General features: G+C 65.7%; 100 protein-coding genes and 6 pseudogenes (2 of these 106 cut by a window edge). 64 read left to right on the top strand and 42 right to left on the bottom strand.

The annotated features are described in order from the left end of the window. Positions 1-605, bottom strand: the 5' end (the start) of a protein-coding gene (locus ACQPW1_RS27870) for a hypothetical protein (protein ID WP_433654560.1). The gene continues 1,042 nt to the left of window position 1, outside the view; 605 of the gene's 1,647 nt are visible here — the first part of the coding sequence; it begins with the start codon at positions 603-605; its stop codon lies off the left edge, out of view. A 727-nt stretch (positions 606-1,332) separates the two neighbouring features. Between ACQPW1_RS27870 and ACQPW1_RS27865 the strand changes: the two genes are divergently transcribed. Further along, a complete protein-coding gene (locus tag ACQPW1_RS27865; RefSeq protein WP_433654559.1) occupies positions 1,333-2,640 on the top strand; it encodes a M14 family zinc carboxypeptidase in 1,308 nt (435 codons plus the stop codon). A 273-nt stretch (positions 2,641-2,913) separates the two neighbouring features. Continuing rightward, positions 2,914-4,044 (top strand): diguanylate cyclase, encoded by a 1,131-nt coding sequence (locus ACQPW1_RS27860; RefSeq protein WP_433654557.1) that lies wholly within the window; start codon positions 2,914-2,916, stop codon positions 4,042-4,044. A gap of 31 nt (positions 4,045-4,075) precedes the next feature. Here ACQPW1_RS27860 and ACQPW1_RS27855 read toward each other — a convergent pair whose 3' ends face one another. The 3 genes and pseudogenes from ACQPW1_RS27855 to ACQPW1_RS27845 form a co-directional block, all read right to left on the bottom strand. After that, complete coding sequence (locus tag ACQPW1_RS27855) at positions 4,076-4,147, bottom strand: hypothetical protein (protein ID WP_433665351.1); 72 nt, start codon at positions 4,145-4,147, stop codon at positions 4,076-4,078. Between the two features lie 44 nt (positions 4,148-4,191). Then, positions 4,192-4,323, bottom strand: a pseudogene (locus tag ACQPW1_RS27850) (phenylacetate--CoA ligase); the annotation flags it as partial. Positions 4,324-4,471: 148 nt separating this feature from the next. Beyond that, positions 4,472-5,077 (bottom strand): GNAT family N-acetyltransferase, encoded by a 606-nt coding sequence (locus tag ACQPW1_RS27845; protein ID WP_433654556.1) that lies wholly within the window; start codon positions 5,075-5,077, stop codon positions 4,472-4,474. Positions 5,078-5,276: 199 nt separating this feature from the next. Here ACQPW1_RS27845 and ACQPW1_RS27840 point away from each other — a divergent pair, with 199 nt between their 5' ends. After that, on the top strand, positions 5,277-6,671 hold the full coding sequence (locus ACQPW1_RS27840; RefSeq protein ID WP_433665350.1) for an ATP-binding protein: 1,395 nt from the start codon (positions 5,277-5,279) through the stop codon (positions 6,669-6,671). Between the two features lie 12 nt (positions 6,672-6,683). On the opposite strand, the gene ACQPW1_RS27835 is transcribed toward ACQPW1_RS27840, so the two are convergent. Both ACQPW1_RS27835 and ACQPW1_RS27830 read right to left on the bottom strand, forming a co-directional pair. After that, positions 6,684-7,100 (bottom strand): helix-turn-helix domain-containing protein, encoded by a 417-nt coding sequence (locus ACQPW1_RS27835; protein WP_433654554.1) that lies wholly within the window; start codon positions 7,098-7,100, stop codon positions 6,684-6,686. 83 nt (positions 7,101-7,183) lie between these two features. Beyond that, on the bottom strand, positions 7,184-8,002 hold the full coding sequence (locus tag ACQPW1_RS27830; RefSeq protein WP_433654552.1) for a helix-turn-helix transcriptional regulator: 819 nt from the start codon (positions 8,000-8,002) through the stop codon (positions 7,184-7,186). Between the two features lie 134 nt (positions 8,003-8,136). Between ACQPW1_RS27830 and ACQPW1_RS27825 the strand changes: the two genes are divergently transcribed. Then, entirely contained in the window at positions 8,137-8,490 is a 354-nt protein-coding gene (locus tag ACQPW1_RS27825) for a nuclear transport factor 2 family protein (RefSeq protein WP_433654551.1), read from the top strand. Positions 8,491-8,503: 13 nt separating this feature from the next. Here ACQPW1_RS27825 and ACQPW1_RS27820 read toward each other — a convergent pair whose 3' ends face one another. Further along, positions 8,504-9,103: a TetR/AcrR family transcriptional regulator gene (locus tag ACQPW1_RS27820; RefSeq protein WP_433654550.1), complete on the bottom strand. Its 600-nt coding sequence runs from the start codon at positions 9,101-9,103 to the stop codon at positions 8,504-8,506. 298 nt (positions 9,104-9,401) lie between these two features. Between ACQPW1_RS27820 and efeU the strand changes: the two genes are divergently transcribed. From efeU to ACQPW1_RS27800, 4 genes are all read left to right on the top strand, one after another. Further along, positions 9,402-10,304, top strand: coding sequence for an iron uptake transporter permease EfeU (gene efeU / locus ACQPW1_RS27815; protein ID WP_433654549.1), 903 nt, complete (start codon positions 9,402-9,404; stop codon positions 10,302-10,304). A 20-nt stretch (positions 10,305-10,324) separates the two neighbouring features. After that, positions 10,325-11,458, top strand: a complete 1,134-nt coding sequence (efeO, locus tag ACQPW1_RS27810; protein ID WP_433654548.1) for an iron uptake system protein EfeO — start codon at positions 10,325-10,327, stop codon at positions 11,456-11,458. Next, positions 11,442-12,719, top strand: coding sequence for an iron uptake transporter deferrochelatase/peroxidase subunit (gene efeB / locus ACQPW1_RS27805; protein ID WP_433654547.1), 1,278 nt, complete (start codon positions 11,442-11,444; stop codon positions 12,717-12,719). Before efeO ends, efeB begins: the two co-directional genes overlap by 17 nt. A gap of 267 nt (positions 12,720-12,986) precedes the next feature. Next, positions 12,987-13,460, top strand: coding sequence for a lipase family protein (locus ACQPW1_RS27800; RefSeq protein ID WP_433654546.1), 474 nt, complete (start codon positions 12,987-12,989; stop codon positions 13,458-13,460). Between the two features lie 40 nt (positions 13,461-13,500). Here ACQPW1_RS27800 and ACQPW1_RS27795 read toward each other — a convergent pair whose 3' ends face one another. Beyond that, positions 13,501-14,088, bottom strand: a complete 588-nt coding sequence (locus tag ACQPW1_RS27795; RefSeq protein WP_433654545.1) for a QsdR family transcriptional regulator — start codon at positions 14,086-14,088, stop codon at positions 13,501-13,503. Positions 14,089-14,265: 177 nt separating this feature from the next. On the opposite strand from ACQPW1_RS27795, the gene ACQPW1_RS27790 reads away from it, so the two are divergent. The 4 genes and pseudogenes from ACQPW1_RS27790 to ACQPW1_RS27775 all read left to right on the top strand — a co-directional run bounded on the left by ACQPW1_RS27790 (position 14,266) and on the right by ACQPW1_RS27775 (position 17,524). Beyond that, positions 14,266-15,210, top strand: a complete 945-nt coding sequence (locus ACQPW1_RS27790; protein WP_433654544.1) for a DUF1295 domain-containing protein — start codon at positions 14,266-14,268, stop codon at positions 15,208-15,210. Between the two features lie 283 nt (positions 15,211-15,493). Further along, positions 15,494-15,685, top strand: a pseudogene (locus tag ACQPW1_RS27785) (MFS transporter); the annotation flags it as partial. A 156-nt stretch (positions 15,686-15,841) separates the two neighbouring features. Further along, positions 15,842-16,351 (top strand): hypothetical protein, encoded by a 510-nt coding sequence (locus ACQPW1_RS27780; RefSeq protein WP_433654543.1) that lies wholly within the window; start codon positions 15,842-15,844, stop codon positions 16,349-16,351. Positions 16,352-16,441: 90 nt separating this feature from the next. Then, positions 16,442-17,524 carry an IS630 family transposase gene (locus ACQPW1_RS27775; RefSeq protein WP_433654541.1) on the top strand — a complete coding sequence of 361 codons (1,083 nt, stop codon included), beginning with the start codon at positions 16,442-16,444 and terminating at the stop codon, positions 17,522-17,524. A gap of 42 nt (positions 17,525-17,566) precedes the next feature. Here the strand turns inward: ACQPW1_RS27775 and ACQPW1_RS27770 are convergent, their stop codons facing one another. The 3 genes from ACQPW1_RS27770 to ACQPW1_RS27760 are packed head-to-tail and all read right to left on the bottom strand — an operon-like array spanning position 17,567 to position 20,069. Further along, positions 17,567-18,469 carry an IS5 family transposase gene (locus ACQPW1_RS27770; RefSeq protein WP_433654540.1) on the bottom strand — a complete coding sequence of 301 codons (903 nt, stop codon included), beginning with the start codon at positions 18,467-18,469 and terminating at the stop codon, positions 17,567-17,569. 58 nt (positions 18,470-18,527) lie between these two features. Next, entirely contained in the window at positions 18,528-19,421 is an 894-nt protein-coding gene (locus tag ACQPW1_RS27765) for an AMP-binding protein (RefSeq protein ID WP_433654539.1), read from the bottom strand. A 33-nt stretch (positions 19,422-19,454) separates the two neighbouring features. Then, the gene (locus ACQPW1_RS27760) at positions 19,455-20,069 is read right to left on the bottom strand and encodes a TetR family transcriptional regulator (RefSeq protein ID WP_433654537.1); all 615 of its coding nucleotides are present in this window, start codon (positions 20,067-20,069) and stop codon (positions 19,455-19,457) included. Positions 20,070-20,201: 132 nt separating this feature from the next. Between ACQPW1_RS27760 and ACQPW1_RS27755 the strand changes: the two genes are divergently transcribed. Genes ACQPW1_RS27755 through ACQPW1_RS27745 form a run of 3 tightly spaced genes read left to right on the top strand, consistent with a single transcriptional unit; the run spans position 20,202 to position 23,131 of the window. Next, a complete protein-coding gene (locus tag ACQPW1_RS27755; RefSeq protein WP_433654536.1) occupies positions 20,202-20,744 on the top strand; it encodes a hypothetical protein in 543 nt (180 codons plus the stop codon). A 15-nt stretch (positions 20,745-20,759) separates the two neighbouring features. Continuing rightward, complete coding sequence (locus ACQPW1_RS27750; protein WP_433654535.1) at positions 20,760-21,725, top strand: alpha/beta hydrolase; 966 nt, start codon at positions 20,760-20,762, stop codon at positions 21,723-21,725. A gap of 38 nt (positions 21,726-21,763) precedes the next feature. Then, entirely contained in the window at positions 21,764-23,131 is a 1,368-nt protein-coding gene (locus ACQPW1_RS27745) for a cytochrome P450 (protein ID WP_433654533.1), read from the top strand. A 17-nt stretch (positions 23,132-23,148) separates the two neighbouring features. On the opposite strand, the gene ACQPW1_RS27740 is transcribed toward ACQPW1_RS27745, so the two are convergent. After that, positions 23,149-23,541, bottom strand: a complete 393-nt coding sequence (locus tag ACQPW1_RS27740) for a hypothetical protein (protein WP_433654532.1) — start codon at positions 23,539-23,541, stop codon at positions 23,149-23,151. Positions 23,542-23,886: 345 nt separating this feature from the next. Between ACQPW1_RS27740 and ACQPW1_RS27735 the strand changes: the two genes are divergently transcribed. Together ACQPW1_RS27735 and ACQPW1_RS27730 are read left to right on the top strand one after the other, a co-directional pair. After that, positions 23,887-24,645: a helix-turn-helix transcriptional regulator gene (locus ACQPW1_RS27735; protein ID WP_433654531.1), complete on the top strand. Its 759-nt coding sequence runs from the start codon at positions 23,887-23,889 to the stop codon at positions 24,643-24,645. Positions 24,646-24,756: 111 nt separating this feature from the next. Beyond that, a complete protein-coding gene (locus ACQPW1_RS27730; protein ID WP_433654530.1) occupies positions 24,757-25,125 on the top strand; it encodes a hypothetical protein in 369 nt (122 codons plus the stop codon). 16 nt (positions 25,126-25,141) lie between these two features. Here the strand turns inward: ACQPW1_RS27730 and ACQPW1_RS27725 are convergent, their stop codons facing one another. From ACQPW1_RS27725 to ACQPW1_RS27715, 3 genes are read right to left on the bottom strand one after another with little or no spacing between them, the layout of a single operon-like run. Continuing rightward, positions 25,142-26,539 (bottom strand): pyridoxal phosphate-dependent decarboxylase family protein, encoded by a 1,398-nt coding sequence (locus ACQPW1_RS27725; RefSeq protein ID WP_433654529.1) that lies wholly within the window; start codon positions 26,537-26,539, stop codon positions 25,142-25,144. 47 nt (positions 26,540-26,586) lie between these two features. Further along, a complete protein-coding gene (gene asnB / locus ACQPW1_RS27720; RefSeq protein ID WP_433654527.1) occupies positions 26,587-28,575 on the bottom strand; it encodes an asparagine synthase (glutamine-hydrolyzing) in 1,989 nt (662 codons plus the stop codon). A gap of 52 nt (positions 28,576-28,627) precedes the next feature. Next, on the bottom strand, positions 28,628-29,938 hold the full coding sequence (locus tag ACQPW1_RS27715) for a glutamine synthetase family protein (RefSeq protein WP_433654526.1): 1,311 nt from the start codon (positions 29,936-29,938) through the stop codon (positions 28,628-28,630). 368 nt (positions 29,939-30,306) lie between these two features. On the opposite strand from ACQPW1_RS27715, the gene ACQPW1_RS27710 reads away from it, so the two are divergent. Then, positions 30,307-31,776, top strand: coding sequence for a cytochrome P450 (locus tag ACQPW1_RS27710; protein ID WP_433654525.1), 1,470 nt, complete (start codon positions 30,307-30,309; stop codon positions 31,774-31,776). A 6-nt stretch (positions 31,777-31,782) separates the two neighbouring features. Here ACQPW1_RS27710 and ACQPW1_RS27705 read toward each other — a convergent pair whose 3' ends face one another. The 5 genes from ACQPW1_RS27705 to ACQPW1_RS27685 all read right to left on the bottom strand — a co-directional run bounded on the left by ACQPW1_RS27705 (position 31,783) and on the right by ACQPW1_RS27685 (position 36,533). Beyond that, positions 31,783-32,556 (bottom strand): AraC family transcriptional regulator, encoded by a 774-nt coding sequence (locus tag ACQPW1_RS27705; protein ID WP_433654524.1) that lies wholly within the window; start codon positions 32,554-32,556, stop codon positions 31,783-31,785. Then, positions 32,553-33,044: a cupin domain-containing protein gene (locus ACQPW1_RS27700; protein WP_433654523.1), complete on the bottom strand. Its 492-nt coding sequence runs from the start codon at positions 33,042-33,044 to the stop codon at positions 32,553-32,555. Before ACQPW1_RS27700 ends, ACQPW1_RS27705 begins: the two co-directional genes overlap by 4 nt. A gap of 341 nt (positions 33,045-33,385) precedes the next feature. Beyond that, on the bottom strand, positions 33,386-34,255 hold the full coding sequence (locus ACQPW1_RS27695; protein ID WP_433665349.1) for a ketopantoate reductase family protein: 870 nt from the start codon (positions 34,253-34,255) through the stop codon (positions 33,386-33,388). A gap of 23 nt (positions 34,256-34,278) precedes the next feature. Next, entirely contained in the window at positions 34,279-35,544 is a 1,266-nt protein-coding gene (locus ACQPW1_RS27690; protein WP_433654521.1) for a glutamate synthase-related protein, read from the bottom strand. Then, positions 35,541-36,533, bottom strand: a complete 993-nt coding sequence (locus tag ACQPW1_RS27685; RefSeq protein ID WP_433654520.1) for an asparagine synthetase A — start codon at positions 36,531-36,533, stop codon at positions 35,541-35,543. The genes ACQPW1_RS27690 and ACQPW1_RS27685 overlap by 4 nt, the downstream gene beginning before the upstream one ends. A gap of 671 nt (positions 36,534-37,204) precedes the next feature. On the opposite strand from ACQPW1_RS27685, the gene ACQPW1_RS27680 reads away from it, so the two are divergent. The 7 genes from ACQPW1_RS27680 to ACQPW1_RS27650 are packed head-to-tail and all read left to right on the top strand — an operon-like array spanning position 37,205 to position 45,305. Then, positions 37,205-38,317, top strand: a complete 1,113-nt coding sequence (locus ACQPW1_RS27680) for an LLM class flavin-dependent oxidoreductase (protein WP_433654519.1) — start codon at positions 37,205-37,207, stop codon at positions 38,315-38,317. A 53-nt stretch (positions 38,318-38,370) separates the two neighbouring features. After that, entirely contained in the window at positions 38,371-39,603 is a 1,233-nt protein-coding gene (locus ACQPW1_RS27675; RefSeq protein ID WP_433654518.1) for an MFS transporter, read from the top strand. Continuing rightward, positions 39,600-40,088 (top strand): cobalamin B12-binding domain-containing protein, encoded by a 489-nt coding sequence (locus ACQPW1_RS27670; RefSeq protein WP_433654516.1) that lies wholly within the window; start codon positions 39,600-39,602, stop codon positions 40,086-40,088. The genes ACQPW1_RS27675 and ACQPW1_RS27670 overlap by 4 nt, the downstream gene beginning before the upstream one ends. Beyond that, positions 40,088-41,326: an ATP-grasp domain-containing protein gene (locus ACQPW1_RS27665; RefSeq protein WP_433654515.1), complete on the top strand. Its 1,239-nt coding sequence runs from the start codon at positions 40,088-40,090 to the stop codon at positions 41,324-41,326. The genes ACQPW1_RS27670 and ACQPW1_RS27665 overlap by 1 nt, the downstream gene beginning before the upstream one ends. Next, positions 41,323-42,810, top strand: coding sequence for a hypothetical protein (locus tag ACQPW1_RS27660; protein WP_433654514.1), 1,488 nt, complete (start codon positions 41,323-41,325; stop codon positions 42,808-42,810). The genes ACQPW1_RS27665 and ACQPW1_RS27660 overlap by 4 nt, the downstream gene beginning before the upstream one ends. Position 42,811: 1 nt before the next feature. Beyond that, positions 42,812-44,077, top strand: coding sequence for a methylaspartate mutase (locus ACQPW1_RS27655; protein ID WP_433654513.1), 1,266 nt, complete (start codon positions 42,812-42,814; stop codon positions 44,075-44,077). Next, positions 44,064-45,305 (top strand): ATP-grasp domain-containing protein, encoded by a 1,242-nt coding sequence (locus ACQPW1_RS27650; RefSeq protein ID WP_433654511.1) that lies wholly within the window; start codon positions 44,064-44,066, stop codon positions 45,303-45,305. Before ACQPW1_RS27655 ends, ACQPW1_RS27650 begins: the two co-directional genes overlap by 14 nt. Positions 45,306-45,606: 301 nt before the next feature. Here the strand turns inward: ACQPW1_RS27650 and ACQPW1_RS27645 are convergent, their stop codons facing one another. Beyond that, entirely contained in the window at positions 45,607-46,167 is a 561-nt protein-coding gene (locus ACQPW1_RS27645; protein ID WP_433654509.1) for a TetR/AcrR family transcriptional regulator, read from the bottom strand. A 78-nt stretch (positions 46,168-46,245) separates the two neighbouring features. After that, a complete protein-coding gene (locus ACQPW1_RS27640) occupies positions 46,246-47,025 on the bottom strand; it encodes an alpha/beta fold hydrolase (RefSeq protein ID WP_433654507.1) in 780 nt (259 codons plus the stop codon). Positions 47,026-47,097: 72 nt separating this feature from the next. Here ACQPW1_RS27640 and ACQPW1_RS27635 point away from each other — a divergent pair, with 72 nt between their 5' ends. Further along, positions 47,098-47,511 carry a MarR family winged helix-turn-helix transcriptional regulator gene (locus ACQPW1_RS27635; RefSeq protein ID WP_433654505.1) on the top strand — a complete coding sequence of 138 codons (414 nt, stop codon included), beginning with the start codon at positions 47,098-47,100 and terminating at the stop codon, positions 47,509-47,511. A 120-nt stretch (positions 47,512-47,631) separates the two neighbouring features. Then, positions 47,632-48,006: a hypothetical protein gene (locus tag ACQPW1_RS27630; RefSeq protein ID WP_433654504.1), complete on the top strand. Its 375-nt coding sequence runs from the start codon at positions 47,632-47,634 to the stop codon at positions 48,004-48,006. 48 nt (positions 48,007-48,054) lie between these two features. On the opposite strand, the gene ACQPW1_RS27625 is transcribed toward ACQPW1_RS27630, so the two are convergent. Continuing rightward, complete coding sequence (locus ACQPW1_RS27625; protein WP_433654502.1) at positions 48,055-48,741, bottom strand: DUF1361 domain-containing protein; 687 nt, start codon at positions 48,739-48,741, stop codon at positions 48,055-48,057. A 147-nt stretch (positions 48,742-48,888) separates the two neighbouring features. On the opposite strand from ACQPW1_RS27625, the gene ACQPW1_RS27620 reads away from it, so the two are divergent. The 8 genes from ACQPW1_RS27620 to ACQPW1_RS27585 all read left to right on the top strand — a co-directional run bounded on the left by ACQPW1_RS27620 (position 48,889) and on the right by ACQPW1_RS27585 (position 58,088). Further along, a complete protein-coding gene (locus ACQPW1_RS27620) occupies positions 48,889-50,085 on the top strand; it encodes a PucR family transcriptional regulator (RefSeq protein ID WP_433654501.1) in 1,197 nt (398 codons plus the stop codon). Between the two features lie 162 nt (positions 50,086-50,247). After that, a complete protein-coding gene (gene lpdA / locus ACQPW1_RS27615) occupies positions 50,248-51,699 on the top strand; it encodes a dihydrolipoyl dehydrogenase (RefSeq protein WP_433654499.1) in 1,452 nt (483 codons plus the stop codon). Between the two features lie 11 nt (positions 51,700-51,710). Next, the gene (pdhA, locus tag ACQPW1_RS27610; RefSeq protein ID WP_433654498.1) at positions 51,711-52,811 is read left to right on the top strand and encodes a pyruvate dehydrogenase (acetyl-transferring) E1 component subunit alpha; all 1,101 of its coding nucleotides are present in this window, start codon (positions 51,711-51,713) and stop codon (positions 52,809-52,811) included. 77 nt (positions 52,812-52,888) lie between these two features. Next, positions 52,889-53,869, top strand: a complete 981-nt coding sequence (locus tag ACQPW1_RS27605; protein WP_433654496.1) for an alpha-ketoacid dehydrogenase subunit beta — start codon at positions 52,889-52,891, stop codon at positions 53,867-53,869. A gap of 3 nt (positions 53,870-53,872) precedes the next feature. After that, positions 53,873-55,252: a dihydrolipoamide acetyltransferase family protein gene (locus ACQPW1_RS27600; RefSeq protein WP_433654494.1), complete on the top strand. Its 1,380-nt coding sequence runs from the start codon at positions 53,873-53,875 to the stop codon at positions 55,250-55,252. A 123-nt stretch (positions 55,253-55,375) separates the two neighbouring features. After that, complete coding sequence (locus ACQPW1_RS27595; protein ID WP_433654493.1) at positions 55,376-56,107, top strand: GNAT family N-acetyltransferase; 732 nt, start codon at positions 55,376-55,378, stop codon at positions 56,105-56,107. A gap of 177 nt (positions 56,108-56,284) precedes the next feature. Further along, the gene (locus tag ACQPW1_RS27590; protein ID WP_433654492.1) at positions 56,285-56,779 is read left to right on the top strand and encodes a hypothetical protein; all 495 of its coding nucleotides are present in this window, start codon (positions 56,285-56,287) and stop codon (positions 56,777-56,779) included. Between the two features lie 73 nt (positions 56,780-56,852). Further along, positions 56,853-58,088 (top strand): metallophosphoesterase, encoded by a 1,236-nt coding sequence (locus tag ACQPW1_RS27585; RefSeq protein WP_433654491.1) that lies wholly within the window; start codon positions 56,853-56,855, stop codon positions 58,086-58,088. Positions 58,089-58,208: 120 nt separating this feature from the next. On the opposite strand, the gene ACQPW1_RS27580 is transcribed toward ACQPW1_RS27585, so the two are convergent. Continuing rightward, positions 58,209-58,394, bottom strand: coding sequence for a hypothetical protein (locus ACQPW1_RS27580; protein WP_433654490.1), 186 nt, complete (start codon positions 58,392-58,394; stop codon positions 58,209-58,211). An 84-nt stretch (positions 58,395-58,478) separates the two neighbouring features. Beyond that, the gene (locus tag ACQPW1_RS27575) at positions 58,479-60,344 is read right to left on the bottom strand and encodes a carboxylesterase family protein (RefSeq protein ID WP_433654489.1); all 1,866 of its coding nucleotides are present in this window, start codon (positions 60,342-60,344) and stop codon (positions 58,479-58,481) included. A gap of 107 nt (positions 60,345-60,451) precedes the next feature. Here ACQPW1_RS27575 and ACQPW1_RS27570 point away from each other — a divergent pair, with 107 nt between their 5' ends. The 5 genes and pseudogenes from ACQPW1_RS27570 to ACQPW1_RS27550 form a co-directional block, all read left to right on the top strand. After that, a complete protein-coding gene (locus ACQPW1_RS27570) occupies positions 60,452-61,675 on the top strand; it encodes an ROK family transcriptional regulator (protein WP_433654487.1) in 1,224 nt (407 codons plus the stop codon). A gap of 95 nt (positions 61,676-61,770) precedes the next feature. Further along, on the top strand, positions 61,771-62,739 hold the full coding sequence (locus ACQPW1_RS27565) for an ABC transporter ATP-binding protein (RefSeq protein WP_433654486.1): 969 nt from the start codon (positions 61,771-61,773) through the stop codon (positions 62,737-62,739). Next, positions 62,736-63,548, top strand: coding sequence for an ABC transporter permease (locus ACQPW1_RS27560; protein WP_433654484.1), 813 nt, complete (start codon positions 62,736-62,738; stop codon positions 63,546-63,548). Before ACQPW1_RS27565 ends, ACQPW1_RS27560 begins: the two co-directional genes overlap by 4 nt. Then, the gene (locus tag ACQPW1_RS27555) at positions 63,488-64,687 is read left to right on the top strand and encodes a histidine kinase (RefSeq protein ID WP_433654483.1); all 1,200 of its coding nucleotides are present in this window, start codon (positions 63,488-63,490) and stop codon (positions 64,685-64,687) included. Before ACQPW1_RS27560 ends, ACQPW1_RS27555 begins: the two co-directional genes overlap by 61 nt. Beyond that, positions 64,684-65,160 (top strand): annotated as a pseudogene (locus ACQPW1_RS27550) (response regulator); the annotation flags it as partial. The gene ACQPW1_RS27555 and the pseudogene ACQPW1_RS27550, both read left to right, overlap by 4 nt. A gap of 17 nt (positions 65,161-65,177) precedes the next feature. On the opposite strand, the gene ACQPW1_RS27545 reads toward ACQPW1_RS27550, so the two are convergent. After that, on the bottom strand, positions 65,178-66,092 hold the full coding sequence (locus ACQPW1_RS27545) for an IS982 family transposase (protein WP_433654482.1): 915 nt from the start codon (positions 66,090-66,092) through the stop codon (positions 65,178-65,180). Between the two features lie 160 nt (positions 66,093-66,252). Here ACQPW1_RS27545 and ACQPW1_RS27540 point away from each other — a divergent pair. From ACQPW1_RS27540 to ACQPW1_RS27525, 4 genes and pseudogenes are all read left to right on the top strand, one after another. Then, positions 66,253-66,402 (top strand): annotated as a pseudogene (locus ACQPW1_RS27540) (response regulator transcription factor); the annotation flags it as partial. A gap of 154 nt (positions 66,403-66,556) precedes the next feature. After that, entirely contained in the window at positions 66,557-66,823 is a 267-nt protein-coding gene (locus ACQPW1_RS27535; protein WP_433654480.1) for a hypothetical protein, read from the top strand. Continuing rightward, positions 66,760-67,473 (top strand): annotated as a pseudogene (gene dapD / locus ACQPW1_RS27530) (2,3,4,5-tetrahydropyridine-2,6-dicarboxylate N-succinyltransferase); the annotation flags it as partial. The gene ACQPW1_RS27535 and the pseudogene dapD, both read left to right, overlap by 64 nt. A 60-nt stretch (positions 67,474-67,533) precedes the next feature. Further along, entirely contained in the window at positions 67,534-67,758 is a 225-nt protein-coding gene (locus tag ACQPW1_RS27525) for a hypothetical protein (protein WP_433654479.1), read from the top strand. A gap of 48 nt (positions 67,759-67,806) precedes the next feature. On the opposite strand, the gene ACQPW1_RS27520 is transcribed toward ACQPW1_RS27525, so the two are convergent. Continuing rightward, positions 67,807-68,172, bottom strand: coding sequence for a VOC family protein (locus ACQPW1_RS27520; RefSeq protein WP_433654477.1), 366 nt, complete (start codon positions 68,170-68,172; stop codon positions 67,807-67,809). Positions 68,173-68,250: 78 nt separating this feature from the next. Beyond that, positions 68,251-69,600: a metallophosphoesterase gene (locus tag ACQPW1_RS27515; protein ID WP_433654475.1), complete on the bottom strand. Its 1,350-nt coding sequence runs from the start codon at positions 69,598-69,600 to the stop codon at positions 68,251-68,253. A gap of 576 nt (positions 69,601-70,176) precedes the next feature. Here ACQPW1_RS27515 and ACQPW1_RS27510 point away from each other — a divergent pair. Further along, positions 70,177-70,563: a hypothetical protein gene (locus tag ACQPW1_RS27510; RefSeq protein WP_433654474.1), complete on the top strand. Its 387-nt coding sequence runs from the start codon at positions 70,177-70,179 to the stop codon at positions 70,561-70,563. 126 nt (positions 70,564-70,689) lie between these two features. Here the strand turns inward: ACQPW1_RS27510 and ACQPW1_RS27505 are convergent, their stop codons facing one another. Beyond that, complete coding sequence (locus ACQPW1_RS27505) at positions 70,690-72,438, bottom strand: hydroxysqualene dehydroxylase (RefSeq protein WP_433654472.1); 1,749 nt, start codon at positions 72,436-72,438, stop codon at positions 70,690-70,692. A gap of 395 nt (positions 72,439-72,833) precedes the next feature. Here ACQPW1_RS27505 and ACQPW1_RS27500 point away from each other — a divergent pair, with 395 nt between their 5' ends. Beyond that, positions 72,834-74,213, top strand: coding sequence for an acyl-CoA dehydrogenase family protein (locus tag ACQPW1_RS27500; protein ID WP_433654471.1), 1,380 nt, complete (start codon positions 72,834-72,836; stop codon positions 74,211-74,213). 14 nt (positions 74,214-74,227) lie between these two features. Here ACQPW1_RS27500 and ACQPW1_RS27495 read toward each other — a convergent pair. Continuing rightward, positions 74,228-75,119, bottom strand: a pseudogene (locus tag ACQPW1_RS27495) (SAM-dependent methyltransferase). A gap of 285 nt (positions 75,120-75,404) precedes the next feature. Between ACQPW1_RS27495 and ACQPW1_RS27490 the strand changes: the two are divergent. Both ACQPW1_RS27490 and ACQPW1_RS27485 read left to right on the top strand, forming a co-directional pair. Then, on the top strand, positions 75,405-75,806 hold the full coding sequence (locus ACQPW1_RS27490; protein ID WP_433654470.1) for an STAS domain-containing protein: 402 nt from the start codon (positions 75,405-75,407) through the stop codon (positions 75,804-75,806). 98 nt (positions 75,807-75,904) lie between these two features. Beyond that, the gene (locus ACQPW1_RS27485) at positions 75,905-76,828 is read left to right on the top strand and encodes a bile acid:sodium symporter family protein (RefSeq protein WP_433654468.1); all 924 of its coding nucleotides are present in this window, start codon (positions 75,905-75,907) and stop codon (positions 76,826-76,828) included. Between the two features lie 2 nt (positions 76,829-76,830). Here ACQPW1_RS27485 and ACQPW1_RS27480 read toward each other — a convergent pair whose 3' ends face one another. From ACQPW1_RS27480 to ACQPW1_RS27465, 4 genes are all read right to left on the bottom strand, one after another. Next, on the bottom strand, positions 76,831-78,333 hold the full coding sequence (locus ACQPW1_RS27480; protein ID WP_433654466.1) for a flavin-containing monooxygenase: 1,503 nt from the start codon (positions 78,331-78,333) through the stop codon (positions 76,831-76,833). A 203-nt stretch (positions 78,334-78,536) separates the two neighbouring features. Further along, on the bottom strand, positions 78,537-79,736 hold the full coding sequence (locus ACQPW1_RS27475) for a DUF6545 domain-containing protein (protein WP_433654465.1): 1,200 nt from the start codon (positions 79,734-79,736) through the stop codon (positions 78,537-78,539). A 52-nt stretch (positions 79,737-79,788) separates the two neighbouring features. After that, the gene (locus ACQPW1_RS27470; RefSeq protein WP_433654464.1) at positions 79,789-80,331 is read right to left on the bottom strand and encodes a hypothetical protein; all 543 of its coding nucleotides are present in this window, start codon (positions 80,329-80,331) and stop codon (positions 79,789-79,791) included. Positions 80,332-81,065: 734 nt separating this feature from the next. Continuing rightward, positions 81,066-81,641, bottom strand: coding sequence for a hypothetical protein (locus ACQPW1_RS27465; protein WP_433654463.1), 576 nt, complete (start codon positions 81,639-81,641; stop codon positions 81,066-81,068). 711 nt (positions 81,642-82,352) lie between these two features. On the opposite strand from ACQPW1_RS27465, the gene ACQPW1_RS27460 reads away from it, so the two are divergent. The 7 genes from ACQPW1_RS27460 to ACQPW1_RS27430 are packed head-to-tail and all read left to right on the top strand — an operon-like array spanning position 82,353 to position 97,742. Next, positions 82,353-90,812, top strand: coding sequence for an SDR family NAD(P)-dependent oxidoreductase (locus ACQPW1_RS27460; protein WP_433654462.1), 8,460 nt, complete (start codon positions 82,353-82,355; stop codon positions 90,810-90,812). Positions 90,813-90,837: 25 nt separating this feature from the next. Continuing rightward, positions 90,838-92,406, top strand: coding sequence for an NAD(P)/FAD-dependent oxidoreductase (locus ACQPW1_RS27455; protein WP_433654460.1), 1,569 nt, complete (start codon positions 90,838-90,840; stop codon positions 92,404-92,406). 25 nt (positions 92,407-92,431) lie between these two features. Beyond that, positions 92,432-94,204 (top strand): long-chain-acyl-CoA synthetase, encoded by a 1,773-nt coding sequence (locus ACQPW1_RS27450; RefSeq protein WP_433654459.1) that lies wholly within the window; start codon positions 92,432-92,434, stop codon positions 94,202-94,204. Next, positions 94,201-95,010, top strand: coding sequence for an alpha/beta fold hydrolase (locus ACQPW1_RS27445; protein ID WP_433654458.1), 810 nt, complete (start codon positions 94,201-94,203; stop codon positions 95,008-95,010). Before ACQPW1_RS27450 ends, ACQPW1_RS27445 begins: the two co-directional genes overlap by 4 nt. Further along, a complete protein-coding gene (locus ACQPW1_RS27440) occupies positions 95,007-95,483 on the top strand; it encodes a PaaI family thioesterase (RefSeq protein ID WP_433654457.1) in 477 nt (158 codons plus the stop codon). Before ACQPW1_RS27445 ends, ACQPW1_RS27440 begins: the two co-directional genes overlap by 4 nt. Positions 95,484-95,541: 58 nt before the next feature. Continuing rightward, entirely contained in the window at positions 95,542-96,969 is a 1,428-nt protein-coding gene (locus ACQPW1_RS27435; RefSeq protein WP_433654455.1) for a cation:proton antiporter, read from the top strand. 23 nt (positions 96,970-96,992) lie between these two features. Next, positions 96,993-97,742 carry a LuxR C-terminal-related transcriptional regulator gene (locus ACQPW1_RS27430; RefSeq protein WP_433654454.1) on the top strand — a complete coding sequence of 250 codons (750 nt, stop codon included), beginning with the start codon at positions 96,993-96,995 and terminating at the stop codon, positions 97,740-97,742. A gap of 64 nt (positions 97,743-97,806) precedes the next feature. On the opposite strand, the gene ACQPW1_RS27425 is transcribed toward ACQPW1_RS27430, so the two are convergent. Together ACQPW1_RS27425 and panC are read right to left on the bottom strand one after the other, a co-directional pair. Beyond that, on the bottom strand, positions 97,807-98,790 hold the full coding sequence (locus ACQPW1_RS27425; RefSeq protein WP_433654453.1) for a hypothetical protein: 984 nt from the start codon (positions 98,788-98,790) through the stop codon (positions 97,807-97,809). A 28-nt stretch (positions 98,791-98,818) separates the two neighbouring features. Then, a complete protein-coding gene (gene panC / locus ACQPW1_RS27420; protein WP_433654452.1) occupies positions 98,819-99,721 on the bottom strand; it encodes a pantoate--beta-alanine ligase in 903 nt (300 codons plus the stop codon). A 214-nt stretch (positions 99,722-99,935) separates the two neighbouring features. Between panC and ACQPW1_RS27415 the strand changes: the two genes are divergently transcribed. From ACQPW1_RS27415 to ACQPW1_RS27375, 9 genes are all read left to right on the top strand, one after another. Next, positions 99,936-100,367: a hypothetical protein gene (locus ACQPW1_RS27415; protein ID WP_433654451.1), complete on the top strand. Its 432-nt coding sequence runs from the start codon at positions 99,936-99,938 to the stop codon at positions 100,365-100,367. A 2-nt stretch (positions 100,368-100,369) separates the two neighbouring features. Further along, positions 100,370-101,962: an NAD(P)/FAD-dependent oxidoreductase gene (locus tag ACQPW1_RS27410; protein WP_433654450.1), complete on the top strand. Its 1,593-nt coding sequence runs from the start codon at positions 100,370-100,372 to the stop codon at positions 101,960-101,962. Beyond that, positions 101,963-103,237: a hypothetical protein gene (locus ACQPW1_RS27405; RefSeq protein ID WP_433654449.1), complete on the top strand. Its 1,275-nt coding sequence runs from the start codon at positions 101,963-101,965 to the stop codon at positions 103,235-103,237. A 15-nt stretch (positions 103,238-103,252) separates the two neighbouring features. Beyond that, positions 103,253-104,269 carry a TauD/TfdA family dioxygenase gene (locus tag ACQPW1_RS27400; protein ID WP_433654448.1) on the top strand — a complete coding sequence of 339 codons (1,017 nt, stop codon included), beginning with the start codon at positions 103,253-103,255 and terminating at the stop codon, positions 104,267-104,269. Positions 104,270-104,401: 132 nt separating this feature from the next. Continuing rightward, complete coding sequence (locus ACQPW1_RS27395; RefSeq protein ID WP_433654447.1) at positions 104,402-105,928, top strand: ABC transporter substrate-binding protein; 1,527 nt, start codon at positions 104,402-104,404, stop codon at positions 105,926-105,928. Between the two features lie 10 nt (positions 105,929-105,938). Continuing rightward, on the top strand, positions 105,939-106,889 hold the full coding sequence (locus ACQPW1_RS27390) for an ABC transporter permease (RefSeq protein ID WP_433654445.1): 951 nt from the start codon (positions 105,939-105,941) through the stop codon (positions 106,887-106,889). Continuing rightward, a complete protein-coding gene (locus ACQPW1_RS27385; protein ID WP_433654444.1) occupies positions 106,886-107,782 on the top strand; it encodes an ABC transporter permease in 897 nt (298 codons plus the stop codon). Before ACQPW1_RS27390 ends, ACQPW1_RS27385 begins: the two co-directional genes overlap by 4 nt. Beyond that, positions 107,779-108,594: an ABC transporter ATP-binding protein gene (locus ACQPW1_RS27380; protein ID WP_433654443.1), complete on the top strand. Its 816-nt coding sequence runs from the start codon at positions 107,779-107,781 to the stop codon at positions 108,592-108,594. The genes ACQPW1_RS27385 and ACQPW1_RS27380 overlap by 4 nt, the downstream gene beginning before the upstream one ends. Continuing rightward, entirely contained in the window at positions 108,591-109,364 is a 774-nt protein-coding gene (locus tag ACQPW1_RS27375; RefSeq protein ID WP_433654442.1) for an ATP-binding cassette domain-containing protein, read from the top strand. The genes ACQPW1_RS27380 and ACQPW1_RS27375 overlap by 4 nt, the downstream gene beginning before the upstream one ends. Positions 109,365-109,677: 313 nt before the next feature. On the opposite strand, the gene ACQPW1_RS27370 is transcribed toward ACQPW1_RS27375, so the two are convergent. The 6 genes in view from ACQPW1_RS27370 to ACQPW1_RS27345 are tightly spaced (at most 24 nt apart) and all read right to left on the bottom strand, a layout consistent with a single transcriptional unit that may run on beyond the window. After that, entirely contained in the window at positions 109,678-110,985 is a 1,308-nt protein-coding gene (locus ACQPW1_RS27370) for a cytochrome P450 (RefSeq protein ID WP_433654441.1), read from the bottom strand. Beyond that, on the bottom strand, positions 110,985-112,181 hold the full coding sequence (locus ACQPW1_RS27365; protein ID WP_433654440.1) for an MFS transporter: 1,197 nt from the start codon (positions 112,179-112,181) through the stop codon (positions 110,985-110,987). Before ACQPW1_RS27365 ends, ACQPW1_RS27370 begins: the two co-directional genes overlap by 1 nt. 24 nt (positions 112,182-112,205) lie before the next feature. Next, complete coding sequence (locus tag ACQPW1_RS27360; protein ID WP_433654439.1) at positions 112,206-113,159, bottom strand: NAD(P)-dependent oxidoreductase; 954 nt, start codon at positions 113,157-113,159, stop codon at positions 112,206-112,208. Continuing rightward, a complete protein-coding gene (locus ACQPW1_RS27355) occupies positions 113,159-114,442 on the bottom strand; it encodes a cytochrome P450 (RefSeq protein ID WP_433654437.1) in 1,284 nt (427 codons plus the stop codon). Before ACQPW1_RS27355 ends, ACQPW1_RS27360 begins: the two co-directional genes overlap by 1 nt. Further along, positions 114,432-115,109 carry a GNAT family N-acetyltransferase gene (locus tag ACQPW1_RS27350; protein WP_433654436.1) on the bottom strand — a complete coding sequence of 226 codons (678 nt, stop codon included), beginning with the start codon at positions 115,107-115,109 and terminating at the stop codon, positions 114,432-114,434. The genes ACQPW1_RS27355 and ACQPW1_RS27350 overlap by 11 nt, the downstream gene beginning before the upstream one ends. Then, positions 115,110-115,343, bottom strand: partial view of an ATP-grasp domain-containing protein gene (locus ACQPW1_RS27345; RefSeq protein ID WP_433654435.1) — the end only. 909 nt of this gene lie beyond the right edge of the window; only the last 234 of its 1,143 coding nucleotides appear in the window; the start codon falls outside the window, past its right edge; its stop codon occupies positions 115,110-115,112. It lies immediately after the preceding gene.

Here is a 115,343-nt window from a genome sequence, read left to right as displayed (position 1 = left end):
ACGAACGGACCACTGCCGTCGAAGCCACCCAGGCCCGCCACATCGCCTTGGAACCGTTCGTTGCTGATGTTGATGGCGCCGTCGCCGGTTCCGGGCTTGAAGACGAAGTTCAGGCCCGGGGTCGAGTTCAGGTGCTTGACGGCGTTCTCGATACCGGCGTCTTTGATCTTATTGTTGTAATGAATGATCGCCCGGCCATCCGAGTCGTAGCCCTGGATCTTCGCGCGGAAGTCAAAACTCGGCGCCTGGGCCGATGCGGTGGCGGTTGCGGTCAGGGTGAGCGCGCCGGACCCGAGCAGGGAGCTGGCGACCAGTGCGGCGAACAGTCGGGGTGTGCCGGTGGTCGGCGATTTCCTGGTTCGATGTTTTCCGCGATAGTTCCGACGGTTGGCAGCGGGCGGCATAATGCGGAGACCTCCGTGTGTACTATTGGTGAAAGTTTTACCGTGCCCGAATAACGGCTGATGCCATTCGGCTATCAGTCGATTTTCGTGAGGGGCGGGTTTCGCACTCGCGAATCGGCACGGCCGACTGTACGGGTAAAACCGCGGTCGAGCACAATTTGTTAGTGGCGTCTTAACTACTGAAAATAGACCTTCATACAATTTCTGGGCTTTTAAGTCTGGTTTGTAAGTTTTGTTAGTTCGGTGAAATCGTTGCTGTCTGCTCGGTTGACGCCGTGACTGAGCTCGGGTGGGTCTTGGCGGTCCGCCTGCCACGGGAACGGTCGAGCCTGTGATCGGTGGGCTCGATGTCGACGCCACCCTCGGCTCGACCCGGGGGTGCTGGACGCCCGGCGGCGAGCCGACGGATGCGGGCGACGACAGAGTCCGGGGGCACGTCAGATGGTCGGCCCGGCGCAGGCCCGCCAGCAGCGCACGCGACCCGCGAATGCGCGAGGCCGCAGCATCTTTCAGATCGCCGCACCCAGCCGGTTCAGCGCCGACGCTGCCGCGGGCACCCCTTTTCCCCACTCGCCGACTGGGGTTTCACGAAGCCGACATATCGGCTTAATCTCCGATCATCGGGAATTCATCCGTCTCTTTTGAGGGAGCCGATATGCCCCGTATTTTCCGTCGCTCGCGCCAGCCGGTTCGGCGTCCGCCGAACCCGGCGCTCCGCCGGAGCGGCAACTGGCCGACTCGACCCAGGTGCCGGACATCGAACCGGTCTTCGACGCCGAGGACTACGAACAACGCCACGCCGTGAAATGCGGTATCCGAAAAGTGGCGCGAGAGACAAGGGAAGTCCATGAGCAGATTCCGCAATACTCTTGCAACCATTTCCGCGGTGGTTGTCGGTGGTTTTTCGACACTTGTTTTCTGTCCGATGATGGCGAACGCCGCTGACGATGCTCCCTACTATTGGGACGTTCCGGTGCCGTCGCAGGCGCAGGCGGACGTCCTTGAAGAAGCGGGGATCGAGACGGTTCCCGCAGGTCCGGGCAAGGTGACCATCGCGACCGACGAGGCGGGTGCCCAGGCCCTGCGGGACAAGGGGCTGGCTCCGACGAAGAAAGGGCCTGTTTACCAGTCGGTACCGCAGGAGCGGAAAGCCCCCGACGCCACGTACTACGGCGGTTATCACACCGCGGCGGACCTGCTCCGCCATGCCTCCGATGTGGCAACCAAGTATCCGGGAATCGCCCAGGTGCACGATATCGGCAAAAGCTGGAAGGCAACCAGGGGCACCGGCGGCCACACCATGAACGTCATCTGCCTGACCGGAAACCCGAAGATGGCCGAGCAGGAAAAGGCCACGGCGAAAACGACACTCGCTCCGAACGGCTGTGCCCTGTCGCCCACCTCGACCAAGCCGCGCTTCCTGCTGACCGCGCAGATCCACGCCCGCGAGCTGGCCACCGGCGAAATCGCCTGGAAATGGATCGACTATCTCGCCAACGGCTACGGCACCGATCCCGTGGTCACCTCGATCCTGGACACCACCGAGGTCTGGGTCGTCCCGGTGACCAACCCGGACGGCGTCGACGTGGCGGCCAGCGGCGGCAACCGGCCCAAGATGCAGCGCAAGAACGTCGACAACAGCCAGACCCCGTCGTCCTGCTCCGTCGTCGACGGATCCGGCAACGGCCCGGGCATCGACCTGAACCGCAACTTCACCGTCCGCTGGGGCGGCGACTCGAGAAACGCCTGCTCGCAGACCTTCCAGGGTCCGCGCGCCGCCTCCGAACCGGAAACCCAGGCGATCCAGCAGCTGTACGCGAAGCTGTTCACCAACCAGCGCCCCGCGGGCAGCACCGACGTCCCGGATACCGCGAAGGGAGTGGTGATCGACCTGCATTCCTACGGGAACTACGGGATCATTCCGACCGCGGCGACCCCGAAGAACAGGGAACAGCTGCGAACCCTGATCAAGAAGGTCGTGCCCGCAGGCTTCACCGTCGGCACCGATGAAGAGACCGTCGGATACTCCACCTGGGGAACCACCGACGACCAGGCCCACGGTGCCCTGGGGCTGGCCAGTTTCACCATCGAAATCGGCCCGAACGGCGGGACCTGCGGCGGCTTCATGCCCCGCTACTCCTGCGTGGACAGCACCCTGTGGCCGCAGATGAAGAAGTCCTTCACGACCGCTGCCAAGGCCGCGGGCGCACCGTACAAGCAGTCACCGACGTCCTGATCTGCCCAAGGTGACCGGATAGTTCGGTTGCGCGTATGTAAACGAACTCCCTTGCAGTGCAAGGGAGTTCGTTTACGTTTGGTTGCCGCGAGAGGGAAGTCGTCGGTCGCGCCGAATGAGCGCCGTGGTGACGTTCGTAACTGGCCCGATGATTCCGGCTGAACGGGTGTTAGCTTGACATTAGCCATGCTTGCGCCACGCGCGAGGTCGCCATCCGGTCGGTAATAACGACCGACGGCCGGTCTCGTCGCCGATGTAAGGGCGGGTATCACGATGACCAACAGCTCGTCGTTACGATCCCGGTGGCAGTACCGGGTCGATTACCGTTGGGTCGTCGAGTTCCTGGAATCCCACGGCATCGTCGGCCGGATGAAGTTCGTGATCGGCGGGGGCGGCGCGATGATGCTGCTGAACTCCACCCTGATGGCGATCTCACCGGCCGGCGTGCACGGCGCACTCGGTACCGCGGTGAACCTGCTCTCCGCCGCATTGGGCGGGTTGTGGGCGTTGCGCTGGTGGTTGGGGCCGTGGCCGCGCGAGTCCGAGTCGCTCGCCTGGATCGCGGTGCTCAATGTCGTCATCAGCGTCGACAGCATGCTGGTCCGGGACCGCGTGGTCGGCGCACTCGGGATCGTCATGCTGGTCGCGACCGGGGCGTATGTGGCGGTCTTCCACCGGCTGCGGGTGCTGGTCCTGTGCGTCGGCTGGTCACTGTTGTCGATCTTGGTGCTGTCGGCGACGATGGTTTTCGGCAACGGGCGCTGGCAAGGGGATGGTGCCCTCGGTATCGCGGTCGTGGTGGCCAATCTCGCCGTCATCGGCGTCGTGCTGCCCACCATGCAGCTCTCGCATTGGCTGCTGCGGATGGACGCGCTGTCCGATCCGCTCACCAGGCTGTTGAATCGGCGCGGCCTGGACTCCTACTGGTCGGAGTACGCCGAAACGGGCGGCTGCCGCACGGAATACGCGATCACGCTGGACCTGGACCGATTCAAAACCGTGAACGACACGTTCGGACATCCGTTCGGCGACGAGGTGCTGAAGCGGACAGCCGATCGCCTGCGCTCCGCGGCCGATTCCGAAGCCCTCATCGCACGCACCGGTGGCGAGGAATTCGTGGTTGTCAGCTGCGTGCGTGACGATCCGGCCGCCGTGGTCGCCGAGCGGTTGCGGCGCGCGATCGAGACGATGCCCGGGCTGCCGATGACGATCACCGTCAGCGTCGGAGTCGCGCTGTTCACGGCGCCACGTGCGGGCGAGCAACCGACCCGCCACCACGTGCTGCGCGCCTCCGATGACGCGATGTATCGAGCGAAACGCTTGGGCGGCAACACCGTTGTGATCGCCGAGATGGGCGAGACGACGCGCGAGCGTGTTGCCCGAGTCGGGCTCCGCAGCGCGTAGCTGCCGGGACGACCTGCTCGTCCGCGACGCCTCAGGCTTCGGAGCGGCTATCGATCAACCTGCGAGCCTTGCCGATCGAACGCGCGAGCGCGGCGGGCGCCACGACATCGACAGCAACGGTGACTCCGATGCGGTCTTTGATCCGCTCCCACCGGACATCGGAATCACGGTGCCGCCCAACCGTTCCGCGCCGTAGTGCGCGCCGAGCCCGCCGGTGAACAAGCCGTAACCGTAGGCGACGTGCACCTTGTCGGTCGGCCTGACCCCGCCTGCGCGGAGGACGCCGTCGAGCGAGCCCGCTTCGGGCGCAACGGAATCTACGACGTCACCGTGACAACCGGCGACGAGATGGTCGCCGAATTCCGAGGCGACAGCAGAACGATCCCCCCGCACGCTAGGGGCGGAGCCACGAACGCGAAATCCTGACCTAGGGCTCGCGAATCATCGCCCACATAGGCGGTTTCGCGGCCACGGGCAGATTGAAGGTGGCGCTCATCGTGAACCCGAATCGCTCGTAGAAGCGGATGTTCTCTTCACGTGTGCAGACCAGGTAGGCCGCGGTGTCCGGCGCACCGGCGAGGCGGTCGGTGATGAGTCGTGCGGCGTAGCCCTGACCGCGGTGGCTGGCGGGTGTCGCGATGTTGGCGAGGTACCAGTGCCGTGGTGTGTGCGGGTGATGTTCGTCCAGCGTGCGGCGAATGGCGAGCGCGGCAGGTGTCCTGGCGCGTAAGGCGGGAAACAGCCCCGGTATCGCGCACAGGGTGCGCGAGAAGGGTTGTTCCCACTGACCGGGCGGATCCCACGTCGCGACTCCGCCGATGTGGTCGTGCTGATCCGTCGCGATCTGCACGCCACCGCCCGGCAGATGGAAGTGCCGCAGGGACGCGGCGAAGTAGCGCGGTAGCGCACGGTAGCGCCTGTTCTGGTCGGGCCAGATGGATGACATGACGGGATCGTCGGCGAAACCTTCGGCGAGGACGGCCGCACACGCGTCGATGTGGGCGGCTGTGGCGGCGAGGGTGGTGATCGGCACGGCGGGGTCTCCTCGGTGGCGTCGTCGCGGTCTCGGTTCCTGGCTACTTGCTCAGTCTCTCAGTCGCTTCTCAGTCGGTGCGGTCAGATTTGTAGATATGCGCATTCAGTTGGTTCGTGGGGGGAATGGAGCTGTCGGATCGGCGGTTTCGCGTCGGTCGGCGGTCGCGGGACTGTTGCCGCAGGTGGATGCGCAGGAGATGGATCGGCCGATGCCGGAGACGGGTTCGATCACGCTGCGTTGGCGGGTCACGTTGCTGGCGGCGTCGGTGGTGGCGGTGGCGGTCGCGCTGGCTGCGATCGTCGCCTATGCAACGGTGTCGCGCGCTTTGTATGCCGAGGTGGACAAGCAGTTGCAGGCGCGGGCCACGGGGATGATCGACAGTGACCTCGATGCGCTCGACTTTCGTTTCGTGCTGACGTTGGGCGGCCTGTACTCCAGTGATGTCTCCATCGCGCTGAAGTATCCGGATGCGGCCCAGTGGGTCGCGCTGCCACGCGACGCGAGTGCGCCGATCGGTGCGCTGGAGGAGGCGGTGGCGCACGGAGCGACCGATTTCTCCTTGCGCACCAGCGACAACAAGCGGGTGCTCGCCCAACGCATGAAAAGCGGTACGACACTCGTCATTTGGCAGTCGCTGCAACCGACGCAGGGTGTGCTGGACCGGTTGTCCTGGCTGATGTTCGTAATCGGCGGCAGCGGTGTGGTTTTGGCTGCCGTGGCAGGCGCCGCGGTCGGCCGCACCGGGTTGCGCCCCGTCGCGCGCTTGACCTCGGCGACCGAGCGGATCGCGCACACCGGCGACCTGACCCCGATCCCGGTCACCGGTGACGACGAACTCGGCAGGCTCACCGAGAGTTTCAACACCATGCTGCTGGCGCTCGCGGAATCGCGTGCGCGACAACGCCGTCTGGTCGCCGACGCCGGACACGAGCTGCGCACCCCGCTGACCTCGCTGCGCACCAACATGGAACTGCTGATCGCCTCGTTCCGCCCCGACGCGCCCGCGATTCCGGAGCAGGACATGGCCGAACTGCGTGCTGATGTGCTCGGCCAAATCGAGGAAATGTCCACGCTGGTCGGCGATCTGGTGGACCTAGCCCGCGAGGAGGCAACCGAGGAGGCCTACGAGCAGGTCGATATCGTCGAAGTGGCAGAGCGTGCACTGGAACGCGCCCGCCGGCGCCGCACCGGCATCAGATTCGTCGCCGACCTACATCCGTGGTTCCTCTACGGCCACGAGGCCGACCTGGAGCGGGCAGTACTCAATGTGCTCGACAACGCGGCCAAGTGGAGCCCCGACGGCGCGGAGGTCGCCGTCACCATGCGCGAAACCGGCACCGGCCTAATGGAATTCGCGGTACACGACGCCGGACCCGGCATCCCGCCCGCGGAGCGAGAGCTGGTCTTCGACCGCTTCTACCGGACCACATCCGCCCGCTCCATGCCCGGATCCGGCCTGGGTCTGGCCATCGTCAAACAAGTCGTGGCGCGACACGGCGGAACGATCACGATCGATACCTCTGATCGCGGCGGCGCACTGATTCGCGTCATGCTGCCGGGCCAGAGTGTGCAACCGGCCGTCGCGCCATAATGCGCGGGTTCGTCAGTCCTCAGGGTCGGGCGGCACCTGGGGGAGACCCTCGCTGGCACGCAGCTTTTCGGCCATGGCGGTGAGCAGGTTCTGCGACTCTTCGGACAGGTCGAAGGCGCGGCTCGACAGGCGGCGCAGCTTGTAGCCCTGCACCTGAGCCAGCAGCGCGAGGTCGTGGTCGATCTTGGCGGCGTAGACGTCGTCGGTGAAGTAGTCGGGTTTCACCTTGAAGAACTTCGCCAGCGCCGCGGTGGTCTCGGCGGACGGTTTGCTGCGGCGGCCCGAGCGTAGTTGGGAGAGATAGGGCTTGGAGAGCGGATGCCCCGCTGCCGTCAGTGCCTCGGAGACCTCGGCGTTCGTGTGTGGCGGTCGTCCTGGCGGATGCACGCTGGCGAACAGCTTGTTCAATCGCTCCGCGAAATCGACCACTGAAGTCGCCAGTCCTTCCCCACAGCCGAACTTGTTGATTCAACGATCCTCGATGTCAGATTAAACGACAACGATCGTTTGCGTTAGTTTTTCGTGATCGGACAGCTACCCGCCAGCCGCGCCAAGGCGGCGGCGTCGGAGCTGCCGGGCTCGGCAAGGCCGACCAGCAGCGACTGTCCTGGCGCGTCCTGGACGTCGAAGGCTTCATAGGTCAGCTCGATTCGCCCGACGACCGGATGGTGGAAGATCTTCGTCTTGTGCCCGAGCTCGGCGACGGTGTGCTCGCGCCATAGCACCGCGAATTCCGTACTGCTGTGCAGAAGTTCGGTTATCAGGGCGGCGAGTTGCGGATCGCGTGGGTCGTGCCCGGTGGCCAGCCGGAGGGTGCGGACGGTATCCCGGGCGACCGTCGGCCATTCGGCGAACAGTTCGCGCGCGGCCGGGTCGACGAACAGGGAGCGAACCATATTGTTGCGGTCGGCCAGGGGAGCGAGCAGTGCGTCGGCGAGAGCGTTCGATGCCAGGACTTCCAGACGCCGGTTGACGATGTAGGCGACGGCGGTGGCGAAGGTGCCCATCATGTTCAGCAGCGTCGGTGACACCGTGTCGCGGTCTTGCGGCTGCCGCGGGATGACACCGGCGAGCCGGAACATGTGGCTGCGGGCGGCCGGGTCGAGGCGCAGTGCGTCGGCGAGGGCGTCGACGACCTGGCCGGACGGGTTTCGCTCGCGGCCCTGCTCGAGGCGGGTGTAGTAGTCGACGCTGACATCCGCGAGGACGGCGACCTCTTCCCTGCGTAGTCCGCTGACCCGGCGCGCTCCGCTGCTGGTCAGCCCGATCGTCGCGGGACTCAGCCGGGCGCGTTGACTGCGCAGGAACTTGCCGAACTCGGTGCGGCTCATCTGTCGGATCCTACGTCGGGCTGCCAGGGTGCCGGGCACCCAGGAAGCCTCGTCCTGCCTGATGACGGCGGTTTCGGCGCAGGATCGTCGGGTGCGGCGGATGGTCCGACCGCGGACGACATCGAGGAGCCGACGTGACCGAAGATCAAGTGAAGGCGTGGGTCGACGGATACGTGCACGCGTGGAAGACCAACGCGATCAAGGACATCGGTGCCCTCTTCACGCCGGACGCGGAGTATCACGAGTGGCCGTATCGCACCGACTGGCTCGGCCGGGACGCGATCATCGAGGGCTGGCGGGGTCGGCTGGAGTGGCAGCAGGGGGGTTGGGAGTTCGAGTGGTCGATCCTGATGATCACCGGCGATACCGTCGCGATCCGCGGTATCGGGGTTTACGCCGAACTCGGCAGCTTCGCCAACCTGTGGGTCGTCACGTTCGACAAACGGGGGGAGTGCTCGATGTTCCGGATGTGGAACAACCAGCTCTGAGCGCGGAACACGTTCAGTGGGTGCTGGTCAACCCGTCGAGGCCGGCGATCAGTTCGGCCGCGGAGATGCCGTCACCGAGGTGTTCGACCACGATCAGGCCGGGCATCATGGTGGTCAACAGGGTGGCGACGGCGGTGGGGTCGGCGGTGGCGGCGATGTGCCCGTCGGCTCGCCAGCGCCGGGACAATTCGGCGAAGTTCGCCTGGGTGGAGCGGTAGTAGTTGCGGACGAGCTCGTGCAGGTGCGGGCGGCGGAGGGCTTCGGTCCACGCTTGCATGGCGAGTTGGGACAGGTCGTACCCTTGCTGCTCGCCGCGCCGATGCAGGGCGGCGACCAGCGCGGTGATGGTTTGATCGGGAGACGGCGTCGGTGTGGCCGCCAGCAGCTCGTCGAACAGGCCGCCGATGAGGCTGAGCGCCTCGTCGGCGGTGGCATCGATCAGGTCGTCCTTGCTGGCGAAGTACCGGTAGACGGCGCTGGTGGACAACCCGGTCGCCGCGACGATCTGGTCCATCGACGTCGCATGAAATCCGTTGCGCGCGAAGCAGGTCCACGCGCTGGTCAGCACATGCCTGCGTCGTTGCGCCCAGAGTTCCTCGCTGATCCGCGGCATGGTCGCAGTTTAAACGGGAACGCTCGTTTCACCTAGCGGTCCGGGTTTCATACCCGGCGGTCGGTCGGCCTCGGCATCGCGAAACCCTCCAGCCCGCCGCCGGATACGCCGCAATGGGACGGAAGAAATAGCACGCCGTTCTGCTAAGCGGTAAATCACTGCGGGACTGGCAATGGTGGGATGTTTCCGCTCCGCATCCTTGTCTGGGTTGAGTTCCTAAAGAGGCTATCTGCGTGTAAGACTAGGTTTGCCTTGCCGAACTGTGGATAGGCTGGGTTTGGTTCGAGTGGGAGTGGATGTGAGAGAACAGGCGTTTGCTTCCGACGCACCCTCGGTCGCCGCTCAGTTGTTCGGAAGCGGTTTGATCGGGGTGCGCGAGGGGCTCGAAACCGGAATCGTGATCATGATTTTGGTCGCTTTCCTGGTGAAATCGGACCGTCGCGAGGCCTTGAAGTGGGTCGCGCTCGGCGTCGGCGCCGCGGTCGCGATGGTCGTCGCGATCTTCGCCGGTATCCGCTACGGCACCTCGACGGTGACCGGCCTTGCCGCGGAGCTGATCGCCGGGCTCGCGTCGCTGGCCGCGGTGGTGATCGTGACGTGGATGGTGTTGTGGATGCGGACCGCGTCCCGATCGATGTCTGGGGAGTTGAAGGCGGGGCTGACGCGCGCGCTCGAAGTCGGCCCGTCGGCGATCGTGGCGCTGGCGTTTCTCGCGGTCGGGCGCGAGGGCGTGGAGACCGCGCTGCTGATGGTCGGATACGCCGAGAACACCTCGGGTAGTCAATGGCCATTGCTCGGGCTGCTGCTGGGCATCGTGGTCGCGGTGGTACTCACCGTGCTGATGTACCTGGGCGCCGTGCGGATCAATTTCGCCACCTTCTTCAAATACACCGGCGCGCTGTTGATCGTGGTCGCCGCCGGGATTCTCGCCTACGGCATCCGGGCGTTGCAGACGGTGGACTGGCTGCCGGGATTGGCGTCGAAGGCCTTCGACATTTCGTCGTGGTACTCGATGTCGAGTTGGTACGGCACGGTCGCGGCGGGCATCTTCAACTTCCGCGCCGACCCGACGGTGCTGCAGGTAATCGGGTGGGTTCTCTACCTGGTCGTGGTGTTGTTCCTATTCCTCCGCCCGGTGCCCGCCGCCGATCCGAACCGGGCGAGTCCTCGGTCTTCGATAGATACCGCGGCCAAGCCGTGACAACGAAAGGTCCACTCTCCGTGCGTTTCTCCATCTTTCCCATAGCAGTCGCGGTGACAGTTCCTGCGTTGTTGGTGTCGTGCACCAGTAAGTCCGACACCGCCGCGGCGGGCGATATCGCGGTCACCGCCGACGACTCCACCTGTTCGGTGGCCAAGGATTCGGCCGAAACCGGCACGGTGACATTCCGTATCGCGAACAACGGCACCAAGGTCACCGAGTTCTACGTGTACGGCATCGGCGAGCGCGTCATCGGTGAGATCGAGAACATCGGCCCCGGACTCACCCGCCAGTTGATCGTGTCGGTACCCGATCCCGGCAAATACCAGACCGCCTGCAAACCGGGCATGGTCGGCGACGGCATCCGCCACGAATTCACCGTGACCGGTCAGGCCCAAAAGCGCGACGAGACCGGCAAACTCGCCGAAGCGGCCGACGGCTACAAGCGCTATCTGCTCAGCCAGATAACCGCGCTGCAGGAGACCACGAAATCCTTTGTCACGGCGATCAAAGCCGGTGACATCGAGTCGGCCAAGAAGCAGTACCCGGTGACCCGCACCTATTACGAACGCATCGAACCGGTCGCCGAGAGCTTCCCGAACGATCTGGATCCGCGCCTGGATCTGCGCGAAGCCGATGTCGCCGCGGGCGACAAGTGGACCGGATTCCACCGGCTGGAAAAGGATCTGTGGGCACAGGGTCTGCAGCCCGACACCAACCAGATGGCCGACCAACTCCTCGCCGATATCGGCGAACTGGTGGCCGGCGTGAACGCGGCGGACTATAAGGTGGATCCGGTCCAGGTCGCGGGCGGTGCGCAGACGCTGCTCGACGAAATCGCGCGCACCAAGATCACCGGTGAGGAAGACACGTTCTCGCACACCGACCTCTGGGACTTCCAGGCCAACGTCGACGGCTCCCAGGCGGCGATCGCGAGCCTGCGCCCCATCATCGACGAGCGCAACCCCGATCTGGGCACGCAGATCGACCGGCGCTTCGCTGAGCTCGACAGCGAACTGGCCAAGTATCGGCAGGGCGACGGTCACGTCAGTTACGAGACGGTCAGCGGTGATCAGCGCGTCGCGCTAGCGCGCATTATCGACGCGTTGTCCGCAGTGGTGAGTCAGGTGCAGGGCGTTGTCGCGGGATCGTGACACCGAAGGCCGCGGCGGCATCTCGCGTCGCGGCCTGATCGGGTCGGCGGGAATCGGCGTCGCGGCGGCCGGGGCCGGGGTGCTGGCCGGGCGGATGTCGAGTCCCGCTGCGGCGGCCGGTGCCTCCGGAATCGTGCCTTTCCGGGCCACCAACCAGGCGGGCATCGTGACTCCCGCGCAGGACCGGCTGCATTTCGCGGTGTTCGACGTGCACACCCGATCGCGCGCCGAGCTGATCGATCTGCTGAAGACCTGGACGTTGATGGCGGAGCGGATGACCTCGGGGCGTGAGGCCGCGCCCGACGGCGCCGTGGGTGCGGGCGCGTACAAGCCGCCGACCGACACGGGTGAAGCCCTCGATCTGACTCCCTCCCGGCTCACGCTGACGATCGGATTCGGCCCGTCGCTGTTCACCACCGCGGACGGCGGCGACCGGTTCGGTATCGCAGCGCGCAAACCGGGTGCTCTCACCGAACTGCCGAAGTTCCAGGGCGATGCGCTCGAACCGGCTCGCAGCGGCGGCGATATCGCGATCCAGGCCTGTGCGGATGACCCGCAGGTCGCGGTGCACGCCATCCGCAACCTCGCGCGCGTCGGGTTCGGCGCGGTGTCGGTGCGCTGGTCCCAGCTCGGGTTCGGTCGCACGTCGTCGACCTCGACCAGTCAGACGACGCCGCGAAACCTGCTGGGGTTCAAGGACGGAACGCGCAACATCAAGGCCGAGGATCACGGCGCCGTCAACAAGTTCGTCTGGGTCGATCGCGGCGACGAACAGCCGTGGCTGGCGGGCGGTTCGTATCTGGTGACGCGCCGGATCCGAATGTTGATCGAGCCTTGGGATCGCACCACGCTGCACGAGCAGGAGCGAGTTATCGGTCGCACCAAGGGATCCGGCGCACCGATGGGCGGCAGGGACGAGTTCGACGAACTCGATCTGCAATCGGCCGGACCGTCCGGGCCGCTGGTCGACACCGACGCGCACGTGCGATTGGCCTCGGCCGAAGAACTCGGCGGCATCCAGATCCTGCGCCGCGGCTACAACTTCACCGACGGCTCAGACGGTTTCGGCCATCTCGACGCCGGACTGTTCTTCATCGCGTACTGCCGCAACCCGATCACTCAGTTCGTGCCGATGCAAAACAACCTCGCCCGCAACGACGCACTCAACGAGTACATCAAACACGTTGGGTCAGCGGTGTTTGCGGTCCCGCCGGGGCTCGGCCCCGATGACTACTGGGGATCGACGCTCTTCGGGAGTTGATCTCGTACGCGCCAGTTATGCTGGCGCGCAACGTCTTCGGCGCGCTGTGCTGGCGCATCCGTTGCCGGTGACGAGCAGCCGATCGTCGATGCGGTGACCGATATCGGGACCGATCGGCATGTTGCGTAAATCCGTGCCGGTGCGCGTCCAGCGCCGGGAGCTCGTGGTGACCCCGAAGGTTCGCGCGGTATCGGCGCGCGCGAGCGGGGATCGAGACTCTGGCAAGCCGGACCATTCCGGCAGTCGACGCTGTGAGCGGGGTCATTTGTGATCATCTGCCATCCGCAGGGATCGGTGCTGTTTCCGTACTGGAACTACCTCGGCTCGTTCACCGGATCCGGTGACCCGCTGGAACTTCCGCAAGTGAGTGCGGCCATCAACGCCCAGGAACTCGGTAAGCGCACCCCGCACGTTCCGATGTTCGTGTACCACGCGCAGAGTGACGAGCTGATCCCCAACGCGGGTACCGATCGGGTGGTAAATCAGTACTGCCAGGATCCGAACGTCAGCATCACCTACAACCGAGAGTTCTTGGCGGAGCACATTTCCGGCATCGTCGGCTGGTTGCCGAAGGGATGCCAGTTCATCATCGATCGGATGAATGGTGTTCCGGCACATACCGGTTGCACCATCGACAGTCCGTACACCACGCTCACCGACGGTGATTTCGTCGACCTGATCGGCAAGGAGTGGCCGCAGATCGCCGCACTGGTCACCGGATTCCCGGTCGGCGCCAGGTAAACCTTGTCCTGCTGCGGATCCCCGCACCGTCACGCGCTGATCAGGCCGTGCGGTGTGAGGCCGGGTAGGTGAGGAGGCGGCGGATGATGACCGTGGCGGCGTCGATGTCGGGCGGGTCGCCGGTGATGAGCTCGCGGTAGTAGAAGGATTCGCCGAGGCGGGTGATGGCGTACGCCAGGGTGGTGGCGTCGATGTCGGGGGGTTCGCCGATCTCCTGCCGGATGGCGGCGGCGATTCGGGTGATGAACCGCTGCTGGATGACGCCGTGCTTGGAGGTCATGACGCGCAGGGCGGTGTCGGTGTGCTGGCCGACGAAGGCGCGCATGCCGGAATGTCCGGCGCTCGCGTGCAGTAGTTTGCCGATCATCTCGGCAAGTCCGTCGGCGCCGCGGCCGCGGAATTCCGGTCGTAGGGTCGCGATGCTCGGCGCCGACAACGCCCAGATGACCTCGCCGAGGATTCGGTCGCGGTCGCCATAGCGGCGATACAGCGTGGCTCGGCCGATGCCCGCCGCCTTGGCCAGGAAGCGCAGGTCGATCCAGCCGTCGCGTTCGAACATCGCGACCGCGATCTTGAGCAGCGGATCGTCCGGTGCGAAGGGGGTCACCTGCTCTGGCTCGTGAGACATCACTCGATCAGTGTCCCATAGAGAATCTGCGGCTGGCCAGCGATTTATATGCTGAACACAACTCACCCTACAGATTAGCGGGCTGCCGACCTTGCGACTGGGACACTATGCATCTAGTGTCTCAGTTATCGAGACACGTAGCCCTGGGTGTCTCATCATGGAAGGAAGGGGAAGCCGATGTCGGTGACCCAAGCGCGGATCGCGCATTACCTTGCCGCCGCGGGCGTTGTTACTGCCTTGGCGTGGCAGTCGGATCTACGAGCGTTCGCGCTGACCAATCTGGTGGTCCAGGCGGTGCTCTTCGTGGCGTTGGCGTGTGTGCCCGCGTATCGCACCGGATTCATGACCTATGTCGACCTGGCCTGGCCGTGGGGTCTGGCGGCACTGGGTGTGTTGACGCTCGTATTCGGTGATCTCAGTTCCCCGCTCACGATCGCCGTCGCGGCGATCTACCTGGCCATGGGTGGCCGGATGGGTATCTGGGCCGTTCGAATGGTTGGCAGCGGGGGACTGACCGCGGAGATGGCACGGTACCGCTATCAGCGAAGGCGTTGGGAGCGCGCGGGTTTGCGCAGTGAACGGCTCTCGATGCAGGTCGAGATCATGCTGCAAGGGGTGGCCAACATGGGCATCCTCGCCATTCCCGCATTGCTCGCCGCCGCGGGATCGCGCTCGCTCGGTGCGGTGGAGATCGTGGCGCTCGTCGTGTGGGCGTTGTTCTATGGTTTCGAGTCAGTGGCGGATTGGCAGAAGGCGCGCTTCGGCGCGCTGAGCGAACAGCAGGGCATCAAGCGCAGCTGCGATGTCGGCCTGTGGCGATACAGCCGGCACCCCAACTACTTCGGTCAGTGGATGCAGTGGAACGCCCTCATCGTGCTGGTGCTGCCGACCTTGCTGAACCGCTTTTCCGATACAGCCATCGTCGCGTGGATCATCACGCTGGTCGGTTTGCTGGGCATCTCCAAGGCCCTCTACAACACCCTCGTCTATTACACCGGCGCCGTCCCCGCGGAGCATTACAGCCTGAAATCGCGCCCCGACTACGCCGGATACCAGGCGATCACCAGCAGGTTCTTCCCGCGACCGCGCCGCACCGTCAGTCCCATGGTCGCCGACAGTTAGTGGTGGGTCCCCTGATCTCGCGGTTCACCTGACGCACGGCGCGTTCCCGCGGGCAAACCTGTCCGCTACGCGCAATTGGTTGTCAAGATTTCGCCTTCCTGTCGCGTTACTCCGGCGCTACCGTTGGAGTTGCGCCCTTCCGGATGCGCGAATCAGTCGAAATCAATTGCAGGACAATGGTATTCCTGCGTGCGCTGTTATGAGGGGCTCGATGTCAACCACTACTATCATGCTGCCCGGCAGTGGCCAGGTCAGCCCGCGCGGTGTTCATCCGCGGGCGGGCCTGGTGTTGTTCATGGTGTGCTCGGCGATCTTCATGCTGATGCTCGACGTCACCGTCGTGTCCGCCACGCTGGCCGATATCCGCGCGGACTTCAATACCTCGATCGATGGCTTGCAGTGGGTTATCGATGCGTACGCGCTTCCGTTGGCGGGTGTGCTGCTGACGTTCGCGACGGTTGGTGATCGCTACGGGCCGTGAAACGGCTCGATGCCGCGCGGGAACGGTTCATCGACGCGCAGAAGCCCAACACCAGGAACGAGGGCGAGCAGTCGTCGGCCTGAGATGCTTGTGCCTTGTGCCCTGCACACGGGACACTGTTCTGTTCGGACCGACACGTGAGGGGTGCTCATGGGTGGAGATAGGCGATATACGCGAGCCGAGCTGCGGCAACACGAGCAAGACCAGCAAGACCCGCGCTGGCTGGCGTGGCTGGCCGAGATGGACGACCAGATCGACCGGTTCCGTACCGAAACAGTGCCGGGTCTGTCCGCAGGTCCGTGGGATGCCGAGGATCTGCGCAGTGTCGAGCGGGCACTGCTGGAGCGGTTCCCGGACGTAGACGACGCCGAAGGCCCCGAACATCAGGAAACGGTGGACCAGTTCGCCCGTTTCATCGGAGAAGTCTTCCGGCGCAATTTCGAGGGTCATTGGTACAACAACACCGACGCCGATGATCAACGTCGCGGATTCGGGCCGTCGCTTCGCGAGGGATACAACCCGGCGTATCTGGAGCCGGTGCGGCTGGTGTTCGCCGCCCTGGATCGCGGGACCGGATCGGAGTGGGCACGGGTATTCGGATTCTCGCAGAAGCGTTACGCGGAATGGGCTGCCACGGGTCGACCGCAGCCGCAGTACTGAGATGGCGGCGGGGGGCTAGTGTCCTGCGCCTGAAATTCGTTCAATTTATTCCGGGATGTGTTGGTGGGGGCGTAGGTTCGGTGCGTGGTGATGGGGCGACCGAAGTCCGAATTGGTGCTCAGTGATGAGGAGCGGGCGGCGTTGACCCGTGGTGCGCGCGCGGCGAGTTCGTCGCAGGCGTATGCGCTACGATGCCGAATCGTGCTCGCCTGCGCCGAGCCCGCTCCCAACACCGAAGTTGCTGTGCGGCTTGGGGTTTCGGCACCGACGGTGGGTAAGTGGCGGTCACGGTTCGTGGCCTCGCGGTTGGCTGGTTTGGCCGATGAGCAGCGGCCGGGTCGGCCGCCGTCGATTCTGCTCGACCAGGTCGAAGAGGTCCTCACCGACACGTTGGCTTCGAGCCCGGTGAACGCGACGCACTGGTCGCGGGCCTCGATGGCAGCTCACAGCGGATTGTCGAAATCGACGATCGGGCGGATCTGGCGCAGGTTCGACCTCAAACCGCATATCCAGGACGGATTCAAGCTCTCGACAGATCCGCTGTTCGTGGAGAAAGTCGTCGATGTTGTTGGCCTGTACCACAATCCGCCCGAGCAGGCCGTGGTTCTGTGCGTGGACGAGAAGAGTCAGATCCAGGCACTGGACCGTTCCCAGCCAGTATTGCCGATGATGCCGGGCATGCCCGAAAGACGCACCCATGACTACCAACGTCACGGCACCACAACACTTTTCGCGGCATTCAACGTCGCCGACGGCACCGTGATCAGCGAGCTGCACCGACACCACCGCGCAGCCCAGTACAAGAAGCTTCTGGTCGCCATCGACAAGGCAGTGCCGGCCGAGTTGGACGTGCACATCGTGTGCGACAACCTCGCCACCCACAAAACCCCGGCCGTCTACCAGTGGCTGGCACGGCACCCGCGCTTCCACGTGCACTTCACCCCGACCGGCTCATCCTGGCTCAACCAGGTCGAACGCTGGTTCGCCTACCTCACCGACCAACTCCTGCGTCGCGGCGTGCACACCAGCGTCCAGTCACTCGAACGCCAGGTAAACGCATGGATCACCACATGGAACGACAACCCGAAACCGTTCGTATGGAAGAAGACCGCCGAGGAAATCCTCAACTCCCTGGCGAAATATCTTCAACGAATTTCAGGCGCAGGACACTAGCCAGTGTTTTGAAAGTGGGTGAGGGCGGGCAGGTGCCCGCCCTCACCCGTGTCGGAGCCATTGGTCGATGGCTGTGATGTGGACGGTGGCCTGGTAGCGGACGGCGAGTTTGTCGTATCTGGTTGCCATGGCACGGTTTTCCTTCAACTGGCCGATACCGCATTCCACGGCATGGCGTTGCTTGTAGTCCTCGGCGTCGAACGCTGGTGGTCGCCCACCGGCGGAGCCTTTCTTCTTGCGGTTGTCGGTTTGGTCGGTCTTGATCGGGATGGTGGCTTTGATCCCGCGTCCGCGCAGGTGTGCGCGGTTGGCGCGGGAACTGTAGGCCTTGTCGGCGCGTACCCGCTCGGGCCGGGTGCGCGGGCGTCCCTTCCCGAGGCGGGGCACCGCGATACCGGCGAGCACGGCGGTGAACTGTGGGCTGTCGCCGCGCTGACCGGCGGTGATCAGGAAGGACAGCACCTTGCGGCCCTGCTCGGACGCCAGGTGGGTTTTGGTGGTCCATCCACCACGGGAACGCCCGAGCCCGTGATCGGCGGGCTCGATGTCGACCCCGCCAGGCGGCTCGGACTGGGCGTGGCCGTCGCGGCGGGCCCCGGCGGCATGCCGATGCGCTCGGGCGATGGTGGAATCCACACTCACCTGCCACCCGATGCGACCGGCGGCATCGGCGAACGCTTGCAGCATCTTCCAGATCAGCGTCCACACCCCCGCACGCTGCCAGCGACGGAACAGCCCGTATACCGTCTGCCAGTGCCCGTAATACTCGGGCACGTCCCGCCACGGTGTCCCGCATCGGGTGCGCCATCGAATCCCGTCGATGAGCTGTCGTTTCGTCCACTTCGGCGGGCGGCCCGCCTTTTTGCCACGAGGCAACAGCGGTTCCAGCCGCGCCCACTGGGCATCGGTCAGATCCGCGCGCCTCGCCACCGATACGCTGGTCACGAGGTCTCCGGTATTCAGGTTCTTCTTCGTCGCTGAACCATCTACCGGAGACCTCCCTTCATCTGGTCACCGACACGCCAACGCAGGCAACACCTTCTGCATTCCACGGGTTGAGGGGCGCCGCTACACGGCGCCCCTCAACCCGAAACACTTTCAAAACACTGGCTAGATGGAGTAGTCGGCGCAGGCTCGATGTGTCATACGCGGGAAGGTCGGGATGCGTTGCGAGGGCGAAGAGTTGGGGTTCGACTAGGAACAGGTTCGTGATGCGGTGCTGTTCGATCGCGGTAAGGACGACGGTGGGGTCGAAGGGCGTGGGGGAGTCGAGCAGGACGACCTGACCGTCGGCCGCCAGTGCGCTGTCGACGAGAGTCTGTGCCAGATAAGCGAGAGGCGTGACGACCAGCAGCCGCGGTCGGGGTTCGCGAACCGTGCCGACGAAGGAGCTGTGGTCGGCGTAGGTGTGGCAGCTGCCTTTCGGCGTGCCGGTGGTGCCGCCGCTGAACACGATGAAACACAGATCCTCGGGCGAGGCCTGACGATGGATGGGGGTGGCGGGCATGGTCGCCGCAAGCGCGAGTAGGTCGGTGCAGCCGGGCGCGGCACCGAGACTGTAGGCCCCGTCCCTGGCGAAGCGAGGCGAGGTCACCAGCACGTCCGCCGCCGTGAATGTGAGGAGCTCATCGGTCGCGCGGGCGGGAAAGATCGCGGCGCAGGCTCCGAGCAGGTGAGTCGCCATGCGCACGGCGATGACGTCCGGACTGTTCTCGGCGTGGATCGCCACCAGGCGACCAGCGGACACCCCGGCGGTACGCAGAGCGGCGGCCAGCCGATAGACGAGATCGGCCAGCTCAGCCCCCGTCAAGGACCGTTTGTTGTGGATGAGGGCGATATCGTTTCGCCCGGCCAATGACTCGACCGCGCGATCTGTCTGGGACCGAAACTCGACCATCGAGAGCTCCTCTGCGTCGGAGCATGCGGTTCGTCAGGGGGAGGGGTGGCCGGATAGGTCTGTGGCGCCGACCATTCGGAGGGCGAGGACGGCGTAGTGGTCGGCGATGGCTTCGGGGGTGAAGCGTCCGTGGTCGCGGAACCAGCGCGCGACGTCGATGCCGAGGGAGAGCACGGCGATGGAGGTCATGTCGGGGTTGTCGGCGTGGAAGACGCCGCTGGCGTTACCGGCGTGCAGTATCCCGCGGACCATGGTGAGGGCTTCGCGGCGGATCGTGAGGATCTCCGTGCGGTGTTCCGGGCGCAGCGCTGCCAGTTCGTAGCTGACGATGCGCGCGAGGGTGTGGTTCACCGCGTATTCGCGGACGAAGGCGTGGATCAGCCCGGCCAGCTGGCGGGCCGGGTCGTCGGTGGCCGCGATCTGCTCGGCGAACGCGCGGACCGTACGTTGGTGGCCGGCCAGCGCGATCAGGTAGAGCAGGTCTTCCTTCGACTTGTGGTGCACATACACCGCCGCCGGGCTCATGCCCGCCCCCGCGGCGATATCGCGGGTGGTGGTGCCGTGGAAGCCCTTGATCCCGAACGCGTCTATCGCGGAGGCGAGCAGGCGGTCCTTCGGGTTCGCCGGGGAGTGTGTGGTGTCGGTCATACGCCTCCTTCTCCGTATTGACGAGTATGGCAACTTCGGAGCAAACTAAGCAAGCGCTCATAGGTAAGCAAACGTTTAGTCGCTGTATTTCGTTTCGGCAGATCGCTCCACTCTCGAACAGAGGACGGACTGATGAATGAAAACGAGTTCGCGCAATACGTAGAGCTGTACAACTCCGGCAACTATCGCGAGGTAGTGAACAGCTACTACCACCACAATATTCGGATCGACATCTACGGCGTGAACTTCACCCGTGGCGCGTCGGACACCCTGCAGTGGCTGCAGAACAACCATGACGGCTTGGTCGAGACCATGCTCGTCGACGACCTCTGGATCAGCGCGAATCGTCGCGATGTCTACGTGCGGGTGCGGGAGAGATTGGTGGCGCTCGAGACCGTGAAACGGTTGGCATCCGGGCCATTGGCGCCGGGTCAGGTAAGGACGACCAGCTTCCGTGCCCACTATCTCGTCAGGGACGGCAAATTCGTCCGCATTACCCTAGATCTCCCGACCGACCAGTCGTCGCGGACCGATGAGCCGGTCAGTGTGCCGGTGGCTGCTCGTGACTTTCGGCCGCGCGAGGTGGTTACTCCCGTCATCGAGTCGGACGACTACGCGTTCGATGATGCGCAGCAATGGATAATCGACAGCCCGCAACGCTCCTTCCGGCAGTGAAGGAGAGTTGTAGCCATGCCACTGGATGCGGCTATCGAAATCCTCGTCAAGCAATTGGAAGCCGTGCCGCCGCCCGCCAGGGAGCTGACCATCGCCGAGAAGCGGGCACGAAATGCGCTACTGGCGCTTGCCATGTCGCCGAACCCGCCACTTCAGGTCAGCTCGATCGGTGACGACAACCTGGCCGGGGTGCCGGTGCGGGTTTATCGGCCGAAAGCGACCGGCCGGGTACCGACTGTCGCCTATTTCCACGGTGGCGCATTCGTATACGGCGATCTGGACACGCATGACGAGGTTGCTCGTCGATTGTCCAGGGACGTCGGTGCGGTGGTGGTCAGCGTCGGCTATCGGCTCGCCCCGGAACACCTATATCCCGCCGCGCACGACGACTGCCTGGCAGTGACGCGGTGGATCGCCGACCACATCGATGAATACGGCGGTGCGAATCTCGCGGTGGCGGGGGACAGTTCAGGGGCGAACCTGGCCGCCGGGGTCGCCCTCGGCTTTCGGGACGAGGGCAGGCCGCTGGCCGGACAACTGCTCGCCTACCCCAATCTCGATCTCTCCCACCGCATCAACTATCCGTCGTACAGCGTTTACGTGACCGGCGACGTGATGGCGCCCGGTGAAGCCGCCGACTTCGCCAAGCTCTATCTCTCCAGCGACCCCACCGCCTGTGACCGCGCGCCCGCCTCGCCGCTGCTCGCGACGGATTTCACCGGCCTCGCCCCGGCCGTGATCGCCACCGCCGAGTTCGACCCGGTGCAGGACGAATGCCTCGCCTACGCACACGCTCTCACCACCGCCGGGGTACCGGTCAAGACACTCGTCTACCCCGGACTCATCCACGGCTTCCTCAACCTGGAGGCCGTCTCTCCGGCCGCCGCCGGTGCCGTCGGTGAGGTGTTCGGTGAGTTCGCGGAACTCCTCAATGGTCCTGTGGTTTTGGAGAATCCGCGCGATCGGAGTGCTGTTGCGTGAAGTCCCGGCGGCGGGGAACATGGCCGTGGAGGGATGTCATGACACGAGACTTCGTAGATAGTTCCGCATCGATCCCCGGACCTCGCGGCGGGGTAGACGGCCTAGCCGATATCGCGGCCGCGGGCGGTCTGCACAACTATCAGCTGCGGCTGCACGCCGAGTACGGGCCGGTCGTCCGTTTCGCGTTGCCCGGCGCGGAGACGGCGGTGTCGGTCGCGGATCCGGTGTTGCTGGAAGCTACGGCGAAGATCGATGAGCGCCCGGACAAGCTGTTCGAATTCCTTGCGCCACTTCAGGAGTCGGGCAATCTCCAGACCATCCCCGAGGAAGAGCACACACCTTGGCGGCGGGTGTTGTTGTCGGTGCTGGCCGGACGTCGTTCGCACGAGGCGCACTTCGGGCAGTTCGTGAACCTGGCCTGCGGGCTGGCCGATCAGTGGGCCGAAGCCTCGTCGCAGGGCCCAATAGCCTTGCAGCAGAACCTGAGTACGTTGTCGCTGCGGATGATCTGCGAGTACGCGCTCGGCAGCGGAACGGCTTCCCCGGAACAAGCCGAACAGATCGTGTCGGCATTCGAGGATGTACTGACCGAGCAGCTGGCTCGGTTGTATCACGTCGAGATGCCGGGCACCGACGAGGAACGCGCAGTCCGCGCGCAGCAGGCACTGACGTATCTGCGAGCGGTCGTGGATGACGTGCTGGCAGCCCATCAGTCCGGCGCTCAGCAGAGCGACAGCAGTGACCTGATCGCTGCCCTGGCCGACGCGGGCCAGTCCCCGGCGCGGATCCGGGACACCGTCTTGATGACGATGCTGGCCGCACACCACACCACCGGCGTCGCCATCTCATGGACGCTGTACCTACTCGCGCAGCATCCGGACGCGGCCGAACGTGTCGCCGAAGAACTCGACCGCGTCCTCGGCGACCGCCTCGCTCCCGACTACGCGGACCTGAAGCACCTGACGTATCTGACCATGGTGCTCAAGGAATCGATGCGCCTCTACCCGCCGGGACCCTACGGTGCCCGCGAAGCAACCGAAGAGCTCCACATCGGCGACTACACGATCACCGCGGGCACCACGATCTTCTACCCGATCTGGGCCGTGCACCTGAACCCCGAATATTGGCCGAGCCCAGAGCTTTTCCGCCCGGAACGGTTCTCCGCGGAAGAATCCGCCGCACGCCCGAGACTGGCCTACATCCCGTTCGGCGTCGGCCCACGCAGCTGCGAAGGCGCCTCGTTGGCCACGATCGAAGCCGAACTCACCCTCGCGATCCTGCTGCGCCGTTTCCGCTTCGAACTCGCCGCCGAGCACCCGGTGGTCTCCATCGAACGCTTCGTACTCTGGGCGGCCGACGACATCTGGATGAATCTCACGGCGCGTCAGCCTGTTGAGCTCTGCTGAGTGGTGCCGCGCGGCGGCTATCCCAGTGTGGCCACCTTGGCCTGTCCGGAGACCACGGTGTCGTCGCGATCGACCAGTGCGACGCGCACCTGAACTGTCTGACCCGCCGTCAAGGGCGCATCGAGGTCGACCATGGTGGTTTGGCCGGTGCCGTCGCAGGTGACAGCGTTCTGGGTGCCGGTGGCCGAGGGGCTGTCGGCGTTCGGGTCGCCGACCATCGCTTTGATGCCGACGACTCCGGCCGAGGCCTCGCAGCTGTAGTTGATGCCTACGGCGGCTGGGCCGATATTGCTGATGTCGATCGCGTTGTCGGCGAGCGCGGGGGCGGCTGCCGAGACAACGGCCGCCCCTATCGCGGCGAGGATGGTCATAAAGCGGGCGGGGCGTCGGTAGTTCCTGATATTCACCATGGATCTGCAACCTCCTTGGTAGTGGAAGTAGCTCGCGGAACACAATCAGAAGACACCGCGGCGTACACCGCACGTCCGTGACCAGCATAAATGTACAGGTTTCCGCTCGAAATGGCGGCCAATCAGCGGCCGGGACCTGATCGCGCCGTGTCGGGTTATGGCCGCGCCGAGCAGGCAGGTGTTCCAGGTGCGCCAAGCGGCCCGATTCGAAATGCTCGGGAAGCGTTGGGCGAAAAGAGTATTCTGAGAATACTCACAGGATCGTTCGATGTGAGAACCCTAACGGGGGTGTGGCAGTTAGGGATTCATTCGAAGGGGGATGAAGACTTGTCATGTTTTGGGGAGATGACTATCTGGCCGGGCGTTTTGGCCTACCGAGGCGGATTGTCGCCGGCGAAGACGCACGCACATCATTCGGTTCAGGTGCTGATTGCCCGGCGCGGCGAGTTCGTCGTGGCGGACGCGCTGGGCACGGAGGTGGCGTGCCGGGCGACGGTGATTCCCGCTGACGTCGCCCACGCGGTGCTCCAGGGCGTGGTGGACGGTGAAATGGTCCACCTCGCCGCCGAATCCGACGACGGCGTCGAGCTGAGCCGGACCGTGCGGCGGCCGGCATTCGCCGGAGCGTGGGCGGAGGCGGGTGCCGCGCTGCTGGTCGATCTGGACGAAGGTCAGTGGTGGGCGGACGGATTGCCGTACGCGCGCTCGACGGTCAAACCGATGCGGCATCCCGCGCTTGCCGCGGCGTTGCACCTGCTGCCCGAACTCATTGCGGCGGGCCCGGTTCGGTTACGGGATGTGGCCGTTTCGGTCGACCTGTCCGAGAGCAGGCTTGCCCATCTGTTCTCGGCGGAGCTCGGGCTCGCGTTCCGGCCCTACGTGCGCTGGTTGCGGATGAGTCGCGCGATCGATCAGATCGCGCTCGGGCAGACCCTCACCGATGCCGCGCATGCCGCCGGGTTCTTCGACGGCGCGCACTTCACTCGCGTGTGCAACAAGACCTTCGGCCTCTCGCCTGCTGTGCTGATCAGCGAGATGACCTTCGCCACCGACTCGACCCGTAGCAGGTTTGTCCAAGCGGCCACGACCGTCCGCACTGGATGATCAGGGTGTCGGCGCAATCCATTCGCCGGCGGACCGGGGAGCAGCACGGCTGTCGAGGGGTGGTCGGTGATCGGTGCGCGGGGTGGTCACCGACCAGACGGGGGAGGACTGATGACTGACGACTACACCGCCGGACAACTGCGCGAACTGCTCGAACGCGGTGCGGTGGTGACCAATTCGATCACCGATCGCGTCGCGATTCATTTGCTGCATGCCGCGGGCCTGATCGGAAAACGATTTCTCGACCGCTACATCAGCATCGAGTCCGTCGAGCTCGACGGCGAGCAGGTGACCGTCGCGTTCATCCGTGATTGGTCCGCGTTGGCGCATCCGGAAAAGGACCTGCCGTTCCTCGCTCCCAGCGAGCGACGCTGTTTCGAGCTGGCCGCCAGCGTCGCGCTGAGCGAGATTCGTGGATCCACCGAAGTCGGTGTCGAGGATCCGTTGGCCGTCCACGTCTGTAAACGGCTGCGCTGGTAGTGGTTTCGTGGCGCCGTCACGCCGCGGCGACCTCGGCGATCACCGCCAACAGCTCGTGCAGGGTTTGCCGGTCGGTGCTCGGGGACATCAGGGACGCGCGCAAGTACGGGCGACCGCCGAGTTGGAAGGACGAGAGGTAGAACCGGCCGTCCTGGATGAGCCGCGCCCGCAGCTCGAGCTGCCGGTCGCCCCAGGGTTCGTAGCGGAAGCAGAGGATGTTGCTGTGCGGCTGGTACGGCGCGGTGAAATCGGGACGCTCCTGGATCAGCTCCCACAGATCGGCGGCGAGGTCGTACTGCCGCTCGACGTAGGAGCGTAGGGAGGCTTCCCCGCGGTAGGCCAGGGTCAGCAAGATCTTGAGACCGAGCGGCGCTTTGGAGGTCTCGAAGGTGAATTGCCCCGGGTCCACGTCTTCGGCCTCGGGGCGGTAGAGATAACTGGCGTCCTGCTTGAACATGGTGTCGAGATAACGCTTTTCGCGGAACAACACTCCCGTGCACAGTGCCGAGGTTCGAAGCATCTTGTGCCCGTCCCACACCGAGGAATCCGCGCGCTCGATGCCATCGAGCAGGCCGCGTAGTCGAGGGGATAGCAGCGCGGCGGCGCCATGCGCGCCGTCCACGTGTAACCACAGCTCGTTGGCCTCGCAGAACTCCGCGACCTCGGCGATCGGGTCGTACAAGCCTGTCCCGGTGGCGCAACCGTTGGCCACCACGGCGACCGGACGCCTGCCCTGAGCCCGCACCTCGGCAAGCGCCGGTGCGAGCCCGGCCGGATCGATGCGGCCCAGTTCGTTGGTGCGCAACGGATAGACACCGCGTTCACCAAGTCCCATGACAGCGGCCGCTTTTCGCACGGAATAGTGACTGGTCGCCGGAGCGAAGATGACGAGGTCGCCTGGGTTTCCATCACGCCATGCGGTGGCGTCGGCGTGCGAACGCGCGGCGAGCAGCGCGGTCAGATTGCCCAGGCTGCCACCATTGGTCATGGCCCCGATGCCGGTCTCGGCCCAGCCGACGTTGCCCAGCATCCAGCGGCACACCGCCCGGTCCACGGCCGCGGCGGCCGGGGCGAGCTCGTAGACCAGGGGAATGTTGTTGGTCATCGCCTGGAGTAGATCGGCGACGACGCCGGGTGTGTCGGACGGGGCGATCTGATGCCCCATGTACCCCGGGTGGTGATGGCTGGCCGAGATATCGCTGTAGGTGGTGACGAAGGACAACAGCTCGGGCAGCGTCATCCCGCCTTCCTCGATCCACCGGCTCAGCTCGAGCCGCTTGGTGACCGTCTCGATATTGTCCGAGGAGACGACCTCCCCGGATCCGGTCCGGACGGATTCGATATGGGTGGCAAGGGTTTCGAGGACCGCTGTCCCGACCTCGCGCACATCGTCGACCAGGTCGACAGGGGACATGATGGAACCTCTCTGACTGTCTTCGGAAGCTGGCGAGCGTGCGTCGATCAGCGCACGGCCGTACCCACCGGGTCGTGGTCGCCGTCGATGTCGCGCATCATGATTCGGTCGATGTCGACGTCGGGCACCTGGAAGTCGTGAATCAGGAACTCCTCCATCAGCAGCACGCTGAGCAAGTGCACGTAGGCATCGCCGAACGGATACGGCACTCGCGGCGCCTCCGAGTTCCGTACCTGTGCCACGAGCCGGTCCACCGCGTCGGGCACCAGGAAACCGACCCGGCGGATGGCGGACGGGGTCAAGATCGCCGCCACCCAGTCGTCGCCGTCCGGTAGCAGCGCCTCGGCGCCGGGCAGCCGCATCCCGAATTTCGGCCGGTTGACGATCCCGTGCGGGAGACGATCGGCATAGGCCTCCCGCAGGATGTGCTTGGTCCGTCCCTCGTTCAGCTTCCACTCGACCGGCAAGGCGGCCGCGTACTCGACGACGTCGGAATCCATGAAGGGATAACGACCTTCGACGCCGAAGCCTGTTCCGGCTCGGTCGCCGAGACAGGTCATCCCGTAGCCGATCAGGAAGGTGTGCATGTCGACCAGCATCGATCGGTCGACGGCGGGCCGCTGATCGAAGTCGGGGAAGTCGGCGCGCAGTCGGCGCAGCAGCACGGCGTGGTCGTCATAGACGTCGCCCGCCGCATGGATGAGTTCGTCGACGGGCTCGGTTTCGAAGCGCCGCAGATGTGCCCCGAGCGCGAAATCGCGGTTCGCTCGGTCCGCGTAGAAGCGCAGGATCGCGGCGGCATTCGTGGCATCGCTGTACCGCATGTCGTCCAGCGCCAGCTCCAGCTCTTCGGCCGCGCCCGCGAAAGACCCTGAGCCCAGGCAGCGTTCGAGAATCGTCGCCTCTTTGGCCACGTCGTAACCGGCGAAGAGCTCGTCCGCGCCCTCGCCGCCGAGGATGACCCGCACACCGGCCAGCCCCACTTGCTCGGCCAGCACTCCGTAGGCCACCGGTGCGGTGAAGTGCAGGGGCTGTTCGCATTGCCGCACGACATGCGGGAACCGCTCGCGGACCTGCGCGCGGGAGACCGGAATCCGGGTGTGTCGACTACCCAGCCGGGCGACCATGGCCTTCTGGTACGGCCACTCGTCCACCGGACTGTCCGCAGCGTCGATGGAGAACGTGGTGAGCGGCTCGTCGATCAGTTCGCTCATCACGGAGGAGACGACCGCCGAATCGATGCCGCCGCTGATGTAGGTGCCCAGCGAGTAGTCGGTGCGCAGACGCAGGCGGATCGACTCTCGAATGACGTCCTGCAGTCCGATCTTCGCCTCTTCGAAGGACTTCGGGGGCGCGGCGACATGCTGGCGTGCGATGCCGTGGTAGTACTTCGTCAGCTCGGCACGCCCGTCGCGGACGGTCAGGATGTGCCCCGGTGGGATCGCGTCGATGCCGGTGAAGCAGGTCTCGCCGGGGACCGGGCTCCAGTACCGCATCGCGCGCCGCACCTTGTCGGCCGCGAGCTCACGCGGCACGCGAGGGAACGCGAACAGTCCCTTGATCTCCGACGCGAAGTAGAAGGTGCCGTGCTGTTCGGTGTAGAAGAGCGGGCGCTCGCCGAAGCGGTCGCGGCCGAGGATCAGCTCCTGTTCCCACTTGTCGTAGAAGACGAAGCCGAACTGGCCGTTCAGGCGCGACAGCGCATCTCGTCCCCAATACGCCAGGGAATGCAGCAGCACCTCGGTGTCGGAGTTCGTCTTGAAGCGGACTCCGTAGGTCTCCAGCTCGCTGCGGAGCTCGAGGTAGTTGAAGATCTCGCCGTTGAATCCGGCGATGTAGCGATTGTCCGGCGTCACCATGGGCTGCTGGCCGAGCCTCGGGTCGATGACCGAGAGGCGGACCGTGCCCAGCGTGAAGGCGGTGCTGTCGTAAAGGCCTACCTCATCGGGACCGCGATGGGCGATCGCGCGAATGCCCCGCCGCACCAGGTCGAGCCGCTGGTCCTTCCGTAATCCGCTGTCAATGAATCCGACCACGCCACACACGATTTGACTCCTATTCCCCGATCGAACTGCGGATTCCGGTCGACTACACCGAATCCAGATATCGAGAGCGCTCCCATTCGGTCACTTCACGCTGGGCGGCCGCCGCCTCGCTCCACGCCACGCGGCACAGGTTCTCCACGGTCGCCGCGCCCAGCGCTCGTCTGGCGAAGTCGCTCTCGCCGAACAGCGTCGCCGCCTGCCAGATGTTCGTCGGCAATGGCGAATACTCTGCCGACACATAGGAATTCGCGGCGGGCGGCGCCGGTTTCAACTCTTCGGTGACACCGGCCAAGCCTGCCGTGAGCTGGGCGGCGGCGAGCAGGTAGGGATTGGCGTCGGCCGCGGCGATTCGAGTCTCGACGCGGGTGCCGTTGGCGTCGCGGACCAGGACGCGTACCGCGGTGCACCTGTTGTCCAGCCCCCACGAGAGGTTCGTCGGCGCGAACGAATGATCCGCGACGCGCTTGTAGCCGTTGGGCGTTGGGACGGCCACGAGTTGCAGCTCGGCCGCGTACTTCAGCAGGCCCGCCACGTAGTTATGGCCGGTATCGCTCAGCGCACCTGTGCTCGCATCCCAGAATGCGTTGACCTTTTCCGGTCGCCACATGCTCTGATGGATGTGCAGGCCGCTGCCGGAAAGGTCGCCGAATGGCTTGGCCATGAAGGTCGCTCGATACCCGTGTCGTGGGGCGAGTTGTTTGACGGCGTACCGGAAGAACAGCAGGCTGTCCGCGGCGGTGAGCGGGTCGGATGGGGTGAGGTTGATCTCGACCTGACCGGGTGCGTATTCGGCGCCGCAGGCCTCGACTTCGACGTCGGCGCTGAGCAGCATCGAGCAGACTTCGTCGAGAAACGGCTCGAGATAGTAGTTGTCGTGCAAGCTGTATACCGGGTTTCGGTCGCCACGGGATCGCAGCGTTTCCCCGTCGAGTGCGTAGAACTCGCTCTCCATGGCGATGTAGGGAGAAAGTCCGGCCCGTTCGAGCTCGGTCACCGCTCGACGTAGTACATCGCGCGGAGCTACCGCGGCGAGATTGCCGGACGCATCGGCGACGTCACAGAAGACCAGCGCGGTATTCGGCTTCCAAGGAATGAGCCGAAGTGTCGCCACATCGGGACGAAGAAAGATATCGGGATATCCGTTGGACCAGCTGTAATCGGCGGTCTCTATCACTTCCATCTGGTAATCCCAGGCCAGCACCGCCGATGACAGGCCGACCGCACCCGATATCCCGTTGGTCAGGAACGATTCGACAGGAATTCGTTTTCCGCGAATAGCGCCTGTCATATCAGGTGTGGCGAGCTCGACCATAGTGATCGAATGCTCTTTCAGGAATTGCTCTACCGCTTCCATCTCGATCCTCTCACCCCCGCCGTATGTACTCAGCACGCCGAGATGCGGCGCGGCGGGCGCGGTCTCGGCGGATGACTCGGAACCTGCTTGGCGCGCAACGCATCCGAGCTGTGTGCCCGAGCTGCGTCGGTTCCTCGTGGACCGGCTCGAAGTACGGTCTCCACTCGTGTGCGACCTGTTCCAGCAGCAGGTTTCGACTGTCTTCGTCGCACATCAGCCCAGCCTGTCAGAAACGCCCGAGATTCGACATGCCCCGGATGGGGGGTTGAAATTCGGTTAAGCAGCCTCGATCTTGGTGAAAACGATGTAGGGTCCCGATCCCTGCGAAAGTAACCCATTTCATGCTAGAAATATGGGAAGCGAAGACCGTGACTGAAACCTCAACCCTTGTCGAAGCCGAGCCGATGCGAGCGCCCGGGCCGACGGGCCTGGACGCTTTCCGCGTAATGGCCGAAATCCGCCGCGACCCCTGCCTGGCATTCCAGAATCTCATCGAGCGTTACGGCAACGTCGTCCGGGTAGATATCGGGGGACAGCAATTCTTTATCGTGAACGATCCGGAACTCGTTGAAGCGGTCTTCGTCGGGCGACAGGGCAACTACGTCAAGACCCTCAATGCCAAGGTCGCGGCAATGGCTTTGGGCAACGGGCTACTGACCAATGACGGCGACTCGTGGAGTCGGCAGCGCCGGATCATGCAACCGCTGTTCGCCCGACGACAGCTGGACCGGTTCGCCGAATACATGATCACCGCAGCGGAACGCTCGCTGCTGCGCTGGGAAACCCGCCCCGACGGCGACCAACTCGACGTCTCCGTAGCAATGAACGCCCTGACCCTCGACGTGACCGCACCCGCACTCTTCGGCACCGACCTCTCCGACGACGCCGCCCGCGTGCACGAGGCGCTCATCGAGATCCTGCGCTGCGTCGGCAAGGCAATGACCTCGCTGCTGACCTGGTTGCCCGCTCGCATACCCGGCGTTTCCCCCGACCTGGCACTGCGGCTGCAAGCACCGCGCTGGCGAAAGCTCGACGCCGCGGTCGGCGTACTCGATGACGTTGTCGCACGGCTCATTCGGGACCGGCAGCAGAGCCCCCAGGACGACAGACACGACCTGCTCGGTCTGCTCCTGGGCGCGCGCGACGAGGCCGGAGCATCGGCGATGAGTCCCAGCCAAGTCCAGGACGAACTCAAGACCTTCTTGCTCGTCGGACACGACACGACGGCCTACTCGCTGGCGTGGACATTGCTGCTGCTGTCCAATCACCCCGAGGCACGCGAGCGACTCGTCGCCGAAATCGACACCGTGCTCGGCGACCGCCGCCCCACACCAGCCGACCTCGACGAGTTGCCGTGGACCTCCGCGGTAATCGAGGAATCGATGCGGCTGTATCCGCCTTCCTGGCTGATCGAACGCCAAGCCGCGGCAGACGATGTACTCGGCGGGTATGCCATCCCCGCCGGAGCGACCGTGTCCGTCGCGCCCTACCTGCTGCATCACGATTCGAAGTCCTGGCCCAACCCGGAAGGCTTCGATCCCCGGCGGTTTCTGCCCGAGAACAAGCAGATCATCTTCCCGCCCAACGACAACGACGAGAGTCCGTCAGCTCGCCCACGTTATGCCTACCTACCCTTCGGCGCGGGCCAACGCCAATGCATCGGACTGGGTTTCGCCCGCGTCCAAGCCAAGCTCATCCTCGCGATGCTCACCCAGCGATACACCTTCGACCTCGCGGCTGGCGCACGAATCGTCCCCGAACCCACCCTGACCCTGCGGCCGCAGAACGGACTTCCCATGATCATGCGGCGCAGAACGAAAGCCGTACCTGCACAGTAAATCTCGCTAGGGCGCGGCCCGCCGGAGGTCGTTCTGATAGCGGCCGGGAGTCTGGCCGACGATAGCGGTGAAGGCTTCGATGAAGCTGGTCGGATTGGACCAGCCGCAGGCCAACGCGGTGCTGGTCACCGGGTGACCGTCGAGCAGATGCACCAGAGCGTGCTGAACGCGCAGCAGCGTCCGCCACTGGTGGAAGCTCATGCCGAGCTCGGCGTGGAAGAGTCGGCTCAGCGTGCGTTCGCTGGCGCCGACCGAACGTCCCAGCTCGGCCAAAGTAGCGGTGTTGCCTGGGTCGGCGTGCAACAGGTCGGTGGCGGCCCGCAGCCGATCATCTTGTGGCGCAGGAAGATAGAGAACCTGCTCAGGACTGTCCGTCAGCTCATCGATCATCACCTGGCGCAATCGCTCCCGGGCGCCGGGCCGGAATGTGCGATCAGTAGTGAGAGCTACCAATGCTTCTCGCAGAAGCGGCGTCACCGCGAACACGGTCGGTCGGCTCGGCAAGCTGTCGCATAGTTCGCGCGGCACGTTGACGACCCGGCAGTCGGTTTCCCCGTAGATGCGGTGACTGTGCGCGAAGCCGGGCGGTGTCCAGGTGAGGCGATCCGCCGGTGCCACCCACGTGCCGAGTTCGGTTGTGGTGGCGAGCACCCCGGTGGACGCGTAAAGCAACTGTCCCTGCCGATGGCTGTGCACGGCGATATGCGTCCCGTGCTCCAGCCAACCCCGCTTGCTCGGGGCGGAGTCGACCTCCGGAGACATCTGCACGAGATCGATCACGGCTGCCGATGGATCGGGTCGATCCAGTGCACGGTGTCGGGTTTCTCGACCGGTTCGATGTCGAGGTTGACGACGACGGCTTCGCTATCGCTGCGCACCAGCACGCATTCGAGCGGTTCGTCGGTGCTCGCGTTGATTTCTTGATGCGGAACATAGGGCGGCACGAAGATGAAATCGCCCGGCTCCGCCTCGGCGACGAACTCGAGCCGCTCGCCCCACCGCATGCGTGCGCGTCCGCGCAGGACGTAGATAACGCTCTCCAGCGCACCGTGATGGTGCGCCCCGGTCTTGGCGTTCGGGTGAATCGTGACGGTCCCCGCCCAGATCTTCTGGGCACCGACCCTGGCCGCATTGATCGCGGCCGCGCGATCCATCCCCGGCGTCTGGGCGGTGTTCGAGTCGAGCTGATCGGCCTTGATGACCCGCACCCCGTTGTCCCGCCAAGCACCGTCCGCGGACGAATCCGGATGCGGTTCCTCGACTGCCACGTGTCACCCTCCTGTCCGAACTCGAATTCTATCGCCGTGAATCAGGCGCCCGGCTAGACGACGTGCAGCAGCCGTGCGATCCCGTAGTCGAATCGAGCGTCGAACGAGTCGACGATCATCAGGTCCACACCGACCCGCGCCAACGCCGGGTGGGCGCCGGTTTCGAAGCACATCGGGTGTCCGTCCGTTCTCGAAGGATGACGCTGGTTGGCGGGTCGGTCCGCCATCAGCGCTTGGTCATCGTACAAGTCGGGCGGACAGGCTGGAAAGCCGAACCCCCTTGCAGTGCAAGGGGGTTCGGTAAGTCATCAACCGCTGGATTCGGCTGATCCGTTGTTCGGTCAGGTCAGATCGGCGATCAGACGCTCGGTCAGCGGCATCGGCACCGTGAGCTGCTGGGCGATACGCAACAGCGCGCCGCCGATCGCGTCCAGTTCCAGCGGGCGTCCGGCCTCGGCGTCCCGTTGCATCGACGACTTGGCCTCCGGTGGAAAGGCATCGTAAAACCGAAGTGCCGCTTCGACATCGGCGGGCACGCCGGACGCGCGGCTCAGTGTGGCGATCTCCGTGACGAGGTCGATCAGCTGCGTGCGATGCACGGTGCGCATATCGCCGACGGCACACCGCTCGTGCGTGGTCAGCAGCGCGAACGGCGCGAGGAAGAACAGTTTGCCCCAGAGCATGGCGGCTTCGTCCTCGAGTGCCTTCGCCTGCACACCGACGTCATTGAGCAGCGCGACCAGCTCGTCGAGCCGTTCAGGCGACGCGGTGGCGCTCGCCAGATCGATCTCGACGAACGGGCTGCCGTGCACGATGACGCCCGCTTCGACACGGTTCGACGCGACCCGAATCACCCCGGGCACAACAAGTTCCGGTCGATACCGCGCGCGCAGGGCCGCCGGATGCTCGATCCCGTTGAGCAGCGGCACGATCAGGCCGTCGCCCAGCGCCGTGGGGGAGACCCGGTCGACGGCTGCGTCGAGGACGTTCTGTTTGACGGTCACCAGGCACAGGTCGACGGGTTCGCGTAACTCGGTGTCCGCCTCGGCTTTTACGGTGAAGTCACCGAACATCCCACTGCGCACATGCATTCCGTGCTCACGCACCGTGCGCACCGTCTCCGGTCCGCCGAGGAAGATCACTCGATGCCCGTCCTGGGCCAGCAACGCACCCACTAGACCGCCGACCCCGCCGGGGCCGAGTACTGCCACACTCAACGGTCGCTCTGTATTCATCACGTCCTTTCGCTGGTAGCAGGGAACCAGATGTCCTCGGCGGCCAGGTCCGTGACCCGGTACTTGCCGAGTGCGCTGATCAGGAGCCGCAGCTCCAGCTCGAACGCGGCCAGCAGGTTCGTCAATCCATGATCAGCATTCTCGTCCGCGGCGACCAGCGCCGCGCGACCGAGGCCAACGGCGGACGCACCGAGGGCCAGGCATTTGACGACTCGTGTTCCCTCCCAACATCTTCCGGAGACCAGCAGGCTGTGGTCGTGCCGGTCGCGGTCGGCGACCCGGCGTAGACACTCGGCCAACGGCAGGCCGACATGATCGAGGAACCCGTGCGGTGCCCATCCCGTGCCGGCCTCGGCCCCGTCGACGGTGACCGCGTCGGCACCCGCCGCCCACGCGACCTCGGCCGCGTCGGCCACATCCCGGGCGGGCGGCAGCTTCACCCAGACGCGGCAGCGCGGATAGTTGTTGCGCATCAACCGAATCTGCTGACGCAGGATCTCCGCGGTGAACGTGCCGGGCGTGGCGGACCGCAGCACCGGGGACTCGGCGGTGTCGTAGATATCGAGCATGTCGTACTGCGCCGACAGGTGTGCGGCGCGTTCCCGGGGGATAAGGGTCATGCCGCCGAGACCAGGCTTCGCGCCCTGTCCCACCTTCAACTCGAAGGCCAACCGGCCGGTGGTCAGCAGCGGCTCGCTCGCCGGGTCGCTGTACACCAGGTTCCAGACCTCGGCGTCGGCGTCCTCGGTGCTCTGCTGGACGATCACGCCGCCGAGGTCGTCGGCCGCCCTCTTGGTGTATTCGGTGAGCCGACGCAGCAGCGAGCTCTGTTCCTCATCCGCCATCCGGCCGTAGCCGGACACGGGCACGATGTTCTCGCCGATCACCATCGGCACGCCCGCGGCACCGGCTTGTCCGGCCACCGCGACGCCGAGATCGCCGTCGGCCACGGCGGTGGACCCGAACGCCGACACGTAGACCGGCAGCGTCGAGCGCAGACCGCCGATGGTGGTGGTCAGATCGACGTCACCGGCCAGTGGCTCCCGGCCGAGATCGAACATCTTGTCCGCGCGCAGCGGCACGAACACCGGCGGCACCAACCGGGCGTTATCGATCGCGTCCAGGACGGTCGGATCCGGCACCCTGGTTTGTCCGAACAGCGTCGAGCCGTATCGCGCATTGTCGGGAAACACCGAACCCGCCGCCGTCCGAGCCCGCGCCCGCACCTCCCGCTCGGGAAATCCAGGAGCCGACAGCACGCTCACGGCCGTAGCTCCCCGGGAATCTTGGGGTAGGCGGTGGCCTGCCAGACCGCGGCCAAACCGCCGAGGAATCGGGTGAACCGTTCCACGCCGAGGCCGAAACCCGCACTGGGCGAAAGCCCTTCGCGGGCCAGGGTCAGGTACCACTCGTATTTGGCCGGATTCTCCCCGGTTTCGCGCATCCGGGTCAGCAGCGTCCGGTAGTCCGACTCGCGTTCGCTGCCGCTCATCATCTCGCCGAACCCGCCGGGGAAGATCAGGTCGAAGTTGCGCAGCATGCCCGGCTCGTCAGGGTTCTCGCTGTCGTAGAAGCCGCGCGAGCCCTTGGGATAGTCGGTGATGAAGAACGGGCGAGTGGCGGCGGCGGAGATGATTTCCTCACCCTGCCAGTCGATTTCGGTGTGTTCGTGCTGGTCGTGCCCGAGGTCGCGCAGCTCCGTCACCGCGGTGGTGTGCCGCCTGCGGTCGTAGGGGCCCGCGAGTACCTGCTTCAACTGTTCGAGGTCGCGATTCAGGATCTCCAGCTCGCGCTGGGCGCTGCTCAGCACGTATTCCACCGCGTACTTGGTCAGCCGCTCGGCCACGTCCATGGCGTCGTCGCGTGACCCGTTCGCGATCTCCACGTCGAGCTGGTGGAACTCCGCGAGATGCCGGTGGGTCACCGCGGTTTCCAGCGGCTCGAGCCGCACGTTCGGGGCCACGTGGAAGATCTTGTCGAAGGCGAGCAGTGACGCCTGCTTGTAGAGAATGCCGCTGGTCATCAGCTTGTAGCGGTGCCCGTAGTAGTCGATATCGACCTGTTTCGCGCCGCGTGCCCCCGGGTCGGTCACCGGACCGATGATGGGCGGCAGCAACTCGGTGAACCCCTCCGCGGTCAGAAACTCCCGGGCGGCGGCGAGGAATCGCGCCTGCACGGTCAACGCCGCGATGGTTCGTTTCGACGTGAGATGCGCCCGCGGTAGTGGCGGCGCGGCTGCGGTCGGTTCAGTCAATTCAGGCAAAGTCCGATCCGTTCAATAGTCGTGCGGGGGAGCTGGTAATTCGTCGGCACGATATGCCGTCGAAACCTGAAATAGCACGTCTGGACGCGTGTGGCGTCGGCGCTCCGTCCCGTGTATTCGCCATCTGCAATATGTAGGCAAGCCGATTACGTCATCTGATGTCCCGAGGATCGCTCGTATGCATTTAGTCGACTATCGGCTAACGTATATATCCGAGTTTCTTTTACAATACTCGGTAACTGGTGGGAAACTATTGCTTGACGGTGTCGTCGAACCCCCCGTTCCTGTTGCACTGTCATGCTCACGCACTGGTAGCGGCCCTATTCTCCCCCGTCTTGACCAGGTAGTCCACCCCCCGAATGGGGGGATTCGACGCAGAAGATCATTGCTCGATGCGCGGAAGATCGGTGCCCGAACAATTGCCGAAACCGTGACGCTCGGCGCAGCTTATACCCCTTTGACAGCGACGGACGGTCGATGTAACTTTGCCTTAACAGGGCCGGGAGTCGAAACGGGGACGCGACTTCCGTTGGGAGCTTCTGGGGGTACAGCTCCGGACGCGTGCATTCTGAGAGGGTGGTCTTGGATCAGCTGTTGTCTGAATTGGTGCTGAGTGTCTTATGCACCCTTCATTGCGATACCGGAAGTGAATCCCGATAGAAATGAACTACGACCGTACGAACTTCGCCCCGCTGTCTCACACACGCGACGCCGATCCGGGAGAGTTGAGGTTCCATTGGTGCGCGCCGCTGGACAGCGGGCAGCAGAAGGCCACCGAGAAGTACCGAGTCGGCGAACTCGACTTCGAGGGCATGGTGGATTTCGTACAGGAGGCGGACGCGCTGGGCGTCGACTCGCTGCTGATGGGCATCGCCGACTACATGCCCGACCCGTTGCCGATGATCGGCGCGCTGGTCCGGGAGACCGAGAACGTCACTTTCATCCTCGCCTACCGGCCCGGCCTGCTGTCGCCGACGTTGTTCACGCAGGTCGTGAACACGATCTCGTGGATGTCCGACGGGCGGATCTCGCTGAACCTGGTCGCGGGCATCTCGCCCGCGGAGCAGGCAGGATATGGCGATTTCGTCGCGCATGACGGGCGCTACGCCCGCACCCAAGAGTTCCTCGATATCTGCCATCGGTTCTGGGGTGGGCAGAAGCCGCTGTCCTATGAAGGCGACCACTACGTCATCAAGGAAGCAGCGCTCGGGCTGGGCTACAAGGGTGGTGGCCGTCCCGAGATCTACTTGAGTGGCGCCTCGGAGATCGCGCAGGAGACCGCTGCGATGTACGGCGACTGTTGGCTGCGGTACGGCGACACCCCCGAGGGCATGGGCGCCGCGGCCCGGCCGGTCCTCGACAAGGGCACCCGCGTCGGCACCCGAATGCACGTACTGGCCAGGGAAACTCGGGAGCAGGCGCTCACGGATCTTGCCGCTATGCAGGAAAACCCGGACGAGAAGCATCGGGAGTGGGTCGCGCAGGTCGTCGCCGCCTCGGATTCCGTCGCCGTGCATACCTCCTTCCGGCTCGCCGAGCAGGCCGACGGCGACTGGCTGTCGCCGATGATCTACTCCGGTTTCGTGCCGTATCGCGGCGGACCCGCGCTGTGCGTGGTCGGCAGTTACCAGGAGGTCGCCGACTACCTCTACCTGTACAAGGCGGCCGGGATCAGCGAATTCATCTTCTCGGGCTGGCCGACCCGTGACGAGATGCGCATCTTCTACACCCATGTACTGCCGCTCATTCGGGAACATGAGAGACGGATGGGATGAAACAGTGGGCAGTGCCTCGGCGCCGGGGGACGGCAGTCGGCGGAGCCGACGGGGTGGGTAAATACAGCGCGCTATTCGGCACCGGCGTTCTGCTCGGATTGGTTGCCGAACAAGTGGTGCTGTTCGCGGTGCCGCTGTTGATCTTTCATGACACCAAGCAGGTCTCCACACTCGGTTTCGCGTTCGCGCTCGAGTGGCTACCTGCCCTGATCGCCTACCCGTTCGCGGGTCTGCTCGCCGACCGTGACGGTGGCGCAAGGCTTTTCACCCGGGTCGCGGTGATGCGCGCGGTCATCCTGGTGATCGTCGTGCTGGTCTGCCTCGCTCGGCCCGGCTGGATGGTCCCCGCGTTGATGACCGGTGGCGCGTGCCTGTCGGTTTGCGTTGCGCCCATCCGCATGTCGATCGAACGCATGGTGCCGCAGATCGCCCGCGACAACCAGATCGCCACGGTGCAGTCGCTGGTGCAGAACATGGAGTTGCTGGCCATGGCGCTCGGGCCCGCCCTGGCGATCCTGGCCGCGGCGTTCCTCGGCAAGCTGTGGCTATTGCTCATTGCCGCAGCCGCTTTCGCGATCAGTGCATTGACCTGGCTGCCGCTGCCACGACCGAAGGTGCGCACCGCCGTCGGGTGGGCGGCCCGAGAAGTGCTGCCGGAGTTGGCGATCGGCTGGCAGCTCATGGTGCGCATCCGCCCGGTCCTGCTGCTCGGCATCCTCAACTTCACCATCAACCTGGTGGTCGGCGTGCTGATCGTGTCGAACGCGGCCCTGGTCACCGATGTCTTCCACGCGCCCGACTCCGCGTACGGCGTGCTCAACGCGGCCGTCGGTGTCACCGGCCTGCTGAACCTATTGCTGATGCCCGCGCTGCTGCGCCGCGTCGGCGTCGAACCCATTGGGGCGTTGGGCGTTTGGCTGATGTGCGCCATGGTTCTGATCTGCGCCCTCGCACCGTCCTATCTGGTCTATGCCCCGGCTTTTGTCGTGATGCTCGTCGGCGACGCGTTCTACAACATCTACAACCGCACCCAGCGGGTGAAGGTGATTCCCCGCGAGCATCTCGGCAAGGTGATGGGCCCCTTCTATCTGCTCAACCTGTTGTCCTATCCGATCGCGGGCCTGCTGATCGGTGGCCTGGGCGCCACCATCGGCGCACAACGACTCGCGCTGTGGCTGGGCATCCTGCTCTGCCTGTTCGGCGCGGTGTTTCTGCCGTTGACGATGGCCAGTTTCCGAAAAGCCTTGCTGGCCCGCGAGAACGCTAACGTTGAGGTCGTGACATGAACGCTCGTTTCCGGTGCGTGCTGAGCACCGTCGAGTCCGATTCCCATCTCTGGAACCTGGTTTACCTGCAGAAGCTCCTGGAGGAGCACGGCGCGTCGGTGCACAACCTCGGCACGTGTACGCCGGTGCAGAACGTGGCAGACGCCATCCGCGCGGACCGGCCCGATCTCTTGGTTGTGTCGAGTGTCAACGGGCACGGTTTCCACGGCGCCCAGGTCCTGCTGTCCGGCCTGCGGGAACGCGGGCTCGAGGTGCCGTGTGCTATCGGCGGCAAGCTGACCACCGCGGTATCCGACGATGACCGGGTTCGCCGCGAACTGCTCGAGTTGGGCTACACCGACGTGTTCCTCGGCGACGACGCCATCGAACGCTTCCGCGGCTTCCTGCGGTTCGGTCTGGCACAAGGGTTTTCGGCATGGCGGGCAGACCCGGCGCTGATCAGTCCGTGGGACAGCGAGAACGCCGAGACACGAGAGGTGTTCTGATGCATATCGTCATCGTCAACCGGTGGCCACGTTTCTTCGACGGGATCCGCTGGGACAACGAGCTCACTCGCTACGAGGAGTTCATCGATCACGAGGCCAACCGGGTCAGCTACGTAGTAGACGGCCCCGGAGCCGATGGCGTGCTGGTGGATTCGGCGAAGATCGCCTGTCAGGTGCAGGTCGCGGACGTCAATGATGTTGCGGCACTTGGTGCCGCGGTTCGGGAGATCACCGAGCGGGTCGGTCCGGTGGACGAGCTGATCGCGCTGTCGGAATTCACGCTGGAGATCGCGGCCCAGGTTCGCGAGAATCTCGGAATCCCCGGACCCACCGTCGACGAGGTCGCCGTCTACCGGGACAAAGTGCGGATGAAACAGGTGCTGGACGAGGCGGGAATCCTGGTGCCGCGCTTCGACTCCTGCGTGAGCGTCGAGCAGGTGCGCTCGTTCGCGGCGTCCTGCGGCTATCCGCTGATCCTCAAGCCGCTCGGTGGTGCCGCCAGCATCGGCGTGCGCCGGGTGGACAGCCTCGCGGAACTGGACGCCGCGCTCAGCACGATCGAGCTGGCCGACTACGAGGTCGAGGAGTTCATCGCGGGGCCGATCTACCATGTGGACGGCTTCGCGGACGACGATTCCCGCGTCACCTTCCAGGCGGCCTCCCGCTACATCAACGACTGCCTGTCCTTCGCGCACGGCACGCCGCTCGGCTCGGTCTTGATGGGGCCGTCGCCACTGCGGACGCAGATCGAGGAATTCTCGCAGCAGATCATCTCGGCACTTGGCTTGCGCCGCTTGCCATTCCACCTCGAGGTGTTCATCACCCCGGCTGGCGATCCGGTATTCCTGGAGATCGGCGGACGAGTGGGCGGGGCCGAAGTGCCGCATCTGCTCTACAAGGTGTTCGGCGTCAACCTGTACGAGATGTTTCTGCGGGTGCTGTCGGGTGCTGAGGTCCCGCCGGTCCCCGAGTTCGTCGACTCCTCCGGGGGTTGGCTGATCATGCCCAAGTCCGCCGAGGTGTCCGAGCGTGTGGTGCGCGCCGGGTCCATGCGCGACCAGGTGCCGATCGTCTGGCGGGAACTGCTGCCCGCGCCGGGGCAGGTGCTGGCGCCCGGCGGCGCGTACGACGCGCTGCATCGTGGGCGATTCATTTTGTTGCACGAGGATGAGCACGTCGTCGAGGCCGGCATCCGAAAGATCATCGAGAACTTCGACTTCGAGGCGGAACCGCTGTGACCAGTGACTTTGAGGCCACCGACGACCGGACGCGCTACCAGCAGCTGATCGGATTCCTCACCGAGGACGAGCAACTCGGGGTGGCGGCCGTCGGCGACAAGCTGATCGAGGCCGCGGGCGGTCTCGACCGGCTCGCGGACTACAAGGTCATGGTGGCCTACGGCGGCGGCAAGGACAGCACCTACGTGGTGGCGTTTGTGCGTGCTGTGCAATTACATCTCCAACTGGAGCACGGCGAGACCTTCCTGATGCGCGTGGCGAACATGCGGCACGCCGGTGTGATCAGCGCGGTGATGGAGAACATCGATCGGGTGTACTCGGCTTTGGGCCTGCTGGACGATGAGCGGGTCGAGCTGCTCACCATCGACCACACCGAGATTCGCCGTTTCCGCGTCGATCTGCCGTTGCCGGACAAGCTGGTCGCAATCAACCGACTCGACGTGCTGATGAACGGGCACCGCTCGGCGGGCGACGGACGTCCCACGTTCTGCAACAGCTGCAACCTTGCAGTCGCTGACTTCTACGGCCGCGCCGCCTGGTGGCGTGGCGGCGTCGACGCGATCATGACCGGCGACTCCCGGCGCGAGCAGGCCCTCTACGCCGCGTGGATTCTGCGGCTGGCCAAGGGAATCGGCATCGACGTGCAACGCAAGGGCATGACCTTCCAAGATCTCCTGTCCGCGTTGCGCGGCGTCGGCGACGCGTATTTCCGCGAGCTGTTCGGCGACGACCAGCACGAGCCCGCCGAACGCGAAGTCGCGGTGGGTGATCGGTCGGTGCAGCCCACCTTCGTATCCATCTACGACTTGGTCAGCTACCGCGTTCACGACCACTGGGACCTGATCGTCGATTTCCTCGGCTTCCGCTTCGACGACCTGGCCTTCAGCTTCACCGAATCCGATTGCGCCAACCCGACTCTCATGGCTCACCTGCGCGGCCTGCGCGTCGAGTACGTCGAGGGGCGGACCTACCAGGCCGGAATCACCGAGTATCTGGAGTTCGCCGAGACGATGATGCGCCGGAAAGAGATGCCGGACAGCCTGATTGCGCTCGCCCTCGGCCGCTACGACTCGCCGGAAAAGATCGTCAAACAGCGCGAAGTGGCGGCCACCTACGCCGAGAACGCATTCGGGCTGGGGGAGGACGAGTTGGTCGCGATGGTGTTCTCGCCGTTCACCAATGAGGGTGCGCGACTGGCGGAATTCGTCGAACGCTGTCATCCGGAGCGAGTCGCCGAGATTCCGGCGTTGCATGCGGCGTTGCGGGCCGAGCCGGGCAGTGACAGCGCCGCGGGCTGGTTGGCGGAGGTGTCCGGGCTGTCCATCTCGCACCTGCGCACGCTTTATCGCAGCTCACTGGTGGACTTCGCGGCCGGTGACACCGTGATGGCCAGGGTGCGCGCGGGTGATCCGCACAAGTCCCAGGTGCACACGGTCGACCCGCGGTCGGGATTGCCGGCCCTCGAACTGATCTCGGGTAGGTGACGTGGCTGGGTTCTTCGACAGTTTCGTTGCGGAACGGGCGGCCGCGGGGCAGTTGGTCGTCCAGCCGCGCATGGGCATGGGCAGCCTGTCGGCCATGCGGTCCGGGCTCGCCCGGGTCGCCCACCTGGACTTTCCGGTGATCGGCACGCTGACGCTCGACAGCTACACGCGCGTCGGCGACTACCAGAGCCCGCTGGAACGTCTTGCCGCCGGGGAGGAGTTGAACGGGTATCCGCTCGTCTCGCACTCCGTCGAAGAAACCCGGAAGCTACTCGCGGGCCTGTACGGTCCGTCGTTTCCGGTCCAGGTGCGACACGGAACGGCGTTGCCGCTGCGGGTCTTTCAGCGTTTGGTCGAGGTCGGCTTGGACGCGACGGAAGGCGGTCCGGTCTCGTACTGCCTGCCCTACAGCAGGCTGCCGCTGCACGATGCGATCGAGGCATGGTCGGAGAGCACCCGATTCCTCGCCGACGCAACCGAATTCGGCCATATCGAGAGCTTCGGCGGCTGCCTGCTCGGCCAGCTCTGCCCGCCGTCGCTGCTGGTGGCGATGGGGATTCTGGAGGGGTGCTTCTTCCGGCAGCACGGCCTGCGGTACATGTCGTTCAGTTACGCGCAGGGGACGCTGGCCGAGCAGGATCGCGGCGCGTTGCGGGCGTTGCGCACCCTGGCCGACGAATACCTGGGCGACGTCACCTGGCATGTCGTGTTCTACACGTACATGGGCCTTTTCCCGAGGACGCCCGACGGGGCGACTCGGCTGATCCGCGACAGCGCCCGCCTGGCCATGGCGACCGGGTGTGAACGGATGATCGTGAAGACGGTGTCGGAGGCCTGGCAGATTCCGTCCGTCGCGGAAAACATTGCGGCACTACGCATTGCCTCGGAAGAGGCCGACGGACCGCTCGATCCGGCGTCCCCGGCCGAGGCGCAGTACTTCACCGAGGTCCTCGATGAGGCGCGGCTGCTGATCGACACCGTGCTCGCGCTCGACTCGGACGTGCGGACGGCACTGCTCGCCGCCTTCGCGGCCGGACTGCTCGACGTCCCCTTCTGCCTGCACAGCGACAACCTCGGCGCCACAACGACTGTCATCGACGAGCAAGGCGCGCTGCGCTGGGGGCGGTTGGGGCGACTTCCGTTGCCCGCCAGCGCCGGTCGCGAGGATCTGGCCCGGCTCGGCTCCGACGCGCTCTACGGAATGCTCGACCACGTCGCGAACAGTTATGACAGTCACCCCGATGGGATGTTCGATGTCCGAAGCTAATCCGTCCACCGTTGTCCTGGTGGACGCGTTCTCCACCGGCGCGCTGCTTGCCCGGCAGGCGCGACAACAGCACCGGCTGATCCACGTCCGGTCTCGGGCGCACCTGCCCGCGACGTTCTCCGCGAGCCTGCCCGCCGAGTTGTTCGCCGCGGACCTGTCCTACGCCGACCAGGCCGATGATGTGCTACGCAGGCTCGCCGAACTGGAACCGGTCGCGGTGATCGCGGCCAGCGAGTACGGCGTCGAGGTGGCCGACGAGATCGCCGCGAAACTGGGGTTGCGCGGCAACGACCCGGCGCTGTCGCACGTGCGGCGGGACAAGTTCTACATGCTGGAGGCCGTGGCCGCCGCGGGGCTGCGGACCGCGCGGCAGCGGCGCGGCAATGATGTTGCGGGACTGCTGGAATGGCGGCGCGCCGCGGGTCTCGGGCGCACGGTGGTCAAGCCGCTCGACAGCGCGGGATCCGAGGACGTGTTCATCAGCGACTCCGAGACGGAGATCCGCGCCGCGGTCGGGGCGATCATCGGCAAGACGAATCTGATGCTGCGGACCAATGCGGCCGTACTCGCGCAGGAGTACCTCGTCGGGGACGAGTACATCGTCAACTCGGTCAGCCGGGACGGTAAGCACTGGTTCACCGATGCGTGGATCAGCCACAAGGTGACGGTGCGAGACAACCGCAGGATCTACGACTGCGAAGACCTGCTGTCGGAGGCGGATCCACGATTCACCGAGATCATTGATTACGTGTCGGGCGTGCTCGACGCGCTCGGCATCGCGAACGGGCCCGCACACACCGAATTGATCTATACCGCAGCGGGTCCCGTGTTGTTGGAGACCGGCGCGCGCCTCTCCGGACTGGCCAACCCGCACGCGCTCGATCGATGTACGGGAGTGAATCAGGTGGGCCTGACGATGGATTGCTATCTCGACGAGGGACGGGCGCTGGCGGCCCAGCCGCCGGTGTATGCGCGGCGGGAGCAGGCGCGTTGCGTGAATCTCATTGCGCACCGCGAGGTTCCGTTACCCGCCGGGGCGCTCCGGGATGAGCTCGAACGGCTGCCTGCGATCGAGAGTGTGCGTTTCCGCATCGCCGATCAGGCGATGACCAGGCCGACGGTCGATCTCAACTCGTCACCGGGTGTGGTGTTTCTCGTGCATCAAGACCCCGCCGAGATCGAGCGGTCGTACCGGACGCTTCGTCGGCTCGAGCACGAGTTGTTGTAGGTGGCACGGACGCCGTGACTACCGCCGAGAGCGCCCGCTGATCCGCACGGCGGCCGCGACGACCAATACCGCTCCCGCGGTCGTCATCAGCGCGATCAAACATCCGCTGCCGCCTTGAATGCGACGGCTGGCCTCGTGATTGCGATTGGCCCGACGCGCGTTCTCGCCTGAGACGCTTCCCCAGTCCGTCGGCATGATCCACCGGTTCCTTCTCTACCGGCGTGCGGCCGGTAGGTTCCCCCCACATTCTCGCGCGCAGTGGGTTGGGCCGATCGTGTTTCCGTCGAATCGTGTGCGCGGCTCAGGGGTTTCGGCAGATGCCGCGCAGGAAGGTAGTGAGTAGACCGCGACAGGTGACGTCCCAGTCGGGGTCGATGGGGCGTGGCTGTGCGACGAGCGCGCCGAAGGCGACGATGTCGTTGTGTGAGGTTTCCGGGCGCAGCACACCGTCGGCGATGCCCTGGTCGATGATCCGCTGCACGATGGCGTGGATCTCGAGGCGCAGGGCCTCCGTCGCGGGCGAGGTGATCGGTGGTCCGCCGTTCAGCGGCAGGATGAGGTCGTTGCGCTGGCGGATGGCGGCGTCGACGAAGAGCCGGAGGCTGTCGACCGGGGTCGCGCCCTCGCGTTCGGCCGCGAGCGTGCTGTCCAGCACGAACTCGAACGATCGGTGCGTCAGATGGCCAAGCAGATCTTCGCGGGTGGGGAAGTGCCGGTAGAGGGTGCCGATCCCGACACCGGCGTCGGCGGCGATGGTGGCCATGGGGACGCGCAGGCCTTCCCGATGAAACGCGGTGGTCGCGGCGCGGAGCAGTTCCTGCTGGTTGTGCAGTGCGTCACGGCGCAAGTCGCGATCGGTCATGCACCAATTGAACCGCTTCCGGCCGGGATCGGTGGACTTTCGTTCCAGATAAGCGGACGAAATCGTCCGATTGTGCGGCTACCGCGTTGACCGCTGCACGGTGCGTGCGTACGCGTCGAGGTGGGCGAAGGTCGCATCCGGCTGTTCCAGCTGCGGCAGATGGCCTGCCGCAGCGATGATTTCGAAGCGTGCGTTGCCAAACGCTGCGGCATAGGCTGAGCCGTAGGCGGCGGTGGCGATGCGGTCGCTCTCGCCCCAAAGCAGCAGTGTCGGAACGGATACCGCCGCCAGCTGGGGGAGCAGGTGCGGGTTGTGCATGTACGGGTCGCCCGCGTAGTGGCGCAGGGTGACCATATTCGCTTGGCGCACAGCCAATTGCGCGGCGGGGATGTCGGCGGGGTCCTGATAGAAGCGGTCCGGGTCGTGGTACGAGTACTCGGCCACGCCGCGGGCATCGAGGGCGAAGAAGTCTCGGATGGGTTCGTTCTCGATCTGAACGCCCACCGCGTCGATGAGGACGAGACTGCCGATGCGGCTCGCGTTGTCGCGCACGGCCATCTCGGCGGCGATCCAACCGCCGATGGACGATCCGATGACGAGCACGTCCCGTAGGTCGCGGTCGCGCAGTAGGTCCAGGTAGGCGTCCGCGAGGTCGGTGATGCTGTCGAATCCGTGCGGGCGCGGTGTTCCGTTCCAGCCCGGGTGGGTCGGGGTGAGGACATGCGCGGAACGGGACAGGTGTTCGGCGAGGCCTGCCACGGTGGCCGGTCCGCCGCCGCCGTGCAGAACGAGAATGGTTGGGCCGCTGCCGGATTCGTCGATGGTGAGCAGTGCCGGTGAGCTGGTGTCGGCAGTCATGGGTGAGTCCTCGATCCGTTGACTAAACATGTTGATATAAACAAGTTTAGTCACAGTGTTAGAGTTTCGTCCATGTCTGGTGATCTGCAAGCTCTCGGACGCGCGGTCAAGCAGGCGCAGTACCGCCACCATCGCGCGCTCGACAGCAGGCTCGCGGCCGTCGGCACCACCCTGGCGCAGTGGGACGCGATGCGCGCGATCGCCCGCAACCCCGGCTCGACCGCGCGCGCTCTGGCCGAGGAGACGTTTCAGACCGAACAGGCTTTCGGCACGTTGGCGGGCAGGCTCGTGGCCCGCGGACTGATCGAACGCACGTCCGGCCGCGGCCGCGCCATCGAGCACCACCTGACAGCGGCAGGCAAGAAGGTCCTCGCGGCGGGGAACAAGGTCGCGGACGCGGTGCTCACCGATTCGTTCGCCGCCCTGTCCACCGCCGAGCGGGGCACCTTGCTGAATCTGCTCCAGCGAATCGGCACGTCCGACTGATCCGGGAGCCCTACTCGATCAGCCGCTCTACGTGCTCGAGTCGGCGGGGAGTAGTTCTACTCGGCGACACAGGTGGTTTCTCGGTGTCCACAGTCCGGCGGGGTTCATAAGCTGCCGTGTGTGTCTGATACTTCGTCGAGCAGCGAGAACGGGTTCGCCCTGAAAATGGCGGGCTTGGGCGCGGTCGCCGCCGTCGTGCTGTCTCCGCTGGCGGCAGCGATCGTCGCGGTCGTGTATCGGTTTCCGGTACCGCTGTCGGGCTACGCGCGCGGTTTCGGCGAGGCCGGTTCCGCCGCGTTGGGCAGCCTGCTCTATCTGGTCTTCGGGGGAGTCCTGGTGGTCGGGATCCTCGGCGCCGCAGGTGGTTTCGTCGCGGCCCGGTCTGCCAGCGATGTCCGTCGGGTTCGGCGCCGCACCGTTGCCGCAGCGGCCGCGGTAGCACTCCTCGCCGCGATCACCATGGCCGTACTCGAATTCTTCATCGGCCCGTGGTAGCCACACTTCGTCTCCCGCGCACCTATTCGCAGCTCGCGTACGAAATTGCTAGCAATTCCGTGCGCCGCCGGACAACTCGTGCGCGGCGGCAACCGCCGATCCCGCGGCTCGGCGGACTCCGGCTACGGTTGCTTCGACAACTGCCTTGGTCACAAAGTGTCCGATGGCTGTGACCAGGAACATCGCCACGATGAGGACCGGTGCCCATGACCACGTCAGCGCGAGCAACATGCGTTCGAAGGTTCCGCGGGGCTGCACCACCGGCTCCCAACTGTTGAGCCGGGTCCAGCGGCCGAGGAACACGCCCACCGCGCACAGCAAATGCAGGCCGACGGTGACTGGCGTACGCCACCGGGTCAGCCCGACGTGGTCGAGGTATCGCCCGAGTTCGGCCAGCGCGAGGTAGTAGGCGAGAAAGCCGGACGCGATGAGCGCCCCGTAGACCGGCAGCACCGTGGTGACCACCGGGCGGTCGCCGAGGAATTGGATGTCGTAGCGCAGGTGCACGAGATCGGTGACCACGTACGGTGCATTGGGCAGGAACAGCACGAACAACACGGCGCCCGCCCACGACAGTGGCGAGCGGGAAACCTTCCGGTCACGGCGCCTCAGCCGAAACACCAACAGCGCCAACAGCACCGGCACCCAGGCCAGCATCGTGTTCCAGACCAGCCAGACGAAGTCACGCCGGACCACGTCCAGCAGGCCCGGCCCCACGTGATCGAGTACATCCATTCCGCCATCATGGGCGACCGAACGGTCCAGGTGAACGCGTCGAGACCGACGGCCACCACATCGCTACAGATCCAACACACGATCTCCACAGCGGCCGCCGCGATCTGCGGGATGACTGTCCACGGGCCGCAGGTAGCGTCTATCGCTATGGCGGCACCCAAGCACACCGGCCCCACCGCGGGCACCCGGCAGCTGGCCGCGGTGTGTCGGACCGAGATCCCGGTGCTGACCCGGCGGCTGATGTCGGCCATCTTCACCGACATCCCGGAATGGACGGACTACTCGCCGGTCAGCCGGGAGGATCTGCGCAACGGCTGCCGCAGCTATCTGACCCGGGTGCTGGATCTGCTGGCCGGAGACGTGACCGTGCCCGACCGCGACGACGTCGCCGCGGCCATCGGCCGCAATCGCGCGGCGCAGGGTGTGCCGCTGGAAGTGATGCTGCGGACCTTCCGCCTCGGCGGTCAGATCGTGTGGGAAGCCCTGCTCGACCGGGCCGGTGATCTCCCGCCCGGCGAGTTCCGGGAGATCGGCGCGGCCACCTGGTCGGCCATCGACGGCATGTCCTCGGCGCTGGTCACCTCCTATCGCAACACCGAACTCGAGCAGGTGCGCCGGGACGAGCGGCGCAGGCACGGTCTGATCGAGGACCTGCTGGCCGGCCGCGCGCACGACGCGACCTTCGCGGCGCGGGCGGCGCGCGAGCTGAATCTGCCGACGCACGGCGCCTACCTGGTGGTGGCGGTGCGCGGCACCCGTCCGGTCGTGCAGCTCGGCACCGAAACGGCGTTGGCGGCCTTGGGTATTCGCTCGGTCTGGCACGACCGGGTGGATTCCACGGTCGGGCTGGTCTCGCTGGAAACGCGGGACAGTTCCGCTGTACTGCAACACATCCGGCCGCGCATCGAGGGCCGGGCCGCGGCGTCGCCCGCGGTGCCGGGCCTGGCGCAGATCGACACCGCGCACTCGCTGGCCATGCTCGCGCTGGAGACATTACCCACGGACACAGCGGGTTTGGTGTTGCTGGAGGAGCGTTACCCGGAGGCCCTGCTGCTGCGTTCGCCCGATCTGACCGAGCTGATGGTGGCCCGCACGCTCGGGCCGGTGCTGGCGTTGCCGACCAAGGAGCGCGAGGTCCTGTTAGGCACCCTCGCTACCTGGCTGGCCGAGAACTGCTCGGCCGCGAACGCCGCGCCGAAGCTGCACTGCCACCGCAACACCGTGATCAACCGACTGCAGCGGATCTCGACGCTGCTGGGTCGGCCGCTGGAGGGACAGCGCTCCTACCTGGAGCTTTCCTTGGCGCTGGCCGCGCTGGAGCTCGGGGTACCCGCACCGGACTGAACGATCCGGGCCACCTCCCATTGGGCGCAGAGCCCATTTTCGAGCCCCGATCTCTGGGCTTCCGGCAGATTGTTTGTGCAATTCCGGACCGCAAGACTCGAGTGCACGACCCACGCCACAACCGGGCACGGGTCGCAATCGTCGAGATGAGGAGCACCACGAGTGCCGGAATTCGAGCTACTGGTGATCGGTGGCGGCCCTGGCGGCTACGTGGCCGCCATCCGGGCCGCGCAGCGTGGCCTTCGGGTCGGCCTGGTGGAGAAGGAACGCCCGGGCGGCGTGTGCCTGAACTGGGGTTGCATCCCGACCAAGGCGATGCTGCGCTCGGCGGAGGTCTTCCATACCCTCACCACCGCAGCCGAATTCGGTGTCTACGCCGACAACGTGCGCTACGACTTCGCCGCGGTGCGGCAGCGTAAAGACGGCATCGTCAAGGAGCTCACCGACGGCGTCGCGGGCCTGCTGAAGGCCAACGGGGTGACGGTGATCGAGGGACACGCCCGATTCACCGGGCCGACCACGGTCGAGGTGCACGAGACCGGCGCGTCACCGATCTTCGAGGGCGGCCCCCGCTATGCCGCCGCGCCCGGTGCCGCGGTGCGGCAGGTGAGCGCGCAGGACGTGATCGTCGCGACCGGATCGGTGCCCGCACTGCTGCCGATCCCGGGCGCGGACCTGCCCGGTGTGGTCACCTCCGACGGCGCGTTCGGGCTGAACGAGGTGCCCAAGCGGCTGGTGGTCATCGGCGGCAGCGCGGTCGGCGCGGAATGGGCCAGCCTGTTCGCCACCTTCGGCAGCCAGGTCACCGTCGTGGAGATGCAGGATAGTCTGGTTCCGTTGGAGGACAAGGAGATCGGCGCGACGCTCGGCCGGTCCTTCCGCAAGCGTGGCATCGCTGTACTGACCGGCTCGACCGTCACCGCCATCGCACAGGGCGACGCGCTGCGGGTGTCGGTGGACGGGAAGCAGCCGCAGGAGCTGGACGCCGATGTGGTGCTCGTCGGTGTCGGCCGACGACCCAACACCGCCGACCTCGGCCTGGATGTCGCCGGAATCGGCACGGACGCACGTGGATTCATCGAGGTCGACGACCAGCTGCGGACCGGGGTCGAGCACGTGTACGCCATCGGCGACGTGACCGGGCGCGCACTGCTCGCCCATGTCGCCTCGCATCAGGGCATCACGGCGGCCGATGTGATCGCCGGGCACGACGCGCACATCGACTACGCGGTCATCCCGGCGGCGACCTTCACGCATCCGGAGATCGCGAGCGTCGGTCTCACCGAGGAGGCCGCCCGCGCGGCCGGCCGCGAGGTGATCACCGCCAAGTTCCCGTTCGCGGCGCTCGGCCGGGCCAAGACCTTCGGCGACACCGAGGGCATCATGAAGATCGTTGCCGGGCAACAGCATCGCGAAGTGCTCGGGGTGCACATCATCGGCCCGTCGGCCAGTGATCTGATCACCGAAGGCGCGCTGGCGATCTCGCTGGAGGCGACGCTCGACGAGCTGGCCGACACCATTCACGCCCACCCCACCCTCGGCGAGATCGGCATGGAGACGGCGCTGGCCGGGCTCGGCCTGCCGGTACACATCGCGCCGCGCAAGAAGCGTTGAGGAGTCCGCAGATGACCACGACCACCGCACCGCGCAAGAGCACCCGCAAGCCCGCGAAGGTGGACACCGCCACCCAGTCGACCGCCGAATCCGCGTTCGCCGCAGCGGATTCCGAGACGCTGCGCGGTCTCTACCACGACATGCTGTTCGTGCGCCGCTTCGAGGAGCGCACCGCGCAGAGCTACCAGCAGGCCAAGATCGGCGGCTACTGCCACCTGAACCTCGGTGAGGAAGCCACCGTCGTCGGGCTCGGCGCGGCGATGCGCCCCACCGACTACCTGTTCACCAACTACCGCGAGCACGGTTACGCGCTGGCCAAGGGCATCGCGCCGGGCCGGGTGATGGCCGAGCTCTACGGCCGCTCCACCGGCACGTCGAAGGGCTGGGGCGGGTCGATGCACATGTACGACACCGCGACCCGGCTGCTCGGCGGCTATGCCATTGTGGGCGGCCAGGTTCCGCTCGCGGTCGGCGCGGCGCTGGCCATCGACTACCGCGGCGGCGACGAGGTGGTGGTGTGCCAGATGGGGGAGGGCACCACGAACATCGGCGCATTCCACGAGTCGCTCAACATCGCGGCGCTGTGGCGGCTGCCGGTGGTGTTCCTGGTGATCAACAATCAGACCGGCATGGGCACCACGGTCGAGAAGTCCTCGGCTGAACCGGATCTGTGGAAGCGCGCCGCCGCCTACCGCATGCGCGGTGAGCGAGTGGACGGCACCGACGTGCTCGCGGTGCGCGATATGGCGAGTGAACTCATCGAAGGCGCCCGCCGCGAAGGGAAACCGGCGCTGCTGGAGGCGGTGAGCTATCGGCTCAAAGGGCATTCGGTGGTGGACCCGGCCAAGTACCGCAGCAACGACGCGGTGTCCACGGCCCGCGAGCACGACCCGATCGTCCTGTGGCAGAACAGATTGCTCGATGCCGGGGTGCTGACCGAGGAGTCGGTCGCCGAGATCGAGCGCGAGGTCGCCGAAAGTGTTGCCGCCGCCGTCGAATTCGCCGACTCAAGCCCGCATCCGGAGCCGTCGAGCTTGTTCGACTACAACTACGCCACCCCGGTGCCCGGCGATTCCCGCCGCCTGCCCGCCGACCCGCTCTTCACCGCCTAGGACCAACTGTGCCTACCCACCCCGCCGGCTCCGCCGGCTCCGCCGGCTCCGCCGGCTGCCGTCCCCCTGCGCCTGTCATGACCTATCGCGAAGCGCTGCGCGAAACCCTGCGCGAGGAGATGCGTCGCGACGACGACGTCTTCCTGATCGGGGAAGAGATCGGCGTCTTCGAGGGCTCCTACAAGATCACCGCGGGCCTGCTGGCCGAGTTCGGCGAGAAGCGGGTGCGCGACACCCCGATCGCCGAGGAGGGTTTCGTCGGCGCGGCCATCGGTGCCGCCATGCTCGGCCTGCGCCCGGTCGTGGAGATCATGACGATCAACTTCTCGCTGCTCGCGCTGGACCAGATCGTCAATCACGCCGCCAAGATCTACGGTATGTTCGGTGGGCAGACCAATGTGCCCATGGTCATCCGGATGCCCGGTGGCGGCGGCCAGCAGCTCGGTGCGACGCACTCGCAGAACATCGAGCTGTACTACGCCTTCGTGCCCGGCCTGAAGGTGGTGGCGCCGAGCACGCCCGCCGATGCGCGGGCGCTGCTCAAGGCCGCGATCGAGGACGACGACCCGGTGGTGTTCCTGGAGAACCTGTCTCTCTACAACACCAAAGGGGAAGTGCCCGAGGATCTTCCGCCTGCCCAGATCGGCAAGGCGGCCGTTACCCGAGAGGGCACCGATATCACGCTGATCAGTTACTCCCGCATGGCTACCGTTGCCACCCAGGTAGCCGAACGTCTTGCCGCCGAGGGGATTTCCGCCGAGGTGATCGATCTGCGCAGCCTGCGTCCGTTGGATCGTGACACCCTGGTCGCGTCTGTCCGTAAGACCGGCTGTGCCGTTGTCGGCGAGGACGATTGGCTCACCTATGGCATCGGTGCGGAGGTCGCGGCCTCCATCTCGGATGGAGCGTTCGACTACCTCGACGCCCCGGTCCGTCGGGTCGCGATGGCCGAGGTTCCGCTGCCGTATGCCAAGCCGCTGGAGAAGCTCGCGCTGCCGTCCGCGGAGTCGCTGTACACCGCTGCGGTGGAAACCCTTGCGGCCGTGGGGAGGAAATAAGACATGTCTGAGATCACCATGCCCCGGCTGTCCGACACCATGGAGGACGGCGTTGTCTCCGCCTGGTTGAAGCAGGTCGGCGATCAGATCACGCGCGGGGAGGTTGTCGCCGAGATCGAGACCGACAAGGCGCTGATGGAGCTCGAGGCGTACGAGGACGGGGTGCTCGAACAGATCCTGGCCCAGCCTGGTGTGCGCATTGCGATCGGTGAGCCGATCGCGATCGTCGGGGACGGGAGTGGAGCGAGCGCGGCGGGATCGTCCGGTGCGGTACCCGCGAGTGCTGCGGCACAAGCGAGTTCGCCCAGCTCTGACTCGTCCGCCGTGGCAGTGGCGGTGAGCGCCAGCGCGACTCCGGAAACAACTGGAGCGCAACCTGATTCGGCGACAGCCGCCGAGTCGGGCGAGCGGTTGAAGTCGTCGCCGTTGGCGCGCAAGATCGCGCGCGAGCTCGGCGTCGATCTCGCCGCCGTCGTCGGCACCGGCCCTGGCGGGCGGATCACGCGACAGGATGTGGAGGCGGCGCACCGTAATGGCGCTACCGCACCGGCTGCAGACCCTGTAGCCGCAACGTCTGCGCCTGCTGCCGTCGTACCGGCCGCGGGCGCAGCGAATGAGGCCTCCGCATCAGCGATCTCCGGTACCACTCCCGCCGTGAGTGCCGCTGCTGCACAAAGCATCCCGGTCTCAGGCGACCACGACGAGATCCCACTCACGAACATCCAGCGGCTCTCCGCGACCCGCCTCACCGAGAGCAAGCAGCAAGCCCCGCACATCTACCTGACCAGTGCGATCGACGTGACCGACTTGCTCGCCTTCCGCGCGCGGATCAACGAGACCCTGGAAGCGGCGGGCGAGGGCAAGGTCAGCGTGAACGACCTGCTCGTCAAGGCGGTCGCGGGCACCCTGCGCAAGGATCCCTTGGTCAACGTCAGTTTCGCGGGCGATAAGCTGTTGCGCCACAAGGGAATCCATCTCGGCATCGCCGTCGCCACCCCGGCCGGTCTGCTCGTCCCGGTGATCCGCGACGCCGACCGCAAGAGCGTCTCCGAGATCGCGGCCGACAGCCGCGACAAGGCGACGCGCGCCCGTGATCGAAAGCTCCGGGCCGACGAGATGTCCGGCGGCACCTTCACCATCTCCAACCTCGGCATGTTCGGCATCGAGCAGTTCACGGCGGTCATCAACCCGCCGGAGTCCGCGATCCTCGCGGTCGGCGGCGCGGCGGACGAGCTGCGCCTCGACGACGGTGCGGTGGTCACCCGCAAGATCCTGCGCGTCACGCTGTCCGCGGACCACCGCGCGATCGACGGTGCGGTCGGCGCCCAGTTCCTCGCGCAGCTGAAGGAGGTCCTCGAGCACCCGCTGCGCATCGTCACGTAGCGCGTTCGCCAGTGCACCCCAAACGATTCCAATCGGACGGAATCGTGGTGAGCGCAACAGTGCCGAATGGTTGTGCGCCTCGCTAACGTTTTGTGGTTGAACGCTGTTGTGGAGGAGGGTGCGGTGACCACTGAGTCGACCATCGATATCGATACCTCGTTGCATCCGCTCGACGACCCGGTGCGGACCTCGCTGCGTGGCGTGCACCGCCGGTTCGCGGGCTGGGCGGGTCGGATCTGTCGGTATGACCCGGAGGTCGCCAGGTTCTTCGGCCATCCGCCGGTCCTGGACGAACAGGACTGGACCGACCTGGCTACCCTGCTCGGGCCGGGCGGCAGCACCGCATTGCGCGGGGCGGGGCACGTGCCGCCGGCCGGGTGGACGGTGTTGCAGGACGTCGCAACGGTGCAGATGGACGGCACCGGACTGCGCGTCGCCGCCGACCCGGAATTCGAGGTGCTCACCACCGCCGACGTCCCCGAGATGCTCGACTTGATCGCGCGTACCGAACCCGGCCCGTTCGCGCCGCGGACGATCGAAATGGGCACCTACTTGGGCCTGCGGGTAAACGGCAGACTGATCGCCATGGCGGGTGAGCGGATGCACCCGCCCGGCTGGACCGAGATCAGCGCCGTCTGCACCGACCCCGAATTCCGCGGGCGCGGCATTGCCTCGCGGCTGGTCGCGGCCGTCGGCGCGGGTATCCGGGCTCGGGGCGAGGCACCGTTCCTGCACGCCGTCGCCCACAACGTGACGGCGATCCGCCTGTACGAGACACTCGGTTTCGTTGTGCGCAAGCGCTCGCACTTGACGATCGTGCAGGCGCCCGCGGGTTACCCGCAGTCATTCAACTGACCGCCGCCGCGCAGGCCATGCTCCTTGGTGCCTGGCGCGCAACACATTCCGGGCTGCGACGGCTGGGATCGCGCATGACTTGGGCTGCGGCAAGTTGATGATGTGCCTTCAGCGAGTCTGGCAGTCTTAGTAGCTGACGCCGAGCGCGGCGAGTGACGCCTAGCCACCGGAACCGTGATGAGCACACCGAAATCGAAGACCGCAGAGCAGGTCTTGAAGTATGCCGCGACCATCGCTGCCAGTGTCGCCTTCTGGGGGACACTGTGGAACCTCCTATACGACCGGTTCCTCTACCACCTGATCAAGATCTGTGCGGGTGACATCGATCCTGGCTCGTTGTCGTCGTTGAACGACTGCAAGCCGGTATCGCACGTTTCCTGGGTGCTGATCATTGTCTGTGCGGTTGTCGGCGCCGGTTTGGCCGCGGGCTACGTCGTTGTCGCACTGTTGCCTACCAGCCGGCCGGACAGTGCAACGACCGCCCGACCGAGCTCGCAGTCGAGTCCGTTCGAGCCCAACCCGCTCAGGCCGGCCAACCCGCCTGTTGCGGGCTACGCGCCCCAGCCATCCCCGCCGCGCCATCCGTTCGCATTCCTAGGCGATGCACGATTGGTCGGCTTGTGGACGCTGTGCGGCCTGGTGCTCACGGTGATCCAGACCTTCTTCCGCTGACGCTGCTACAACGCGTCCTGCTCATCAGACGCATGGATCAGGCAACAGATGCACACTCGCATAGGGTGATGCGGTGGGCGTCGCATTCGTTGTCGTGGGGATCGTCGTTCTGGGGGTTTTCGGCGGGCTGCACTGGTATGTGTGGCGGCGGCTCGTGCGGGATACGACGGTGTCCGGATCGATCGCGCGCCGGGTGGGTACCGGTGTGATGATCGCGGGCCCGGTGCTGTTGATCGGTGCCTTCGTTGCCGAGTCGGCCGGGATTCCGTTCCTGATCATCCAGATCATCGCCTGGCCTGGGTATCTGTGGGGCGCGCTGTTCCTGTACCTCTTGCTGTCGTTGCTGGTCGGGGAGTTGGTCCGGCCGTTGTTCCGGCGGTGGATCGCCCGCACGGACAACTCCGTGACGCGGGTGCCCGAGGACGTACTGGTTCCCGCAACCAAGACAGCCGATGCTGCACCGCCCGATCGACCGGAACCGCCAGTCTCGCGGCGGCTGTTCGTATCTCGTGCGGTGGGTGGGGCGGCGGCGCTGGCCGCGGTGAGCACCGTCGGCTACGGCACCTACGGCGTGCTGGCCGGTCCGCAGGTGAAGCAGTTGACCATCCCGCTGGCGAAGCTGCCACGCGCGGCGCACGGATTCCGGATCGCCGTGGTCAGCGATATCCATCTCGGTCCGATTCTGGGGCGCGGATTCGCCGAGCGGGTGGTCCAGACGATCAACGGCACCCAGCCGGATCTCATTGCGGTGGTTGGTGATCTGGTCGACGGTAGCGTCGAACACCTGCGGTCGGCGGTCGAACCACTGTCGCGGCTGCGTGCACGCCACGGCGCCTATTTCGTCACCGGCAATCACGAATACTTCTCCGGCGCAGCGGAATGGATGGAGCACGTGCAGGAACTCGGGCTGCACCTACTGGCGAACAGCCACACGGAGTTGCCGCATTTCGACCTCGCGGGCGTCAACGACATTCAGGGCAAACGCATCGGACAGGAACCGGACTTCGCCGCCGCGCTCGGCAACCGCGATCACGCCCGTACCGCGGTGCTGATGGCGCATCAGCCGGTGCAGATCCATGACGCGGTCGAGCACGGGGTCGATCTGCAACTGTCCGGCCACACGCACGGCGGGCAGGTATGGCCCGGCAATCTCCTTGCGGGCCTGGCCAATCCGACCGTCGCAGGGTTGGAACGTTACGGCGATACCCAGCTGTACGTCACGCGCGGTGCCGGTGCCTGGGGGCCACCCGTCCGGGTAGGCGCACCCTCCGACATCACCGTGATCGAGCTCGCGTCGAAACAGGCCTGACCGGATCTGCCGGGGCACACGCGATTACGGTGTCGGAACGCGAACGCGGCTATGCGGCGCGAACAGGGTGGGCCAAGCGAAATCGCTTGGCCCACCCTGGTTTATCCGATCCGGTGGAGCTTATCGGCGGCCGCGGCGCCACTTCAGTGAACGGGTTCCGGTGCCGACACCGGCCAGATGCAGGGCGATCAGCAGTAGGCCGAGGGTGGTGAGCGTGCCTGCGGTGACGGTGTCACCGAGGGTGGTATCGGTCAGATCGAGCAGCAGAGCGAGCCCGAACGAGACGGCGGCAGCTATTGCCATCATGGTGGAACCTCCTGGTTGTGCCGAGTACATACCCACGGATCACCGGCGCAACCGCGTTCTGTCCGCACACTTTCGGCATCGATCTCAGACGCCGAAAAGGACCTCCCCGGTGCTCCGGGCGAAGACGACCTTTCCGGACTCGGTGAACCGCGCACCGTCGGCGCGCAGCGCGACGGCCGGGCCGGTTTCGTACGCGGTGAACGTTTCTCGATCCGGGAAGACATACCGGCCTTCGACTCGTCCGTCATCGAGCAGCACGACCTGTCCCGAGACGGCCGCGCTGAGCTCGACCACCTTCGCCACGTGCCCGTCTCGCATCCAGGCCAGATATTCCTGGCGCACTTCATCGTTCGCGAACTCGGCCGTCACCACGTATGTGAACATGCCGACCATGTCACTCGGGAAACCTCGACTTGGCAAGCAGTATAAGGGAGCCCAGATCTGGCGTTGCGGGGCGAAGGGGTCGGATTCGACGCGGCCCTGGTTGGACCAGATCATCGTCTGCCGCTTGTCCAGGGTGTAGCGCGGCCAGTTCGCGCCCGGCGCATTGTCTTTGACGAAGCCGACCCAGGCGGCGTGCATGGCGTCGGCCAGTGCTTGGGGCGGCCCTGCGCCCTCGACCTCGGTGACGCCGGGTACGCGCAGCAGGTCGAAGGCGAACGGTAGGTCGAGGCAGTGTGCCGCCATCCCGTTGTAGCCGGGAGCTGTTGAGGTCCAGGTGAATTCGTAGAGCCAGGTGGGTTGATTCAGTCGCGCGCGAGCCTCGGCGACCTGGTAGGAGGGTCCGCGGATGATCGTGTCGCTGATGGCGTGGCCGGCGAGTTCGATCTCACCCGCGCCGGGATAGGCTGCGCGATAGGCGTTCATGTCGACGCCCCGTCCGGCCCCTGCGAGTGGGCTGGCTGCTCCCGGGTTCTGCGCCATCATGGTGGCCGCCATGTTGAACTCGTGCCGGGTGAAACCGAGCAGCAGTGGAATATCGCCGCCCGCACCATTTTTGAGCATGGTGGGTGTTGATTCGGGGATCAGCGTGCCGTCGGCGAACGGTGCCAAACCGAGCATCGGCACGGTCTCGCTGCCCGGCCCGGGTGCCTGGAGTGCATCCTGCATGTCGAGCACGGTGTTCTCGGGCAGGGCGCGTAAAGCGGCGGCGGTCGCGGGCACGCCGGTGCGTCGGGTGAACAGTTCAGCCACGGCGAGCCCCGCGGCGCGATCGTTCGGCTGGGTTACCGCGCCGGAGACGGAGATTCCCGCGCGGAACAGCCCGCGCGCGGCGGGTGTGGCCATCAGCGCCCAGACCGCGCCGCCACCCGCGGACTGACCGGCGACGGTCACCTTGCCCGGATCGCCACCGAACGACGCGACGTTGTCGCGAACCCACTGCAAAGCCGCGATCCAGTCCAGCACCGCCCGGTTGTCCGGAGCTCCGTCCAGGTGCAGGAAACCATCGATTCCGAGTCGGTAGCCGACCGAAACCACCACCACCCCATCGCGATTGAACGCGGCACCGTCATACCAGGGGCTGGCCGGACTGCCCGCGATGAAGCCGCCGCCGTGGATCCACACCAGCACCGGCAGGCCACGCGCGGACGGGTCAGGGGTGAAGACATTCAAGTTGAGGACGGCATCGCCGGGGATGCTCGGCTCGGGGATGGTCGTCACCTCGCCCATCGACCTGCGCTGAGCGGTGGGTCCGTACGCGGTGCACTCCAACGTTTCGGTCCACGGTGCGGGCGGTGCTGGGGCGGCGAATCGCAGCTCGCCGACCGGCGGCCGGGCGAACGGCACGCCGAGGAAGGCGATGCCGGTGTCGCGGCGCTTGCCCCGGATCGGACCGTAGGTCGTCCGCACGGTGTCGGAGCTGGATCGCTCGGTCGAGCATGCGGCGGCCAAGGTGATGGCCGCGGCTCCGAGCAGGACGGTCCGGCGGTTGATGTGCGCAGTGGGCATCGCGACCTCGATTCGATTCGTGCGAGCACCGGTATGTTCGCGATTCGGGACGGAATAAGTCAATGATTGAAAAAATTCTTGACCTGCATAGTCTTGATCGTGTGGAGATGACGCAGGCACATGATTCGGTGGCCGTCCGGCGACGCAACCTGGGGCTGGTGCTGCGTCACGTGGCCGAGCACGGTCCGTGCGCGCGCACCGAGATCGCCGTAGCCACGGGGCTGTCGCACGCATCGGTCACCACGATGGTTGCCGACCTGACGGCGCGCGGACTGGTGTCGGAGGACGGTGTGCTGCTTAGTGGTGGGCGGGGTCGGCCACGACGGCTGCTGCGGATGATCCCGCGGCGCGCGTCGACCATTGCGGTGCAGATCAGTTCGGAACAACTGCGTGTTGCCGTCGCCGATCTCGCGGGCACGATCGTGTGGCGCGACACCGCACCGCACAACGGTGTCGCCGGGGTGCCCCCATCGATGGCGGACGCGATCGCCGACGCGGTGCGTCGAGCGGAAACGGCGGCGCCTCCTGATGCGGAATTGGTGCGCGTCGCAGTCGCGATGGCAGGGCCGGTCGGTGACGATGAGGCGCAAACTGTGCTTGCCGCACCGGATTTCGGCTGGCTGCGTCCGGTTCGGTTGCGCGCGCTGATCGCTGCCCGGCTGTCGGAGGTGACCTGTCCTATCGACGTGATCAACGACGCGAACGCCGCCACACTGGCGGAATACCATGCGCATCCGCGACGTCCGCGCGGCGTGGTCTATATCGCCGCGGGCACCGGTATCGGTGGTGGGGTGGTGCTGGACGGGCGCATTCACACCGGCAGTCACGGTATTGCGGGCGAGCCGGGCCACATGCCGGTCGCCATCGACGGACCGGCCTGCTTCTGCGGGGCCCGTGGATGTTTGGTGGGGTACGCGGGCCCCGATGCGGTGCTCACGGCCGCCGGTTTCGATGATGTTTTGCGGCGTGATGGACTCGGCCGCGCAGCCGACCTCCTCGTCGAGGCACTCGACCGCGGCGACGAGCGAGCGCTGGAGGCAGTGGATATTGCAGGGCGGGCCGTGGGTACCGCGATACTGTCGATCACCTCCTTGCTCGACATCGACGAAGTGATCCTGGGAGGTGTACTGGCGCAATGGTTTCCATGGCTGTACCCGGTGATTCAACACCAGTTCTCGGGTCGTCGCGCACTGGTACCCGCTGCGGAACCGGACGTCACTCCCGCACTCCTCGGCGCGGACGCGGCCTTGCTCGGCGTCATCGAATTCGCCCGTCGTGCTGCACTTTCCGACCCCGCGACCGTCCCTCGTCGACACCTACCCGCACCCTGAATGACTTTTGTCATGGCCGGACCATGAGGAACTCACCGGCATTCGATGACTGCGCTTACTACTGACGTCGAGCCGAGTCCACGATCGTAGAAGCCATGAACAGCACGAATCGGAACCCACGAGTTCACGATGTCATCAACGCACGCAGCCTGCGCCGCACCTACGGCCACGGCAAGACCGCGTTCGAGGCGGTCAAGGGCGTGGACCTCCAAGTCGACGAGGGAGAGGTTTTTGCATTGCTCGGCACCAACGGCGCCGGTAAGACATCAACGCTCGACATGCTCGAAGGCCTGGCCGCTCCCTCCGCCGGTGTCGTCGAGGTCTTCGGCCTCGACCCGCTGCGGGACCGCGACCAGGTCCGCCCCCAGGTCGGCATCATGTTGCAGTCCGGCGGCCTGCCTGCCGAGCTGACCGTCCGCGAAACACTCGAAATGTGGCGCGGGACCTGCACCGATCCGACCACCGCCGACGTCGTCCTCGCGCAGGTCGACCTCGCCGATCGTGCCAACGTGCGGGTCGGTTCGCTATCGGGCGGCGAGCAGCGCCGCGTCGACATGGCGTGCGCCCTGCTCGGTCAGCCGCGTTTGCTGTTTCTCGACGAGCCGACGACCGGCCTCGACCCGGAGAGCCGACGAGGGACGTGGCAACTGCTCTCCGACCTCAAGTCGTCCGGCGTGACCATGGTGCTCACCACGCACTATCTGGATGAGGCCGAGGCACTCGCCGACCGGATCGCGATCATGCACAAGGGCGAGGTCGCCCGCGCGGGCACGCTGCGCGAGATCGTCGACGGCCATCCGGCGCGGATCGTCTTCGATCATCCCGGGCTGCCGTTGCCGCACCTGCGTGACGCGCGGATCGAGGCGCAAGCTCGCGTCACCGTCAGCACCTATGACCTCCAGGGTCACCTGTTCGAACTGCTCGGCTGGGCGCGCGAGCACGGTCTGCATCTGACCGGCCTCGAAGCCCGCGCCGCCTCCCTGGAATCGGTCTTCCTGGACATCGCCAACGAATCTAACGACGCGCAGGCGACCACCCCCGAATTGATCGGAGCAACCCGATGACCACCCTCGCGACACCCACCAGCTTTCGCCGCCGCCCGCTCGCCGCGCTGGCCAAGGCCGAGTTCGTGCAGTTCCGGCGCAACAAGACGCTGGTCTACATGGCGACCCTCTTTCCGATCGGAATACCGCTGGCGCTGTATCTGATCGCGATCAGAAACCAGTCGCCGACGGCGAGCACGGCGGCGGTGACGTTCGAGACGCTCGCGTTGGCCGCCTTATTGTTCGTGCAGTACTACTCGGTGCTGTCGATGGTGACCACGCGCCGCAGCGAGGGCGTGTTGAAACGGCTGCGCACGGGTGAGGCCGCCGACTGGCAGATCCAGCTCGCTCCGGCCATTCCCGGTGCGCTGGTGACACTTTCGTGCACTGCCGTCGTTGTGGCGGTGGTTTACGGCACCGGCGCACCCGCTCCGGTGAACCCCATCGCGATCGCGCTGGCGCTCATCGGCGGTGTCGTTGTGTTCTCGCTGCTGGCCCTCGCGACCAGCGCGGTGACGAAGAACGCCGAGGCCGCGCAGATCACCTCGCTGCCGGTGATGACGGTCGCGATGGTCGGCCTCGCCTCCATCCGGAAGGTGCTGCCGGATCGGTTGTCCGAGCCGGCCGACTGGACACCGTTCGCGGCGGTTTCCGACCTGATCTCCCTCGGCGCGTCCGGCAAGCCGGCCACCGCCGCCGCATCCGACGTGGCCCTCGACTTCGCGGGCACGTTCGCCGAACTCGGCCGACCGTTTGCCACACTGGCGATATGGACAGTCCTGGCGCTCGCGCTGACCCGCAAGAGCTTCCGCTGGGACGACCGCGGTTGAGCCGCTGGACCGCGTGGTGGGACGAGCTGTCCGGGCCGGCCAAGTACCGGCTCTACACCCGGCTGACGCTGCAGGGTGGTCTCGTCGCGGTGATCGCCGTCATGGCGATCACCGCGCACGCGTCGTGGTCGGTGGCCGGGATCGTGCTGGCCGGTATCGGGGCGATGGTCGCGGTGGAAGTCCAACCCGAATTCTCGCTGTCGGCCGGGGCAGTGTCGCGTCGATGGGCACTGCCGGGCGCGGTGGCGGTGCTCGCGGGGGTTTGGCTAATCGCTGGCATTACCGCCCGACTGGCCACCAGTGACCCGACCATCCAAGAAGCGTTTTTGGTCAGTATCGGCGCGGCGGCGTTGGCCATGTACTCGGTCGTATGGTTCGTGCTGCGCAAGTGGTGGGTAGTTCTCGGTCTCAGCGTCGCCACCGGACTGCTCCTCGGTTCGTCGCCAGTTACGGGACTGATCGCGGCGGCGGTGACCTTCCTTGCCGGAAGTTTGGTTGTCGCAACGACATTGCTCACCGTGTGGGGGATGCGGGTCGTCGAAGAGTTGGACCGGGCGAAGGCGGTCGAGGCGGAATTGCAAGTCGCCGAGGAACGTTTGCGCTTCGCGCGGGATCTGCACGACATCGTCGGCCGCGGGTTTTCCGCGATCGCGGTGAAAAGCGAACTGGCGGCGGTGTTGTCGCGGTCCGGGAAGTCCGACCGCGCGGCCGCCGAGATGGACGAGGTGAAGACACTCGCCGTCGAATCGATGGGGCAGATGCGCAAACTGGTCCGCGGCTACCGGGGCATCGATCTGCGCGGTGAGGTGGCAGGAGCGCGCTCGTTGCTGTCGGCGGTGGGTTGTCGGCTCGTTGTCGAGGGCGATCCGGCCAAGGTTCCGGCGCGGTTCCACGAGGTCGCCGCCTGGGTGGTGCGCGAGGGCACCACCAACATCGTCGAACACTCGTCGGCGACCTCGGCGGTTCTCGCGCTCGGAGATGCGGGGATGTCCTTGCGCAACGACTGTCCGCACGGCCTGCCCGGCGAGCACTCGGGGCTACGCGGCCTCGCCGAACGGCTCGCACCCATCGGCGCGACCCTCGACGTCGACGCGTCACCGGATGAGTTCATCCTCGAAATCCATTGGGAGAATAAATGATTCCGGTATTCCTGGCCGACGATGAAACACTCATCCGCGCCGCATTGGCGACCATGCTCGATCTCGAAGCCGACCTCGAGGTAGTGGACCATGTCGGCTCCGGCGAGGAACTCATCGCCGCGTGGCAGCGCCGCAACGAGCGCGGCGAGCCCGTCGCCGTGGCCGTCATCGATCTGCAAATGCCCGGCATAGACGGCATCGACACCGCCACCGAACTCCAACGCCTCTCACCCGGCGCAGGCACCCTCATCGTCACCAGCCACGGCCGCCCCGGCTACCTCAAACGCGCCCTCGCCGCAGGCGTCCGCGGCTTCCTCCCCAAAACCACCTCCGCCGCAACTCTGGCCGAAGTGATCCGCACCGTCCACCGCGGCGGCCGCTACGTAGACCCCGAACTAGCCGCCGAAGCCATCAGCGCAGGCGACACCGTCCTCACCGCCCGCGAAGCCGACGTCCTCGAATACGCCCTAGATGATTGATTCCAAGGGGATCAGTGGTCGTAGGCGGTCAGTGATCGGTGTACCGGTGCGCCGGTGGTGTCGTTGTGCCAGATCGCGGCGGTAATCGCCAGGATTCGTTGCAGGACACGCACTATGACTCCGCTGAGGGTGCGTCCACCGTGGCGTTCGAGATCGAGTTGGGCTTTGAACGTCTGGTTGATCGACTCGACGACCTGCCGTAATGGTTTGAACAGGGCGGCGCCAGGTCGTTCGGCTTCGCCCTTGCGAGCCGGCCGCAACAGCTGGATCCCGGTGGCGGCCAACTCGGCCTCGAACCCGGCACCGAAATAGTTCTTGTCGCAGATCAGGGTCTGTCCCGGTCGTTGGGCGGCCAGGGCGGGGTCACCGGCCAGGATACCCATCAGGGTTTCGCGTTCGTCGGCTTTCGCGCCGGTCAGAGCGAAACCGATCGGCAGCCCACCCAGGGTGGCGATCAAGTGCAGCCGCATGCCCCAGAAGAAGCGCGAATGCGAAGCGCAGTAACCGTATTCGGCGTATCCGGCCAGTTCGGAGCGCTTCACCGTTTCGCGGGAGCGCCCGCATTCCACCGGGGTGGAATCGGCGACCCATACATCGTCGGTCCACAGGCTTGTGTCGGTGGCCAGGTGCCGGATGGCGGCGGTGATCAGGGCGGCGGCTTTGCGGAGTCGTTTGTTGTAGCCGGGTTGCTGGGGCAGATACCGGAAGAGATGCCGTAGATGTTTGCGGGCGTAGCGCATCCAGCGGCGCTCGTTGGGGTAGCCCAGCAGGGCCTGCATCACGGCCAGGGCCACCAGTTCGGCGTCGGTCAACTGCGGGGTGAACCCGATCCGAGGGCGGGCAGGCGCCAGATCGGGGCGGGTCTTCACCAAGTCGTCGATCGTGACATAAAGTGCAGTGGCGAGGGTGTCGATTTCATTGCTCACAACCTTGATCTTCGGCGCCCTCGCCTACTTCGTCACATCGAATGCTGCTGTCGGGCAGAATCTTTCACTTCAGCACGGAGGAACAAGCACTGCGGCTGGGTGATCATCCATCAGGAGGTGTGTGGACTCGTCATGCACCACACCCCTTGGAATCAATCATCTAGACGGCGCCTCCGTAGAAGACATAGCCCGCCGAGCCCACCTAACCCCCGGCACCACCCGCAACTACCTCTCCTCCGCCATGGCCAAACTAGCCGTCTCCAACCGCTACGAAGCCGCCCTCAAAGCCCGAGAGAAGGGCTGGATCTAGCCCCAGCCCGACCTGTCGGTCTCCGAGTGCGCCTTTCGCGCCGGCCTGCCATTTGCTCCACGGAATCTGTCGGTACCTGCTGGCACCATAGGTACCGGAGCAAGGCGTGCCAGGGGATGGTGCGCCACAGGGGAATTCGTCGAGGGAGGGCTCGATGGCCGAAAACACGCACCGGCACGCGTACGACTGGTGGACCGACGAACGCAATACCGAGTTGATCGAGCTGCTACACACCGAGATGGGGATCGAGGAGATCGCCGACCGGACCGGGCGCAGCGTCAACGCGATCAAAGCGCAATGCGTCAACTTGCTGCCGCCGGATCTCGTTGTGAGTCAAAGCAGTTCGGTGCCACGGCTGCGGGAGACGTCTACCTGCGGCTGCACCTGCTCTCGCATCGGCTGGTCCGGCCGCACGGGGTGAACCTGGACGGCCAGTTCGGGCTGCTCAGCAATGTGGTGTGGACCAATCACGGCCCGGCGGCGGTGGAAGGCTTCGAGACCACCCGCGCCAAGCTGCGCGCCCGCGGCCCGGTGACCGTGTACAGCGTCGACAAGTTCCCGCGCATGGTCGACTACGTCATCCCGTCCGGCGTGCGCATCGGCGACGCCGACCGGGTCCGCCTCGGCGCGCACCTCGCCTCCGGCACCACCGTCATGCACGAGGGCTTCGTGAACTTCAACGCGGGCACCCTCGGCAACTCCATGGTCGAGGGCCGCATCTCGGCCGGTGTCGTGGTCGGCGACGGCTCCGACGTCGGCGGCGGCGCGTCCATCATGGGCACCCTGTCCGGCGGCGGCACCACCGTCATCTCCGTCGGCGAGCGCTCGCTGCTCGGCGCCAACGCGGGCGTCGGCATCCCCCTCGGCGACGACTGCGTCGTGGAGGCGGGCCTCTACCTCACCGCAGGCACCAAGGTCACCACCCCCGACGGCACCGTCGTCAAGGCCGCCGAATTCAGCGGCCAGAACAACCTCCTGTTCCGCCGCAACTCCGTCACCGGCACGGTAGAGGTGGTGCCCCGCAAGGGAACCGGCATCGAACTCAACGCCGCCCTGCACGCCAACGACTGACTCGTCGCCCGCCGAGTGCCGCGCATGCTGGCCTGACGCGCACGTTTCGGGATGCCGCGCATGAGTTCGCTAGCGGATTCGTGCGCGGCAGGCGGATTCGTGCGCACCGTGGCAATCGTCAGCGCCGCGCACATCCTGGAGCGCTGCCAACAGCTTGGCCTGCTGCGCGCGCTTTGGGCGCCGCGCACGTTTCGGGGCGCCGCGCACGAATTCGCTAGCGGATTCGTGCGCGGCGGGCGGATTCGTGCGCGGCGGGTGCCGTCGCGGCGGGCGCACCTCAGGTGAGGCTCGTGCGCGGCCCGCACCGACTGCCTTCCCAACGCCGATGAGCCCTTAGTCGAGGCAGAACTCGTTGCCCTCGATGTCTTGCATGACGATGCAGGACTCGTTGTCGTCGTCGGCAGGGAGTAGTCGGACGCGTACTGCGCCGAGGGCGATCAGGCGGGTGCATTCGGCTTCGAGGGTGGCGAGGCGTTCTTCGCCTATGAGTCCGGTGCCGGCTCGTACGTCGAGATGCACGCGGTTCTTGGCGACTTTGGGTTCGGGGACGCGTTGGAAGTAGAGGCGTGGGCCGACGCCTGAGGGGTCGATGCAGGCTGAACCCTGGTTCTCGTACCCCAGCGCAGCGGACCAGAAACGGGCGACGCGCTCGGGGTCGGCGCAGTCGAAGGTGACTTGGACCTGTTTGATCGATGCCATCGGTCCACCATAGTGGCGCGTGTCGGGCACCCGCTCCCACAACTGGCGCGGATGGAACCTGCTACACGGCAGTCGGATTCATGATCGCGTCAAACCGGAGAAGTCGCGGAGAGTGACGTAGTTGCGGTCGGTGCAGCTGCCGAGAGCGTGATCGGGGTGCAGGCCCAGGTATTGGCGGCGGGTGCGGGTGCTCCAGGTGCGGGCGGCGTCGGAGCGGGTCTTGTAGAAGTTGGCCGTGTAGCCGCCTTCGTAGATGCGGAGGAGGAGGTATCCGCCTGGATATTCTTTTACTGCGGCTACTTCGAGGAACTCGACGTCGATGCCGATGTTGGGGCGGCTGCGGCGGTTTCGGTGGGTGTGGCCGCTGTGGTGCAGGAACACCCCGGGTGCGTTTCGGTACAGGGTGTGCAGGGCGGCGGCGTTCGATGGGTCGAGTACGAAGCCCGGACCGCCCGGATTGCTCACTGCCGCATGCGATGTCACCGGGTGATGCCCGAATATGAGGGTGGGTCGGTCGGGGTCCGCGGCCAGGATTTCGCGTAGCTGATCCCGCTGCGGCGCGACGATGGTGCCACCGGATCCGGTCAGTCGGGTGGTGTCGAGTCCGAGCACGCGCAGTCCGCCGAGGTGGTATTCGACCAATCGTTGGCGGCTGTGGAATACGGCACCCCAGTGGTCGAGGCTTCGGCCGCGGAGTCGCTCGGGCTTGTCGTGGTTGCCGCGGCAGACGAAGTAGTCCTTGCCCAGCTCACCCCAGGAATCCAGCCGTGCGCGTACCGCGAGCGACTGGTCGAGCGTGCCGGAATCGGTCAGATCGCCCGCGAGGATGAGGTGATCGGCGGCGCGGTCGGGGCTGCGCACGTCGTCGAGCAGAGAGTCGAGCATGAACTCGGGGTAGTGCTCGGTGTCGTGGCGCAGTCCGGTGGGTAGCCCGCTGACGATGAGCCCGCTGGTGTGCTCGCCGTAGTGCACGTCGTTGGCGAGCGCGATGGTGCGCAACAGGCAGCCGGGAGGTGGTGTCGCAGTGGTGAATTCGCCGGTGGACTCTGGTGTTCCGGATCGCCGCGTCACCAGGGTGCGAGCGGGCACGGCACGACGGCCGTGCGAGTAGGCCTCGAACCGGTAGCGCCGTCCGGGCTCGAGCCCGTCGATCTCCGCGTAGTGGTACGCGGTGGGCCGGGAATCGAGATAACGTGTCCGCGCGGTGCCGGTGCCGTCGGCGTGCGCGATCCGGACCTCGGTGTCCGCAGGAACCGGCCGCCAGCGCCCGGAGTGATCCCTAGCGCGGGTCGTCCAAGTCAGTATCGCGGACCGATCCGTCACGGTGACCAACTCGAGATCGGATGCCACCATCGAATCACGCTGTGCCCGAACCGAATCGGCACGCACCAGGGTAAGTCTCGGATAGAAGGGTGTCCGCACGGTCACCGCCGCCGCACCTACGGCTACATTCGCCAACCATGCGGTTCTGAGTCGTGGATCGAGCATGGGGTCTCCGTCCGCCACTACTATCCGACGTTACGGTCATCAGTTGAACGTGTCAGTCCCCTGATGTGACAAGACAGCAACTGGACAGTGAAAGCGGCTGGCTGCGAGACGATGCGGATGATCTACCAGTCGGGCATCCTCAGACCGCACGCTATCCAGTGTCACCAAGCCGGACCAGTGCCAGCGCCGATTGGACGGACCTGCTGTCAGGCCGATTTCGGATGTCAGACGAGCGCGCTGTCCGGCGTCGTCATGTACGTGTCTAGCCGGGTCCGCCCCAAGTCATTGGCATTAGTTCTTTGTGCGGGAGATCGTTGCCGACTAGCACGGCTGCTAGCATCGATCGCCATGGAGGGGAGTGGGGCGTTCCATCTGCCTCAGCGTTACATACGTCGACCTCGAGTCTGGATCTGCCATGACGACTGAATTCTCGGTCGACCTGGACCATCTCGATGAGATTGTCGCCCGCCGGTCCAGCCTGGCCGGATTCGTAGCCGACCACCTTGACGTGTGTAAATGAGGACGCGCGATTTCATCGCCAGATTGCGGCCTTACGGGGAGCTTGAATGGTATCGCCATGCGGGCGGTGCCGATAACGAGGGTGCGGCCGTCCCTCCGCTGGTTGTATGGCGGTTTGCTGAACCGCGGCCGGTTGAACTCGAGGATTTGTTACGCGGCATTGTCGAATCCGATAGCCGGGAGATCGACTGGTTGTTCGACACGACGCGGCGAAACTGGGTACTGGTGCCTGCGCGGGTGATGGCCGAGAAAGAACTTCACAACTTTCCGACCGAAGCGCAAGCCGTGGCTTTACTGGAACGAGAGGACCCAGAATTCTGCCGAAGCTCGGTGCATGATTTCGATCGGATCATCGCCGCCTTGGATCGGATTGCTGATAGCTAGTTCCTCTGCGATAGTCCGAGCGGCCGGGATCTGTCACTGACGACAAGTCGCCATGGTTGGTCGGACGGGTCGGCGCTGCTGTCCGCACGCGCCATGAGCGATGACGTTTCCGAAAGGGGCGTCCGGTCAGAAGGTGTCGAGTAGGTGGGGGAGGCCGGAGGCGAAACGCTGGCGGTCGATCTGCTTTGCCGGGTTGAATTGGGGTAGGCGATAGAGGTCGAATACTCGGGCTCTGTCAGCGGGGGAGTCGGCTGCGTCGAGTAGGGCGTTTGCGGCTGTGCGGCCGGATTCGTTGGCGCCCTCCATGCTTGCGAGGTCGATGTTCGTGCGGACGTAGTCTCCGGCGAGGAAAAGGTTGGGGATGTCGGTTCGGGCGGTGGGGCGGAGGTCCCAGGATCCGGCGGTGTTGATGAGGAGGGGTTCGTCGTTGGTGTTGGTGCCGGCGGACCATTGGATGGCAGGGTCGAGGAACCAGGAGTGCAGGGTTTCGTCGCGTAGTAAGGGTTGGTAGTCCCCGTAGAGGCCTGCTTTGAGTTGGGCCCATACTTCGGTGGCGATTTCGTCTCTGGTGCAGTCGGTGGCGGGTCTGCCGTACAGGATTCCGGGGGTGTTCCAGTCGGAGATGTCGACGGAGAGGATGTCGCGGACGGTGCCGTCGCCGTAGTCGCGGGCGAGGTCGCGTTGTGGCCAGAACTGTGCTTGGTTGAGGGCGCTCAAAGCCCAGGGTGAATCGGCGAAGGCCTGGTGGCCCGGGGTGATCGGGGTGTTGGTGGTGAGGTAGTACTGGATGCCGTTCATCCAGTCGGTGACCAGTCCGTTCATCTGTTCCAGAGTGGGGGCGAGTTCGAGGATTTCCCGGTTCCACAATCTGCGTGCTCGCTCGACGGGCATAGCGCAGACGAACCAGTCGGCGTCGACGCGGCGGATTGCGCCGTTGCTGTCGCGGGCGGCCGCCGATGCGATGCGCCCGCCGTTCACCTGCAGCGATTCCACGGTCACGCCGGTCTCGAAACGCACACCGAGCCGGTCCAGATGCGCGACCCAGGGATCGATCCAGGCCTCGTTGGTGGGGCGATCGAGTACTCGATCGGGTGCGCCGTCGTTGCCCTGCAGTAGTGCGGTGGCGACGAACGCGTCGGCCATATTGCCGATCGTGCGGGCACTGGCGACTTGCTCCTTGGCGGCGACCAGGGCGCGGGTGAGCGCTCTGGACAGAAATCGGCGGTAGGCCTCAGACTTGCCGGGCGCGCGGATGTAGTCCAGCCAGGACACGTATTCCCATTGGCCGTAACGGCGTTCGTCGCAGCTGGTGAGAAAGACCATCATGTGCAGCCCGAATTCGGCGACCTCGAGCGGCGGTACCTGTAAGCCGAGTCGTATCCCGCCGAGCACCGTCGGGACAATGTTCTGTGGGGTGAGCACCGAAGGCAGCTCCGGAGTGAGCCCGAACGGTGCGACGAGGTTCTCACCGGCCACCGACACGAAGCCGGACGGCGCGTTGACGAGATTGTCCCACACGCCATTCCGGTTGCCGGGGAACGGGATTCGGCGCATTGTGTCGGGCACGTTGTGGTAGAAGCCGGGAAAGAACCGGAATCCGTGCTCGCCAGGAAGTGGTTGCCGACCGCCCGCGGTGGGCAGGTCGGTGGGGATGCTGCGCGCTTTTCCACCGAGGGCTTTGCGCTCGTACACGGTGACTTCGAAGCCGCGTTCGATCAGCTCGTGGGCGACGGTGAGCCCGGCCATGCCACCGCCCAATACCGCGACGCGGCCCGAAGTGGTTGTGGCGCGGGCACTTCCGGACCGGATACTTGTCGCACCGAGCGCGACGGCGGCGCCGATGAACGTTCTGCGAGACAACGTAGCGTCGTTCATTGGTCGGCTCCTCCGATAGCGCGTGATCGTCCGCCGCATCAGTGGTCGACCTCGCTGTCTGGAGGGTTTCTAACAACAACAATTGCTCGTATTCAATTCGCGTTTCGCCCCTGTGTAGCTGTCACGTAGTGATCTCAGGTCGGATTGCCGGATACGAGCGCGGTGGCGTTGCCGAGACCACTGAGGGGTAGGCGCCAGGTGGTCGTGTTTCGACGACGCCCGTGTCTTGTGGGCTGTGACAGTGCGGTTGACCGCGCTGAGCGGGGACCGACGGGCCCTAACGCGAATCGAATGCGAGTGGATGTGCACCGCGCTTCGGGACGGTTTCGCGATCTCCGGTGTAAGGATTCGCGAGTTTGGCGTGTCGACCGACGGTTGTGGGGTATCGCCAAGCCGTGACTTTCGACCTGACACCGACGGCGGCGCAGCACGACCTGGCTAAACGGGCGCACGAGTTCGCGGAAGACTGCATCCGGCCCGTAGCGGCCGACTATGACCGGGCTCAGGAGTTTCCGTGGCCGGTTCTCGAGGAGGCTGCTGAGCGGGGGTTCTACAGCCCGCTGTTCTATCGCGACCTGATCGGGGACCCGACCGGACTGTCGTTGCCGATGTTCATGGAGGAGTTGTTCTGGGGGTGTGCTGGGATCGGGTTGGCGATTGTGATGCCGGCGTTGGCGCTGTCGGCGATCGGGCAGGCGGCTACGCCGGAGCAGATGTTGCAGTGGGCGCCCGAGTGTTTCGGTACGCCTGGGGATTTGAAGCTTGCGGCGTTGGCGATTTCGGAGCCTGAGGGTGGTAGTGATGTGCGGAATCTGCGCACGCGGGCGGTTCGGGACGGTGACGACTGGGTGATCGACGGTCACAAGATGTGGATCGGGAATGGCGGCATTGCCAATGTGCATGTGGTGAATGCGGTGGTGGATGAGGAGTTAGGGCATCGGGGGCAGGCATTGTTCGTTGTGCCCGGCGGTACACCTGGGCTGGAGCTGGTGCGGAAGCTGGACAAGTTGGGGTGTCGGGCATCGCATACCGCGGAGTTGAAGTTCAACAGTGTGCGGGTGCCGATGGAGAATCTGCTCGGGGGAGTGGAGAAGCTCGAGCATTCGTTGGCGAAGCGGCGGGAGGCGGTTCGTAGTGGCGGGCGGTCCGGCTCGGTGACGTTGGGTACGTTCGAGCAGACGCGGCCGATGGTGGCCGCGCAGGCGCTCGGAATCGCCAGGGCGGCTTTGGAATACATGACCTCCTACGCGAACCGGCGCGAGGCGTTCGGTGCGCCGATCATGGACAATCAGGGGATTGCCTTTCCGATCGCGGACTTGGCCACCCAGATCGATGCCGCTCGGCTGCTGACGTGGCGGGCGTCCTGGATGGCGGCCAACGGTGTGCTCTTCGAGCGCGGTGAGGGATCGATGGCGAAGTTGGCGGCGAGCGAGGTGGCGGTGAAAGCCACCGAGCGCGCGATCCAAACGTTGGGCGGATGGGGTTACATCAGCGATCATCCGGTGGAGAAGTGGTACCGAGATGCGAAGCTGTACACCATCTTCGAAGGAACCAGTGAGGTCCAGCGCATCGTCATCGCGCATGCGCTGGGCGCGGCGGAGGGCAGGCCGCCGCTGCACGTCGATCTCGAGCCGTCGGGTGGGCCGCTGAACAAGATGTTCGGTCGCGGCACCGAGGTGCGCGGCAAGGCTGCCGCGGCGGCGCTGGGCATGCGGGATCGCGTGCCGGGGCCGATCATGAAGGCCGCCTTGAAAATCCTTCGCCCGCCGCGCTGAACCGGGCGGAAGCCTCAGGGGCGGATCGCACTCACCAGAGTCACCAGTGGTGGCAATGACTGCGCGTCCTCGGTAGGCTTCCGGCCCACCGAGTCGAGGTAATCCGGCAGGGTGATGCCCGCTGCGCGCCAACCGCGTGCGGCGAACCACTCCACCGCATCACTGCGCTGCTCGTTGTAGACCAGATCTGTCCAGCCCGTTCGGACGTCCATGACCGAATCGGCCTCGTCGACCTCGGTAGAAGCCTGTTCGGGCATCGGATCCAACTCCTCGATGGCGACGCGACTACCGGCGGCGCTGGCCTGGTCGATATTGTCGAACAGCTGATCCACCGCGGCGGCGGGCAGGTAGGGGAGTAGGCCTTCGGCGAGCCATGCGGTCGGTGTCGCCGGATCGAAACCTCGTTCGCGCAACGCTTTCGGCCAATCCTCGCGCAGATCCACCGGCACCTCGCGTCGGTCGGCGCGTGGCTTGTCGCCGTCAGCGGCGAGGGTCTGCCGCTTGAATTCCAGCACCTGCGGGCGGTCGAGTTCGTAGACGACGGTGCCGTCGGGCCAGGGCAGACGGTAGGCGCGCGCGTCGAGACCGGCGGCGAGAATGACGATCTGGCGGACCCCGGCGGCCATGGCGACCGCGAAGTAGTCGTCGAAGTATCTGGTCCGTGCTTCCTGGAAGGTCTGGAAGGACTCGCCGAACCCGGCGCCGAGCAGCGGATGCTCGGTCACCTTGCCGTCGAGCAGATCCGCCCACTCCGGTCCCGCGGCGCGGACGAAGACCTCCGCGTACGGGTCGACGGCCAGCGGTGCGGGTCCGCGACCGGCCAGGGCGCGGGCCGCGGCGACGAACAACGCCGTGGACCCGACACCGGTGTTTATGTATGTCCCAGGTATCTCCCTCGGTACGCACAATCGCCAACGTACCTGCCATCTGGAACTATTGCACCAACTGGTCGGCATGTTATCGCGATCCGAACGGTCGTTCCGGACCGCAGGCGCCACTGTTGTATGTGAACGCGGACGCGGGTACTTTTGCGAGAGGTTCAGACAACGAGCCAACGGTAGTCTCCGCCCCGGTTCGCTTCGGCGCGGCCGGGCTCGAGGCTACGACCGAATCACGCTGGACGGCACGCTCGTTCGGCGCTGACCCGGAGCGTTGCGCATGGCGAATCAGGTTAGTCCACGGCACCCCCGAATGTCTCGTCGACTGCATTCACATACCCACCAGTCGACGAGCGTCAGCGAGTTCACCCACGGACAGTTTCGAATCCGCGGCAACACCCTGCGGCGCGGCATCCGGTTGCTCGCGATCGTCGGCGAGCTCGATCTGGCGACCGCACCGCTGCTGGATCGAGCCGTGTACGACGGCGAACGCGTCCCAGCCATGATCGTGGATACGAGCGGGGTCTCCTTCCTGGGATTCGCCGGAGTCGACGTGCTCGTGCGGGCCGCCGAACGGGCCGATACCTGCCAGCGCCGGTTCGCGGTCGTGGTGTCGTCGCGACCGACGCAACGAGTCTTCGAATTGACCGACGCTTACGAACGCATCCGGTGTTATCCACGCTTGGATATCGCGGTGCGTGCCGTCACGGAATAGGTGCGCGCGCCCTGAAACGCCTTGCGGCCCTGCAACACTTCTCTCAGTTTGGTGTTTGTGTCTGCGCGCGGCGCCGGAAGGCGGAATGATCGGACACCATGGACTCTCCGCTTATTTCTGTGGGGCTGCCGCTGGTTTTGATTGTGATCATGTTCGGGCTCGGGCTCTCGCTCACCGTCCAAGACTTCACTCGAATCGCGAAGAGCCCCAAGGTCGTCGCCATCGCGCTGGGGTGTCAGCTGGTGGTGTTGCCGTGCGCCGCGTTCGGTCTGGTCTTGTTGTTCGATCCGTCGCCGCTGCTGGCGATCGGGGTGATGCTGCTCGCGGCGTCGCCGGGCGGGACGGCGGCGAACCTGTTCAGTCACCTGTTCCACGGTGATGTCGCGCTGAATGTCTCGCTCACCGCGGTCAATTCGATCATCGCGGTGGCCACGGTGCCGGTGATCACGAACCTCGCCATCGACTACTTCGACCCGGGCGGGGCGGCCGCGGTGGGATTGCAGTTCGGCAAGGTCGTGCAGGTGTTCGCGATCGTGTTGATACCGGTCGCGCTGGGCATGCTGGTGCGCCAGGTGTCGGCGAGCTTCGCGGATCGGATGGACAAGCCGGTGCGCATCGGGTCCGCGCTCACGCTGGCGCTGGTGATCGCCGCGACGATGGTCGACCAACGCGCCGACATCATCCCCTACCTGCGGGCCGTCGGCGTGGCGATGATCTTGTTCTGCCTGATCAGTTTGACCATCGGCTACGTGGTGCCCCGCGTGCTCGGTGTCGAAGGGCGCCAGGCGATCGCGTGCTCGATGGAGGTCGGCATCCACAACGGCGTCATCGCCATCACGATCGCCATCAGCGTCCTGGGCAGCACCGAAATGGCCATTCCCGCAGCGGTTTACGGTGTCGCGATCTTCCCGCTGGCGGCAGGCTTCGGTTGGCTGGTGACCCGGCGTCGACCGCGAGATCTGCCCGACGCTGCCTTGGTCAGCGGGCAGCCGAAGTCCGCCGACGGGCCGAGCTCCGGGTAGGCCTACGAAGACGTTTGCTGTCCCACCGAGGAAAGTACGAAGGCATCTGCTTCGGGTTGGCGGGTCGCGCGCCAGTAACTCGTGCCGGTGCCCGGCCAGGACTGTCGATTGCGGCCGTTGTGATCGAGGAACCAGCTGTGGCAGCCGCCGGAAACCCACACGGACCTGTCGAGTTTGGTCTGCAACCAGTGGTTGAACCGGCGCTGCACAGCGTCGTTCACCTCGAGCCGCGTCGAACCCCGGGCCTGCATCAGGCGCAGGCACTGCGCGATGTAGCGCGCCTGGGCTTGGATCATGAACAGAATCGACACCGCGCCGCCGCCGGAATTCGGGCCCATGATCATGAAGAAGTTCGGGAAGCCGGCCACGGTCATGCCGAGGTAGGCCTCGGTGCCGTCGCGCCAGGCGTCCTGGATGGTGAGCCCGTCGCGGCCGACGATGTGCTCGGTGGCGCACCGGTTGTCGGTGGCGAAGCCGGTGCCGAGGATGACCACGTCGACCTCGTGCAACTCGCCGTCCGCCGTGCGGATCCCGGATTCGGTGAACTCCTCGATGCCTTCGGTCACCAGGCTGACATCGGGTCGCTGCAGTGCCGGATAGAAGTCGCTGGAGAACAGGATTCGTTTGCAGCCGAAGGTGTAGGTGGGGGTGAGCTTCGCGCGTAGTTCCGGATCGGGCACCTGCTTGCGCAGATGGTGCAGCGACAACCGTTTGAGCAGGAAGTTCAACCGGGGGTGGAAGTAGCCGAAGACGGGCGCCTCGTGCATCAGGAAGGAGCCGATCCGGTAGATCTTCATCAGGCCCGGAAAGGTCTTGAAGAGGCGTTGCTCGGTGTTGCTGACCGGGCGGTCCATCTTGGGCAGCACCCAGTGCGGGTTGCGCTGGAACACGTCGACATGCGCTGCGGCATCGGCGATCTGGGGCGCCAACTGCATGCCGCTGGCCCCGGTGCCGATCACCGCTACCCGTTTGCCTGCCAGATCAACCGAATGATCCCACTCGGCGGAATGGAACACCTGGCCGGTGAAGCTGTCCCGCCCCTTGAACTCCGGAATGCTGGGCTTGTGCAGTGCGCCGTGCGCGGCGACCACGGCGCGCGGGCGGTATTCGTCGCCGTCGGCGGTGCGCACCACCCACCGGTCGTCGGCATCGTCGAATTCGTAAGACACTGCCTCGGACCGGAATCGGATATACGGTTCGAGCTCGTAATCCTTGACGACGCGTCGGATGTAATCGAGTATCTCCGGTTGGCTCGCGTACAACCGGCTCCAGCCGGTGTTCGGCGCGAACGAATACGAATACATCATCGACATGACGTCGCAGGCGCATCCGGGATAGGTGTTGTCTCGCCATACGCCACCGACGCCGTCGGCCTTCTCCAGGACGACGAAATCGCGTTCGCCCGCCTGCAGCAGCTCGATTGCCATCCCGACACCGGCCAAACCGGTGCCGACGATGAGCACGTTCGGATACGTCGGGCTCACCGGATCGATCGGTGCGGTCATCTCGACCCCCTGAATAGCAACTTTCAGCGAATGGCTTGATCACTTCGATGGAACCGACACGATTACACCACAGCAGGACGCGGGACGTACAGAAAAATGTTCGCGCCGCCCATCGATGCGCATCTTGTGCAGCATACGCTTGCCCGGGGCGAGCTGCGGGGGGCCACCGTACGGCCAGTTCGGCAGGCGGGGCCGGGTGCCGGTCAGGCCGGGGTGGACGCCGCCCGGCGTGAATCACTGTGCGTGGCAATAGGTGTGCGACGTTCCACGGTGACTTCGGTCGCGTGGAGCAGCGCCTTCGCGGGCTGCCAGCAACGCAGCAGGGTCTGCTCATCGGGTACGTCGGCCCCGTGTGCGGTCGGCTCGCCTGCCGGTTCGCCATCCTCGTCGGTGAGCCGCTTGACCGCCAGGACCAGCTCGGCGACCATGCGGATGTGCTCTTGGTCGTCTTCGCCGATCGTGCTCTCGATCAGTTCGTCGACGGCGGTCGGCAGCGGCACCACGTATCTGGCGACGATCTCGGCCGCGTCATGGATTTCCATCCGGCGGCGGTGCAGCCGCTCCTGCGGCGAAACATTCCAATTGTCAGCACGTTTCAGCTGGAACACGACCTGTGGCGCGGCGCCGGTCAGATCCTTCCACAGCGGATACACCCGGCGCGCGGCACGTGATTCACTGTCCAGTCGCAGCAGTTGCACCACGGACTGCGCCGAGGACGGGATGAACACCATGACCAGGGCGGCGAAGAGGAACAGCCCGGGTTCGCCCGAGGTGAATCCGTCGGCGACCATGTTGTAGGTGCTGTGCGTGAACGCGTTGCCCGCGCCGAGGGCGTCCAACGCCGCCGAGACCGCCAACAGGCAGACCGGCAGCGAGCTGGCGACGCCGAACAGCACCAGGGTGGTCACCGTGATCCGCTCCCACAGGGTGGTCGTCCGCCACACCGTGCCCCTGATCTTCAGTACGTAGTAGTAGCACGAAACCAGTACCGGCAGTGTGGAATACAGGCCGATGTAGACGCCGAACCGCCAGCCGCCGTACTCGGCGATGGACGACATTCCGTGGGCCCGCGCGGGCGCGCTCAGAGTGAGGAACACCAGGCCGATGGCCGCTGACAGGCCGAGCACGATCTTGAACTGGACTCGGTAGCGCACCGGACCGTTTTCGTGCAGCAGTGCCATGCCGAGACCGAATGCCCAGGCGGTCACGGTAAGCCAGTGCCAGGTGTCGAACACGGTGGGCAGGCCGCCGGGGACGACCCTGGCCACGTGGCGGGCGAAAACCGGCTCACGCAGGAAAGCGGCTGCCGCATCGAAGCCGAGCAACGTGTTGATCAGGCGGCCGAAGATCGAGGTGTGCAGGGTCAGCGCGAGGCGGATCACCGTGATGACAACGATTAACACCGTTGCCGAGATGGTCAACCCAGTCGGAAGGTGGTCATGCGGCCACATGCGGCTACAGCTCTTTCAACATCGGATCGCGGCGCGGTCCGACGGTCCTCGCGCGGAAGCCGATCAGGGTGGCCAGCAGCTCGGCTTCGTACTCTTCGATGGAGGCGTAGCTGGATGCGCCGCGGGCGGCCCGCACTGTGGAGAAGTCGATTTCGTGGTTCAGTGCCACTCCGCTCGTCAGTGTCGACCACTCCACCGCGGAGAGCGACGTGTCCTGCCCGTGGTTGAGCAACATGTGGCTGACCTCGTGCAATGCGACGTGCAGCTCTACCGCGGGGTCGGACGACTGCCGAAGGAAGATCACGTCGTAGCCCTTGCACGCCAGCCACAGTCCGCACAGTCCGACCGGTGCGGTCGGCGGCAGCAGCAATCGCACGATCCGCCGCCCGCGCATGCGCTCGACCGACGCGATGAACTCCTCGATGGTCCAATCCGCGGGGAGCTCGAGCCGATCGACCACGGCTTGCAGCCGGGCACGGGTCGAGATCGTGCCTCGGGTCCGGCTCCGCGCGAAGGCGGAGATCTTGCGCCGGAACAGTTTCAACATGTCACTTGCCTCCTCGTTCGAGCGAGGCGATCCGCGCCAGTGGTTCCCGACTCGTCGGCATAAGCGCTGGTGCGAGCTGCTGCGGCGAGGCCGGTGGAATGCGGATCGTATGTGTTCACGATTTCCTCCCCCGAGCACCTGGAGATCTCACCTTGTTATCGCGCACAACAGCGGCATCGTTGCCGCCGGCGCGATTTTGTTCGTCGAAGTCATCCGTTGCAACGGGGAGCGCGACCTACCCATTGTCCGGATGCCTTCAGGGAGCCGACATGTCGACACACGTCGAGTCACCATCATCGACCTGCCGGGCTGGCTTATAGCCTACCTGTCACCCGAGCTTCGCGTAGTTGTAATTTGGCGGTCAAGGGGAATTGATTGTGCCGTTGACCTGGTCGGATATGGATGAACCTGAGTGCCGGACAGGATACCTGGGGAACGGCGGTGGTAGATCAAGTGCAGGTCGCGGGCCGAAACGTCCCGGCGTCGGCCACGTTTCGGCGAGTCCGGCACTCCGGCGGCGGCAGCTGAGACCGGCCGCCCTGTCAAAGCTGATCCGGCACATAGGCGGTATCGAACGCCGCGGCGAGACCCGTTGTGTGTCAGCCGCTGTCGCAACACGACCGCTGCGATCGCCGACACCTCGTCGCGGTCGAGCGCGATCCACTGGCACCGCGTCCGCGGTGCCTCGGGTGGGTATCGACGGTGCGCGCATCTGCGGCCGGCTTCTTCGCGGGCTACGTCGGTGGAGCGTCGTCTCGGTCGGACTCGTGCCCGGGGTCGGCGGTGTTCTGCAGCGCCTGCAACAGCCGGTCGATCGCCGTCTTGGGGAAGATCAGCTGGTAGCCCTCGGTATGGCTGCGGGCCCGCTTCAACTCGATGCCGAGCCGGTCGAGCTCGGTCACCAGATCCACGACGGACCGGTGTTTGCGGGTCAGATTCTGCAGGGCGCTCACCCCGCTCTCGACATCGTCGTCCACCACCGCAACGGCAGCCAGCTCGTCGGTGGGGAAGCCCAGCGTGCCACCGTGATACAGAGCCGAGGTCGCGCTCCCGGTCGGTAGACCGAGGGCCTCGAGTGCCCGGTTGTACTTCGCCTCCGTGGTAGCGCTGATCGTGTCGACCTGCCCGCTCTCGATCCGCGACTGCACGTTCCGCGTAGGACCGCCCAGATCATGGATGTGCTGGTGAGTTACCAGGTCATCGGGAAGATTTCGCTGCCGGAACGCCTTCAGCTGCCGTCCGAACCGCTGTCCAGCCGACTCGACTTTATTACGCTTCACGGTCTCGCTGGCGCCCAATTCGTCGCCCATGGGAAGCATCGTACCACTTGACTGCTCATGTACATGCATCACCGCTCATCCGTGGTCGTCATGGGGCGCAATAGCAAGATAGTGCCCTTACGGCAGGCCTCGTGGCGAGATATCGTCCACGACGATGCGCATGTGCGGGTGCAGATGCACATCAATGCACACCGATGTGTTGACATGAGTGATTGTGGTAGTTAAATTCTGTCCATGGGTGCGGATCTGGGCACTTAGGCGTGAGGCGGGCACCGATCATGTGGAAGTTCAGCACGACTCCCGATGGCATGGCGCGTGCCGGTACTCACCAGCCCAGTCGGCCCATAGCCGATGACTTGCCGCCTGCTCGGCGTGCGAACGGCTCGGTCCGAGTACCGAGATCCCGTTCGGGTAGAGCCGACACCGGCGTCGGCAACGGCTGGGAGTTCGAGCCCGCCCAGCTGTCGGCCGAAAGCCATTCGGATGGTGGATATCTCGTGTCAACCGTCATGTTCCTCGAGGGGGGAACATGACCACCAACTCAATTCCGGCAACCCGCCGGGAGCTCGACAATCAAATCAGCCTGCTCGACGTCGCCTCGCTTATCGGACCGATGCCACGGTTACGCGCATCGCCACGCTGAACGCGAATGGTCGATACGGATCCTGATCGGCGCGAGGGCAACAAATAGCCGTTGCCCTCGCTGTCGATAGATGTGTGTTTACAAACGAAGGTAATGCGATGGATTCTGTGCACAGCTCCTCGATCGAGGCCGAGTCGACCGCCCATGAGGGCATAGCCATCGTGGGGATCGGTTGCCGGTTCCCAGGACAGGTTTCCGACGTAGGCGATTTCTGGCAGCTCCTGCTCGATGAGCGGGATGCCGTCCGTGAGGTCCCGGAGGACCGGTGGACAGGTGCCGCTTTCTACGATCGCGATGCGGCCCGGCCCGGCCACCTGCGCACCCGATCGGGTGGCTACCTCGATGACGTCTCGTCATTCGACGCGCAGTTCTTCGGCATCACCCCGCACGAGGCCGCGCGAATCGACCCGCAGCAGCGGCTCTTCCTCGAGACGACGTGGGAAGCGCTGCAGGACGCGGGCATGGTTCCCGAGCACCTGGCAGGCACGAAAACCGCTGTGTACGCGGGTGTTTCGGGTCATGACTACGGCATCATCCAGCTGAACCCGGAGAACCGCTACCTCATCGGTGGCCACACGATGACCGGTGTCACGAATTGCATTGTGGCCAACCGGGTCTCGTACCTGCTCGACCTGCGCGGCCCCAGCATGACGGTGGACACCGCCTGCTCGTCCTCGTTGATCGCGATTCACCTCGCGTGCCGCAGCATTCGCTCCGGCGAGGCGACGATGGCGATCGTCGGCGGCGTCAGCACGCTGCTCATCCCCGAGGCGACCATCGGATTCAGCCAGGGGACCTTTCTGTCGCCGGAGGGTCGCTCCAAGTCGTTCAGCGAGTCCGCCGACGGCTACGTGCGCAGTGAGGGCTCGGGCACGATCGTCCTCAAGCCGCTGTCCGCGGCGATCGCCGACGGTGACCGCATCTACTCGGTGATCCGTGGCAGCGCGACAAACCAGGACGGCCGCACCAACGGCATCTCCGTGCCGAGCGAGGACGCCCAGGCGCAGATGATCGAGGACGCCTGTCGCGATGCCGGCGTCGCGCCGGCCGACATCGGCTATGTCGAGGCGCACGGCACGGGTACCGCCGTTGGCGACCCGATCGAGGCACGCGCGCTCGGAAAGGCGTTGGCGGTCGGGCGAAATGGGCACGGCCCGTGCATCGTCGGTGCGGTGAAGTCGAACCTCGGCCACCTCGAGTCCGCGGCAGGCATCGCAGGCATCATCAAGGCGTGCCTGGTGCTCGCCAACGGCGAGATCCCCGCGAACCTGCACTCGGCGGTGCCGAACCACGAGATCCCGTTCGCGGAACTGGGGCTGCAGCTTGCCCAGACCCGGCAGACGTGGCCGGGCGGGCGGCCCCGTCTTGCGGGTGTGAACTCCTTCGGTTTCGGCGGGTCCAATGCCCACGTGATCCTGGAGGGTCCGCCCGAGGCCGCGCCGAACACACACGCGGACAACGCAAATGGGCACGCGGAGAACACCCGGCCGGAGCAAGAGCCGGTTGTCTTCACGCTCAGTGCGAAGACCAAGGACGCGCTGCGGGCCTACGCCGACAGCTACGCGGACTTCCTGGACGAGTCGACCGCGACGCTGCCCGCCATCGCGTCCACACAGGCACAGGCGCGTGCGCACTATGACCATCGCCTTGCCGTCGTGTGTTCGTCCACGGACGAGCTACGCGACACTCTTCGTGAGGTGGCCAGAGGTGCTGCGCCGGAAGCGATTCGAAGTGGCGTGAAAGCGCCCGTCGCGCCGAGCGTGGCATTCGTGTTTTCGGGCCAGGGCCCGCAGTGGTGGGGCATGGCGCGGGAGCTGCTCGCGGAGAACGAGGTGTTCCGGCAGACCGTCGAGCGCGTCGATGCCGAGCTGACCAAGCATGCCGACTGGAGCGTCATCGAGGAGCTCGGTCGCGACGAGGCCGACAGCCGCATCGGCGAGACCTTCATCGCCCAGCCCGCGGTCTTCGCGGTGCAGGTCGGATTGGCCGCCGTGTGGCAGAGCCGGGGCATCGTTCCCGCCGCCGTGGTCGGCCACAGCATCGGCGAGGTCGCCGCCGCCTACGTGTCGGGGGCGCTGTCCTTCGCGGACGCGGTGCGGGTCATCTTCCACCGCAGCCGGGTGCAGCAGCAGGCCTCCGGCAAGGGCAAGATGCTCGCGGTGGGTCTGCCCCTCAGCGAGGTCGAGCAGCGGGTCGCCGGGTACCGCGGGCGGGTGGCCATTGCCGCGCTCAACGGCCCGGAATCCATTGCGCTGGCCGGTGATCCGGATGCGCTCGAGGAGATCGAGCGCGAGCTCGGCGCCGACAAGATCTTCGCCCGGATGCTTCAGGTCAGTGTGGCTTTCCACAGCCACCACATGGATCCGCTGAAAGACGAACTGCTTTCGTCGTTGTCCGGACTCACCTCGGGCGAGGCGACCATTCCGATGTACTCCACGGTCACCGCGGACATCGCGCCGACCGGTGGGCTCGATGCCGAGTACTGGTGGCACAACGTGCGCGAGCCGGTGAAGTTCGCGCCCGCCATCGATCGCCTCATCGAGGATCAGCACCTGGCGTTCGTCGAGCTCGGTCCGCACCCGATTCACGGGACGGCGATCGGCGAGCTGCTCGATCAGCGCAAGGCCGAGGGCGTCGTTGTCGCCTCGTTGCATCGCAAGCAACGCGATCGCGACACCCTGTTGTCTTCGCTGGCCACGCTGTACGCGGCCGGGTTCGACCCGTCGTGGGAGGCATCGTTCGCCGGGATCGGCGAGCGCGTGCAGGTGCCGTTCTACCCGTGGCAGCGCGAAACCTATTGGCTGGAAACGCCTTCGGCGCACGGCAAGCGATTCCCGTCGCTGGCCAATCCGCTCGTCGGGGACGTCGGCCGGGTCGCGGACGAGCCGGGTAAGCATGTGTGGGAACTGGTGCTCGACCCGGATGTGTACCCGTGGCTCGATGATCACCGGGTCCAAGGCCCCATCGTCTTCCCCGGCGCGGCGTACCTGGACATGGTGCTCGGTTGCGCGGAGAGCGCGTTCGGCGCGGGTCTGTACTCGCTGGAGGATGTCGAGTTCCGTCGCGCGCTGTTCGTCTTCGACGACCGCCCGGCACCCGTCGTTCAGGTTGTGCTGACCGAGTCGCTGCACTACTCGGTGTACAGCAGGCAGGACGGCGACAAGGACTGGACCCTGCACTCGGTCGGCACCCTGCGCCGCGGCGCTCCGGTCACCGACCTGCCCGTGCCGTTCGCCGAACTCGACGCGGAATGCCCCGAGGAGATCGAACCCGCACAGGTCTTCGCCAAGCTCCGCAACAATGGCTTGATGTTGGGCCCGACGTTCAAGGCGATCACCAAGCTCAACTACGCCGACCTCAAGTCGCTCGGCCGGATCGATACCCCGGCGGCCCTCGCGGACGAGGCGCCCCGGCACGCGATCCATCCCGCGGTGCTCGATTCGTGCTTCCAGTCGCTGTCCATCTCGATGGGCAACGATCCGAACAGCGACGACAAGACGCTGTACCTGCCGGTCGAGGTGAAGCGACTCAGCTTCTACGCCAAGGCAACCGGCCGCGTGTACTGCTACGGGCGCGCGCAGGTCACCGACGACATCGCGTACTGCTACGGCGATCTGTGGATCGTCAACGAAGACGGCACTCTGGTGGCCGAGCTCGAAGGCTTCAAGGGCAAGTCGATCACGCAGAGCACCGAGGACGGCGACGCACTGCTGCAGTGGCTCTACGAGTTCCGTTGGCACGCAGACCCGGTGCGCACGAAGCACCGGATGGCCGCCGACTTCCTGCCCGCGACAACGGATCTCGACGCGGCCGTCGAACCGTTGATCGACGAACTGCGGCACTGGTCGGTCAATCGCGACTACCACTCCGTGCATGAAGCGGAGATGAACGAGCTGTGCATCGGGTACGTGACCGAGGCGTTCTACACACTCGGCATGCAGTTCGCGGTGGGCCGCACCTTCACCGTCGCCGAGATCGCGGCCGAGATGGGGGTGCACGACAAGCACGTCCGCTACCTCGCGCGCTTGCTGGAACTGCTTGCGCAGCACGGGATCACCGAGCAGGACGCGGACGCGTGGCGGCTGCTCGTCGTGCCGGAACGCGTCGATACCGCGGCGGCGCTGGCCGAGCTGCGGGCGAAGCATCCGGATCAGTACGTGCCCGAGCTCGCGGTGCTGGAACGCTGTGGCACGGAGCAGGCGGCGGTGCTGCGCGACGACGTCAACCCCATCGAGCTGATCTTCCCCGAGGACGAATTCCAGTCGGTCGCAGACCTTTACGGACCCTCGTTCTCGTTCGGCAAGGCCAATCGCATCGTCAGCAAGGTGGTCGCGGAGTGTGTGCGCGACCTGCCGACCGATCGACCCGTGCGGGTGCTCGAGATCGGTGCCGGCACGGGTGGCACGACACCCTATGTCCTGTCCGAGCTGCCGCCGGACCGTGCGGAGTACGTGTACTCCGACATCACGCAGCTGTTCCTCGGCAAGGCGCGGCATCGGTTCAGCGAGTACGACTTCATCGATTACCGAGTCCTCGACATCGAGCACGACATCGAGGCCCAGGGCTTCGATGCGCACTACTACGACATCGTCGTTGCCTCGAATGTCGTGCACGCCACCCCGAGCCTGAGCCACACCCTCGGCAACGTGCAACGGCTGCTGACCGCGCAGGGACTGCTGCTCGTGGTCGAGGCGACGGTGCCGCCGCACTGGGTCGATCTGACCTTCGGCATGACCGAGGGCTGGTGGGCCTTCAGCGATCACGACCTGCGGCCCAGCTATCCGCTGATGGCGGAGGCGACGTGGCGGGAGTTCCTGCCCAGCGTCGGTTTCGAAGGCGTGCAGATCTTCTCGGACATGGCCACCCCGGAGGAGACCGGTAACTCGGTGATCCTGGCGCGCAGGCAGACCGTCGATCTCGAGCCGCATCAGCCGCGCATCGATAAGGCGCCCTGGGTGGTGCTCGCGGATGCGGACGGTGTCGGCGCGGGCTATGCCGGGCTGATCGGGGAGGCCGGTGCGGCAGGCGTGCTCGTCACCCGTGGCGACGATTTCGAGCAGGTCGACGCCCGCACCTACCGGGTGCGGCCCAACAGCAGCGCGGATATCCAGCGCGTGCTGGCGGAGGTGCGCGCGTACGCCGGTGAGGTAGCCGGTGTCTTGCACCTGTGGAACCTCGATTTCGCGGGGACAGACCTGACCACCGAACTGCTGCCTGCGGTGGAGAGTCAGGGGGCCTACAGCGTCATCGCGTTGGCCCAGGCGGTCGAGGAGCTGGACTGGGACCAGTCTCCACGGCTGTGGGTGGCGACCTCTGGGGCGCATGTCCTGGACCGGGCGGAGCGCGTTGCGCTGAGCCAGGTTCCGAGCTGGGGCATCTTGCGGGTGTTGTTGAGCGAGCACAGCAGTCTGCGTGCGAAGATCTTCGACTTCGACCCGGCCGCGTCCGCCGCACAGCGTGCCGCGCAGCTCTTCGATGAGCTGTTGCACGTGGACACGGCGGATGAAGAGGTCGCCTTCCGCGCCGATACTCGATTCATCGACCGTCTCGAGCATGTCTCGCTCGCCGAGTTCGAGGCCTCGGTCGCGATCCCGGCCCGCGTGTCCGACGAGACCCCGTTCGCGCTGGCGGTGCCCGCCGAGTCGGGCGTCGAGCAGCTGCGCTACGAAAGGCAGGAGCTGCCCGTCCTGGGCAGCGGGCAGGTCGCCATCCGGCCGCTGGCCACCGGCCTGAACTTCCGTGACATCATGCTGACGCTCGGATTGCTTTCCGAGGGTGCGACTTTCGGCGGGTTCTACGAGAACAACCTCGGCGTGGAGTGCGCGGGCACCATCACCCAGGTCGGACCCGACGTGGACGGACTGGCGCCCGGCGATCGCGTTGTCGCCTTCGCCCGCGGCTGCTTCGGCAACCTGGTGGTCGCCGACGTCAGCCGGGTGTACCCCGCGCCGACGAACCTGTCCGACGCCGAGGCGGCCACGCTGCCGATGGCGTATCTGACCGCCTGGTACGCGCTGGTGGAAGTGGGCAGGCTGCGTCCGAGCGACCGGGTGCTCGTGCACGCGGCGGCCGGCGGCGTCGGGCTGGCCGCGGTGCACATCGCGCACTCGTTCGGCGCGACGGTCGTCGCCACCGCGGGTAGCGAGGAGAAGCGGGATTACCTGCGCTCGTTGGGCATTGCGGAGGTCTTCGACTCCCGCTCGCTCGACTTCGCCCAGGAGATCAGGCAGCGCTACGACGGTGTCGACATCGTGCTCAATTCCCTTCAGGGCGAGACGATTCCGAAGAGCCTCGAGCTGCTCCGCCCGCGCGGACGTTTCCTCGAGATCGGCAAGAAGGACATCTACGACAACTACAAGCTGGGTCTGAAGCCGTTCGGCAACAACCTGAGCTACTCCGCGATCGACATCGACCGGATGCTCAAAGAGGATCCGGCGCTGTGCCGCGAGTCGATGAGCAAGGTGCTCGACGCGATCAACGCGGGCACGCTGCCCGCGCTGCCGCACACCGATTTCGATGCCACCGAGGTGGCCTCGGCGTTCCGATACATGGTGACCGCCAAGCAGATCGGCAAGATCGTCGTCGAGTACCGGCCCGACACCGAACTGCAGGTCCACCCGACGTCGAGCGGTGACGAGACCGTCGACGGCGACGGCACCTACCTGATCACCGGCGGCTACACCGGTTTCGGTCTGCGCACCGCCGAGTGGCTGGTCGAGAAGGGGGCCCGGACTGTAGTGCTGGTCGGGCGTCGCGGCCAGATCGACGACGAGAACGAGGAGCCGATCGAGGCGATGCGGGCCCTCGGCGTCAACGTGGTGCTGGAACGCGCCGACGTGTCGATCGAGGCCGAGGTCGTCGGCCTGCTCGAACGGATCGCGGAGCTGCCGCCGCTGCGCGGGATCTACCACGCCGCAATGGTGCTCACCGATGGGCCGCTGGCAGGCATGACCGAGGCGGACTTCCTGCGGACCGTGCAACCCAAGGTCGACGGTGCCTGGCACCTGCACAACCACACCAAGGACCGCGAGCTCGACGCGTTCGTCATGTTCTCGTCGATGAGCTGGAACGTCGGCACCCCCGGTCAGGCGAATTACGCTGCGGCCAACGGGTTCCTGGAGGCGCTCGCCACGCATCGCCACGAGCTCGGGCTGCCCGCGCTGACGATCAACTGGGGCGCAATGGCCGAAGTAGGGTTCGTCGCACGCAACAAGCTCGACACCCTGGCTCGGCTCGGGTGGACACCGATCTCGCCGGACCACGCACTCGACTTCATCGGTCGCTGCCTGGCCCAGGGTGTCACCAGCACCAGCGTTTTCGGCGTCAACTGGGCGAAGATGAACCAGGTCATGCCGATCATCCGCAGCTCGCCACGGCTCGCCCATCTCGCCTTGGCCGACAGCGTCGGTTCCGCGAGTTCCGGCGGCACCGAGGGACTGCGCGCCGAACTCCTCGATCTCGAGGAGGGTTTGCGGCAGCCGCGGCTCGTCGAGGCTCTGTCACAACAGATCTCACGGATCTTCGACATGCCGATCGACCGGCTCGCCCACGATGTCGCGCTGACCGACCTCGGCATGGACTCGCTGATGGCAGGTCAGATCCGCAATGCGCTGGCCAAGCACCTCGATATCGACTTCCCGACAATGGGATTGATGCGCGGACCGACGCTTGTCGAGCTCGCCACCGAGGTGCTGGCTCAGGTGTTCGGCGAGGCGACGGGCACGCTGCCCGCGGCGGCCGAGAACGCAGGTCCGCAACGCTGGATTCATACCGTGAAGGGTCGCTCCAGCACCGCGTCGCTGCGGGTGTTCGCGATGCCGTTCGTCGGTGGTGGCGCGTCGGTCTTCACGCCGTGGCCGAACTTCCTGCCGGACACGGTCGAGGTGGTGGGTATCCAGTACCCGGGTCGCGAAGACCGCGTCAACGAGGTGCCGATCGACTCGATGCCTGCCTTCATCGAGGAACTGGCCGAGGCCATGCTGCCGCATCTCGACCGGACCTTCGCGATCTACGGGCACAGCATGGGCAGCCTGCTCGCTTACGAACTCACCAAGTATCTCGAGCAGCAGTACGCCGAAATCCCGCTCAAGCTCATCATCGGCGGCTGGCCCTCGCCCGCGCTGGTGGAGAGTTACGTGCGGAACCTGAAGCACATTCGCGACGGCTTCGACATGGATCGCGAGTCGGACAGCAGGGTGCTCGAAGTGTTGCGAGACAACGATCTGCTCGCGATACCCGTCGAGGACGAGGCCTCGGTCAAGCCGATGATGCCCGCGGTCCGCGCGGACCTGAAGATGTTGGGCGACTACCGGTTCGAACACGGGGTGGTGTTGCGGGCGCCGATCACGGTGCTGCGCGGCGCCGACGACCACCTGTTCGAAACCGACCAGCTGCAGGGCTGGGAGAAGTTGACCAGCGGCAGGTTCGAACTCACCACCGTCCCCGGCGGTCACCTGTTCATCCAGAACCCCAGTGCACAGGTGATGCGGACAGTCGCCGACGAGCTGTCCGCCGAGGACCAATTCCCCAGCTTCACCAGCCTGATGGATGGGCACTGAGCAGCAGCTCGAACGGAGAGAAACAATGAAACCGATCGAACGTTACGACGTGGTGGTGTGCGGCGGCGGCCTGGCAGGATTGACCCTGTCGCGGCAGCTCAAGCGGACCATGCCGGACCTCACGGTGCTGGTGCTGGAACGGACCGGTGGTGACATCCCGGACGGCGCCTACAAGGTGGGGGAGGCGACCGTCGAGGGCGGCGCGCACTACTTCACCGAGCAGCTCGGCCTCACCGGATACTTCAACAAGCAGCACCTGCACAAGCTCGGCCTGCGCCTGTTCTTCGGCGATCAGCACGGGCCGTTCGAGGCGCGGCCCGAGATCGGTGCGCGGCGGTTCGCCCGCGTGCCGTCGTATCAGATCGACCGCGGCATCTTCGAGCGCGATCTGCGCCGCGGCGCAAAGGATCTCGGCATCGACCTGATCGAGCAGGCCAAGGTGATCGATATCGAGCTCGCGGAGGGCGACGACGATCACGTCGTCACCTACGAGATCGCCGGCGTCGGCGAGCGTTCGGTGCGAACGCGTTTCGTCGCCGACGCCTCGGGCCGCGGCAAGCTGATCCAGCGCAAGCTCGGCCTCGGCACCCCGAGCCCGCACAAGATCAACGCGGCTTGGTGGCGCCTCAAGGGCGAGTACGACGTCGAGAAGATGGCGCAGCCGACGAGTCCGACGTGGATGCCGAAAACCCAAGAGCGCCGGTGGTTCTCCACCAATCACCTGATGGGTACCGGCTACTGGGTGTGGATGATTCCGCTGTCGTCCGGGAACACCAGCATCGGCATCGTCACCGATGAGCGTATCCACCCGTTCAAGACGTACTCGACGGAAACGAAAGCGCGGCAATGGATCGCCGAGTACGAGCCGACGCTGGCGAAGTTCACCGAGAACGCCGAGCTGCTCGACTTCCTGGTGCTGCGGAACGCGAGTTACGGTTCCACGCAGGCCTTCTCGGCGAATCGGTGGGCGTGCGTCGGTGAGGCGGCTGTCTTCCTCGACGCCTTCTACAGCCCGGGTTCGGACTACATCGCCTACACGAACACCATGACGACGCGGATGATCGAACTCGACCGCAAGGGCAGGCTGACCGAGGACGTCGCGCAGTCCTACAACCGGCTGCTGCTCGAGGATCTGTGGCCGAACTACCTGCAGATGTACCACGACAACTACCAGATCTTCGGGCACGCACCGGCGATGTTCACGAAGGTCATGTGGGATACGTCGTTCTACTGGGCGCTGCCCTCGCAGATGCTGTTCCGCGGCTTGCTCACCAGCCCGGACGCGGCGGCCGAGTTCCATCCGATCGCGAGCAGGTTCTTCGGCATCCAGTCGCGCATGCAGGCGAACCTGCGGGCCTTCGCGGCGCAGGCCCCGCAGCCGGACAAGTATCTGTTCGTCGAGTACAGCAAGGTGCCCATCTGCGCCCAGCTGCACCTGGATCTGCTCACCGACAAGACCGCGGACCAGACCTTCCGCGACATGCGCCGCAATGTCGATCGGCTGGAGTCCTGGGCGAATTCGTTCGAGCAGGAGATCGCCGCGCGAGTGGACCTGCCACAACGGGGTCCGGCCGAGGCAGCACTCAAGGTGTAGGCCCGACAGCACGAGGAGGTGCAGTTTGACGCGAATCCAGTCGTACGGAACCCTCGCCCGGGGGCTGCTCGAAAGTGCCGGGTCGAACCGAACGCTGGCGGTCGAGCTCGAGCGTAGAAGCAGGAGCCACGGGGAGCGTCCTTTCCTGCTCTACGAGGATCAGCAGTTCGACTACGCGCAGGCCAATCGCATCGTCAACCGGATCGCGCATACCTACCGGGCGGCGGGCGTCCGCAAGGGGGACGTCCTCGCCCTGCTCATGGAGAACCGGCCGGAGTTCGTCTGGCACTATCTGGCCGCGGGAAAGCTCGGAGTCGTTGCGGCCCTGGTCAATACCAGGGCCCGCGGTGACGGTCTCGCGCACGCACTGTCGGTGTGCGGCGCGAACCATATGACTGTCGGTTCGGAGTGCCTGCCCGCGTTCCAGGCCGTCCGCGACCGCGTGGCGGACGAACTGATCGCGCGGTGCCGGGTGGACGAGGACCGGAAGGTGCCCGTCGGCGACGCGCAGGGTCTACTGCGGTTCGTGCAGAGTGCGACGTCCACCGATCCGGTGGAGACGACCGAGCACACCCTCGGTGACACGGGCGCCTACATCTTCACGAGCGGAACGACCGGGCTGCCCAAGGCCGCCGTCATGAGCTATCAGCGGTTGACCAGCGTCGGCCGGGTCACCGGCGCGCTGGCCTGGCGGCTCGAACCGACCGATGTCATCTACAACTGCCTTCCGCTGTTCCACACCAACGCGCTCGTGATCGCACTGTCCAGCGTTCTTACGCACGGATGCACCTTTGCGCTCGGGCGCAGGTTTTCGGCCGGTGCGTTCTGGCACGATATGCACCGTTTCGACGCGACGGGGTTCAACTACATCGGTGAGATGTGCCGGTACCTGGTCAACACCCCGCCCGGCGACCGGGACGGCGGGCATCGGGTCCGGGTGATGGTCGGCCAAGGCATGCAGGCCGATGTCTGGACCGCGGTGCAGGCTCGGTTCGCGATACCGCGGATCGTCGAGATGTACGCGTCCACCGAGGGCAATATCGCCACGATCAATCTGTCCGGCGAGGTGGGGTCGGTCGGCAAGCTGCGCCTCGGCGGCAAGCTGGCGAAATGGGACTTCGAGCGAGACGATTTCGTTCGCGAGAACGGGCGGCTGGTGCACAGCGGGCCCGGCGAAGTCGGGGTGCTGCTCGGGCCGATTCGAAAGAAGACACCGTTCGGCGGCTATCGAGACGAGCAGGCCACCCGCGCGAAGGTCGTCACGAACGCCTTCCGCGACGGCGACGCGCTGTTCAACACGGGCGACGTGTTCCGTATTGATGCCAAGAAGAATCTTTTCTTCGTGGATCGTATAGGCGACACCTTTCGCTATAAGGGCGAGAATGTGTCGACCACCGAGGTGCAGGAGCAGCTCGTGCGGTGGCCCGGCATCACTTCGGCCAGCGTGTATGGCGTGCCGGTGCCGGGACGGGAAGGCCGCGCCGGAATGGCGGCTGTCGTGCTCGCCGACGGTGTTCGATTCGACGGCGAGGCACTGGCCGCACATCTCGATGCGGCGTTGCCGCCCTACGCACGACCGGTCTTCGTACGAGTTCGCCCCTCGTTGGAAACGACCGCGACGCTGAAACTGTCCAAACTGGTGCTGCAGCGCGAAGGTTTCGTGCCGCAGGGAGGGGAGCCCATCTATGTGCGTGACGCGGGGGATCGCACCTACCAGGAGCTGACGCCGGAGCGTTACGAAGCCATCGTTCGGGCCGAGGAGAGAGCAATGACTCTGGAAGGAACCGAGAGGCTATGACGTTAGAAGGAACTTTCGACCCGGTGGACTCGCCGGCCACCGAACCCCTGGCAATCCAGAAGTCTGGAACCGGGCCCCCGATCGTGCTGGTGCACGGCGGCATGCCCGCACCCATGACCTGGGCCGCGCAGCGGGATCTCGAGGCCAACTGGTCGCTGATCGTGCCGAACCGCCGGGGCTTCTCGCCGAGCCCCGCCGCGCCGTGGCAGGACTTCCTCGCCGACGCCGACGACTTGACGGCGCTCATCGAGGAAATCCCCGGCGGCGTACATCTCATCGGCTTCTCGTACGGCGGCCTCGGTGCCATCATCGCGGCCGAGCGACTGCCGCACCTGGTGCGATCGCTGACCCTGATCGAGGCACCGCTGTGGAACGCCGCCGAGGACGACGAAGTCGTGCGTGAACTGGCGTTGCTGTCGGATCGCTTCGCCGAGAGCGCGGACGACGAGGAGGCCGAGAAGGAGTTCTTCGCGGTGGCCGGCGTCGATCCGAAGATGCTCGCCGACGTCGGCGACGACGTGCGCGAGGCGATGGACATGGGCCGCAAGCTTCGCTCCCCGCGCGAGGCCAAGCCGCGGTTCGAGACGATCACCGAGGCGGGCGTGCCGACGCTGGTCTTCTCGGGCGATCACCATCCCGCGCTCGAGCGCGTGTGCGACGCCATCGCCGCGCGCCTCGATGCGCAGCGGGCCCATTTGCCCGGTGCGGGGCATGCCGTCCAGCATGCGCCGGGGTTCAACACGATGTTGGAAACATTTCTGACAGCGGCGGAACAGAGTCGCAGCAACGGAGGAGCCACCAAATGAGCGATGACGCAACGATTCACGGGCACGACAAGGTGCTCGAGCACACGATCGAGCTCTTTCGCACCTTTACCCCGCCCGGCGTCACCCTCCAGTTGCCGCCGCCGTCGGCGAAGGCAATGGACATGCAGTTCGAGGAGTACGTGCCTGCCAAGTCGTTGACCGCGACAGCGGTGGCACCGCCGGAGTACGCGAACGCCGTCGGCCTGGTGCAGGGCGGATTCATTACCGCGATGTTCGACAACCTCATCGGTCCGCTCAGCATCCTGACCGCACGCGGTCCGGCGACCACGCTCGAGCTGACCACACATTTCATGCGGCAAACGTTTCCGGGACAACGGCTGCGGTTGATCGCCACCGTGCGCAAAGCCGGACGAACGGCCATCTATCTCGACGCGGACGCATACACCGAGGACAACAAGCTGGTGGCGACGGCGCGATCCACCGTGCAAGTACTAGCGATGCCAACCCCGTAGCCCGACTGTCCACCTTCGCCCGGCGAAGGTGGACAGCTTTACCTCAGCGAGGTTAGCGATGCCCTCATTACTCGAAGTCACGACACATTTCTTCTTGCAGGTCGCGTTCATTCTGGTGACCTGTCGTCTGCTCTGGCCGGTGTTCCGGCGGCTCGGGCAGGTCCAGGTGGTGGCGATCATGGCCGCCGGCTTCGTCTTGGGGCCATCTGTGCTCGGCGCGGTCTGGCCGTCCGCGCAGGAGTGGCTGTTTCCGACCACCCTGAAGGTGGGCGCGGAGACGATTACGCACCCGAATCTCACCGCCATTTACGTTGTGGGACAGCTCGGTCTGGTGCTGTACATGTTCCTGGTGGGTGCGTCGTTCAAGCTGGAGATTCTCCGGTCGCACCTGGGCAAGGCGGGAGCCACCTCGACCGCGGGGATCGGTGTCCCATTGGTGCTCGGTGGGTTGCTCGGCTGGTGGATGGTCGGCCAGGGTGACTACTTCACGAGCAAAGTCGGCACGGTGCAAGGCGGGTTGTTCGTCGCGTCGGCGGTCGCGATCACCGCGTTTCCGATGCTGGCCTGGATCATTCACGCCTCAGGGTTGTTGAACACCCGCCTCGGCACGATGTCGCTGTCGTGTGCGGCCTTCGACGACGCCTGCGCCTGGGTGCTGCTGGCCACGGTCGTCGCCACGACGAAGGACAGTATGTCCGGCGCCTTCCTCGCGATCGGCGGTGGCCTGGGCTATCTGGTGTTCATGACCGTCGTCGTGCGGCGCTTCCTGGTGCGACTGAACACCTGGAAACCCCGCGACGGCGATGGCGAACGCACTGGCGGCCTGCCGGTTACGCCGCTGGTGATCGTGCTGATCGTGGTGCTGCTCGGCAGCTGGTTCACCGATTACGTCGGCATCTACTCGGTGTTCGGGGCTTTCGTGGCGGGCTGTGTGATGCCGCGTGGCGAGTTGCTCGACACTATCCGTGATCGTTTCGAACCATTGGTCGCCTACCTGCTGCTGCCGGGGTTCTTCATCTACTCGGGGCTCAATACCAAGCTCAGTTTGATATTCGAGCCGAAGGTGCTGGCGGTGGCGGTCGTGGTGATGGTTGTGTCCTTCGCGGGCAAGTTCGGCGCCATCGGACTGACGGCCCGGTGGCAGGGGATGAGCTGGCGGGAAGCAGGCGCGATGGGCGCCCTCGCCAATGCGCGCGGATTGATGGAGCTGATTCTGCTCAACATCGGCCTCACCGCGGGCCTGATCACCGGCCAGCTGTACACGGTTCTCGCGTTGATGGCGATCGTCACGACCTTTGTGGCGACCCCGATCATGCGGCTGTTCGAGCGCAGCGGTTGGAAGAACGGCATCGTCTTCGGGCCGTCGGGCGAAGAGCCTCGAACGGCCGAGAGCGAAGCGGCCCGCGTGTCTGGGGACGACGAACCCCGGACACCCGAGAAGGTGCTGGGCAACTCTCGTGTCGATGTGGCCGATGGTCCGCCATGACAGTCGGGTTCGGATCGGATCAGGTGAACCAGCTCCACAACGGCCGTCGGCGCCGGGTCGAGCTGCGCAATTCCGGTGTGCTCCAACCGCGGACACTCCTGCTCGCCTCTGATTTGCCGTTCGCCCGAACGGATTTCGAGGATGCGGTGGCGCTCTACGAGAGTTTCGCGCTGGCGGGTACCTGTGCCTGGCGCGAGGTCGTCGATCGGACCGTGCGCTGGCGGCCCGACGTGGTCGTCCTCGATGCCTCGGTGGCGCGGCTGGCCGGTCTGGCCGAAACCGTGGCCCGGCTGCGCGAACTGGAGCATGCGCCGATGATCACGCTGCTGGTGGATCATGGTGCGGCCAAGGCGGATATCGACCAGGTCGACGCGGTGGTGGCGATGGACCGCGGGGTGTTCGCGGTGCTGGAGGTGCTGGAGGTGCTGATCTCGGGTGCGGTGCTGGCGATGGCACCGCAGCCGGATCGGGTGCACGCCGAGGTGGCGATGGACTATGAAGTGCGGCAGTGCCTTTCCGCCCGGGTCCGGCCCGGTGTCGGGCTGGATTACGAGGTGCGGCAGCGTCTTTCGACGCTGACCAAGCGGGAGCGGGAGATCCTGCGGCTGGTGGTGGACGGGCTGTCCAACCGGGAGGTCGGCTCCCGGTTGTTCATCAGCCCGGAGACGGTGAAGGAATACGTCAGCCGCATTCTCGCGAAGCTGAAGGTGACCAACCGTATCGAGGCCGCGGTGGCCGCCGTCCGTGCGGAGTTCGACAATGGCGACTGGTAGCCGATCAGCGCGATCGCTACCGGGGCGCCGATGCGACCGAACGGATCGGCATGGCCGCCTCAGCTCAGGAATTCTCGTTCGCGATCACGACGAAGAAGTCGTCCGGTGTCGTCGGCAAGCCCATGCGACGCACATCGGTCGGCAGTGGTTGGTATTCGAACAATTGCCGCTCGTTGTACGCGAACAACTCCGCCCCGGTCTTTCGGGCAGAGTATATCGAGACGCTCTTCGTCCAGGCCGCCTGGCTAGGATCGGTCACTGGAAAGAGTGCGACATTCTTGTATCTGTTCGAGTCGGCGGTGTCGCGGTACGGGGGACGGACAGCCGAATAGGTGCTGGCGAGCCAACGCTCGTCCGTGTAATCGGGCGCATCGGCGGCAGCGCCGGTATAAACCGACAGCCACGGCGCCCACGAGCTCAGTTTCGCCGAGGGGGCTTGCGTGCCCTCCGCCTGATCTTGCAGGCGCTTGCCGAATTCATCGTCGGCCGCCGGACCGGTCGCGGTGAGCACGTGCGGGTGGCCGTCGGTCACGGCGGTCGCCGTCACGGAATCGCGACCGTCGAACGCGACCACGAACGCGTCCTGCGAATCGGCGATCAACATGGTGAATCCGGGCATTTTCCCGGAGCCGCCGAGAGCCGGGACCAATCGTTTCTCGAGAAGCTGGACGGCCTCCTGCGCCGAATCGGCGGTCGCGCAATCTATCGGCAGACCGCTCGGCGAGACGAATTCGGCACCGGTCGGCGCTTCGGCGAAAATCCGGGCGTAAACGCCGGTGCCGCGATGGAAGGCGAGCCAGGATCCGCCATCGATATCGAGCCCACTGACGACATCGGCCAAAGCGGGGCTGGTGGCGGCCTGAATCGTCCAGACCCGATCACGGAGAATCGGGTTGGCGTGCCATTGCGGTCCATACGAAAAACGATGCTCCAGCCCGAGTTTCCGGGCCGCTTCGAAACCGTGTGGTCGATATACCGACTCGTCCCGGGACTCGATGACCACGAATCGATCATGCTGCCGGTCGAGGAGAAACATGCAGGTGCTCATTGTATTTCCGTTTCACATCTCATGAACTTTATTTCAGGGTCAACGAAATGTTGTCGATCAGCCGGGTGCTGCCGACGTGTGCCGCGACCAATAGCCGGGCCGGGCCCGACGTCGGCGCGGGGCCGAGATCGGGGTTCCGTAATTCGAGATACTCGACGCGGATGTCTTCGTGGGCATCGAGCACCGCGCGCGCAGCGCCGAGTACCGCCTCGGGGCCCGCATCGCCTGAGCCCGCGCCCGCCTGCAACGCAGTCGGCACCGCGATGGCCGATATCCGCTCATCCGCAGTCAGGAATCGGTTGCGGGAGGACATCGCGAATCCATCCGGTTCGCGAACGGTCGGCACGCCGACCACCCGGAGATCGAAGTTCAGATCCCGCACCATCTGCTGAATCAAAACCAGCTGCTGGTAATCCTTTTCGCCGAAGAACGCGACCGTCGGCCTGGTGATCTGGAAGAGCTTCGCCACTACTGTGAGCATTCCGCCGAAGAGCACGGGTCGGGTCGCACCGCAGAGTTCGGTGCCGAGCGGGCCCGGAACCACCGTCGTTCGGGGGCCGTTCGGATACATGCCAGCGGGCGACGGTGCGAACACCGCATCCACACCGACTTCGCGGAGCATTTCGAGATCGGCGTCCAGCGTTCGCGGATAGCGATCGAGATCCTCGCCCGCCCCGAATTGTAATGGGTTGACAAAAATCGAGACAATGACTTCGGACGTTATTTCCTTGGCCTGTTCGACCAAAGCCAGATGGCCGGCGTGTAAGGCTCCCATTGTCGGGACGAGTGCCACCTCTCGGCCACTCATACGCAGTTTCAGCGATACGCTGGACATGGCTGCTGGATCGTGATGGACAACCAATGTTCGGATTCTCCCTCCTGTTTTCTCCGAGTGCGCTTCGGCAGCTGGGATGGCGTGTCGGCGCGCCATCTCGACCGTACCCGAACGTCGTCGACAACGCAGCTGTTGACGGAATCATGAATAGTTTGTTGATGAATCATCATTTGTCCTTCTATACAACTCCAGAACTGTTGCAGGCCGCCCGCGAACCGTGCTACTGTTCTTGACGGAAGATAAACTATCGGCGGCCCAGAGGAGGGCCTGGCGGCCCGGCAGTCTCCTCGCGGGAATTAGACGGGTGCTCATGGTCACACAAGCGCAAGAAAACGCCAGTAATTCGGTCGGCGATAATCCGGCCGATCCGAGTCCGGCCGAAATCGAATTTCAGCAATGGCGGGCGCTGAGTGCCGGTAAGGGTGCGGAATTCTACGACAGCGTCCTTGTCGATGACGCGGTGTTGGCGGTGCCGTCCCCGCATGCGACGCTGTCTCGGCAGATCACGCTGAACGCGGTCGCCGGCGCGCCGCCGATCGAGACTTATCAGATCCTCGAATTCCATGAGCGCGCATTGGGTCCGGATGCGCATATCGTCTTTTACGAGATGTATCAGAAGCGAGTCGGACTCGACGGCATCTATGCGGCCATTTCGACGGTGTATACCCGCCGCAACAATCGTTGGTTAATGCAATATCATCAGCAAACTCCGCTCCGCCGAGGATCGGTCGAAGAGGAGTAGCGGTGCCCAGGAAATTCGATGTTCTGATATTGGGATCCGGGCTTTCCGGCAGTTCGCTTTCGCTGTGCCTGCAAGCGTCCGGATTGAGTACCTGCATGGTCGATCCGAAAAGGCATCCACGATTCGCCATCGGTGAATCAACCATTCCGAACACCTCGAAGCTCTACAAACTGATGAGCATCAAATACGGTGTGCCGGAATTGGCCGTGCTCTCGTCGTTCGACAATCTGATCGGTTCGGTCGGCACCTGCGGCATGAAGAACAACTTCGGCTTCATCTATCACGAACCGGGTGGCATCGCCGACCGAGCACATCAGTTCCCGCTGTCGGAGATAGTCGAGACCGAGTCGCACCTGTTCCGGGCGGACGTCGATCACTGGCTCGCGCTGCGCGCCCGCGACTACGGCGCCGTCCTGCTGGAGGGTGTCGGCACCCGTCGCCTCGACATCGCCGAAGAGGGCGTGACCTTCGAAGGCGATGAGGGAACACAGATCTCGGCCGACTACGTCGTCGACGCGGGCGGCCGCGGCTCGCCGGTGGCGGCACTGCTGGGCCTGCGGACCACCGAAGGCCTGCGCACCGAGTCGAAGTCCATCTTCACCCACATGACCGGCGTAACCCCGTTCGACGACATCACCGCCATCCGGGCGCCCCGCCAATGGCACACGGGCACACTGCATCACGTCTTCGACGGCGGCTGGATGTGGGTCATCCCGTTCGACAACACCGAGAAATCGTCCAACCCGCTGTGCAGCGTCGGGATCACCTGGCGCATCGATGACGGCGACGAGACGCCCAAGCAGAATCCCGAACAAGCCTTCGCCGACTTCCTGCAGACCTACCCGGAGATCGGCAAACAGTTCGAACAGGCGCGAAACGCCCGCGAATGGATAAGCGCGGGCAGGCTGCAGTACTCCGCCACACAAACAGTGGGCGACCGATGGTGCCTCACCTCGAACGCCGCCGGATTCATCGATCCGCTGTTCTCCCGCGGCATGCAGAACACCGCCGTCGTGGTGGATCGGCTGGCCGAGCGGCTGATCGACCGGTTCCGCGGCGGCTTCACCCCCGAGACCTTCGACGACATCGAACAGATGCAGTCCAGCCTGATCAAAGAGAACGACTTCATCGTCGGCAATGCCTTCCGGTCGTTCACCGACTACCGGCTCTGGAACGCGTGGTTCCGGGTGTGGCAGGTCAATCAGGTGACCGGCACCATGCGCACCGAAAGCCGGTTGCGTCAGGTCACCGCCCTCGCCGCCGCTCGGGGCGACGACAAGAATCCGCAGATCGATGTGGCGCCCGGCGCCGGGCTGGACGGATTCATCGACGCGTTCTACCTGAAGTCCGGTCAGATCATGGATTCGTACTGGACCAAGCGGATCAGCATCGACTCGGCGGTGTCGGAGTTCGAAAAGCTGTTCGCGGACGTCGATTTCGTGCCGCCGTCGTTCGGCCTGACGGACATGTCGCAGCCCTACTTCGACATCGATATGGCGAAGGTGGACAGCGCTATCGCGTGGGCCCGCAAGGCGCGCCCCGGCATCCGCGAGCTCTACCTCGGTGGACTTCCCGTGTCAGAAGGTCAGGTGTAGATGAATGCAATAGCCGTGTCGTCGTACAGCGACCGAGTAGCCGCAGCGGTGTCCGGATCTCTGAGCGGACTGTTCAGATTCGACCGCTCCATGGTGACTTCGCTGGACGGCTTGGATCGCGACGAATCCGAACAACCCATCATCGTGATCCTGCGCGCCTATCTGTATTTGCTGGGCGGCGTGCGGCCGCCGACCGATGTGGTCGACGTCCTGCGCCGCATCGACCCCACCGCGGTATCCGTCGTGGAATCCGCGCATCTCGACGCGATCCGGCACCTGCTGCGCGGCGCATACGGTGCCGCCGGGGACACCCTGCTGGAAATCTCCAAGCAATTCCCCACGGACGAACTGGCTTTGGCGGCCGGGCATCAGGTCGACTTCCTGACCGGTGCGACCGAAACGCTACTCGCCCGCCTGACCGCGAGCCCGCTGTTGACCGAGGGCGCCACCGACACCTACCCGTACCTGCTGGCGATGCTCGCCTTCGCCTACGGCGAGAACAACGAGTTCGCCAAGGCGTACACCGCGGGCAGCCGAGCACTGTCCCTGGCCCCGGACGACAACCCGTGGGCCGTCCACGCCTGTGCGCACGCACTGTTCGAGACCCGGGACAACCGCGCCGTCTCGGAGCTGCTGTCCTCGACGCGCGTCCGGTGGAACTCCGAAAGTTGCCTGCTGCGTACGCATCTGAGCTGGCACCACGCCCTGAACTCGATGGCCGAAGCCGACCGCGACGCGCTGACCGGACTCACCGACGAGGTCACCGGGGTGCTGGCGACGGAGTGCTCGGCAATGCAATTCAGTGACGCGGTTTCGCTGCTGTGGCGACTTCGGCTGGCGGGCATCGCGGGGCCGGACGACTTCACCGCCGTCGCCGACAAGGCGCTGGAGATCCGCGACGCCTCCAATTCCGCCTTCGTCGACCTGCACGTCCTGCTGGCGATCATCGGTGCCGATCGACACGAGCTGGCCAAGCAGCTCGCGACCGAGATAAGCGCGGACGCAACGGATATGGCGACACAGTTCACCGGCACCCGGCGCACCGCGGTCGGCGTGGCCGAAAGCTTTCTGTATTACTGCCAATCGAACCCAGAACAAGCAGTGCGACAACTGGTTTCCGTACTGCCCGCGGTGGTTGGCATGGGCGGCAGCATGGTCCAGCGCGATCTCGCACTGGAACTGCTGATGACCTGCGCGCACGGCAGGGGATCGGACGTGACGATTCCCGCCGGTATCGACAGGCGCCCATTGGTAACGTACCTACGCTCGCGATAGGAATGATCGAACGAAATGATTACCGCATCGTCTCCCATCTGCACCGAAGCAATCACCGGCCCGGCCGCCTGGCAGAGCAGCGACTTCACCGACCCGGCCCAGTGGACGACCGAACTGACCTCCGCCGATATCGGCGAGTTGTTCGCGGCATTGCAGCACGCCAGGCGCACGGGCAAAGCACTCGGTGACATCACCCGCGCGGATTTCCCGCTCGACAACCTCGCCAGAAAACTCGAAGCCGTGTCCGGTACGCTCGTTTCCGGCCGCGGGTTCGCGGTGCTGAGTGGCTTTCCCATCACCACCGACATCCCGCGCTCCGATATCGAACTCATGTACTGGGGGCTGTGCGCCCACCTCGGACCCGCGGTGCGGCAGAACGGCCGCGGCGAAATCATCGTGCAGGTCAAGAACTATGGCAACGGCGGGCTGTTGAACGCGGCCACCCGCGGCTACCAGACCAACGAGGCGCTCCCTTTTCATACCGACAGTTCGGATATCGTCGGGCTGCTCTGCCTGCGTTCGGCGGGCGAGGGCGGATACAGCAGCCTCGCGAGTTCGGTCACCATCCACAACGAGCTGCTGCGAAATCATCGGGAGCTGCTCGGCCTGTACTACGCCGGATTCTATTACGACCGGCGCGACGAACAGCTCGACGGTGAACGGCCGTACTACCGGAATTCCGTGTACGCATGGCACGAAGGCAGGCTGACCTGTCGCTATTACGTCCGGCACTTCATGGAGTCGGCGACCGAACGATTCGACCTCGACATGTCCGCGGCCGAACGGCTCGCGCTGCAGACCTTCGAGGCGATCGCCGCCCGACCGGAGAACAAGGTCACCATGCGGATCAATCCCGGTGACATCCAATTCCTCAACAACAACGTCATCGTGCACGCCCGCACCGCATTCGTCGATGGCGATCAGGTCGCCCGCGAACTGCTGCGGGTCTGGCTCAACCCGTTCGGGGCGCCGACCCCGCCGTCAGGACACGCGGCGTTCCGTGAGGGTATGCCGCAGAAGCAGATTCGCTGAACGGCGGCATCGTAGGATGTACGTCTCGCTCGTTCAGCCTCGAACTGAGGTCAGGAGAACCAAATTGCAGGCTCGTAGAATCGTTCGCACCGTCGGGAGCGTAATGTGAGGCGCGCTCGTCCGATTGCTGTGATGGCGCTGACCCTCGCGGTCTGCCTGTGGAGTGCGGCGTGCGGGACCGGCGGTGAGGTCGGATCGGACGCGAGCAAGGCGACCCAGTCCGCGACGCCACCGGACGATCAGCTGAACTTGAATGCCACCGCGCACGTCCGATTCGCGCTGGAACCCGTCAGCCTGAACACGTTCACCACCGCGGGCGTCGCGCTCGACCAGGCGTTGCTCGACAACGTCTATCAGGGCATGGTCACCGTCGACGGCAACGCCAAGGACAAGATCGTGCCCGCGCTGGCCACGTCGTGGGAGCAGACGCCCGACGGCCTGAGCTACACCTTCCATCTGGTGCAGAACGCCAAGTTCCACGATGGTGCGCCGCTGACGTCGGCGGACGTGGTGTGGTCGTTGCAGCAGGTGACCGCGCCGGGCTCGAAGTCGTTGCGCGCGCAGGACTTCACCGCCGTGGCCGACGTTGCGGCGCCGGACCCGACCACCGTGACGATCAAGTTGAAGCAGCGCGACACCAACCTGCTGTGGAACCTGACCCAGCGCGGTGGCATCGTCTACAAGACCGGCACCGACTTCGCCGCCCTCGACGGCGCGGACAACGGTTCCGGGCCGTTCCGGGTGACCCAGTGGAACCGCGGCTCCACCCTCACGCTGTCCCGGGTGGACGGCTACTGGGGTCCGGCGCCCAAGGTGGCGAAGGTGGTATTCCACTACATCATCGACCCGAATACCGCGAACAACGCCGAACTGACCGGGCAGACCGACATCCAGACCGCGACCGATCCGACGCTGCTGCAAGCGTTCACCGGCAACGACAAGTTCGACATACTGCGCGGCAACAGCACCGACGAATACACTCTCGCGTTCAACGAGGCCAACCCCATCTTCGCGAATCCGGATGTGCGTCATGCCATTCGGCAAGCGCTCGACAAGAAGGCCATCATCAAGGCGATCGGCGCGGGCATCCAGATCGGTGGACCGGTGCCGCCGCAGGATCCCTGGTACGAGGACCTGACCTCGATCGATCAATACAACCCGGACAACGCGAAGAAGCTGCTCGCGGCCGCGGGTTACGGCAACGGCCTGCAATTGACCCTGGAATTCCCGAACCACTACGTCACCGCGCTCAGCGATGTCCTCGTCTCCAACCTCAAGGACGTCGGCATCACGCTCAACGTCCGCTCGGTGGAATTCCAGACCTGGCTGTCGAAGGTGTACAAGAATCACGATTACGAGCTCAGCGTGGTGAATCACGCGGAAGCACACGACGTGAACAACTACGCCCGCGCCGATTACTACTTCGGCTACAACAACGCGCAGGTGCAGCAGTGGTACAAGGCCGCACTGACCGCGGAGACCGAGGACGCCCGCAATGACCTGCTGAAGAAGATGACCCGGCAGATCTCCGAGGACGCACCCTGCGATTGGTTGTTCCTGGTCGAGCTGAATACGGTGGTGCGCAAGGGGATGTACGGGGTCCCGCAGCACGAGACCAACAACCGGTTCCCGGCGACCAAGCTCGCGGTCGCCAAGTGACGGAGGTGTTTTGCTCTGGTATCTGACGCAGCGGGCCGGGCTGCTGCTGGTGTCGCTTGCGGTGGCGAGCGTGCTCATTTTCGCGATGTTGCGGTTGCTGCCCGGCGACGTCGCGGCCACCGTCGCCGGCCTGCAGGCGACACCGGAGCAGATCGCCGCCATCCGCGCCGACCTCGGACTGGATCGGTCGCTGCCCGCGCAGTACCTGTCCTGGATCGGCGGTGTCTTCAACGGTGACTTCGGCCATTCCCAGCTGAACGGCACCTCGGTGGGCGCCGAACTGGAGCAGAAACTGGCGGTGACCGGGCCGCTGATCGTCGGATCACTGCTGATCGCACTGGGTCTGGCGATACCGCTCGGCACCTGGGCCGCCGTGCGGCATCGCAGCCGGTCCGGGGAGGCGGCCAACGCGCTGTCCCAGCTCGGTATCGCGGTACCGGGCCTGTGGCTGGCCATGCTGCTGATCCTGGTGTTCGCGGTGGAGCTGAAATTCCTGCCCGCGCAAGGCTTTCCGGCCGACCGCTGGGCGGACCCCGGCGCCGCAATGCGCAGCCTGATCCTGCCTTGCGTGACGCTGGGCATCTCCGAGGGCGCGGTGCTGTTCCGCTTCGTGCGCTCGGCGATCCTCGGGGTGCTGTATTCGGAGTATCTGCGTACCGCGCGTGCCAAGGGCTTGACCAGGACACAGGCGTTGGTGCGGCACGGTTTTCGCAATGCCGCGCCGTCGGTGGTCTCGATCCTCGGACTGCAATTCGCGGTGCTGATCGTCGGGGCCGTGGTGATCGAGCGGGTGTTCACGCTGCCGGGTGTCGGCAGCATGCTGCTCTCCGATGTGGCGAACCGGGACTTGGTGAAGGTTCAGGGGGAGGTGTTGTTGATCGTCAGCGCGGTGCTCGCGATCGGCTTCGCCGTCGACATCGTGCACCGGCTCATCGACCCCCGGCTGGAGGCCACGCTGTGATTCACGCCGTCAACCGGCCCAAGTGGCTGCGCAGGCGCCGCGCGGTGCAGGTCGCGGTCGCCGCCCTGATCCGGCGCCCGAGCGGGATCTTCGGGCTGGCCGTGGTCGGCACGCTGGTGGTCGCCAGCCTGGTGTCGCTCTGGTGGACGCCCTACGATCCGCAGGCCACCAATCCGAGCCAGGCGTGGTTGCTGCCGTTCAACGCGGGCCATCTGCTCGGCACCGATCGGGTCGGGCACGACGTCTTCAGCCAGCTGCTGGCCGGTGCGTGGCAGACCCTGGCCGTGGCGCTGGTGGTCGCGGCGATCGCGGGCACGCTCGGCCTGATCATGGCGTTGGCCGCGCAGCTGACACCGCACGCGGTCGGCTCGGTGGTGGTGCAACTGATCGACATCATGATCGCGTTCCCCGCGCTGCTGCTGGCCATGGTGTTGGCCGCGGTCTACGGCGGATCGATGCTGACGGTGGCCGTCGCCATCGGCATCAGCTCGGGCGTCGCGGTGGCCCGGGTGGCGCGCGGCGAGGTAGCCCGGGTGCTGACAAGCGATTTCGTTCTCGCGGCACGGGCGGCGGGTGCGTCCACCGCACGGATCGTGCGCAAACACCTGTTGCCCGCGATCGCGCCGACGCTGATCGTGCAGCTGTCCTGGGTGATGGCCCTGGCGGTGCTCGCTGAGGCCGCGCTGACCTACCTCGGTTACGGCAGCTCGCCGTCGGCGCCGTCCTGGGGCGGCATCCTGCGCGCGCAACAGGACTACATCAAGGTGCGCCCGCTGCTGGTGGTGTGGCCGGGATTGGCGGTGGCGCTCACGGTGCTCGGCTTCAATCTGCTGGGTGACGCCCTGCGCAGCGTCACCGATCCGCGGCTGCGCAAAGGGGTGCCGACGCAATGACGCTGCTGCAGGTGACCGACCTGACGGTCGAGATCGGCGACCGGGTCCTGCTGGACAAGGTCGATTTCGGCATCGATGCCGGTGCCCGACTCGGCCTGATCGGCGTCTCCGGATCCGGCAAATCCCTACTCGCGCTGGCGATCATGGGCCTGCTGCCGGAGGAGGCACGGGTGCGCGGCAGCATCCTGCTCGACGGGGTCGAGCTGATCGGGCGTGGCGATCGCGCGATGTCGAAGATCCGCGGCAGCCGGATGGCCATGGTATTCCAGGAACCGCTCTCGGCACTGAATCCGCTGATGCGGGTGGGCAGGCAGATCGCGGAACCGCTGCGGCTGCATCGCGGGATGGGCCGACGGGAAGCGCACGCCGCGGCCATCGAGCTGGCGACCCGGGTCGGGTTGCCGGATCCGGCGAACACCGTGCGCGCCTTTCCACATCAGCTGTCCGGTGGGCAGCGGCAGCGGGTCGGCATCGCGATGGCCCTTGCCGCGCGGCCCGCGCTGTTGATCGCCGACGAGCCGACGACGGCCTTGGACGTCACGGTGCAGGCCGAAATCCTGGCGCTGCTCGAGGATTTGGTGGACGAGGAGGGCTCCGCGCTGCTGTTCGTCACGCACGATCTCGCGGTGCTCGCCCAGGTGACGCGGCGCGTCCTGGTGCTGGGGGAGGGCCGGGTGATCGAGGACGGCGAACTGGCGGACATCCTGCACGGGTCGAAACATCCGTATCTGCGGACGCTGCTGGAACTGGCGCGGGCCACCTCGTTCCGGCGGGCGTCCGTCGACAGTGGTTCGCTGGAGGTGGTGTCGTGATCCTGCTCGAGGCAACGGGTTTGAGCCGGTCGTTCAAGCTGCCGCGCACCAGCCTGCTGCATCGCCCGCCGGTCCGGCACGCGGTGCGCGAGGTCGATCTGTCGCTCGCGGAGGGCAGCCATCTCGGCATCGTCGGCGAATCCGGTTCCGGCAAATCGACTTTGCTGCGCCTGCTGCTTGCCCTCGACCGTCCCGATCAGGGGGAGGTCCGCTATCAGGGCAAGCCTGTGCGCGGTCGCGATCTCGCCTGGTTCCGCAGGGAAGTCCAAGTGGTGCTGCAGGATCCGCTGAGTTCGCTGGATCCGCGGATGATCGCCGGTGATTCGATCGCCGAACCCCTGGAGTGCCTGCGGATTCCGGGCAATCACGATTACCGGGTGGCGGAGCTGCTGGTCGCGGTCGGCCTGGAACCCGATGCGGCGGTGCGGTATCCGCACGAGTTCTCCGGCGGCCAGCGGCAGCGCATCGCGATCGCCCGTGCGCTGGCACCGAATCCGAAGGTGCTCGTCGGTGACGAACCGTTCTCCGCCCTGGACGCGTCGACCAGGTCCCAGATCATCGAACTGCTGCGTGATCTGGTGCAGCGGTTCGGACTCTCGCTGATCCTGGTCTCGCATGATGTCGGCGTCGTCCAGCAACTGTGCGATCAGCTGCTGGTGATGAAGGACGGGGCGATCGTCGAGCGCGGCGCCGCCGACACGGTGCTCGACCACCCCGAGCACCCGTACACCCAGGCCCTGCTGGACGCGGTTCCCGTACTGCCGTTCTAAGCCCACCCGCTCCCGGAGCTGAACTCCCGCGCACGAGTTGGCCGGCCGCGCACGAGTTTGCTCGCCGCGCATGAGTCGGCCCGCCGATTCGTGCGCGGCAGGACAAGATATGCGCAGCGTCGCGGCGCGGAGGGGACCTGCCCCGCATGAGTTGGTCTGCCGCGCATGAGTTTGCTCGTCGCGCATGAGTCGGCCCGCCGATTCGTGCGCGGCAGGACAAGTTATGCGCAGCGTCGCGGCGCGGCCGGACAAGTTATGCGCGGCGGCGCGGCGTGGCCGGACAAGTTATGCGCGGCGGCGCGGCGTGGAGGGTTCAGATACTGAGCGCGGTGATGTTGATGCGTGCGCCGTGGGCGGGAACGTTGGTGATGTTGCGGACTCGTCCGCGCTCCGGCGCACCGGGCAGCGTGAGTCGGTAGCGCGTCAGCACCTCTCGCAGTACGACGGCGCCCTCCATCAGCGAGAAGCCCGCGCCGATGCAGCGGCGGACACCACCGCCGAACGGCAGCCAGGTGTTCGGCGCGACACTGCCGTCGAGGAAACGATCCGGCTGGAAGCGTTCCGGGGCAGGATGATTCGCCGGATTCTGATGGGCGAGCACGATCGAGGTCGACACCCTGGTGCCGCGCCGCAGCGCTACGCCGCCGATGGTCATATCCCGGGTGAGCTGGCGCTGCACCCGGCCGATCACCATGCGGTGGCGCAGTGCCTCTTTCACCACCGCCTCCAGGTACTTGTCGTCCCCGTCGCGGGCCGCCTGCCTGGCCCGATCCTGAACCTCCGGTGCGGCGGCCAATTCGTGCAGCGCCCACGACAGGGCCGACGCGGTGGTCTCGTGTCCGGCGAGCAGCAGGGTGACGAGCTGATCGCGCAGTTCCGCATCGCTGAGCGGTTCGGTGCCGGGGTCGTCACCGGAGCCGACCGCGAGCAGCCGAGCCAGCACGTCGGCCTGCTGATCGATCTCCGGATTGCCGCGGCGGCTGGCGATTTCGGCGTACAGCAACGCGTCGATGTCGATGAGGGTGTTGCTGAACCGCAGCCACGGCCCGAATCGGCGCAGCCACGGCCATTTCCAGCCGAGCAGCACCACCGGGCTGATGTCGGTGACGCGACGCAACTGCGGGGTGAGCTGGGCGCGGCGGCGCTCGTCGGCGACGCCGAAGACCACCTGGGTGATCACGTCGAGCGTCAGATCCTCCATCCGGGTCAGCAGGTGTTCCGTCGAACCGGCATGCCAGCGCTCCACCTGGGTCTTGGCGATGTCCTCGACCAGGCCGCGGTAGCCGTTGAGGGCCGCGCCGGCGAAGGCGGGCATCAGCAGCCTGCGGGCGCGGGCGTGCTGGCTGCCGTCGGTCAGCAGCACCGAATGCTCGCCCATGATCATCGCGAGCTCCCGATAGGCCTCGCCCGCATGCAGATCCGCCGGATCGGCGGTGAAGATCTCCTTGATGTGGTCGGGCCGGGAGAACACCACGATGCGTTCCGGATACGGCGGCGTCAGCCGCACCGTGAAGACATCGCCGAAGCGGCGCGCCTGGGCGCTGAGGAACTGGGCGTGGCGCTTGGTGTGCAGCACCGTTTGTAGCAGTCGCGGTAGTCGGGGGGCCGGTGGGTAGGTCATCAGGTGGTCCTCTCTGCCGAGTCGTGCTGGAGCCGCTCCGAGGCCGCAGTGCGGCGCCCGAGTACCTCGATGACGAGGAGGGCGAGCGCACTGAGTGCCGCGGCGGCGATCGGGAGCGCGAAGGGACTGAACAACGCCAGGGTCACGCCACCGGCGATGCTGCCGAGGGTGACCCCGAGATAGGTCGACGACGAGTTGAGCGCCAGCACCTGCGTCGCCGAATCCGGCGCGGCGTCGAGCAACATCGTCTGCATGGCGGGCGCGTTCCAGTAGAGCGACAACGACCACACGAGCGTCAGCGCCACCAGCACCGCCAAGGGGATCGGGGCGAAAGCAGTCAGGATGGCGAACACGACCATGGTGCCGAGGAACAATCCGAAGCCGATGCGCAGCGCGGCCGACGCGCCCTTCTTGTCCACGTAGATGCCACCGGCGATCGAACCGATCAGACCCGCGACACCGGCCACCGCGAACAGCAGACCACGTTGGCGCAGTGACGAATTCGAGAAGTCGGCCGCGAACGGCCCGAAGTAGGTGAACATCATCAGCGCGCCACCGAGCAGGATGGTGTTGCCGAGCAGCACGGTGACCACCGGCCTGCTGGCCAGGGCGGTGAGATGTGTTCGCGCCGAGACCAATTCACCGGGTTTACGCAGGTACCCGCGCACACCGAACAGCAGCGCCATCGATATCACGCTCAGGCAGGCGAAGACGACGAAGTTGCCCCGCCAGCTGAAGATGCTGGCCCACAGCGTGCCGAACGGGACCCCGATCGCCAAGGCGCCGACAATGCCGGACGACACGATGCCGATATAGGAGCTGCGCTTCTCCGGCGGCGCCAATGTGGGGGCGAGGGCGAACATGGCGGGCAGGCAGGCGGCCGCGGCACCCGCGGCGAGCACTCGAAGCACCATCAGCTGCCAGAACGAATCGACCATGGCGGCCAGCAGATTCGCGATGGTGAAGACGATCGAGGCACCCACAAAGACGCCGAGCCTGGTGCGCCGGGCCGAGGCGAACGCGATGAGCGGTGCGCCGATCACCAGCACCAGGGAGTAGGCCGAAACAAGCTGTCCAGCTGTCGATTCCGAGACGCCGAGGTCGGCGGCCAGTTCCGGTAGCACGCCCGCGATCATGTAATCGTCGGTGTAGAAGACGAATACGGCGAAGGTGATCGCTATCAACCAGAACGGCATCGGGCCTCCAGTGGCACGGGGTGGTTACGGGATCAGGTAGTCCGTGGCGATCTTTCGGGGGTCGATACGCAGGGACTGCTCCCGCATTGTGGATCGATCGGTCCCGGTGGCGTAGATAGTCGCCCAATCTCGGTGATACAGCGGATCGCCGTCCCACGGCCGCCATGCGATATGCGGTGTCAGCGTGACGCGTGCCTTGTCGACCCAGGGGCGCAACAGCTCTGCCCGGTCGTCGGTTTCGACATCGCTGGTGAGCCGCCCCGTTCCCGCGGCCAGCCAGTGCAGCAGTGCGTCGAAGTCGACGGGGGACGATCGCGCGGGATTGATCAGATGTCCGTCGAGGCACAGGCGGCGAAACAGTGCGTCATCGATGAAGTTCGTCAGCTCGGGCAGGCCGGGCAGCGCGACGACCAGCAAGTGCGCGAACCGGTTCGGCAGGCGCTCGACCGGCACGACCACCTCCGCACTGCCGAACGGATGCGCGGTGCGCGAGCGCGGACGGACCACGGTCACCCGAGCGCCGAGTACGGACAGCGTTTCGGCGATGGTCTGGCCGAACGCGCCGTACCCGACCACCAGGGCGTCGCGGCGATGGAAGGGTTTCGGCACCTCGTCGGGCGCGACCTTGGCGCAGTGCAGCGCATGCTGGGTGACAACGTATTCCGACAGCGAAGGCGCATAGGCCCTGGCGCTTCTGGTCACCAGATTGCTTCGCGCCAGCGCGGGAATGTACGGATAGTTGGGTCCGGACGAGACCAGGTGCACCCAGGAATCCGTTGTCGTGGTGGCGGTTTCGGCGAGTTCGGCGTCGGTGAGGTCGTGCGCGGCGAGGGCGACCATCTTGTGGCCGAGCGGGGTACCCGGCGCCACCGGCTCGACCCGCACCCCGTGGCCCTCGACCGCATCGGCGACGGTGGCCGGGTCGGTGGACGCCCCGAGACAGTAGAGCGTCGTCCGATCCACCGTGACGGCGCGCATCAGCGTTCGCTGGCCAACGCCAGTGGAACTCGGATATGACCGTGCAGCACAATCGAATCCCGCCATTGCCGGCCGGGTAGCAGCCGGGCGTCCGGGAACGCGGTGAGGAAGCTGCCGACCGCCACCTGCCCCTGGACCTTCGCCAACGACGAACCGACACAACGGTGGACGCCGGTGGAGAAGCTCATACTTGTCCGCGCGGCGACATTGTGCACGTCGAGCTTGCTCGGATTCGGGTAGGCGCGTGCGTCGTAGTTGACCGCGCCGACCCAGATCAACGCACCGGTGCCGGGGGCGACGACCCGATTACCGATCTTGGTCTCCACCCGTGCCGTGCGGTGGGTCAGCTGGATGGGGGAGTCGTAGCGGAGCAGTTCCTCGAACCAGGGGTCGGTCAGGCGGCCCTCTTCGAGGACCTCGGCGCCGAGGCCGTGTTCGAGCACGGTGACAATGGAATTCGCGATGAAGCTGACGGTGGTTTCGAAGCCCGCCGCGAAGACGAAGCCGACCAGGGTCAGCAGTTCCCCGAAGGTGAGTTCGCCTGCCGCGTGCATGCGCACGCAATCCTTGAGGAATCCGTCCTGGAGCAGGTCCGGGTCCTTCGTGCAGTCCTGCACGAAGTCGGTGAACTTGCGCGCCTCGGTCATCCCGCGCCGATACTCCGGATAGGTGATCCCGACGTCGAGCAGTTTCGCCCCGTGGCCGCCGAGCGAGTCGAGCATGTCGTCACCGAGGTCGGGGATACCGAGGAAGTCGGAGATGACGCGGATGGGAATCTTGCGGGCGAAATCCGCGACCAGGTCGATGTTCTCGCGGCCGTCCAGCTCGGCGAGCACGGTGTCGGTGTGTTTGGTGATGACGTCGATCGATCCGGTCACCGCGCGATGGGTGAACATCGGGAAGACCAGTTTGCGCAGTCTGGTGTGCTCGGGCGGGTCCATGAAGACCAGGGCGGGGGCGTCGAGGGCGATGGGTACCGAACGCCGGGTGAGCCACCGGTAGAACCCGGCGGCCGGGGGAATCGCAATGGGCTGATCCGCCGACCAGTCGTTGCTGCGCAGGATCTCCTCGCTCTCCTCGTACCCGGTGACGACGAGTCCCGCCGCGCTGTCGTGCACACCCGCCGTCGCGCCGATCTTCGTCAAGATCGCCCGGTACGGGTCACCTTTCTCCGGTGGCCGGAGAAAGAGCCTGCCGACATCGTTCTCGTCGCCGAGCATCGAGTCGGGCAACAACCGCAGCGGACCGTGTAGTAGGAACCAGCGAACAGGATCAGTGACCACCGAGCTGACGGAGGACAACCTCGACACCTCCTTGTCGTTGCATTGCGGCGTAAAAGTTTTCGCGTTCGAAGCGGAACAGCGCGGCTTGCTTGTGCGGCAGATCCACCTCCCCGAGCTCGTGGCCGTCCACGACCTTGCACACACTCCGGTCGAGCGTGCGGACCAGCTGATTGGCGGCGGACGGATCCGAGATCACCCCGGTGCAGTCCGGGTAGGTTTCGAAGACACCGGCGATGAGCGCGACCCAGAACGGCAGCGCGTACCCGAAGTAGTCGGGTTCGCCGATGCAGCCATGCATGCCCATGTCGAGGTCCGGGGTGTCGTAGCTGTCGGCGACCACGTCGAGTGCGACGCGGTACAGCTCGACGTAGCCGCCCCGCTGCCCGTCCTGGCCGACCAGGAAGGGACGAGTCTTGTTGTCGGAGAACTGGAATTCGATCTCCTGCTGCCAGCCGTCGCGGTCCCAGTCCTTGTGCATCGCGATCTGCACGTGTGGCTGCGCCATCCACTGCACGACCTGGTCGATCTCGGCGCCCGTGTCCGGGGTGACGGGTGTGAGCTCCCACGGCGACGGCAGAATCGGCGTCTTCCATTCCTGGAAGGCGAAGTCGGTCAACGGTTTCCCGTACCGCCGGGCCCGATCGATGGGTCGTCGCTCACTCGCCACTCACGGCACCTCGTTCGCTTGTGCCAGCAACTCGAGCGCGGCCAGGACGGCCCGGGTGCGACCGGTGACCCGGGCCCGCCCACCGAGGCGGATCTGATCGAAAGAGGCGTCGACGGGCAGGTGTTCGATGCGGTCGGCCCCGGCGATCGGCTGACCGACGCGCCACAGCCAGCCGCCCGAGGCATCGGCGTCGATCTTCGGCTCGTCCCCGTCGAGTCCGGCCTGTATCCGCAG

The organism is Nocardia sp. CA-128927, from assembly GCF_050955855.1.
Taxonomy (GTDB): Bacteria; Actinomycetota; Actinomycetes; order Mycobacteriales; family Mycobacteriaceae; genus Nocardia.
The sequence above is the reverse complement of the archived record's forward strand: the minus strand, read 5'-3'. Positions and strand labels throughout refer to the sequence as shown.

Bases quoted from the DNA above. Each gene is read 5' to 3' on its own strand.
- ACQPW1_RS27865 (WP_433654559.1), top strand. From the start codon at position 1,333: ATGGCGAACGCCGCTGACGATGCTCCCTACTATTGGGACGTTCCGGTG.
- ACQPW1_RS27860 (WP_433654557.1), top strand. From the start codon at position 2,914: ATGACCAACAGCTCGTCGTTACGATCCCGGTGGCAGTACCGGGTCGAT.
- ACQPW1_RS27840 (WP_433665350.1), top strand. From the start codon at position 5,277: ATGGATCGGCCGATGCCGGAGACGGGTTCGATCACGCTGCGTTGGCGG.
- ACQPW1_RS27830 (WP_433654552.1), bottom strand. From the start codon at position 8,002: ATGAGCCGCACCGAGTTCGGCAAGTTCCTGCGCAGTCAACGCGCCCGG.
- ACQPW1_RS27820 (WP_433654550.1), bottom strand. From the start codon at position 9,103: ATGCCGCGGATCAGCGAGGAACTCTGGGCGCAACGACGCAGGCATGTG.
- ACQPW1_RS27795 (WP_433654545.1), bottom strand. From the start codon at position 14,088: ATGTCTCACGAGCCAGAGCAGGTGACCCCCTTCGCACCGGACGATCCG.
- ACQPW1_RS27790 (WP_433654544.1), top strand. From the start codon at position 14,266: ATGTCGGTGACCCAAGCGCGGATCGCGCATTACCTTGCCGCCGCGGGC.
- ACQPW1_RS27780 (WP_433654543.1), top strand. From the start codon at position 15,842: ATGGGTGGAGATAGGCGATATACGCGAGCCGAGCTGCGGCAACACGAG.
- ACQPW1_RS27775 (WP_433654541.1), top strand. From the start codon at position 16,442: ATGGGGCGACCGAAGTCCGAATTGGTGCTCAGTGATGAGGAGCGGGCG.
- ACQPW1_RS27765 (WP_433654539.1), bottom strand. From the start codon at position 19,421: ATGGTCGAGTTTCGGTCCCAGACAGATCGCGCGGTCGAGTCATTGGCC.
- ACQPW1_RS27760 (WP_433654537.1), bottom strand. From the start codon at position 20,069: ATGACCGACACCACACACTCCCCGGCGAACCCGAAGGACCGCCTGCTC.
- ACQPW1_RS27755 (WP_433654536.1), top strand. From the start codon at position 20,202: ATGAATGAAAACGAGTTCGCGCAATACGTAGAGCTGTACAACTCCGGC.
- ACQPW1_RS27750 (WP_433654535.1), top strand. From the start codon at position 20,760: ATGCCACTGGATGCGGCTATCGAAATCCTCGTCAAGCAATTGGAAGCC.
- ACQPW1_RS27745 (WP_433654533.1), top strand. From the start codon at position 21,764: ATGACACGAGACTTCGTAGATAGTTCCGCATCGATCCCCGGACCTCGC.
- ACQPW1_RS27740 (WP_433654532.1), bottom strand. From the start codon at position 23,541: ATGGTGAATATCAGGAACTACCGACGCCCCGCCCGCTTTATGACCATC.
- ACQPW1_RS27735 (WP_433654531.1), top strand. From the start codon at position 23,887: ATGACTATCTGGCCGGGCGTTTTGGCCTACCGAGGCGGATTGTCGCCG.
- ACQPW1_RS27730 (WP_433654530.1), top strand. From the start codon at position 24,757: ATGACTGACGACTACACCGCCGGACAACTGCGCGAACTGCTCGAACGC.
- ACQPW1_RS27725 (WP_433654529.1), bottom strand. From the start codon at position 26,539: ATGTCCCCTGTCGACCTGGTCGACGATGTGCGCGAGGTCGGGACAGCG.
- ACQPW1_RS27715 (WP_433654526.1), bottom strand. From the start codon at position 29,938: ATGGAAGCGGTAGAGCAATTCCTGAAAGAGCATTCGATCACTATGGTC.
- ACQPW1_RS27680 (WP_433654519.1), top strand. From the start codon at position 37,205: ATGAACTACGACCGTACGAACTTCGCCCCGCTGTCTCACACACGCGAC.
- ACQPW1_RS27670 (WP_433654516.1), top strand. From the start codon at position 39,600: ATGAACGCTCGTTTCCGGTGCGTGCTGAGCACCGTCGAGTCCGATTCC.
- ACQPW1_RS27665 (WP_433654515.1), top strand. From the start codon at position 40,088: ATGCATATCGTCATCGTCAACCGGTGGCCACGTTTCTTCGACGGGATC.
- ACQPW1_RS27650 (WP_433654511.1), top strand. From the start codon at position 44,064: ATGTCCGAAGCTAATCCGTCCACCGTTGTCCTGGTGGACGCGTTCTCC.
- ACQPW1_RS27645 (WP_433654509.1), bottom strand. From the start codon at position 46,167: ATGACCGATCGCGACTTGCGCCGTGACGCACTGCACAACCAGCAGGAA.
- ACQPW1_RS27640 (WP_433654507.1), bottom strand. From the start codon at position 47,025: ATGACTGCCGACACCAGCTCACCGGCACTGCTCACCATCGACGAATCC.
- ACQPW1_RS27635 (WP_433654505.1), top strand. From the start codon at position 47,098: ATGTCTGGTGATCTGCAAGCTCTCGGACGCGCGGTCAAGCAGGCGCAG.
- ACQPW1_RS27625 (WP_433654502.1), bottom strand. From the start codon at position 48,741: ATGGATGTACTCGATCACGTGGGGCCGGGCCTGCTGGACGTGGTCCGG.
- ACQPW1_RS27620 (WP_433654501.1), top strand. From the start codon at position 48,889: ATGGCGGCACCCAAGCACACCGGCCCCACCGCGGGCACCCGGCAGCTG.
- pdhA (WP_433654498.1), top strand. From the start codon at position 51,711: ATGACCACGACCACCGCACCGCGCAAGAGCACCCGCAAGCCCGCGAAG.
- ACQPW1_RS27605 (WP_433654496.1), top strand. From the start codon at position 52,889: ATGACCTATCGCGAAGCGCTGCGCGAAACCCTGCGCGAGGAGATGCGT.
- ACQPW1_RS27600 (WP_433654494.1), top strand. From the start codon at position 53,873: ATGTCTGAGATCACCATGCCCCGGCTGTCCGACACCATGGAGGACGGC.
- ACQPW1_RS27590 (WP_433654492.1), top strand. From the start codon at position 56,285: ATGAGCACACCGAAATCGAAGACCGCAGAGCAGGTCTTGAAGTATGCC.
- ACQPW1_RS27580 (WP_433654490.1), bottom strand. From the start codon at position 58,394: ATGATGGCAATAGCTGCCGCCGTCTCGTTCGGGCTCGCTCTGCTGCTC.
- ACQPW1_RS27575 (WP_433654489.1), bottom strand. From the start codon at position 60,344: ATGCCCACTGCGCACATCAACCGCCGGACCGTCCTGCTCGGAGCCGCG.
- ACQPW1_RS27570 (WP_433654487.1), top strand. From the start codon at position 60,452: ATGACGCAGGCACATGATTCGGTGGCCGTCCGGCGACGCAACCTGGGG.
- ACQPW1_RS27565 (WP_433654486.1), top strand. From the start codon at position 61,771: ATGAACAGCACGAATCGGAACCCACGAGTTCACGATGTCATCAACGCA.
- ACQPW1_RS27560 (WP_433654484.1), top strand. From the start codon at position 62,736: ATGACCACCCTCGCGACACCCACCAGCTTTCGCCGCCGCCCGCTCGCC.
- ACQPW1_RS27555 (WP_433654483.1), top strand. From the start codon at position 63,488: ATGGACAGTCCTGGCGCTCGCGCTGACCCGCAAGAGCTTCCGCTGGGA.
- ACQPW1_RS27535 (WP_433654480.1), top strand. From the start codon at position 66,557: ATGGCCGAAAACACGCACCGGCACGCGTACGACTGGTGGACCGACGAA.
- ACQPW1_RS27525 (WP_433654479.1), top strand. From the start codon at position 67,534: ATGAGTTCGCTAGCGGATTCGTGCGCGGCAGGCGGATTCGTGCGCACC.
- ACQPW1_RS27520 (WP_433654477.1), bottom strand. From the start codon at position 68,172: ATGGCATCGATCAAACAGGTCCAAGTCACCTTCGACTGCGCCGACCCC.
- ACQPW1_RS27510 (WP_433654474.1), top strand. From the start codon at position 70,177: ATGAGGACGCGCGATTTCATCGCCAGATTGCGGCCTTACGGGGAGCTT.
- ACQPW1_RS27505 (WP_433654472.1), bottom strand. From the start codon at position 72,438: ATGAACGACGCTACGTTGTCTCGCAGAACGTTCATCGGCGCCGCCGTC.
- ACQPW1_RS27490 (WP_433654470.1), top strand. From the start codon at position 75,405: ATGTCTCGTCGACTGCATTCACATACCCACCAGTCGACGAGCGTCAGC.
- ACQPW1_RS27485 (WP_433654468.1), top strand. From the start codon at position 75,905: ATGGACTCTCCGCTTATTTCTGTGGGGCTGCCGCTGGTTTTGATTGTG.
- ACQPW1_RS27480 (WP_433654466.1), bottom strand. From the start codon at position 78,333: ATGACCGCACCGATCGATCCGGTGAGCCCGACGTATCCGAACGTGCTC.
- ACQPW1_RS27470 (WP_433654464.1), bottom strand. From the start codon at position 80,331: ATGTTGAAACTGTTCCGGCGCAAGATCTCCGCCTTCGCGCGGAGCCGG.
- ACQPW1_RS27465 (WP_433654463.1), bottom strand. From the start codon at position 81,641: ATGGGCGACGAATTGGGCGCCAGCGAGACCGTGAAGCGTAATAAAGTC.
- ACQPW1_RS27460 (WP_433654462.1), top strand. From the start codon at position 82,353: ATGGATTCTGTGCACAGCTCCTCGATCGAGGCCGAGTCGACCGCCCAT.
- ACQPW1_RS27455 (WP_433654460.1), top strand. From the start codon at position 90,838: ATGAAACCGATCGAACGTTACGACGTGGTGGTGTGCGGCGGCGGCCTG.
- ACQPW1_RS27445 (WP_433654458.1), top strand. From the start codon at position 94,201: ATGACGTTAGAAGGAACTTTCGACCCGGTGGACTCGCCGGCCACCGAA.
- ACQPW1_RS27440 (WP_433654457.1), top strand. From the start codon at position 95,007: ATGAGCGATGACGCAACGATTCACGGGCACGACAAGGTGCTCGAGCAC.
- ACQPW1_RS27435 (WP_433654455.1), top strand. From the start codon at position 95,542: ATGCCCTCATTACTCGAAGTCACGACACATTTCTTCTTGCAGGTCGCG.
- ACQPW1_RS27425 (WP_433654453.1), bottom strand. From the start codon at position 98,790: ATGAGCACCTGCATGTTTCTCCTCGACCGGCAGCATGATCGATTCGTG.
- panC (WP_433654452.1), bottom strand. From the start codon at position 99,721: ATGGCGCGCCGACACGCCATCCCAGCTGCCGAAGCGCACTCGGAGAAA.
- ACQPW1_RS27415 (WP_433654451.1), top strand. From the start codon at position 99,936: ATGGTCACACAAGCGCAAGAAAACGCCAGTAATTCGGTCGGCGATAAT.
- ACQPW1_RS27405 (WP_433654449.1), top strand. From the start codon at position 101,963: ATGAATGCAATAGCCGTGTCGTCGTACAGCGACCGAGTAGCCGCAGCG.
- ACQPW1_RS27400 (WP_433654448.1), top strand. From the start codon at position 103,253: ATGATTACCGCATCGTCTCCCATCTGCACCGAAGCAATCACCGGCCCG.
- ACQPW1_RS27395 (WP_433654447.1), top strand. From the start codon at position 104,402: ATGGCGCTGACCCTCGCGGTCTGCCTGTGGAGTGCGGCGTGCGGGACC.
- ACQPW1_RS27380 (WP_433654443.1), top strand. From the start codon at position 107,779: ATGACGCTGCTGCAGGTGACCGACCTGACGGTCGAGATCGGCGACCGG.
- ACQPW1_RS27370 (WP_433654441.1), bottom strand. From the start codon at position 110,985: ATGACCTACCCACCGGCCCCCCGACTACCGCGACTGCTACAAACGGTG.
- ACQPW1_RS27365 (WP_433654440.1), bottom strand. From the start codon at position 112,181: ATGCCGTTCTGGTTGATAGCGATCACCTTCGCCGTATTCGTCTTCTAC.
- ACQPW1_RS27360 (WP_433654439.1), bottom strand. From the start codon at position 113,159: ATGCGCGCCGTCACGGTGGATCGGACGACGCTCTACTGTCTCGGGGCG.